This is a genomic window from Mycobacterium sherrisii (genome assembly GCF_002102355.1).
Lineage (GTDB): Bacteria > Actinomycetota > Actinomycetes > Mycobacteriales > Mycobacteriaceae > Mycobacterium > Mycobacterium sherrisii.
Genome location: NZ_LQPT01000089.1, coordinates 1 through 94,059, shown reverse-complemented (window position 1 = coordinate 94,059; position 94,059 = coordinate 1). Strand labels below are relative to the sequence as shown.

General features: G+C 67.5%; 79 protein-coding genes, 1 tRNA gene and 1 pseudogene. 33 read left to right on the top strand and 48 right to left on the bottom strand.

Going from position 1 to position 94,059, the window contains the following annotated elements:
- Nucleotides 1-46: 46 nt before the first annotated feature.
- The 4 genes from AWC25_RS18190 to AWC25_RS18175 are packed head-to-tail and all read right to left on the bottom strand — an operon-like array spanning nt 47 to nt 6,772.
- On the bottom strand, nt 47-1,288 hold the full coding sequence (locus tag AWC25_RS18190; protein ID WP_085167217.1) for a Wadjet anti-phage system protein JetD domain-containing protein: 1,242 nt from the start codon (nt 1,286-1,288) through the stop codon (nt 47-49).
- The gene (locus AWC25_RS18185; protein WP_244899545.1) at nt 1,285-4,650 is read right to left on the bottom strand and encodes an ATP-binding protein; all 3,366 of its coding nucleotides are present in this window, start codon (nt 4,648-4,650) and stop codon (nt 1,285-1,287) included. Before AWC25_RS18185 ends, AWC25_RS18190 begins: the two co-directional genes overlap by 4 nt.
- Nucleotides 4,647-5,351, bottom strand: a complete 705-nt coding sequence (locus AWC25_RS18180) for a DUF4194 domain-containing protein (protein ID WP_085167216.1) — start codon at nt 5,349-5,351, stop codon at nt 4,647-4,649. The genes AWC25_RS18185 and AWC25_RS18180 overlap by 4 nt, the downstream gene beginning before the upstream one ends.
- Nucleotides 5,348-6,772, bottom strand: a complete 1,425-nt coding sequence (locus tag AWC25_RS18175; RefSeq protein WP_244899544.1) for a DUF3375 domain-containing protein — start codon at nt 6,770-6,772, stop codon at nt 5,348-5,350. Before AWC25_RS18175 ends, AWC25_RS18180 begins: the two co-directional genes overlap by 4 nt.
- Nucleotides 6,773-7,089: 317 nt before the next feature.
- Here AWC25_RS18175 and AWC25_RS18170 point away from each other — a divergent pair, with 317 nt between their 5' ends.
- The 3 genes from AWC25_RS18170 to AWC25_RS18160 all read left to right on the top strand — a co-directional run bounded on the left by AWC25_RS18170 (nt 7,090) and on the right by AWC25_RS18160 (nt 9,830).
- Nucleotides 7,090-7,689, top strand: a complete 600-nt coding sequence (locus AWC25_RS18170) for a hypothetical protein (RefSeq protein ID WP_069401387.1) — start codon at nt 7,090-7,092, stop codon at nt 7,687-7,689.
- Nucleotides 7,674-8,336 (top strand): RES family NAD+ phosphorylase, encoded by a 663-nt coding sequence (locus tag AWC25_RS18165; protein WP_069401388.1) that lies wholly within the window; start codon nt 7,674-7,676, stop codon nt 8,334-8,336. The genes AWC25_RS18170 and AWC25_RS18165 overlap by 16 nt, the downstream gene beginning before the upstream one ends.
- Before the next feature lie 336 nt (nt 8,337-8,672).
- The gene (locus AWC25_RS18160) at nt 8,673-9,830 is read left to right on the top strand and encodes a sulfotransferase family protein (protein ID WP_085167214.1); all 1,158 of its coding nucleotides are present in this window, start codon (nt 8,673-8,675) and stop codon (nt 9,828-9,830) included.
- Here the strand turns inward: AWC25_RS18160 and AWC25_RS18155 are convergent, their stop codons facing one another.
- Nucleotides 9,831-10,724 carry a LysR family transcriptional regulator gene (locus AWC25_RS18155; protein ID WP_085167213.1) on the bottom strand — a complete coding sequence of 298 codons (894 nt, stop codon included), beginning with the start codon at nt 10,722-10,724 and terminating at the stop codon, nt 9,831-9,833.
- Nucleotides 10,725-10,886: 162 nt separating this feature from the next.
- On the opposite strand from AWC25_RS18155, the gene AWC25_RS18150 reads away from it, so the two are divergent.
- From AWC25_RS18150 to AWC25_RS18125, 6 genes are all read left to right on the top strand, one after another.
- Nucleotides 10,887-12,356 carry an aldehyde dehydrogenase family protein gene (locus tag AWC25_RS18150; protein WP_232327140.1) on the top strand — a complete coding sequence of 490 codons (1,470 nt, stop codon included), beginning with the start codon at nt 10,887-10,889 and terminating at the stop codon, nt 12,354-12,356.
- A gap of 7 nt (nt 12,357-12,363) precedes the next feature.
- Nucleotides 12,364-13,314: an amidohydrolase family protein gene (locus AWC25_RS18145; RefSeq protein ID WP_069401391.1), complete on the top strand. Its 951-nt coding sequence runs from the start codon at nt 12,364-12,366 to the stop codon at nt 13,312-13,314.
- A gap of 134 nt (nt 13,315-13,448) precedes the next feature.
- Nucleotides 13,449-14,033, top strand: coding sequence for a hypothetical protein (locus AWC25_RS18140; protein WP_069401392.1), 585 nt, complete (start codon nt 13,449-13,451; stop codon nt 14,031-14,033).
- A gap of 23 nt (nt 14,034-14,056) precedes the next feature.
- The gene (locus AWC25_RS18135) at nt 14,057-14,557 is read left to right on the top strand and encodes a hypothetical protein (protein ID WP_142278922.1); all 501 of its coding nucleotides are present in this window, start codon (nt 14,057-14,059) and stop codon (nt 14,555-14,557) included.
- 97 nt (nt 14,558-14,654) lie between these two features.
- The gene (locus AWC25_RS18130) at nt 14,655-15,161 is read left to right on the top strand and encodes an oligopeptide transporter substrate-binding protein (RefSeq protein WP_142278921.1); all 507 of its coding nucleotides are present in this window, start codon (nt 14,655-14,657) and stop codon (nt 15,159-15,161) included.
- Between the two features lie 81 nt (nt 15,162-15,242).
- Entirely contained in the window at nt 15,243-16,895 is a 1,653-nt protein-coding gene (locus AWC25_RS18125; RefSeq protein WP_085167211.1) for an Hsp70 family protein, read from the top strand.
- Here the strand turns inward: AWC25_RS18125 and iniC are convergent.
- The 4 genes from iniC to AWC25_RS18105 form a co-directional block, all read right to left on the bottom strand.
- On the bottom strand, nt 16,892-18,391 hold the full coding sequence (iniC, locus tag AWC25_RS18120; protein WP_069401394.1) for an isoniazid-induced dynamin-like GTPase IniC: 1,500 nt from the start codon (nt 18,389-18,391) through the stop codon (nt 16,892-16,894). The two genes, AWC25_RS18125 and iniC, sit on opposite strands and share 4 nt — an antisense overlap.
- Complete coding sequence (locus AWC25_RS18115; RefSeq protein ID WP_085167210.1) at nt 18,388-20,229, bottom strand: dynamin-like GTPase family protein; 1,842 nt, start codon at nt 20,227-20,229, stop codon at nt 18,388-18,390. Before AWC25_RS18115 ends, iniC begins: the two co-directional genes overlap by 4 nt.
- A 92-nt stretch (nt 20,230-20,321) precedes the next feature.
- Entirely contained in the window at nt 20,322-22,604 is a 2,283-nt protein-coding gene (locus AWC25_RS27705; RefSeq protein WP_085167209.1) for an IniB N-terminal domain-containing protein, read from the bottom strand.
- Between the two features lie 227 nt (nt 22,605-22,831).
- Nucleotides 22,832-23,371 (bottom strand): Rv0340 family IniB-related protein, encoded by a 540-nt coding sequence (locus AWC25_RS18105; protein WP_085167208.1) that lies wholly within the window; start codon nt 23,369-23,371, stop codon nt 22,832-22,834.
- 237 nt (nt 23,372-23,608) lie between these two features.
- Between AWC25_RS18105 and iniR the strand changes: the two genes are divergently transcribed.
- From iniR to AWC25_RS18085, 4 genes are all read left to right on the top strand, one after another.
- Nucleotides 23,609-26,035 (top strand): isoniazid response ATPase/transcriptional regulator IniR, encoded by a 2,427-nt coding sequence (iniR, locus tag AWC25_RS18100; protein ID WP_085167221.1) that lies wholly within the window; start codon nt 23,609-23,611, stop codon nt 26,033-26,035.
- 135 nt (nt 26,036-26,170) lie between these two features.
- Nucleotides 26,171-29,080, top strand: coding sequence for a (Fe-S)-binding protein (locus AWC25_RS18095; RefSeq protein WP_085167207.1), 2,910 nt, complete (start codon nt 26,171-26,173; stop codon nt 29,078-29,080).
- A gap of 30 nt (nt 29,081-29,110) precedes the next feature.
- A complete protein-coding gene (locus AWC25_RS18090) occupies nt 29,111-30,403 on the top strand; it encodes a pyridoxal phosphate-dependent aminotransferase (protein WP_069401398.1) in 1,293 nt (430 codons plus the stop codon).
- A gap of 31 nt (nt 30,404-30,434) precedes the next feature.
- Nucleotides 30,435-31,706 carry a YibE/F family protein gene (locus AWC25_RS18085; RefSeq protein WP_085167220.1) on the top strand — a complete coding sequence of 424 codons (1,272 nt, stop codon included), beginning with the start codon at nt 30,435-30,437 and terminating at the stop codon, nt 31,704-31,706.
- Here the strand turns inward: AWC25_RS18085 and rfbA are convergent.
- From rfbA to AWC25_RS18040, 9 genes are all read right to left on the bottom strand, one after another.
- Complete coding sequence (gene rfbA / locus AWC25_RS18080; RefSeq protein WP_069401399.1) at nt 31,657-32,523, bottom strand: glucose-1-phosphate thymidylyltransferase RfbA; 867 nt, start codon at nt 32,521-32,523, stop codon at nt 31,657-31,659. The genes AWC25_RS18085 and rfbA overlap by 50 nt on opposite strands.
- 16 nt (nt 32,524-32,539) lie before the next feature.
- Nucleotides 32,540-32,911, bottom strand: coding sequence for a nuclear transport factor 2 family protein (locus AWC25_RS18075; protein WP_069401400.1), 372 nt, complete (start codon nt 32,909-32,911; stop codon nt 32,540-32,542).
- Nucleotides 32,912-32,964: 53 nt separating this feature from the next.
- Nucleotides 32,965-33,720, bottom strand: coding sequence for a maleylpyruvate isomerase family mycothiol-dependent enzyme (locus AWC25_RS18070; RefSeq protein WP_069401401.1), 756 nt, complete (start codon nt 33,718-33,720; stop codon nt 32,965-32,967).
- A 25-nt stretch (nt 33,721-33,745) separates the two neighbouring features.
- The gene (locus AWC25_RS18065; protein WP_085167206.1) at nt 33,746-35,071 is read right to left on the bottom strand and encodes a UDP-glucose dehydrogenase family protein; all 1,326 of its coding nucleotides are present in this window, start codon (nt 35,069-35,071) and stop codon (nt 33,746-33,748) included.
- 88 nt (nt 35,072-35,159) lie between these two features.
- Nucleotides 35,160-36,719, bottom strand: a complete 1,560-nt coding sequence (locus tag AWC25_RS18060; RefSeq protein ID WP_425320233.1) for a DUF7159 family protein — start codon at nt 36,717-36,719, stop codon at nt 35,160-35,162.
- A 149-nt stretch (nt 36,720-36,868) separates the two neighbouring features.
- On the bottom strand, nt 36,869-38,467 hold the full coding sequence (locus tag AWC25_RS18055; protein ID WP_069401404.1) for a DUF7159 family protein: 1,599 nt from the start codon (nt 38,465-38,467) through the stop codon (nt 36,869-36,871).
- Between the two features lie 177 nt (nt 38,468-38,644).
- A complete protein-coding gene (locus tag AWC25_RS18050; RefSeq protein WP_244899541.1) occupies nt 38,645-40,696 on the bottom strand; it encodes a DUF7159 family protein in 2,052 nt (683 codons plus the stop codon).
- Nucleotides 40,697-40,782: 86 nt separating this feature from the next.
- The gene (dcd, locus tag AWC25_RS18045) at nt 40,783-41,355 is read right to left on the bottom strand and encodes a dCTP deaminase (protein WP_069401405.1); all 573 of its coding nucleotides are present in this window, start codon (nt 41,353-41,355) and stop codon (nt 40,783-40,785) included.
- Nucleotides 41,356-41,396: 41 nt separating this feature from the next.
- Nucleotides 41,397-42,044 carry a VldE C-terminal domain-containing protein gene (locus AWC25_RS18040; protein WP_069401446.1) on the bottom strand — a complete coding sequence of 216 codons (648 nt, stop codon included), beginning with the start codon at nt 42,042-42,044 and terminating at the stop codon, nt 41,397-41,399.
- 149 nt (nt 42,045-42,193) lie between these two features.
- Here AWC25_RS18040 and AWC25_RS18035 point away from each other — a divergent pair.
- Nucleotides 42,194-42,267: transfer RNA gene (locus AWC25_RS18035), tRNA-Gly, on the top strand.
- Nucleotides 42,268-42,287: 20 nt separating this feature from the next.
- On the opposite strand, the gene AWC25_RS18030 is transcribed toward AWC25_RS18035, so the two are convergent.
- Entirely contained in the window at nt 42,288-42,512 is a 225-nt protein-coding gene (locus AWC25_RS18030; protein WP_069401406.1) for a hypothetical protein, read from the bottom strand.
- Between the two features lie 356 nt (nt 42,513-42,868).
- Between AWC25_RS18030 and AWC25_RS26650 the strand changes: the two genes are divergently transcribed.
- From AWC25_RS26650 to AWC25_RS18005, 3 genes are all read left to right on the top strand, one after another.
- Nucleotides 42,869-44,710: a DUF7159 family protein gene (locus AWC25_RS26650; RefSeq protein WP_425320232.1), complete on the top strand. Its 1,842-nt coding sequence runs from the start codon at nt 42,869-42,871 to the stop codon at nt 44,708-44,710.
- A gap of 154 nt (nt 44,711-44,864) precedes the next feature.
- Nucleotides 44,865-45,965: a ferritin-like domain-containing protein gene (locus tag AWC25_RS18010; protein ID WP_085167202.1), complete on the top strand. Its 1,101-nt coding sequence runs from the start codon at nt 44,865-44,867 to the stop codon at nt 45,963-45,965.
- A gap of 193 nt (nt 45,966-46,158) precedes the next feature.
- On the top strand, nt 46,159-46,962 hold the full coding sequence (locus AWC25_RS18005; protein ID WP_085167201.1) for a mycofactocin-coupled SDR family oxidoreductase: 804 nt from the start codon (nt 46,159-46,161) through the stop codon (nt 46,960-46,962).
- A 39-nt stretch (nt 46,963-47,001) separates the two neighbouring features.
- Here AWC25_RS18005 and AWC25_RS18000 read toward each other — a convergent pair whose 3' ends face one another.
- Nucleotides 47,002-47,643 carry a S1 family peptidase gene (locus tag AWC25_RS18000; protein ID WP_069401447.1) on the bottom strand — a complete coding sequence of 214 codons (642 nt, stop codon included), beginning with the start codon at nt 47,641-47,643 and terminating at the stop codon, nt 47,002-47,004.
- 168 nt (nt 47,644-47,811) lie between these two features.
- On the opposite strand from AWC25_RS18000, the gene AWC25_RS17995 reads away from it, so the two are divergent.
- A complete protein-coding gene (locus tag AWC25_RS17995) occupies nt 47,812-48,669 on the top strand; it encodes a L,D-transpeptidase (protein ID WP_085167200.1) in 858 nt (285 codons plus the stop codon).
- 162 nt (nt 48,670-48,831) lie between these two features.
- Here AWC25_RS17995 and AWC25_RS17990 read toward each other — a convergent pair whose 3' ends face one another.
- Nucleotides 48,832-49,365 carry a hypothetical protein gene (locus AWC25_RS17990; RefSeq protein ID WP_069401411.1) on the bottom strand — a complete coding sequence of 178 codons (534 nt, stop codon included), beginning with the start codon at nt 49,363-49,365 and terminating at the stop codon, nt 48,832-48,834.
- Nucleotides 49,366-49,671: 306 nt separating this feature from the next.
- Here AWC25_RS17990 and AWC25_RS17985 point away from each other — a divergent pair, with 306 nt between their 5' ends.
- Nucleotides 49,672-50,442 carry an alpha/beta hydrolase family protein gene (locus AWC25_RS17985; RefSeq protein WP_069401412.1) on the top strand — a complete coding sequence of 257 codons (771 nt, stop codon included), beginning with the start codon at nt 49,672-49,674 and terminating at the stop codon, nt 50,440-50,442.
- A gap of 39 nt (nt 50,443-50,481) precedes the next feature.
- Nucleotides 50,482-50,697 (top strand): hypothetical protein, encoded by a 216-nt coding sequence (locus AWC25_RS17980; protein WP_069401413.1) that lies wholly within the window; start codon nt 50,482-50,484, stop codon nt 50,695-50,697.
- Nucleotides 50,698-50,703: 6 nt separating this feature from the next.
- Here AWC25_RS17980 and AWC25_RS17975 read toward each other — a convergent pair whose 3' ends face one another.
- Complete coding sequence (locus AWC25_RS17975) at nt 50,704-52,194, bottom strand: bifunctional phosphatase PAP2/diacylglycerol kinase family protein (RefSeq protein WP_069401414.1); 1,491 nt, start codon at nt 52,192-52,194, stop codon at nt 50,704-50,706.
- Between the two features lie 41 nt (nt 52,195-52,235).
- On the opposite strand from AWC25_RS17975, the gene AWC25_RS17970 reads away from it, so the two are divergent.
- Nucleotides 52,236-53,015 carry a hypothetical protein gene (locus AWC25_RS17970; protein ID WP_069401415.1) on the top strand — a complete coding sequence of 260 codons (780 nt, stop codon included), beginning with the start codon at nt 52,236-52,238 and terminating at the stop codon, nt 53,013-53,015.
- A gap of 16 nt (nt 53,016-53,031) precedes the next feature.
- Here AWC25_RS17970 and AWC25_RS17965 read toward each other — a convergent pair whose 3' ends face one another.
- On the bottom strand, nt 53,032-53,703 hold the full coding sequence (locus AWC25_RS17965) for a GAP family protein (protein WP_069401416.1): 672 nt from the start codon (nt 53,701-53,703) through the stop codon (nt 53,032-53,034).
- Nucleotides 53,704-53,841: 138 nt separating this feature from the next.
- Between AWC25_RS17965 and AWC25_RS17960 the strand changes: the two genes are divergently transcribed.
- Complete coding sequence (locus AWC25_RS17960) at nt 53,842-55,266, top strand: amidohydrolase family protein (RefSeq protein ID WP_069401417.1); 1,425 nt, start codon at nt 53,842-53,844, stop codon at nt 55,264-55,266.
- Here AWC25_RS17960 and AWC25_RS17955 read toward each other — a convergent pair.
- Entirely contained in the window at nt 55,263-55,568 is a 306-nt protein-coding gene (locus tag AWC25_RS17955) for a hypothetical protein (RefSeq protein ID WP_069401418.1), read from the bottom strand. The two genes, AWC25_RS17960 and AWC25_RS17955, sit on opposite strands and share 4 nt — an antisense overlap.
- A gap of 162 nt (nt 55,569-55,730) precedes the next feature.
- Between AWC25_RS17955 and AWC25_RS17950 the strand changes: the two genes are divergently transcribed.
- A complete protein-coding gene (locus AWC25_RS17950; protein ID WP_069401419.1) occupies nt 55,731-55,913 on the top strand; it encodes a hypothetical protein in 183 nt (60 codons plus the stop codon).
- A 59-nt stretch (nt 55,914-55,972) separates the two neighbouring features.
- Nucleotides 55,973-57,487: a glycosyltransferase family 39 protein gene (locus tag AWC25_RS17945; RefSeq protein WP_069401420.1), complete on the top strand. Its 1,515-nt coding sequence runs from the start codon at nt 55,973-55,975 to the stop codon at nt 57,485-57,487.
- Here AWC25_RS17945 and AWC25_RS17940 read toward each other — a convergent pair whose 3' ends face one another.
- Both AWC25_RS17940 and AWC25_RS17935 read right to left on the bottom strand, forming a co-directional pair.
- The gene (locus AWC25_RS17940) at nt 57,488-58,324 is read right to left on the bottom strand and encodes a glycoside hydrolase family 16 protein (protein ID WP_069401421.1); all 837 of its coding nucleotides are present in this window, start codon (nt 58,322-58,324) and stop codon (nt 57,488-57,490) included.
- A gap of 125 nt (nt 58,325-58,449) precedes the next feature.
- Nucleotides 58,450-59,271: pseudogene (locus AWC25_RS17935) on the bottom strand (glycoside hydrolase family 16 protein).
- A 235-nt stretch (nt 59,272-59,506) separates the two neighbouring features.
- Here AWC25_RS17935 and AWC25_RS17930 point away from each other — a divergent pair.
- Nucleotides 59,507-60,121, top strand: a complete 615-nt coding sequence (locus AWC25_RS17930) for a hypothetical protein (protein WP_085167199.1) — start codon at nt 59,507-59,509, stop codon at nt 60,119-60,121.
- 84 nt (nt 60,122-60,205) lie between these two features.
- Here the strand turns inward: AWC25_RS17930 and AWC25_RS17925 are convergent, their stop codons facing one another.
- On the bottom strand, nt 60,206-61,225 hold the full coding sequence (locus AWC25_RS17925; RefSeq protein WP_069401448.1) for an NADP-dependent oxidoreductase: 1,020 nt from the start codon (nt 61,223-61,225) through the stop codon (nt 60,206-60,208).
- Nucleotides 61,226-61,272: 47 nt separating this feature from the next.
- Between AWC25_RS17925 and AWC25_RS17920 the strand changes: the two genes are divergently transcribed.
- A complete protein-coding gene (locus tag AWC25_RS17920; protein WP_069401423.1) occupies nt 61,273-61,995 on the top strand; it encodes a DUF3060 domain-containing protein in 723 nt (240 codons plus the stop codon).
- A 165-nt stretch (nt 61,996-62,160) separates the two neighbouring features.
- Here AWC25_RS17920 and AWC25_RS17915 read toward each other — a convergent pair whose 3' ends face one another.
- The 3 genes from AWC25_RS17915 to AWC25_RS17905 form a co-directional block, all read right to left on the bottom strand.
- A complete protein-coding gene (locus AWC25_RS17915) occupies nt 62,161-62,547 on the bottom strand; it encodes a hypothetical protein (RefSeq protein WP_069401449.1) in 387 nt (128 codons plus the stop codon).
- A gap of 85 nt (nt 62,548-62,632) precedes the next feature.
- The gene (locus tag AWC25_RS17910; RefSeq protein ID WP_069401424.1) at nt 62,633-64,603 is read right to left on the bottom strand and encodes an Hsp70 family protein; all 1,971 of its coding nucleotides are present in this window, start codon (nt 64,601-64,603) and stop codon (nt 62,633-62,635) included.
- A gap of 154 nt (nt 64,604-64,757) precedes the next feature.
- Nucleotides 64,758-65,987, bottom strand: coding sequence for a hypothetical protein (locus tag AWC25_RS17905; RefSeq protein ID WP_069401425.1), 1,230 nt, complete (start codon nt 65,985-65,987; stop codon nt 64,758-64,760).
- A gap of 38 nt (nt 65,988-66,025) precedes the next feature.
- Between AWC25_RS17905 and AWC25_RS17900 the strand changes: the two genes are divergently transcribed.
- Both AWC25_RS17900 and AWC25_RS17895 read left to right on the top strand, forming a co-directional pair.
- Nucleotides 66,026-66,661 carry a TetR/AcrR family transcriptional regulator gene (locus tag AWC25_RS17900; RefSeq protein ID WP_069401426.1) on the top strand — a complete coding sequence of 212 codons (636 nt, stop codon included), beginning with the start codon at nt 66,026-66,028 and terminating at the stop codon, nt 66,659-66,661.
- 91 nt (nt 66,662-66,752) lie between these two features.
- Nucleotides 66,753-67,226, top strand: a complete 474-nt coding sequence (locus tag AWC25_RS17895) for a nuclear transport factor 2 family protein (protein ID WP_276048471.1) — start codon at nt 66,753-66,755, stop codon at nt 67,224-67,226.
- On the opposite strand, the gene AWC25_RS17890 is transcribed toward AWC25_RS17895, so the two are convergent.
- A complete protein-coding gene (locus AWC25_RS17890) occupies nt 67,227-67,904 on the bottom strand; it encodes a L,D-transpeptidase family protein (protein WP_069401450.1) in 678 nt (225 codons plus the stop codon).
- Between the two features lie 74 nt (nt 67,905-67,978).
- Complete coding sequence (locus tag AWC25_RS17885; protein WP_069401428.1) at nt 67,979-68,623, bottom strand: phosphatase PAP2 family protein; 645 nt, start codon at nt 68,621-68,623, stop codon at nt 67,979-67,981.
- 88 nt (nt 68,624-68,711) lie between these two features.
- Here AWC25_RS17885 and AWC25_RS17880 point away from each other — a divergent pair, with 88 nt between their 5' ends.
- Nucleotides 68,712-69,194: a hypothetical protein gene (locus AWC25_RS17880; RefSeq protein ID WP_069401451.1), complete on the top strand. Its 483-nt coding sequence runs from the start codon at nt 68,712-68,714 to the stop codon at nt 69,192-69,194.
- Here AWC25_RS17880 and AWC25_RS17875 read toward each other — a convergent pair.
- Complete coding sequence (locus AWC25_RS17875; RefSeq protein WP_085167197.1) at nt 69,178-69,471, bottom strand: hypothetical protein; 294 nt, start codon at nt 69,469-69,471, stop codon at nt 69,178-69,180. The two genes, AWC25_RS17880 and AWC25_RS17875, sit on opposite strands and share 17 nt — an antisense overlap.
- 55 nt (nt 69,472-69,526) lie before the next feature.
- Between AWC25_RS17875 and bluB the strand changes: the two genes are divergently transcribed.
- Together bluB and AWC25_RS17865 are read left to right on the top strand one after the other, a co-directional pair.
- The gene (gene bluB, locus AWC25_RS17870) at nt 69,527-70,225 is read left to right on the top strand and encodes a 5,6-dimethylbenzimidazole synthase (protein WP_069401430.1); all 699 of its coding nucleotides are present in this window, start codon (nt 69,527-69,529) and stop codon (nt 70,223-70,225) included.
- Between the two features lie 77 nt (nt 70,226-70,302).
- The gene (locus AWC25_RS17865; RefSeq protein ID WP_142278917.1) at nt 70,303-71,664 is read left to right on the top strand and encodes a sulfatase family protein; all 1,362 of its coding nucleotides are present in this window, start codon (nt 70,303-70,305) and stop codon (nt 71,662-71,664) included.
- A 13-nt stretch (nt 71,665-71,677) separates the two neighbouring features.
- On the opposite strand, the gene AWC25_RS17860 is transcribed toward AWC25_RS17865, so the two are convergent.
- Entirely contained in the window at nt 71,678-72,463 is a 786-nt protein-coding gene (locus AWC25_RS17860; RefSeq protein WP_085167196.1) for a trans-aconitate 2-methyltransferase, read from the bottom strand.
- A gap of 147 nt (nt 72,464-72,610) precedes the next feature.
- On the opposite strand from AWC25_RS17860, the gene AWC25_RS17855 reads away from it, so the two are divergent.
- Nucleotides 72,611-73,822 (top strand): alpha/beta hydrolase family protein, encoded by a 1,212-nt coding sequence (locus tag AWC25_RS17855; protein ID WP_085167195.1) that lies wholly within the window; start codon nt 72,611-72,613, stop codon nt 73,820-73,822.
- On the opposite strand, the gene eccE is transcribed toward AWC25_RS17855, so the two are convergent.
- From eccE to AWC25_RS17785, 14 genes are all read right to left on the bottom strand, one after another.
- The gene (gene eccE, locus AWC25_RS17850; protein ID WP_069401452.1) at nt 73,809-74,813 is read right to left on the bottom strand and encodes a type VII secretion protein EccE; all 1,005 of its coding nucleotides are present in this window, start codon (nt 74,811-74,813) and stop codon (nt 73,809-73,811) included. The two genes, AWC25_RS17855 and eccE, sit on opposite strands and share 14 nt — an antisense overlap.
- Nucleotides 74,814-74,818: 5 nt before the next feature.
- A complete protein-coding gene (mycP, locus tag AWC25_RS17845) occupies nt 74,819-76,228 on the bottom strand; it encodes a type VII secretion-associated serine protease mycosin (protein ID WP_069401434.1) in 1,410 nt (469 codons plus the stop codon).
- Nucleotides 76,225-77,640 carry a type VII secretion integral membrane protein EccD gene (gene eccD, locus AWC25_RS17840; RefSeq protein ID WP_142278923.1) on the bottom strand — a complete coding sequence of 472 codons (1,416 nt, stop codon included), beginning with the start codon at nt 77,638-77,640 and terminating at the stop codon, nt 76,225-76,227. The genes mycP and eccD overlap by 4 nt, the downstream gene beginning before the upstream one ends.
- A 64-nt stretch (nt 77,641-77,704) precedes the next feature.
- On the bottom strand, nt 77,705-78,592 hold the full coding sequence (locus tag AWC25_RS17835; RefSeq protein ID WP_069401436.1) for an ESX secretion-associated protein EspG: 888 nt from the start codon (nt 78,590-78,592) through the stop codon (nt 77,705-77,707).
- A gap of 10 nt (nt 78,593-78,602) precedes the next feature.
- Nucleotides 78,603-78,893: a WXG100 family type VII secretion target gene (locus tag AWC25_RS17830; protein ID WP_069401437.1), complete on the bottom strand. Its 291-nt coding sequence runs from the start codon at nt 78,891-78,893 to the stop codon at nt 78,603-78,605.
- A 31-nt stretch (nt 78,894-78,924) separates the two neighbouring features.
- Nucleotides 78,925-79,218 carry a type VII secretion system protein EsxG gene (gene esxG / locus AWC25_RS17825; RefSeq protein ID WP_044509502.1) on the bottom strand — a complete coding sequence of 98 codons (294 nt, stop codon included), beginning with the start codon at nt 79,216-79,218 and terminating at the stop codon, nt 78,925-78,927.
- A 57-nt stretch (nt 79,219-79,275) separates the two neighbouring features.
- On the bottom strand, nt 79,276-80,811 hold the full coding sequence (locus tag AWC25_RS17820) for a PPE family protein (RefSeq protein WP_244899540.1): 1,536 nt from the start codon (nt 80,809-80,811) through the stop codon (nt 79,276-79,278).
- 2 nt (nt 80,812-80,813) lie between these two features.
- Nucleotides 80,814-81,122, bottom strand: coding sequence for a PE family protein (locus tag AWC25_RS17815; protein ID WP_069402975.1), 309 nt, complete (start codon nt 81,120-81,122; stop codon nt 80,814-80,816).
- Nucleotides 81,123-81,168: 46 nt separating this feature from the next.
- Complete coding sequence (gene eccCa, locus AWC25_RS17810) at nt 81,169-85,143, bottom strand: type VII secretion protein EccCa (protein ID WP_085167194.1); 3,975 nt, start codon at nt 85,141-85,143, stop codon at nt 81,169-81,171.
- On the bottom strand, nt 85,140-86,744 hold the full coding sequence (gene eccB / locus AWC25_RS17805; RefSeq protein WP_069402977.1) for a type VII secretion protein EccB: 1,605 nt from the start codon (nt 86,742-86,744) through the stop codon (nt 85,140-85,142). Before eccB ends, eccCa begins: the two co-directional genes overlap by 4 nt.
- On the bottom strand, nt 86,741-88,594 hold the full coding sequence (gene eccA, locus AWC25_RS17800) for a type VII secretion AAA-ATPase EccA (protein WP_069402978.1): 1,854 nt from the start codon (nt 88,592-88,594) through the stop codon (nt 86,741-86,743). Before eccA ends, eccB begins: the two co-directional genes overlap by 4 nt.
- A gap of 426 nt (nt 88,595-89,020) precedes the next feature.
- Nucleotides 89,021-89,926, bottom strand: a complete 906-nt coding sequence (locus tag AWC25_RS17795) for a class I SAM-dependent methyltransferase (RefSeq protein WP_069402979.1) — start codon at nt 89,924-89,926, stop codon at nt 89,021-89,023.
- A gap of 583 nt (nt 89,927-90,509) precedes the next feature.
- Nucleotides 90,510-91,526, bottom strand: coding sequence for a WD40 repeat domain-containing protein (locus AWC25_RS17790; RefSeq protein ID WP_158089762.1), 1,017 nt, complete (start codon nt 91,524-91,526; stop codon nt 90,510-90,512).
- Between the two features lie 77 nt (nt 91,527-91,603).
- Entirely contained in the window at nt 91,604-92,617 is a 1,014-nt protein-coding gene (locus tag AWC25_RS17785; RefSeq protein ID WP_069402981.1) for a CobW family GTP-binding protein, read from the bottom strand.
- 41 nt (nt 92,618-92,658) lie between these two features.
- Here AWC25_RS17785 and AWC25_RS26645 point away from each other — a divergent pair, with 41 nt between their 5' ends.
- Nucleotides 92,659-92,841, top strand: coding sequence for a hypothetical protein (locus tag AWC25_RS26645; protein ID WP_142278916.1), 183 nt, complete (start codon nt 92,659-92,661; stop codon nt 92,839-92,841).
- The last annotated feature ends 1,218 nt before the right edge of the window (nt 92,842-94,059 follow it).

Here is a 94,059-nt window from a genome sequence, read left to right as displayed (position 1 = left end):
GGGAATTACGTGACGGCGGGGGGGGAATTACGTGACGGACAACCCCTCAGACCTGGGGAATTACGTGACCGCTGACATCCATGTGATGGTGGCTGATGATGTTAGCGACAGCGGCTTCTGCGTGGGCGATGAGGATGCGTTCTTGCTCGAGCTGCAGGTCTTCACCGGTTTCGCGGTAGAAGTCGTTGAGATGTTCATACAGCGCTGTTTCGCCCCCGGTTAGCCCGCCGGGGATGGCGTAGTTGGGGTCCTGGCTGGCGGTGGAATGGCTGAGCCGGGCGTAGCGCTCTAACGTGTCGAGGTCCATCAAGATCGAATCGGCGTTTACACCCGCGCGACGCAGCGCAGCGAGGCACTGCAACCCCGCCCGGTCGATGTCGCCCCAGTAGATCACCTTGTCGGCGGTGCCCAGCCAGGTCAGACCAGCGAGAATGGTAGCGGCCTTCCCGAGACCGAAAATTACGGCCAGGCCGTCGATGTCGACCGTGAAGGTGTGGCCGAGCTCGGCGTTCTCAGCGATCAACAGAGCCCGAGGGCGCAGGGCGCTTGCGTTTAGGACGGTGATAGAGGCCGCGAACCGCTCCAGCCCGCCGGCTGCCGCACGCAGCCGCGGGCAGCGCAGCGCGACATTGACCGTCGTTTCCGGGGCCTTCAGCCCGATGTGGTGCTGCAACTGAGTCAATGCGTCGCCGCTGACGCGCGGCGCGTCAGGTGGGCGCATCAGCGCCAGGATCAGGTTGGCGTGCTGCTCAACCCATTTCGTGTTCACCCTGGGGATGGGCAGTTGGCGGATCATCATGTCGGCGACGGGGTTTTCCGACAGATAGTCAACGACCCTAAGCGCAGCCGACCACTCTGTTTCGTCGAGGGCCGCGATCGCTCGGGCTGTGGCCAATCCGGCCTGTTCTGGTGTGTCCCAGGCGACGTTGGGGTTGGCGGCAGCCTGCTGCAGGCGGGTGACCGTACGCTCGAAAGTTGCCTTCACCGCGGGGACGGTGTCCAGAGCTTCCTGGGCGCTGGAGATGACCAGACGATTCGGCCACCGGTAGGTCCCCATGCCGGGTGCTCGCCGCGAGACCCACTCGACGCTGCCCGGGATTCGATCACTCTCCCGGGCCCATCGTCCGGCCCAGTTTTGAATCGCCAGCAGGTCCAAGCCTGGTTCGCTGATCGACGGTGGTCGAAGCCGAATCCTATAGGGCCAGCGGCCGCGGCCGATCGCCCACTCGACCCAGCGAGTTTCAACCCATGCCTGCAGTTGTGTGATGGCCTGCTCGATGGTGATCATCGTGCGGCCGCACCGCTGCGAGCGGCGGCGTGCTCATCTCGTTGCTGCTTGAACTCGGTGATCGGCATTGCCCGGGCCGAGGCGGTGGGACCGGCAGCGCTGGCCTCGGCGCGCTTGGATACCATCACGACGCTGTCGATATAGGGCTCAATTGTGTTGGCGTTCTGCAGGGTTGACACGATCACCAGCTGGAATCCGAACTTGCGGAACGCTGATAGCGCTTGGTGGGCGAACTGCGGATCGGACTTGCTGAATGCTTCGTCAAGCATGAGTTGGGCGAACACCGGCCGCAGGTCGTCGGTGTCGGCTTTGGCCAGGTTGAAGCTCAGCGCGCCGGCCAGGCAGAAGGCCATGAGCTTTTCTTGCTCGCTGCCGGAGCTGGCGTTGGAGTTGCTGTGGGTCCGGATGACGTCTCCGGCGTCGGTTTCCTCGATGCAGTAGAACAAGAACCGCTTGCGCACATCCAGAGCATCGCGGGCCCAATCCCGGTCTTCGGGCTGGGTGCCGCCGAGCTTCTGGCGCAGCCGCAGGATGTCGGTATATTGGTCGAGGATGGCTTGCGGGTCGCCCGCGGCGACCTCTGCGGCGCGCCGGTAGATGGCGGCAACTCGTTCGTTGAACTCCTGGACTGCCCGCAGCTGCTTCGGGTCGGCACGCAGCGTCAAGCGAGTTCCGTGGTTGAATTCCACTGCGCGCAAGCCGGTGTTGACCTTGGCGATCTGTCGTCGGATGCTGTCTTGCTCGTTGTCGGCCAGGAATTTCAGGTTGCCGATGGCTTCCGGGGCCTGTGTGGTGATCAGCTTCATCATCTGGTCATGCGCTTGTGGTAGCGCGCGTTCTTCGATGCTGCGACACAGAGCCACGTAGTCGGCGACCTTTGCGTCAAAGTCGGTGCCGTCGTTGGGAATTGCGTCAGGAAACTCGACGTCGAAGTTGGTGATGATGTTCTCCAGCGCTCTGCGCGCTTGGTTGCGGTTGTCGTAGAGCCGTTCTCGCTCGGCCTTGACGCGATCGGTTAGGGCGTCGCGCAGGTCGGACGGGTCCAGCAGGTTCAATTCGACCCGGCAGTCGGCCGTGTACTGGTCGAGGGTGTCCTGCGGGGCGCCAGGTATGGTGGCGGATTGCCTGCGCTGCAGTAGCTCCTCGATGCCGGCGAGCTCGGTGCGGAGATTGTCGCTTTCTTCGATGGTCTTCTTGACCGTGCCGATGTGTTCGCTCAGCCCTTCGACGGCCTGTTTCAACTGGTCGGCCTGCTCCTGTAGCGCGACTAGATCCGGGTTTTCGTCCTCGAGCGTTCGGATTTGGTTGTCGATGCGGTCCAACTCGGCCTGGGCCGTGGCGACGTCGACCTCGCTCCAGTGAGTAAAGCCGCGGATTTCTTCGCAGGCGCGCAGCCGTTGCCGGTGTTCCTCGAGTTCGTCTTCCTTGCTCGTCATCGCCAGGTGCGCGGCTTCCAGCCGTTCGGTGGCGGCGGCGAGATCGTGTTCTAGCGCATCGATTTTCATCTCGATGTTGCCGAGGAAGATGTAGGAGGATGCGGTGATTGGGCGGCTGTCGTCCTTGCGTGCCGACTTCGGCCCGGTTGTGGTCAGCCCTTGGTCGGTTACGGCCCTGCGATGCGCGCCCAGCTCGTCGGGGCTGTCAACGCATGTGTAATCACCGGTGTCGGTGAGGAAGTTCAGTGCCTCGGCGGCGCACTCGTGCTCCGGGCGCACCAGCCGAAGTTTGTCAGCGAGCGATCCGGCCGAGGGTTGTCGTAGGTCACCGTGTTGCGCATTGCGTAGGCGGATCAGGGATTTCATGTTTTCGGCGTTAACGATCTGCAATACGGCGCGGTAGTGCCGTTCAGGCACTAGCAGCGTCAGGCCGGCGCTGTGGAGTACCTTTTCCACCGCGACACGCCAGCGATCCTGGTCGGGTTTCAGGTCAACAAGCTCGGCCACGTAGGGCAGCTCATCTTCGGACAGCCGCAGCGCGTCGGCGATGCGTGATCGTGCCCCAAGTGCAGATCGGGTCAGCGCTGAGCCTTTCTGGCGGACGCGCTCGAGATCGCCTGCTATGGCTTGGCACTCTTTTTGGGCGTCGCCGTGGGCCGTGATGGCGGCGTGATACTGAAGTTTGACCGCAGCAACTTGGGCTGAGATTTGGTCAGCTTCGAGATGCAAGTCCTCCCGCAGTGAGGCGAAGTCGTGGGGATCATCCGGCGGCGGATAGCCGAGCCGGTAGACCGCGTCGTCGTAGCGGTTGCGGCTGTCGGTCACCCGATCGAGTCGCTCTTCAGCCACACCGCGCTGGGCGCGCAGGGGCTCGATATCCCTGTTGGCGGCGGTGATCTGCCCGATCAACTGCGTGCGTTGGCGATCCAGGCGGGCGCGGTCACCCCCCAGGCGCGTCTGTACTTGGCCCAAGTCGTCGATTTCGGCGTCCAGGCGCGCGATTTCGGGTCCGATGCGTTGCTTGCGTAGCGCGTCGAGGTAGTCGGTGATCATCTGCGAGTCGATAACGTCGAGTACGCCGATACGTCCGGATTCGACGGTGTAGCGCAGCTGGTGTTGTTCGATATCGCCGAGGATGCGCCGCTTGTCTCGGGCCACTTTGAGGATGTTGCGCGCTTGCACAAGGGGGTCGATCTGCTTGAGCGCCTCGTCGGCTTCCCTGATGCTGTTGGGTTCATCCAGCATGAATTCCCGCACGAACTGGTCGAGGCTGCCGACACTCTTGAGCGACTTCGCCTTGCCGAGCAACAGTTGGGCCGCATCAGAGTTGACGATGCCGATTGTTGCGTACAGCCGTGATAGATAGTGCAACTCGCTGTCACCGCCTCGCCAGCCCTGCTCGGTGAAGACCCTGCTGTCGAAGGTGCGCTCGGCCCACGTGTTGCACAGCTCGCGAATGTCGTGGGCGCCGCTCTTGAGGTAGTAGCGGTGGTCGGTCCTGGCGGCGGTTGCGGTGGGAAACCACCGCAACACCACACCCGTGATCGCGTCGCCAGACAGCGTGCTGTAAGTGAGAGCCACTGCCGACCAGGTCGGGCCGGCACCGCGTAGGTACATGGGCCTGCGCGTTGGGCCTTCCTGCATCTCGGCCCACGCTCCGCGCACGTACTTGTCCACGGTGCGCCGCCCCGCCGAGGACCCCATGGCGGTGTTGTCGCCGGATGCGTTGAAGTTACGCCGGTTGTGGGCCAGGAACCCCAGCGAAATCGCGTCCAGCAGTGAGGATTTGCCGCTGCCGGATGCCCCGGTGATCAGCGTTCCGTTCGCACTGAAGTCGATGCGGTGATACCCGTCGAACACACCCCAGTTGATGACCTGCAGGCAGGTCAGGCAGAACTGGTCAGGCCCGGGCCGTGTCGCGATCACTGGTCGGCCTCGGAGTCGCCATCACTGCCGTCACCGTTTCGGTTGCCCCGAGCCGCGATCAGCGCGGTGAATTGAGCCTGCAGCTCCTCGATGCGAGACGCTGTCATGATCGACAGGACCACCGGGCTGACGGTAAAGGTATCCTCGTCGTCGGTTTTCTGAAGGACGTCGACCTCGTCGAGCTTCCTTATCGCCTCGGTGATGCGGTCGGCGAACCGCTTCTCGTCGCGGTCGGTCGGGTTGTCCACCACCGCAAACAGCGCGTGGATGTCGTCGCGGCTGATCAACACCCGTCCGTCAGGGGCCGCGCGCATCATCTTCGCCAAGTGCAGTGCCAGCACAGAGTCGTACGTGTTCAGGGTTTCCTTGCGGAGAAGCTTTCGGTCCCACCGGGATTCGTAGTCGGCCTGTTCGACGTAGGCGTACTCGATAGCATCGTCGACAACGAGGACCAGGTCCAGTTCGGACAAACGTGAGGCCAGTTTGCGCCGGTAAGCCATCAGCCAGCTCCACAACTCAGGGTGCTGTTCGTTGCTGATGTAGCGCCGCGCCAACAGATTTTGCAGCGCCCAGCACGCGCGGTCGCCGAGTTCACTGCAGTCTTGCTCAAAGCGGGGTCTGCGCTCTTCTGACAGCGGCCCTAGGCCGTCGGCGTCAACGGTGGGCAGCGACGAGAAGTCGATAAACGGCCGGTCGGTCATGTCAGCGACTCCAGTTCCAGCGGCACGGGTTCACTGAACACCAGCGCCGGGATACGTACCGCGCGGTCAACCGAATCGCGGGACCGAAACCGCACCACCGTCGACTCCCCGACCTGACCGTCGTGGTCGGTGGGCTGGCCTAGCGCCCACGACCACAGCACCGCGATGTCACCCAAGTGCGGTTCGTCAAGCATTGACACAACCCTGGGCAACGACACCCGGCCCAGGGTCCGCACGGCCGAGTTAACCAGGCCGGCCAGGTGGGGAGCATCGACTTGGCCGGCCAGTTCGGCCAAGGCCCATTCGTCGAGGACCGGCTCGGCCACCCCGGCCGGTTCCGGCGGGGTCGGGTCATCTATCCGGAACTGCAATGCGCCCACCGACGTGATGGCCGGCTTGGCCAGCGGGATCGGCTTGCCGATCGGCGAATCCGAGAGCGAGACGCCTAAAAGGCAGTTGGCCGTGTCGATCGCCTCATTGAGTTGGCGCGCCAGCCCGCGGTGCTGCTCGAGGCTGCCGGATGCGACGAATCGCTTGATACGCTGCGCGCAGCGTTGTTGGATGCGACCCACCTCGGCGATCTGCTGCTGCACCAGCTCGAAAAACCGCGAAAGCACATCGCGCAGCCCCGGATCTAGGGATGGCAGATGGTGCGCCACCGCCGCGGTGTCGGTCGCCAACCGTTCCCGCTGTGCGGGGTCTTGAACCATCCTCGTGAACGAGGTGTAGGAGGCGAACTCGCGCGACTTGAACATCGCCTCGTGGTCGTCGAAGAGTTTCTGCTGGCGCTGCCGATACTCGCGATCGGACTCGTCGGGGTCCAGCAGTTCGCGGGTGGTTCGATTGAGCATGACGCCGTATTGGCCGATGTTTGCGATCACCTGCTCCATCTGCAGGATCGTGTGTCTGGCCTCATCCTCGACGTCTATCGGGTTCGGCTGCGGCCGCTTGCCGCGCTCGAGCTCGTCAAGCTCGTCATACAGGGCCTGGATCTGGGCTTCGATGCCAGCGCGGATCCGCTCCGGATCGTTGCTCACCTTTGTCGCCACTCGTTTCATCGCGGCAGCGATCGCCGCCATCGACCCGCCGGTGGCTACCCGGTCTTCACGTCGAAGCCGCCGCGTGAAATCAAGCACCGCCAGGGCCTCTGGTGTGAGGTGGCAGATGGTGCGCACCGTGCCACCCGCGGTGTCCGGGAGCCGGTACAGCCATCCCGACGACGCCCACTGCGCGATCATCGCCCCAACGTTGGGTTCTGCGGCTCCCGCGGTGGCGCCCATGGCCTGCAAGTCCGCTTCAAAACGGCCGATCAGGTCGCTTTCGGCGACCTTGATACCCCGGTCGAGATGCCGCTCCATCAACGTCAAATAGACAGCGAGGTTCTTGGCGGCCAGCAACCGAACCGACGCGTTATCACGCACCTTCTGATTGGCGTCATACAGCGCTGCTACCGCGCTCCTACCATACGGCTCCGATCTCGGCAAACTATTCCCTACGACAGTACTGGGAGGTGCCGACACACGTCCTCGGCTCAGGGGTTCTGGGTCGCCGAGCGGCCCGATCGCAGAAACGGTGCAGTGCAGCGCAGCACGCCACGAGGAACTCAACAGCTTAGTGAGAACACCGAAGTCGGAGCGGTGAGGTTCCGACACATTCACCGGTTCCTACAGCACCGCCTAACGGTGATATTATTTCGTTAATCTCCGTTAGCGCACGTGATGCTGGAAGGTTCGGCGCCATGACCGCAGATGAGCTCGACCAACTCTTGCTAGACCGCTTCAACTTGCGCCGCTCCGACCTGATCGCGGCACTCAAGACGCTCCCCGCGCACCGGCCGTGGGCGGCCACACTCACCACCGACGAGGCCCAGCTACTCGATGACGCCGGCTTCACCGAAGACCCCGAAGCGTACGCGGAGATCGCAGCCGACGTGACCGCCCACATGGCCAGCCTGTACAGCACTGCCTATACCGCCGCCGAGGTCAGAGAAGGACTGGGCGTCAACGAATCCCGCGTGCGGCAGCGCCGCCTCGCCCGCACGCTCTGGGCCATCAGCGACGGCGGCACGTGGGTGTACCCCGCGATTCAGTTCGAGATCGTCGACCGCGGCCGCGACAAGCCACTCACGCTCAAGCAGGTCCGCGGCCTCGACGCGGTGCTACCGGCTCTGCTCGCCAGGGAGCTGCACCCCACCGCGGTAGCCAGCTTTCTCATGACCCCGCAGCCCGATTTGCGAATCGATCGTCAACCGAAGTCGGTGCGGGAGTGGCTGTTACACGGTGAATCCGTCGAGCCCGTACTCGGACTGATCGACATCGGCAAATGGGCGACGACTTGACCGTCGACCCCATGCTGCCAGACCCTCCGCCACCGCACGTACTGCGTTCGCTCGGCATCGACGATGACGAGATGCGCGCGATCGACGTCAACGAGATCTGGTGGCGCGTTCATCGCACCGAGGGCGAGCACATACTGGCGTGGAACGCACTGCGCACTTTCGGGCCGGTGCTGCGGTTCGACCCCCACCCCCTCCCAAAAGGTGAACATGTGCAGCATGGCGTTTGGTACGGAGCCTCAACCCCGTGCGCTGCACTCGGCGAGGCCTACCAAGTGGACCGGACCATTGACCGTGAACGCGGCCGCCCATATCTAACCGGTTTGTCATTCACCCGCCCACTCACGCTCCTCGACCTAGCCGCCGACAGCCAGGGAGCGTGGGCCACACGCGCCGGCGGCACCTTCGCCATCTCGACAGCCCCGCATACCGTGACTCAGCAGTGGGCGCGGCACATCAGAGAGGCATTCCCCGACCTCGACGGCCTGCGCTACAACAGCCGATTCGCTGGCGACCCATGCCTAGCACTATTTACACCGGCCACATCGGCGATGGCGGCCCGGCCGCGCATATCGCTGCCCCTGGCCCATCCCGATCTAGCCAGCCGCATCGCCAGCGCAGCGAAACGCCTCGGCTACGGCGTGATTTGACACAGGAATGCTGTGGGGATTCCCGACTCCCACTGCGGCAAGTCGGCGCCGAAGAATCCGACGGCTTGTGACAATCGCCGACCGACCCGTCACTGAGAACGCCCACGTCGCAGCGGTCATCTTCCGACACATTCACTGACTTCCTACAATTTTATTTCCGACACCGCCCACCTGCGCCGACGGCGATAACTTCGAACGCGCCGTGTCGCCGCGATGACGCCTTCGTGAATAGGTGGCGGGGGGTTGAACCGAACCGTACGGTCGCCGTCGTGCACATGTGCCCACCATTTTTCCACCAGCAAGGGCAAGCGCTGTGACGCCCTTGCGCTCCCGATCATGAACGCTTCGAGGCGTAGCCGGTGGCAGGAGTGGGCCGCGCCGCTGTGGCTCGGGTGCAACTTCAGCGCATGGACGCGGCTGCTGATCCGCAACCGTCTCGCCGTGCATTGGAGCCGCTGGCACTACGCGATGATCTACACCCCCCTCAGCGTCGTCAACTCGATCCTGGGAATGCTGCAGACAATCGTCTTCGGCCGCCGGGTCGCCGAGACCGTGATCGTCGACGCGCCGATCTTCATCGTCGGGCACTGGCGCACCGGAACCACCATGCTGCACGAAATGCTGGTGCTGGACGAGGACCATACCGGTCCCACAACCTACGAATGCATTGCGCCGCATCACTTTCTGTTGACCGAGCGGTTCGCCCGCTTCGCCGAGTTTTTGACGTCCAAGCATCGGGCCATGGACAACATGGATCTGAGCCTGGCGCATCCGCAGGAAGACGAATTCGCGTGGTGCATGCTCGGCCTGCCGTCGCCGTATCTGACCATCGCGTTCCCGAACCGCCCCACCCAGGACACCCACTACCTGGACATGGACCAGCTGAGCCCGCGCGAGCTGAATAGGTGGAAGCGCACTCTCTTCCGGTTCGTTCAGCAGGTGTACTTCTGCCGCCGCAAGACCGTGGTCCTCAAGAGTCCGACGCACAGTTTCCGGATCAAAGTGCTGCTGGAGGTCTTTCCGCAGGCGAAGTTCATCCATATCGTGCGGAATCCGTACGTCGTGTACCCGTCGACCGTCAACCTCTTCAAGGCCTTTTCCCGCGTACACGGCCTGCAGCGACCGACGTTCGACGGCCTGGACGAAACGGTGCTGTCCACCTACGTCGAGCTGTACCGCAAACTGGACGAGGGTCGCGAAATCGTCGACCCGTCAAGGTTTTACGAAGTCCGCTACGAGGATTTGGTCAAAGACCCGGAGGGCCAGCTGCGCCGCCTGTACGAGCACCTGAAACTCGGCGACTTCGAGTCTTACCTGCCGCGGCTGCGTAAATACCTGTCAGACAAGGCGACCTACCGGACCAACAGCTACCCGATGACGAGCGAACAGCGCGCCGTTGTCAGCGAGCGCTGGGGCGAGTTCATCGAACGGTACGGCTACGCAGCGCCCGAGCATGCGCCGGCCGAACCCGCGAAGACGGCACTGGCGAGGTAGTCAGCGGGACGCGACCTCTTCGATCAGGTCGAGCACCACACGGGTCGCCGCGCTCATCGACCTTGCCGCCGAGGTGGTAACGAACAGCCGCCATTCCAGGTCATAGTCGCTCACCCGTAGCGTGGCCAGCCCGAAATCGTCGATCTCGTCCAGGATGGTCCAACTCAAAAACCCGATGCCCAGACCGTTGCGGATGTAGGTCGCCGCCGTACCCAGATCGGCGACCTCCACCGTCACCGTCCGCTCGACGCCGGCTGCGGTGAACGCATTGTCGATCACGGTCCGGGTGCCATACCCCGGCTGGCTGTCCACGAACGACATTCCGGCCAGCTCCCCCAACTCCACCGAATCCCGTTGTGCGAGCGGGTGATCGGCGGGCACCACCAGCAGCAACGGAACCGCGGCGACCAGCCGGGCGTTCAAGTCGGCCGGCGGCGGCCCGGTGAACACCAAAAAGGCCACGTCGAGATCCCCGTCGCGCAGTTGGCTGGCCAAACCGGCAGACCCCGAGCTGGCCGCGCGCAGGTGGACGTTGACCCCGGGGTGGCGGGTGTGCAGCTCCGCGAGCACCGTGGGCATGTCGATCACGCTGATCGACGTCAGAATCCCCACCGTGACGGTGCCGCGAATCGAACCGCGGGTGGCGTTGACGGCGTCTTTGGCCGCGCGGGCGGCGTCCAGCGTCTCACGGGCGCGGGGGCGCAATTCCGCGCCCGCCGCGGTGAGCTCCACCCCGCTCGAACCGCGGACGAACAGTTCCGCGCCGAGCTCACGCTCAAGGGCCTTGATCGTCGCCGATACACCCGATTGGACGACGTGCAATTTCTTCGCGGCCTCGGTGAAGCTTCGGTTATCCGCGACCGCAAGGAAATATTCAAGATGGCGAAGCTCCACACAGCTATTATCACCGCAAGTGCTAACGGCCATCAGAACATGTCGTTGGCCCAGATACAGCAGGTGATCGTAGCGTCAATTTCGTCGAGCGTGCTGACCGCCCGGCGACTTGACCCAACCCCCAACCTGCTGGACGTGCCAATGACTCTGCAAGCTCCCGCCTTGACAAGGACCAGGACACGCTGGTCCTCCCCCTCCACCGACGACCAGTTCGTCGTCGAGAACCCTGCCACCGGCCGGACCATCACCGTGGTACAGGGAGCGGGACCCAACGAGGTGGACCAGGCCGTGCGTAAGGCCCACGCGGCGCACTTGCGCTGGAAGCAGCGTCCGGCCCGGGAACGGGGCGGCTACCTGCGGGAAATGGCCAGGATCATCCGTGCGCACGCAGACGAACTCGCCCTGCTCGAGTCGCGGGAAATGGGCAAACCCATCGCTCAGGCCCGCCAATTCGACCTGGAAGCCGCGATCTCGATCTTCGAGTACTTCGGCAGCATCGTGGAGTCGATGCCCAACGGGGCGCGCGATCACGGCACCGTGCTGGACGTGACCACGCTGGAACCGTACGGGGTGATCGCCGCCATCGTGCCGTTCAACTGGCCGCCGATTCACACCGCGGGCAAGATCGCCCCGGCGCTGGCCGTCGGTAACGCCGTCGTGCTGAAACCACCGGAGCAGACGCCTTCGGTGGTGCTGCGCATGGTGGAACTCATCCAGTCGGTGCTTCCCGACCGGGTGGTGCACGCGGTGCCCGGCAAGGGGGAAGTGGGCGCCGCCCTGGCCGCACACCGGCTGGTGGGCAAGGTTTCGTTCACCGGCTCGCCCCGGACCGGGGCGGCGGTCATGCGCAACGCGGCGGCCAACCTGACGCCGACGCTGATGGAGCTGGGGGGAAAGAACCCGCTGATCGTCTTCGAAGACGCCAACGTGCACGAGGCGCTGCTGGCCGCGATCGACGGTGGTTTCTTCAACCAGGGTGAAGCATGCACGGCATCGTCACGAATCCTGGTGCAGGACAAGATATATGACCAGTTCGCCGCGAAGCTGTGCAAGGCGGTGACCAAGCTGCGGGTGGGCGACGGCGCCGACCCGACGACCGACGTCGGCCCGCTGGTGACCCGCGCACAGCAGAAGCAGGTGCTGGACTACCTCAAGCTCGGGGTCGCCGAAGGCGCGCGCATCGCCGCCCAGGCGCCGCTGCCCGAGGACCCGCGGCTGGCGGACGGCTTCTACGTCGCACCGACCGTGCTCACCGACGTGACCCCGCGCATGCGGATCGCCCGCGAGGAGATCTTCGGGCCGGTGGTCACCCTCATCCCCTTCTCTGAAGAAGGGGAGGCGGTGCGGATCGCCAACAGCACCCCGTTCGGACTGGTCGCGGCGGTGTTCACCCAAGACAGCGACCGCGCGATGCGGGTGAGCCGACAGGTTCGCGCCGGAGCCGTGTTCGTCAACAACTACGTCCGGATCGCCATCGGCACCGGCTTCGGTGGCGTCGGCCACAGCGGATTCGGCCGCGAGCACGCCGAGGAAACGCTGTCCGAATACGGCTACACCAAGACGATCCGGTGGGCCGCCAAGCGCGAGGAACTGCCGTACTGGACGGCCGCCAGCCGGGTGCTGGAGGGCTAGGCACGTCTTGCGCACGATCGCACTTGAAGAGCATTTCGCGACCGCGGCGTTTTTGCGTGGGCCGGGCAGCTGGCTGACGTCCCGCCCGGGCGTGATCGACGCCATCGCCGAACTCGGTGACAGCCGCATCGCGGCGATGGATGAGGGGGAAGTCGATCTCGCGGTGCTGTCGCTGGCGGCACCCGGCGTCGAGCAGCTGGACGGCCCGAAAGCCGTTGAGCTAGCCCGGGAATGCAATGACGAGCTCGCCGCCGCGGTCGCGCGCTACCCCGATCGGCTGGCGGGGTTCGCCACCGTGCCGATCAGCACACCGGACGCCGCGGCCGAGGAACTCGAGCGGGCGATGGGTACGCTCGGTTTCCTCGGTGCGGTCGTCAACGGTCACAGCCAGGGGCGCTACCTCGATGATCCCTTCTTCCGGCCGTTCCTCGATCGCGCTGCGGCGCTCAAAGCGCCGATTTATCTGCACCCGACGATCCCGCCGGCCGGCGTCATCGAGTCCAGCTACGCCGGGTTCGCCCCCGAGGTGACGTTTGCCCTGGCGACCGTGGGCTGGGGCTGGCACATCAACACCGGCACGCACGTGCTGCGCATGATTCTCGGCGGCGTGTTCGACACCCACTCGGAGCTGCAGGTCATCATCGGGCACATGGGCGAGGGCCTGCCGTTCATGCTGCCGCGGTTCGACGCCACGCTCAGGCCGGAACTGACCGGCCTCAAGCACCCGGTCAGCACCTACCTGCGGAAGAACCTGAACTACACGTTCGCCAACTTCAACAACGAGGCCACCTACGCCAACCTGGTCTCGCAGGTGGGCATCGATCGGGTGGCGTTCTCCGCCGACTACCCGTTCGGGTCGATGAAGAACGCCCGCGCTTTCCTGGACAGCCTCCCGCTCAGCGACGACGAGCGGGCACGCATCAGCCACCGCAACGCCGAGAGGCTGCTGGGTCTCTGAGTTGGCTTGGCCGGCTCCCGGATTCGGCGATCACAGTTTGTTATCGTCGGCGTCTCGAAGGCGCGTCGTCGCCGCGACTGGGCCCACCTCCTGCGTAATCTACGTCTGACATCTCAGATCTTTGGGAGCGACGCGTGCGGTTATCCCACACGGCCCGGCGGGGCCTAGCCGGTGGCTCGCTGTTACTCGCGGCCGTGCTGGCCAGTCCCGCACTGACCTCCGGGTGCAGCTCGGTGATCGAGGGTAGACCGGTTGCCACGCCCGGCACCGGACCGACCGAGCCGGCGTTCCCGACGCCGCGGCCGACCGCCGCGCCACCGTCGAACCCCACCGGTGTCCCGCCGACAGCGCCGGCCAGCCCGACCACACCCGCTGGCGCCATACCGCTGCCTCCCGACCAGAACGGTTACGTCTTCATCGAGACCAAGTCCGGCATGACGCGTTGCCAAATCAACAAGGACAGCGTCGGGTGCGAGGCACCGTTCACCAACTCACCGATGCAGGACGGTGAGCACGCCAACGGCGTCCACATCACCTCCGGCGGCGCCGTGCAGTGGATACTCGGCAACCTGGGGGCCATCCCCACCGTCACGATCGACTACAAGACCTACGACGCGCAGGGCTGGACCATCGACGCGTCCGAAGCCGGCACCAAGTTCACCAACAGCCGGACGGGGCACGGGATGTTCGTCAGCGTCGAGAAGGTCAACACGTTCTGACGCCGATCAGTACGATCGGTGCCGTGGCACGCCCACCGGACGACTTCAACAACGAGCCAACCAGATACCGGGACAGCGGCCGGGGCAATCAGCCGCCCGCCCCCGACCAGCCGGGGCCGCCGTCCGCCCCGGACGAGCCCGGGCAGCAGCCGCTGGATCCGTTCGATGACGAGACCGAGCCCGCCGCCTGGTACCGACGCCCCGTGGTGCTCGTCGGCTGGGGCCTGATGGTGCTGATCCTGGTCGGGCTGATCGTCTTTGGCATCATCGAGCTCGTGGCCGATCAGGGTGAGACCAGCACGCCGAAAACGACGACGCCGCAGCCCACCACGTCTGCGACGTCTACTGCGCCCACCACGCCCACCACGACGACCACGACGACCACCACGTCCACGACGCCGACGACCACGGAGCCGACCACCAGCAGCGTCGTGCAGCCGCCCGCCCGTCAGCCCACCCAGCCACCGACGCACCGGCATCACTGGCCGTCGTGGCTGCCCACCACCATCCCCGCACTGCCCTAACGAGTTGGTTGCGATTAAGTCAAGTTTCGACGGCCGATCCGAAGCCGCCCGTGTGGGACCCAGCTCGGCCGACACCGCGCCGCTACCCTCGGCGACCATGGCAAGGCACGCGCCGGCAGATCACTTCGTCGACGACGACCCCACCGTCTACATCCACTACGACGAAGACGGCCCCGGCGCGCAGCCGCAGCCCGACGATCCGATTCCGGGCTGGCGCAAACCGGCCGCATTGATCGGCTGGGGCCTGCTCATCGCGGTGCTGATCGCGCTGATCGTCTGGGGCGTCATGCAACTCGTCGCCGGCACCCCGCCGCAGGACACCTTCATCAGGACACCCACCACCGCGACCACCAGCAGGCTCCCGACGAGCGCCGCGACGCCGGTGACGCCGGCCCCGGCACCGTCGCTCACGACCGAGCCGATGCCGTCGTCGGATGCCCCCACGGCCTCCACCGAGGAGACGCCGCCGTCGACCACACCGCAGAGCACCGCCACGACCACGCCGTCCGGCGAGGCCTACCCGCTGCCGCAATTGCCGTCGGTGATCACGCTGCCGTCGCTGCCCGGCCTGCCGACCGAGATCACGTTGCCGCCCGGCCTCTGAAACGGGCCGGGCGAACGGCCTCCCACCTAGACTCGCGGGAACCCACAGTCATAACTAGGACGAAACACAGGGGTATGCGAAATGAGCGAGTCGCTCGGGTTGTCGATCGGGGTGGCCAACCTTGTCGCCGCTCGCGCGGGTCGCGATCCGGTGACTCGCAGATCGGTGCTGACGCTGTTCGACCATCGGGCATCCGAGGTCGGTCTCCCGGACGAGAACCCCGCCTCATCCGATGCCGGCCTGGTGATGCGCGGCTTCGTCGAACGGGTCGGCGATCGAACGCCGCTAGTCGCCGCGGACGGGACGAAATACCTCGGTGACGCGTTGACGGTGGAGGCGCTCGAGGCGATGGCGCGCACCGTCGACTACGGCGCACCGGTCACCATCGCGGTCCCTGCCCATTGGCCGCCGGAGAAGTCCGCGGCGCTGCGGGAGGAGTTCTTCGCCCAGCCGGGGCTGGCCCCGAACGGGGTGCCACCGGCTTTGATCTCCGATGCCACCGCCGCGCTCACCGCGCTGCGCGCCGAGCCGAATTTCCCGACCGGCGGCGTCGTCGCGTTGTGCGACTTCGGCGCCAGCGGCACCACCGTGACGCTCAGCGACGCCGGATCGGGCTTCACGCAGCTCGGCGCGCCGGCCCGGTACCGCGACTTCTCCGGCGACTCGATCGACCAGCTGATCCTGGATCATCTGCGCGACGGCACACCGATCGACAGCAGCGGCGGACTGGCCGGTACGACGCGGATGGGATCGCTGGCCCGCCTGCTCGACCAATGCCGCCAGGCCAAGGAAGCCCTGTCGACGGCACCGGTGGCCACCCTGTCCTCGGTCACCGGCGAAGACGTGGAATTGACCCGCACCGAGTTTGACTACCTGTTGTTCGGGCCGTTGGATGAGTTCCTTTCCGGTGTCGAAGAACTGTTGCGGCAGAACAACATTGCAAAGCTGGGCGCGGTGGCCACGGTCGGCGGCGGAGCCGCCATCCCGCTACTCGCCACGCGGTTGGCCGCCCGGCTCGGCGCGCCGGTCCACACCACCCCCCACCCGGGATCCAGCGCCGCGATCGGCGCGGCCGCTTACGGGCAGCAGCACGCCGCCGGCGTGCCCGCCAGTCCACCGGTCGAGACCCCGACACAGCTGGCCGGCGCCGCCCCAGCCGATGCGACCCAATTCCTGCCGGGCGCCCGGGTCGCAGAAGAGCGCCCGCTGGCCTGGTCGGAGGACGACGCCGAGGAGGAGCCCGTCCCCTACACCGGCCCCGAGCACAGCGGCCAATATGTCCGCGACGCAATGGAATACGACGAACCGTATGCCGCCGAGCCCGAGCAGCTGCCGTGGTACAAGCGCACCGCGCTGGTTTTGAGCCTGGCCGGTGCGGGTCTCGCGGTGCTGGTGGCCGCGGTGCTGGCGTTGACGCTGGGTCGCGACGAGGTGGGACCCGCTCCGACCACGCCGAGCCAGCCGACGCCGGCGCCGGAAACGGTGACCGTGACCGAACCACCGAGCACCGGCCCCACCCAATCGACGGCTCCGCCGCCGCCGACGACTCAGCCGCCGGTCACCACCACCACGACCGAGGCGCCCGTCACCACCACCACCGAGGCACCCACGACGACGAACCCGCCGACCACCACCACGACGGTGGCACCGACCACGACCGCCGCACCGACCACCACCTTCACGCCGCCGTTGCCGACCGAGCGGGAACGGCGCTGGCCGTGGCGGCGCTTCTAGAACCCGATCTGGTGGCCCTGCGCCGCGAAGTCGGCGACCATGGCCTCGGCGCTGCGCACCGCGGCACGGCAGGCCCTGGTGGTGAACGGGTCGTTGAGCGGGTGCTCGGCCCGACGCCGCCAGCGTTGCGCCGCAGCGAATGCGGCCCGCGGCCCCTCCTGGGCGTCGGCGTCGGGACTCAGGCCCAGTCGACTAGCCGCACGGGTGCCGGATCCGCCGATGATGCGACGCAGAGACGCGATCTCCTCTTCGTTCAATGTCGTTGGGCGAGAAGATAATTGGCCGAGAAGGCGGAGCTCTTCGAAGGCGTGGGTATCGGCCAGCAGCGGGTCGATATCGGCGATGATGTACGGCGTCGCCACAATCGGGAACACTTCGACAAACCGGCGCAGCGACAGGAGCGCGGTATGCGCCTTGAGCAGATCGGATCGTTGCGCGAACTGCGCATCGATGACCTCTCGCAGTGCGATAAGCCCACTGCGCTCGAGCAATTCGTCGGCCAGGCCGGCCGCGTCGGCGACTCCGCCGGCCAGCACGGCCAGTGAGATGCGCAGTCCGAACATGCCGAACCGGTCCAGTAACTGAGCGCGGGTGGCCGCGTCGACGGGCAGTCGGCCGTCGGCCCGGACAAAGCGGTCGACGCTGAGCATCGATCTACTCAGCTCGGTCTTGTCCGCGCCGGCGAGCTTCTGCAGGGCGATGAACTCGCTTTGGCGCAGCGTGCGCGCCGTCAACGCCAACAACCCCGACACCGGAACCACTGCCTGGCAGATGCCGGTCTGGTTCATCTCCCGGGTGAATCGCTTGGCCACGTCGGCCGCCGAGAGCATCGCGTCGATGCGCCCCGCGCCGATCTCGTCGGCCCGGGATGCCACGCCCACGATGCCCAGCGCCCCCGCGGATCCGCCGACCAGATGCCCGATCTGCTTGAGCAGAGCCACATCTGCCGCGTTGAGGGTGCGCAGCAAGAACACCACCGCATCGACCCGCGGCACCCCGTCGGGCGGTACCAGCAGGCGCAGCGTGCGCTCCGAGGTTTCCCGGTTCAGCGACGACGTGCCCGGGGTGTCGATGATCGTGGTGTCGATGAGTTCTTCGGCGGGCCATTCCACGTCCAGGTCGGCGACCTCGGCCGGATTGAGCATCCGCAAGTCGAACGTCAGTCCGCCGCTGTGACCGATCGGAACGTTGGAACGCCTCCCGCCCCAATGGTTTGCCGTGACCTTCGGGGTGGGGCCGTGTCGGTACCACGTGACGATCCGGGTCGCTTCGGTGGCGTCGGTCGGTGCGACGTCTTGCCCGACTAAAGCGTTGAGCAGGGTGGACTTTCCGGCCTTGAGTGTGCCGGCCAGGGCGATGCGAATCGGTTCGTTGAGCCGGGCGCCGATGCGGTCTAGTTCGTAGAAAATGTCGGGCCGGTGCCGAAACGCAGGCTCGCCACGGTAGGCCTGGATGGTCCCGCCCAGAATTGCACGGACTCGATCGCTAGTGCTCACACCCGTCCTATGGTCACCCGCGGCGTCAGTTTGTCCACATTCTCGGTGACCTGCTTCAAGATATCCAACTGCCGCTCGAGTTCACGGACCCTGTTTTCGCGTTCGGCTTGTTCCCCGTGGGCAGCGGCGATGGTGGACTGCAGCGATTCGTTGAGCGAACGGGAGATCTCGTTGGCGATGCCGCGATAGTGGTCGCGCAGCGTGCGGTGGACGTCCTTGAGCCGGTCGCGAGATTCCTTGCCCACCACGAACGAGACGTCGTCGACGAAGCGTCGCACGTTCGTCTTGGCTTCGGCGCGCGCCCGCAGCAGCCGGTTCGCCTTGTCCTCCTTGTATGCCATCCGGCCCAGGATCAGGCCGGCGCCGATGGACAGCGGGTTGAACAGGCCCAGCCCGGCGATCGAGGACAACATGCCGATCATCACCACGCCGCCGTACGAACCCCGCAGCCCGCTGACGACTTTCTGGCCCTTGCCGGCCGGTTTGGACTCCAGATCGGGCAGCGACTTCAACCGGCCGAAGTCCTCGCCCATGGCGCGCGCGCTCAGCTCGGGTGTCATCACCGTATCCAGCTGCGCGGCGGCGAACGACCGGGCCACGTCGTCGGCCAACCGTTCGGCCCGTTGATAGGCCCACACGAAGTTGTCGCCGACCGCGGTCGCGACGGCCTCTTCCACGTCGGCACCGATCTCTGCCCAATGTTGTGTCGGATCGCAGGAATCTATCTGGCGCTCAATGTCTTCGGTGAGCGCGCGGAATCGGGCCCGCAGGTCGTGGTCGACGTCGTTGGTCAGGTCGGTGAACCCGTCGTTGAGCACTTGTTGCCACAGCGCGGTCTGTTCGAGCGCGTCCATCGCATCGCGTTTGCGGCGCTCCAAGTCCGCGGTGAACCGGTCCCGCTGGTCCGGGTCGTTGACGACCGCAAGTTCGGAGCCCACGCTTACTGTCAAATGTCGTGCAGCCGAGCGGATTTCACCAATAACCTCATCACGCACCCGGTCCGTCTCGCGAGAGAGCACCTTTTCGCTGAGGAATTTGACGATCGCCGGAAAGTTGGATTCCTCGTTGAGCTCGGTGTCGTTGGCCGTCACGGCGTGGCTGCGCAGCAGCGAGGAGACCGGCAGGATCGGTATCGGCACACCGGCGCGCTGCAGGTGCGCGGTGTTGGTGGCCACGACGTCGCGCCAATGCGGGTAGAGGTCGATCTTGGTGGCGGCCAATATCGCAACCGGACAGATGCGGTGGGCCTGCCGAAGAAACCACATCTCGGGTTCGGTCAGCTCTTGGCTGGTGTCGCTGACCATGATCAGCGCGTCCGCACCCGGCAGCAGCCCCAACGTGGCGGACAGGTGCGGCTGCCCGTGGCCGCCCACTCCCGGGGTGTCGATGAACGCCAAACCGCCCTGCAACAGCGGGCTGGGCGCGCCGATTTCGAGGCGCAGCACCTCGCGGCCGTTCGCTTGCGGCCCCCGCCGCAAGTCGGTGTTGATGTCGTCGATCGGGACGTCGATTGCGGCGGCTTCGCCGTGCGGGCCCGCCGCGACGATCAACCGGGCCGACGGCGGATCACCGTGGCTGACGACGGTGATGACGACGGTGGCCTCGTCGTCGCCCACCCGCGCCACCGGCAGGTTGAGCAGCGAGTTGAGCAATTGACTCTTGCCCTGTTTGAGCTGCCCGGCGATCACCACCCGGATCTGGGGGTCGATGATGCGCTCGCGGGCTCGGGTCAGTCGCGCCGCGAGGTCATGGCGGTCGTTGAGTTCGGCGATGGCGATGGTGTGGTCGATCAACTCGACGATCACCCCGATCCGTCGCGGGTCATTCGGTTGAGTCACCGCGCTTCCCCACTTTCTCGCAGCTGCGCTAACCGTATGCGCGCGAAACGGCGGGGATCAAAAGGTCCCCGCCGTTTCGCCGTGTCGACCCGTTACCCGTGCGGGCCGCCGATGTGCGTCGGAGCCGGATACGGCGCCGGCTCGTGCATCGGTGCCGGTGCGTGCGGTGTGCCCTCGAACACCGACGGGCTGTGCGGCGCGGGCGCATGCTGCACCGGGGCATGTTCGACCGGGGCCGGGGAATGGTGCACCGGCGCCGGCGAATGCTCGATCGGCGCGGGTGCGTGCTGCACCGGCGTGGGTGCGTGTTGTGCCGGGGCTTGCTGCGCGGGCTCGTGGATCACCGGGGCGCCGGCGCCGCCCGAGCCTCCCACGCCCCCGGCGGCGCCCGGGGGCGTCGGGTGCCCGCCGACCGAGCCGTCGGCGGCGCCGCCGCCCTGGATGACGGGCCCTGGTCCGGCCGGACCCTGGCCGAATGGCCCTTTCCCGGCGGGTGCGTGTCCGGCGGGCCCGGCCGGGCCGTGACCCGCGAGGCCGCCCGCTCCGGCGGCGCCGCCGCCACCCCCGAGCGCGGCGCCGTCCTGCCCGATGATGCCGCCGTGTGCTCCGCCGCCGGCTGAGATGCCACCGTGCGGGGCGCCGCCCGGGAAGCCGCCGCCGGCGGCACCGGTGGCGTGGCCGCCCAATTCCGCGCCGCCGACGCCGGCGCCCGCGGCACCCGTAGCGTGACCGCCCAGTCCGGCGCCGCCGGCCACCGCGGGAGCGGCCGCATGGCCACCGAATCCGCCCTCGCCGCTCAGTGCGGCGGTGCCGCGCGCACCACCGATCCCCAGGCCAGCGCCGCCGGCCGCGGCGGCGCCGCCTTGACCGCCGACACCGATGCCGCCGAGCGGTCCCGCCACGTGCGGAGTCGCGGCGCCGTTCAGCGCAGCGCCCTCGCTAGCGATCAACCCCGCCTGACCGCTCGCGCCGGCACCCAGTGCGGCGTTTCCCGCCGCCCCGAGATTCGCCTGGCCGCCGAGCGCGCCGATGCTCTGCGCAGCGAACCCGCCGGCCGGTTGACCGCCAGCGCCGAACCCGGCACCGGCCTGGGCGCCCAAGTTCGCCTGGCCGCCGGCCTGGCTCGGGCCACCGAAACCACCACCGAAACCGGAGCCGACACCACTGCGGCCACCGAAGCCGGCACCCGCTTCACCGGCCAGACCGGCCTGTGCGCCGGCCTCGGCGCCAAGCCCGCCGCCTGCTTGACCCGCAGCACCGAACCCGCCGCCGATCCGGCCGCCGAGGGCCGCGCCCCCGCCGAAGCCGCCGTCGGTGTGGCCGCCCAGGCCGGTGCGGCCGGCCACCGCGGCGCCCCCTTCAAATCCACTGCCGGCGTGTACACCGACGCGTTCGCCGAGACCGCCCGCCCCGGACAGCCCGACTCCGCCGCGTAGGCCGGCCTCGTCGCCGAGGCCCAACCCGGCGTGACCGCCGAGTCCCGTCCGCAGACCCACGCCGGTCAGCCCGTCGGCGCCAAAGCCGGCGTGGGTACCGAATCCGGCCCCGAGGCCGGTGTGACCACCAAACCCAAGTCCGAGGCCGGCATTGATCTCCGCACCCAGGCCCGTGCCGCCAGCAAAGCCGCCATTGAAGCCGCCATGAAAGCCGCTACTGAAACCGGTCCCCACACCGAATTCGCCTGCACCAGGCCGGAAGCCATCCCAGCCGGGCCGAAAGCCGTCCCAGCCTGGGTTCGGATCCCCCCACCCGTGGTGATGAAATCCCCGACCGGGCCCGAATTCGCCCCAGCCCGGGCGGAAGCCTCCCCAGCCGGACCCGAATCCGGGGCCCCATCCTCCGGTGCCCGGACCGAACCCGCCCCATCCGGGCTGCCAGCCGAAGCCGCCGTACGTGCCGCCGTACAGTCCGGCGTTGACCGCACCGAGCAGGCCCGCACCGAAGTTGCCGGCGATTGCGCTGCCCAGGCCCAGGGCGACGCCGGCGCCGTCGACCACCGGCGCGAGCGCATCACCGACCAGGGCGCCCGCGTCCTGAGCCACGGCGCCGACCAGACCCGGTCCGTAGCCGTAGCCGTCATAGCCGTAACCGGGGTCATAACCGCTGTACCCCCCGTCATAGCCGTCATAGCCGTCATAGCCATAACCGGGGTCATAGCCGTACTGGTCGGCTAGCACCTGCTGCAGCCCGACGACCGGGTCTCCGACGCCGAGCGGCACCCCCGGAACGGCGCTGGCCACCGCGGATGCGAACTCCGCCGGAGCGACATCGATCAAGCCGGCATTGGTCATGGCCTGGCCGGGACCCGCGACGAACGCGCGGGCCGCATCCGGGTCGCGGAACAGATCCAGGATGTATTGGATCAGTCGGTCCATGATGATTCCCCTTCGAAATCCTCTTCGCCGGATGTCCGGCGTCCTGTCCTACACGGTATGGACCCCACCCGATCTTCCGAATCGGGGACTCGGCCCTTGGTGCGCCGGCACGCCACCGGGATCGACAAGGTGCCGCCATTAGGGGATTAGGGAGTGCCTAGGGGGCAATAACCTAGCCCCTAGGCGACGGCATCACAGCACGTCAGGGTGGTGCTGGCGGGGCCGGTTCAGCCGTGCAGACCGAAGTCGTGATGCTCGGGGTCGCCGGGGTGCGGATGGGGGACCGGGTGGTCCCACAGACTCAGGTCGTCGGGCGGTAAGCCGCCGTGCTCGACCGGGCTGTCCGACCCGACAGCGTCGGTGAACTGCGGCGATATCCCGTGTGGGTCGCTCCCGTGCGGATGCCGGTCCGGTGTCGGCGTTGCGGTCGCAGGGGTGACCGATTGGTGGATCACGCGAGCGCCCCAGCCGTGCGGGTCGATCGTTCCCGACGGGGTATGCGGCGTGAACGCATCCAGAGCGGCGGCCGCCGCACCGCTTTCCCAAACGTTGCCGTGCTCGGCGACCGGCTGACCCGCGGCGGTGCCGCCGGCTGCGCCCATCGACAACGAATCGGTGACCACGGGGATGAGATTGTTGACATCGGCGCTGGTGACATCCGTCAGGTGAGCGTCGGCGAGGGCCTTGGCGGGGTTGACCGCGTACCGCGCCGCGGCGTCGGGATCACGGACGAGCGAGATGACGAAATCGAGCAGTGAGTTTGCCATCGCGCATACCCCCTTGCCCAGGCACCGCGGTCTGCTGGGAAAGCCCGGTCACTGCCTCGATGCTATCGGCTTGGCGCAGCCATGTGATCGGTGCGCAACCCGCCCGCGGCGTGCCGCGCTTAGGGGGTGGACGCATAGGGGATCGCCGGCCGTACGGGGATGAATACCCGGGGCTGGGGACCGACGCGGTTATGGTGGGCAAAACCCGAGCGGTGCCTGATCGAGGGGGTGCGCGAGATGAGTGCGGCTGCCCTTTCCGCGGACCTGACAGCGGTCGCCGACCAGGTGAGCGATGCCCTGGCCACCGCGGCCACCGTCCCGGTGAAGCTTCTGATCAGCGGCGGCATCGGCACCGGCAAGAGCACCGTGCTCGGGGCCGCCCGCGACGCGCTGCGCGGCGCCGGACTGACGGTGATCACGCGTCCTTCCCAGCCCGGCGATCCGCCCGACGCGGTGCTGGTGATCGATGACGCCCATCTGCTCGGCGAGTCCGAAGTGCTCGCCCTGACCCAGAGGGCCGCCGACCCGCGGACCACCATGGTGCTGGCCGCCGAACCCCAGGCGCAACTGCGCAACCTGGCCGTGGCGATGGAACGGCACCGGCCCCGTCTGTCGTTGCCCCCGCTGACCGTGCCCGAGGAGCTGATGGGCTGCACCGCGGGACTGCCCTTCCTGGTGCGCGCGACCACCGAAAGTGCCCGGCCGGCGGCCGAGGCCGCCGCTTTCGCGCTGATCGCCCGGTTACGCCGGCTCGACGAGCCCGACCTGGACACGCTGTTGATCATGTCGCTGGACCAAGACCTTGGTGCTGCGGATATTGCTGCGGCGCTTGGCAATTCGATATCCGATGCGCACCGGCTGGTGGACCGGGCCCGCGCCGGCGGACTCGTCGAGCCGTCGCACAGCCGGACGTTTCTGCAACTGGTGCACGGCGCCGTGGCGCGGGTCGTCGGCAACGCCCACCACCGCGATGTCGAAGCCGCCCTGCTGCATTCACAATTCGACATGTCGGCGACATCGCCACCGCTCGCGCTGCAACTGGCCGAACACGGCTTGCACGACGATCGGCTGGCAACTCTCCTGGCTCGCCACGCCGCGGACGCGCGACGTGACTCATCAACAGCCGCAAGGCTTTACCAGGCCGCGCTGAACGCCGGGGCCGTGGGGCTGACCGCCCACGTGGCCGATGCGCTGGCACGCAGCGGAGCATGCGGGGCCGCGGCCGCATTGGCCGACGATCTGCTCGGCTCGCCCGATGCCGCCGAACGCGCCGCGGCGGTGCGGATCGCGGCCAGCGTCGCGACGCACGACGGCAGCGCCGCGCAGGCCGCGGAACTGTTCGGCTGGCTGGGCCCGCAACCGGACGCCGTAGTCGGCGCGGCCGCAGCGATCGTGTTCGCCGCGACCGGTGACCTCGCTGCCGCGCGCGATGCGCTGCCGCCCAACGACTCCGGGCCGCCGACCAGGGCCGCACGCAGCGCACGCAGCCTCGCCGAGGGCCTGCTGCTGACCGTGGATCAGCCTTACCCGGTAGCGATGACCAAACTCGGCCAGGCCATCGCATCCGCACCAGCCACGATCGACGTCGTGATGCCCGACAGCCCCGCCGGCCTGGTCACCCTGGCCGCGATACACGCTGGCGATCCGGTCCGCGCCCGCAGCGTGATCGGCCGGGCCACGCGCGCCGACGGGGACGTGGTGTTCCGCTCTCGGCACATCCTGCTGAGCGCTTGGATCAAGATGCAGGACGGGCAGTTGGCATTGGCGGCTGCAGAGGCGGCCACGGAGATCACACAGGCTGATTCCGTCGAACTGCACCGGCGCGACGCGCTGTGGGCGGCCGCGCTGCAGACGGCGATCGCCCGTCGCAGCGGGGATACCGGTGCGCTGCACAAGCATTGGTACGCGGGCATGGAGGTACTCGCCGAGCACTCCGTCGATTTGTTCACCCTGCTGCCGTTGGGCGAGTTGTGGGTGGCGGCAGCCCGCATGCGTCAGGTCGAACAACTGCGCCACGCCCTGGACCAGGCGTTCACCCTGCTCGATTCGCTGGGCAACCCGGCGCTGTGGTCAACGCCACTGCATTGGGCGGGCGTGCACGCCGGCATCCTCCTCAACGCGCCGGAGCTGGTGGCGCCGCACGGCCAGGCCCTCGGCGCGGCCGCCGGAGTGAGCGCGTTGGCGCATGCCCTGTCGGGCGCCGGCCGCACCTGGTTGCGCGTGCTGGCCAATCAGGTCGACGTCGACGAGGTCACCGCGGCGGCCCGCGCGCTCGCCCAGGTCGGGCTGACCTCGGATGCGACCCGGTTGGCGGGGCAGGCCGCGCTGCAGACACCCGACGGCAAAATCTCGGGCGCCATGCTGCAGCTGGCCCGCGACCTCAAGGTCGGGGCCGCACCCGACGACGCCCCCGCTCCGGCGCCGCAGGACGAACGGCGCGATGCCGCGTCGTCGCCGCCGTCGGGGTCCCAGCTGTCGCGGCGCGAACGGGAGGTTGCCGAGCTGCTCGTCCTGGGTATGCCGTACCGCGACATCGGGGCACAACTGTTCATCTCGGCGAAGACGGTTGAGCATCACGTGGCGCGGATCCGCCGCCGGCTGGGTGCCGGATCACGCTCGGAGCTGCTCTCTATGATTCGTGCGATGCTGGCAACGGAGGGCTAATCCGCTGGTCAACGACCTGCACCGACGCGTGTTAGGGCAGCCTTTCTCGCGACGGTAGCGTCGCAGATGTCACTATGAGCTAGCAAAGATCGAACGGATTTTCGCTGGGTGACGAGGCGTGGGGAGAGACCTTCTGTGACCACACAGACGCTCATCAGACTGGTGCTAGGCCTGGGCTTGACCGCGGTTGTGGTGTCGTTGGCCCTCAAACGCATCTGGTGGCTCTACCGGCTGGTGATGGCCGGCCAGCCCGCGAGCCGCCGTACGGACCACATCGGTTCCCGGATCTGGGCGCAGGTCTCCGAGGTGTTCGGTCAGCGCAAGCTCCTTAAGTGGTCGATCCCCGGCCTGGCCCACTTCTTCACCATGTGGGGATTCTTCATCCTCATCACGGTCTACATCGAGGCATACGGCACGCTGTTCCAGCCCAACTTCCACATCCCGATCGTCGGCCGGTGGAACGCGCTCGGCTTCTTGCAAGACTTCATCGCGTTGGCGGTGCTGGCCGGCATCATCACGTTCTCCATCATCCGGTTGCGTAGTGAGCCAAAGGAATACGGCCGTTCGTCGCGCTTCTACGGCTCCCACACCGGCGGCGCATGGCTGATTCTGTTCATGATCTTCCTGGTCATCTTCAGCTACGCCATCTTCCGCGGCGCCGCCGTCAACACGGGCAACTTCCCCTACGGCCACGGCGCCTTTTTCTCCCACGCCATGGGCGCGCTGATGCATCCGCTGGGGCCCACGGCCAACGAGTGGATCGAAACCTTCGCGTTGCTCGCCCACATCGCCGTGGCGTTGATCTTCTTGCTGATCGTGCTTCACTCCAAGCACCTGCACATCTTCCTGGCGCCGATCAACGTCACCTTCAAGCGCCTGCCCGACGGACTGGGCCCGCTGCTTCCGATGGAATCCGGCGGCAAGCCGATCAACTTCGAAGATCCCAGTGAGGACGACGTTTTCGGGCGCGGCAAGATCGAGGACTTCACCTGGAAGGCCAACCTCGACTTCGCCACCTGTACCGAGTGCGGGCGCTGCCAGTCGCAGTGCCCGGCCTGGAACACCGGCAAGCCCCTGTCGCCCAAGCTCGTGATCATGGACCTGCGCGATCACTGGATGGCCAAGGCGCCCTACATCCTCGGGGAAAAGGAGACGCCTCTCGAGTCCACGCCGGAGGGCGGCGTCGGCGAAGAACTGCGCGGTGAGAAGCACGCCGAAGAACACCACGTCCCCGAGTCCGGCTTCGGCCGCGTGCTGGGTTCCGGCCCGGAGCAGGCCACCCGCCCGCTGGTCGGCACCGCCGAGCAGGGCGGCGTGATCGACCCGGACGTGCTGTGGTCCTGCGTGACGTGCGGCGCCTGCGTCGAGCAGTGCCCGGTCGACATCGAGCACGTCGATCACATCGTCGACATGCGTCGCTACCAGGTGATGATGGAGTCGGAATTCCCCTCCGAGCTCTCGGTGCTGTTCAAAAACCTTGAGACCAAAGGCAATCCGTGGGGCCAGAACGCCAGTGACCGCACCAACTGGATCGACGAGGTCGACTTCGACGTCCCGGTCTACGGCGAGGACGTCGACAGCTTCGACGGCTTCGAGTACCTGTTTTGGGTAGGCTGCGCCGGCGCGTATGACGACAAGGCCAAGAAGACCACCAAGGCCGTCGCCGAGTTGTTGGCCATCGCCGGGGTCAACTATCTGGTGCTGGGCACCGGGGAAACCTGCAACGGCGATTCCGCCCGCCGCTCCGGCAACGAGTTCCTGTTCCAGCAGCTGGCTCAGCAGGCCGTCGAAACGCTGGACGGGGTGTTCGAGGGCGTCGAGACCGTCGACCGCAAGATCGTGGTCACCTGCCCGCACTGCTTCAACACCCTTGGTAGGGAATACCGTCAGCTCGGCGCCAACTACACCGTGCTGCACCACACCCAGCTGCTCAACCGGTTGGTGCGGGACCAGAAGCTGGTGCCCGTCACGCCCGTGTCCCAGGACATCACCTACCACGACCCGTGCTACCTGGGCCGGCACAACAAGGTGTACGAGGCACCGCGCGAGCTGATCGGCTTCGCGGGGGCCAACCTCACCGAGATGCCACGCCACGCCGAGCGCAGCTTCTGCTGCGGCGCCGGCGGTGCGCGGATGTGGATGGAAGAACACATCGGCAAGCGCATCAACCACGAACGCGTCGACGAAGCGCTGGCCACCAACGCCGCGACGATCGCCACCGGCTGCCCGTTCTGCCGGGTGATGGTCACCGACGGGGTCAACGACCGGCAGGAAGAGGCCGGCCGCAGCGGAGTCGAAGTGCTTGACGTCGCCCAGATCCTGCTGGGGTCGCTCGAGTACGACAAGGCAACGCTGCCGGAGAAGGGTACGGCCGCCAAAGAAGCGCAGGAGCGGGCTGCCAAGGCCGAGCCCAAGGCGACGACGGCGACCGCTCCCACGCAGGCGCCCGTCGAAGCCCCCGCCGAGACACCCGCCGAGATAGACGAGCCGGCAGCCGCCGAGCCGGAGCAACCCGCCGCCAAGGCCGCCCCGGCGCCTGCGAAGGGGTTGGGCATCGCCGGCGGCGCCAAGAAACCGGGCGCCAAGAAAGCCGCACCGGCCGCCCAGCCCAGCACCGAGACCGCCGAGGCCACGGCCGCGCCGACGGCACCCGTCAAAGGCCTGGGCCTGGCCGCCGGCGCCAAGAGGCCCGGCGCCAAGAAAGCCGCGGCGGCTCCCGCCCAGGCGGACAGCGCGGGCGGTGCGGGTGTGGCCGCCGAACCCGAGGCGCCCAAGGCTGACGCAGCACCCAAGGCGCCGGCCGCGCCCGTCAAGGGGCTGGGCATCGCCGCCGGCGCCAGGCGCCCCGGCGCCAAGAAGGCCCCCGCCGCCGAAGTAACGACCGGCACGGAAGCCGAGCCCAAGGGTGAGGCGCCGACGCCGTCCGCGCAGCCGGCGGAGACCACGCCGAAGCCGACCGCCGACGCTGCCGACGAGGCCCCGCCGGCGGCCCCCGTCAAGGGCCTCGGCATTGCTCGCGGCGCTCGCCCGCCGGGTAAGCGCTGATCACGGATTGGCCTCTATCAGCAAAAATCAGTGGACAGCGGTGGCACCATGGGGGACGTGACCATTCACCAGGTGCCCGTACACAGCCCGGCGGGCCACCACCGGCAGCGCACCTTCGCGCAGTCGTCCAAACTGCAGGATGTCTTGTACGAGATCCGCGGCCCGGTGCATCAGCACGCGGCCCGGCTCGAGGCTGAAGGCCACCGCATCCTCAAGCTCAACATCGGTAACCCCGCCCCGTTCGGCTTCGAGGCGCCCGACGTGATCATGCGGGACATGATCCAGGCGCTGCCGTATGCCCAGGGCTACTCGGATTCAAAGGGCATCCTGCCGGCCCGCCGCGCGGTGGTCACGCGTTACGAACTGGTCGACGACTTCCCACGTTTCGACGTCGACGACGTCTTTTTGGGCAACGGCGTCTCCGAACTGATCACGATGACGCTGCAGGCCCTGCTCGACAACGGTGACCAGGTGCTGATCCCGTCGCCGGACTACCCGCTGTGGACGGCGTCTACTTCGCTGGCCGGCGGGACGCCGGTGCACTACCTGTGTGACGAAACGCAGGGCTGGCAGCCCGATATCGCTGACCTGGAATCGAAGATCACCGAGCGCACCAAGGCGTTGGTGGTGATCAACCCGAACAACCCCACCGGCGCCGTCTACAGCCGCGAAGTCCTCAGCCAGATGGTCGAACTGGCCCGCAAACACCAGCTGCTGCTACTCGCCGACGAGATCTACGACAAGATCCTCTACGGCGACGCCAAGCACATCAGCCTCGCCACGCTTGCCCACGACGTGTTGTGCCTGACCTTCAACGGCCTGTCGAAGGCCTACCGGGTCGCCGGCTACCGCGCCGGCTGGCTGGCGATCACCGGCCCCAAGGACCACGCCAGCAGCTTCATCGAGGGAATCAGCCTGCTGGCCAACATGCGACTGTGCCCCAACGTCCCCGCCCAGCACGCCATTCAGGTCGCCCTCGGCGGCTACCAAAGCATCGAAGACCTGGTACTGCCCGGCGGGCGACTGCTTGAGCAACGCGACGTCGCGTGGACCAAGCTCAACGAGATTCCCGGAGTGTCCTGCGTCAAGCCCGATGGTGCGCTTTACGCGTTCCCGCGGCTGGATCCCGAGATCTACGACATCGCCGACGACGAGCAGCTGGTCCTGGATCTGTTGCTGCAGGAGAAGATTCTGGTAACCCAAGGCACCGGCTTCAACTGGCCCGCCCCGGATCATTTGCGCATCGTGACGCTGCCCTGGGCGCGTGACCTGTCGGCCGCGATCGACCGGCTGGGCAACTTCCTGAGCAGCTACAGACAGTAGCCGGGGTCCGGCCGCCTCTACGGTGGACCGCGTGACTCACTCGCACTCGCACAACTTGTCGTCAGGCCCCTCCCCGTTCGGTCCTCTTCCCGCGAAGATCGTCGTCGGCCTGCTGGTAGTGATCGGGATCGCCGTGCTTGCCGGCGCGGCGCTGCTGTGGCCGAGCCGCCAGCATGTCGACATCCCGATGCCGTACCAGAACGCGGCCGGCGGGGCGGTGAGCACGCAACGGGCGCATGTGATTTCCAGCGGCCTCGGTGACTGCGGCAGCCCGTCGGCCAACCAGGTCCTCACCACGGCTCCCCAACCCGCCGCGCCGGGCAGCGGGCGATGCGTCGAGACGTTGGTCGCGATCGACTCGGGCCCCAATGCGGGCGCGACGACACTGCTGGAGTCCTCCCCCGGGCCGGGTCAGCCGCAGTTCGCGGCGGGCGACCAGATCCGGGTCGTCCGCCAGGTCGACGACCAGGGCGCCACCAGTTACGCGTTCTACGACTTCGAGCGCGGCTGGTCGCTGATCGGGCTGGCCCTGGCGTTCGCGGTGGTCATCGTGGTTGTCGCACGCTGGCGCGGGTTGCTGGCGCTGGTGGGCATCGTGGTCGCGTTTGCGGTCCTGGTGGTGTTCCTGCTGCCCGCCCTGCGCGACGGCGCACCCGCGGTGCCGGTGGCCCTGGTGGCGTCGGCGACCATCCTCTACGTCGTCGTCTACCTGGCGCACGGGGTCAGCTTGCGCACCAGCGCGGCCCTGCTCGGCACCCTGTCATCGCTGCTGCTCGCTGCCGGATTATCATGGGCAGCAATCGAATTGGTACATCTGACCGGGCTGTCGGATGAGCAGAACTCGGCGGTCAGCGCATACCTGGGCAGTGTGTCGATCAGTGGACTGTTGCTGGCCGGATTCATCATCGGATCGCTGGGTGTGCTCAACGACGTGACCGTGACCCAGGCGTCGACCGTGTTCGAACTCGCCCACCTCGGCGGCGACACCTCGCGGCGGGCCATCTTTCTGAGCGCCATCCGGGTGGGACGCGATCACATCGCCAGTACGGTGTACACGCTGGTGCTGGCCTACGCGGGCAGCTCGCTGCCGCTGCTGTTGCTGTTCAGCGTCGCCAACCGGTCACTGAGCGATGTGCTGATCAGCGAGAGCGTGGCCATCGAGCTGGTGCGTTCGGCGGTCGGCGGGATCGCGCTGGCACTGTCGGTTCCGCTGACGACCGGGATCGCCGCGGTGCTGGCCAAGCCGGGGTGCCTCAGCCCCGCTCCATCAGCTCCAGCAGATAGCCACCGTATCCGGACTTGAGCATGGTGTTGGCGCGGGTGGCCAGCTGCTCGTCGGTGATCCAGCCCTGGCGCCAGGCGATCTCCTCGGGCACACCGACCTTGAGGCCCTGCCGGCGCTCCAGAGTGCGGACGTAGTCGCTGGCGTCCAGCAACGAGTCGAAGGTGCCGGTGTCCAGCCACGCGGTGCCGCGGGCCAGCACCTCGACCGAGAGCCGGCCGCGGTTGAGGTAGATCTGGTTGACCTCGGTGATTTCGTATTCTCCGCGCTCGGATTTCTTCAGGCCCTTGGCGATTTCGATGACGTCGTTGTCGTAGAAATACAGGCCCGGTACCGCGTATTTCGATTTCGGCGTTTCAGGTTTCTCCTGCAGCGACAGCGCCATCCCGTCGTCGCCGAATTCGACGACACCATATGCCGACGGGTTGGCCACCCAGTAGGCGAAGATGGCGCCGCCGCTCACCTTTTGGAAGCGACTCAGATTGGTGCCCAGGCCCGGGCCGTAGAAGATGTTGTCGCCCAACACCAAAGCCGCCGAGTCGTTGCCAATGTGCTTGGCGCCCAAGACGAACGCCTGCGCCAGACCGTCCGGTCTTTCCTGCTGGACGTAGCTGAGGTTGATACCGAATTGCGAGCCGTCGCCGAGGAGCCGCTTGAAGCCGTCCGCGTCGTGCGGGGTGGTGATCACCAAGATGTCGCGGATCCCTGCCATCATCAGCGTGGACAGCGGGTAATAGATCATCGGCTTGTCGTACACCGGGAGCAACTGCTTGCTGATGCCCATCGTGATCGGATGCAGACGCGTACCCGAACCGCCGGCCAAGATGATTCCGCGCATGTATGGCTCCTATGCCCTAGGTGACGAGGTCGTCCTCGGTCAGTTCGGTGGCCGCCAGCGCAGACGTCAAGTCGTGGTGACGGAAGACCGAGGTGACGCGATCGCGGACCACCCGGAACGCCAGCGCGTTGGTGGCCGCGCCCGGATCGTCGGGCTCGCTGGTTTTCAGTTCGGCGACGACGATGCCGTCGTGCACATACATCTGCCCGAGCTCAGTGGTGGCGCGCCGCGAGTGGGCCCAACTGCGCAGCGCCTCGTGACCTTGCTGGGCACCGTGCGCGTCGGCCAGGTCGATGTCGTCGCTGGACAGGGTCGCCAGGGTCTCGACGTCGCCGGCGTTGAGCGCGTCGTGCCACGCCAGCACGGTGGCGATCTCCGAAGTGGTCATGTTTTGCAAGTTACCGTGTGCCCCATTTCCGGCACGCGGTTTCCCCGCCGTTGCTAGAGAGGCGTGCACTCCACCCAGTGTTGCCATACCGCCTCGTCGCCGAACGTCTCGACGCCGGTTTGGGTGAGCGAGGTTCGCCGCGTCATGGCGAGCAACAGCTCGGCGGCACCGCCCCGCACGGCCAACGTGCCCTTACCGTGCTCGTGCGCCCAGCTGATGCACCCCCCGGATACGCTGACCGTCCATTCGCCGGCTGCCCCGAGCCCGGGATCGGTCGCATGCAGATGCAGGGTGCGGCCCTCCTCGAGCGGCAGCGGAGCCCCATTGGCGCCCGCCTGCGCGCAGATGCGGTCGAGAAATTCCGAGATCCCGTCGGCCGCGATGTCGGGTTGCAGGGCGAAGTCGCGTCCCAGGGCGTAGGCCGCGTCCGCGCGGTGCACCGCCACTTCGTGCAGCCGGCGGCGGATCCACCAGTTCGCCGGGCGCTCCCCGAGAAATGTCCACACCGGTGTCTCGACGCCGGACAGTTCGACGGCGTCGACAAGACGCTGCGCCCCGCCGTGCAGCCAGGAGATCGCGTCGGCCGGGTCCGGGGGCGGTTTGCCCCCTTCGACGCTGCGCGGATCGAGAGGCTGGTCAAGACGATCCCGCACGATTTGTGCCGCCCAGCGATCGCCGCGGCCGACGTGTCGCAGCAGCTGGTTGAGGCTCCAGCCCGGGCACGTCGGCACCGGGACGGACTGGTCCGCACCGTCGAAAAGTGCCGCAAAGGCCCGGTTTTCGTCTAGAAAGGCCGCCGCGTAATCCACGGGGCCAGGCTACTCGCCCCGGCGACTAAGGCCGTCGGGCACCGAGCCGAAACACCCGCCAGCCCGCCTGACTCCAACGCGCCGCGTCCAGGCAGTTGCGGCCGTCGACGACGACGCGGGCCCGAACGGCGTCGGCGAGGTCGTCCGGGTCGAGGCTGGTGAACTCCGGCCACTCGGTCAGGACCAGGACCGCGTCGGCGCCCTCACACGCTTCGGTCACCGAGACCGCGTAGTTCAGGGTCGGGAATTGGCGACGCGCGTTTTCCAGGGCTTTCGGATCGTAGACGTTGACGGCGGCCCCGTTGAGCTGCAGTTGGCCCGCCACGTTGAGCGCCGGCGAGTCGCGCACATCGTCGGACTCGGGTTTGAAGGCCGCGCCGAGCACCGCGATGTTGGCGCCCAGTAGGGAGCCGCCGCACGCCGTGGTGGCCAGCTCCACCATCTTGGTCCGCCTGCGCATGTTGATGCTGTCCACCTCGCGCAGAAACGTCAACGCCTGGTTGGCTCCGAGTTCGCCCGCCCGGGCCATGAAGGCCCGGATGTCCTTGGGCAGGCAGCCGCCGCCGAATCCCAGTCCGGCGTTGAGGAATTTGCGCCCGATGCGGGAGTCGTAGCCCAGCGCATCGGCCAGCAACGTGACGTCGGCACCGGCGGCCTCGCATACCTCCGAGACCGCGTTGATGAATGAAATCTTGGTCGCCAGAAAGGCATTGGCTGAGACTTTGACCAATTCCGCTGTCTGCAAATCGGTTACCAGAAACGGCACGCCGGCGTCCAGGAGCTTGGCATAGAGCTCACGAATGACGGCTTCCGAGCGCACCGAATCCTGTTGGATGCCAAGGACAATGCGGTCGGGTTCCAGCGTGTCGGCAACCGCATGCCCTTCGCGGAGGAACTCCGGGTTCCAGGCGACCTCGACGTCCACGCCCGCGGGTGCCAATGCGGCGGCCCGCTGACTCAGCTCCGCGGCGGTGCCCACCGGGACGGTCGATTTGCCGACGAGCACCGCCGGCCGCGTCAGCCGGGGCACCAGGTTGTCGATGACGGCGTGCACGTGGGATAGATCGGCGCCGTATTGACCCTTCTTCTGCGGGGTGCCGACGCCCAGGAAATGTACGTCGGCGAACCCGGCCGCCGCGTCGTAGTCGGTGGTGAACTGCAGCCGCCCGGCCGCTAGGTTCTCGGTCAGCAGCTCTCGCAGGCCGGGCTCGTAGAAGGGGATGTCCCCCGCCGCGAGCTTGGCGACTTTGCCGGGGTCGACGTCGACACCGATGACTTCGTGTCCGAGTTGCGCCATCCCGACTGCATGCGTGGCACCCAAGTATCCCGTGCCGAAGACGGTGCATCGCATACCACCGTGTGTAAGGGGCTGCGATGAGCTGACTGCATCGCTGCGCTAAGCGGGAGGCAAACGGGAGGTGACAGGTGGCTCTCGGGAACTAACGGTGCCCGAATCCACCGTGGCCGCCACCGAAACCACCGAAACCGCCGTGGCCGCCACCGCCGGGGAAGCCACCGTGACCGCCACCGCCGGGGAAGCCACCGTGACCGCCACCGCCGGGGAAGCCGCCATGGTCGCCACCGCCGGGGATGCCGTCGCCGCCGCGTCCCGGGTTCCCGGGGACGAGCCCACGACCGGGATTGCCGCCGCCCGGACCGGGCACGATCGGTCCGCCCGGGATGCCGATCACCGGCGGAATGGGTAGCGGGATCGGGACGGGGATCGGCGCGACGGGCGCGGGGGCTGGTGCCTCCGGCACCGGGACCGGCGCGGGCGCCTCGGGTATCGGGGCCGGCGCTTCCGGGGCGGGCGCCGGCGCCTCGGGCACCGGGGCCGCAACGGGCACCTGCGGTTCGGGTGCGGGTGCCTGCGGTTCGGGCGCGGGCGCCTGCGGTGCGGGGGCGGGTGCCGGAATGGGGGCCGCCTCCGGCGCGGGAGCCGCCGGGGCGGGAGCCGGAGCCGCGGGCGCCGGGGTGGCCGGGGCGACGATGTTTCGACTCGGAGCGGGTTTGACACCCGACGTCGGCCGGATCGCGACCGCCAGCGACACCACCAGGGCCGCCACACCGACGATGAAGATCGCCGCGACGATGCTGCCGACCAGTCCGAACGGCCTGCGGTCGCGGTACTCGCTCAGCGTGGTTTCTGCGTGCTCGCCCGGGTAGGCGTCGGGGTACTCGTCGGGAACGGCGCTATAAGCCAAAGCTCCCTCGCCGGAATCGGCGGTGTCGAAGTAGCCGGGGGCGACGGCGAACGGATCGATGGCACCGGTGCCGGGGTCTTGGGCGTAGGCCTGCGCCGCGGTGGACGACGAGAACAGCGGCGCGTGCGCCGACGCCAGCGCGGCCCCGCGCGCGAGCGCGGTGTCCGGCTCCTCGGGCATTGCAACCGGAAGCGTGGTCGCGGCCTCCAGGGCCGGCTTGATCAGCGGGATGTCGACGCCGGCACCGACGACGAACACCGCACCCGGACGCGATTCCAGCGCCTCGGCCTCCGAGACCATGGTGGCCAGCTGCGCCACGGCCGCGTCGTCGTCCTCGGGCAGGGCCTGGCGATGCACGTCGGCGATCGACCCGTCGGCCGTGTCGACGAGCGCCAGCGTCGCGGTGTCGGGCTCGATGAACAGCAGCGCGGTCTGCGCGTAGTTGGTCTGGTTGCCTACCGCCTGGGCGAGGGCGGCCGCGGCCAGAAAGGCCGAGACCAGCATCACGTTCTCGACCTTGTGGGCGGCCAGGGCGTCGCGCAGCGCGGCCGCCTCGGTGGGATCGGTCCAGGTGACGCCGGTCGACGTCAGCTGGTAACCACCTTGGGCCGCGCCCTCTTGTGTCCCCAGGATCGCGGAGACCACTTGATCCGCGGCGGTGGTCGTCGCGGCATCGTCGTCCGACGCTACGTCGAAGTTGTCTTCGTCGACAGTGGCGCCGTCCCCATTTTCACCTTCGACCAGCACCATCCGGACTGCCGTCGGCGCCATCGACACACCTAATACGGTGTCCAATGCCCCTCCATTGTCGTTTGTTCGACAGTGACGTGGAGAGCGCCGTCATCGCAGGCTCCGGCTACCTCGAGACGTCGCGGGTCCCCACCCTGTATTCCCCCGGCCCCCGATTTTACGCGTGCCGCATCGGCCCCGCCGGGGCGAACCGTTCAGCGGTGCCCGAAGCCCCCGAAGCCGTGGCCGCCGAATCCGCCGAACCCATGACCGCCGAACCCATGGCCGCCGAAGCCGCCGAACGGGCCGTGACCTCCGAACGGACCGTGACCGCCCCCGAAGGGACCGTGCCCACCAAACGGGCCGCCGCCCCCGAACGGACCGTGACCACCGCCGAAGGGACCGTGCCCACCAAACGGGCCGCCGCCCCCGAACGGTCCCTGCCCACCGAACGGGCCGCCGCCCCCGAACGGTCCCTGCCCACCGAACGGACCACGCCCGTGGAACGGGCCACGCCCGCCGCCGAGCGGACCGCGGGGGCCGGGCACCTGACCGAACGGGCCCCGCGGCGCCGGCGGACGCAGCGCCGGGATGTGGGGAACAATCACCGGCGGCGCGATCACCGGGGGCACGATCACCGGCGCGGGTGGAGCCGCGGGAGGCAGGGCCGGCAGGGGATGAGGGGCGGCTACGGGCGCCGGCGCGGCGATCCTTGGCGCAGGGACTGAGGCCGGGGGCGACCGGTGCGGGGAATGCGTTGGAACGATTACGTTTTCGTTGGGGCTGGGCCGCAGGGCGACGGTGGGTCGGATGCTGATAGCCAGCGCGATCTCCAGCGCCACAACCGCGGTAATGAAGATCACCGCCAGCGTGCTACTCACCAGCAGGATGGATCTGCGGCGCTGCACCGACTCATCGACGACGACGGTCTGTGCGTCGTCGTCCTCGTCGGGCACCGCGCTGTAGGCGACGTTGGGCCGTTCCGGACGATGCGCAGCGGCGGGGTCGGCAGCCACCCGATGGTCGGGCAGGTACCCGGGGAGCAGCCCCGGCGACGGGCCGGCGAGTGCCAGCGGATCCACCTCGCCGGTGCCTGGGTCCAGCGCGTATGCCAGCGCCGCGGTGGAAGAGGCGAACAGCGGCGCGTTCGCCGATGCCAGCGCCGCCCCGCGGGCCAGCGCCATCTCCGGTTCGTCGGGCACCGCGAGCTCGAGGGGCGTCGCAGCCTCCAACACCGGTTTGATCAGCGGGATGTCGACGCCTGAGCCGACGACCACCACCGCCTCCGGTTGGGTTGTCAGCCTCGCAGCGCGTGACACCAATTCCGCGAGCTGGGCCACCGCCCGCGTTTCGTCGTCCGCCAAGGTCTGGCGGTGGACGTCAGAAATCGCCCCGTCGGCCGAATTGACCACCGCAAGCGTGGCGGTATACGGCTCAACGAAGAGCAGCGCCGTCCGGGTGTAGTGCGTGGCGTCGCCAACCGCCTGTGCCAGCGCGGCCGCGGCCATGAAGGCCGAGACCAACATGACGTTCTCGATCTTGTGAGCGATCAACGCGTCACGCAGCAATGCGGCTTCGACCCGATCGGTCCAGGTGACCCCGGTGGACAGCAGCTGCAAGCCACCTTCGGTGGCCCCTTGTTGGGTGCCCAGGATGGCTGCGATCACTTGATTGGGCACGCTCGCCGGGGCCGCGTCGCCAGCTACGTCGAAGGCGTCCTGGTCGACGGTGACTCCGTCGGCGCTCTCCCCTTCGACGAGGACCATGCGGACTTTCGTTGGTGCCATTGACACACCCAGCACGATGCCCACCACGGCGTCGAAGCTCCCCCTGAGTTCGTTCGCTACCCGGCAGTCGTGTGCCGGGCCGCGTGTTCGTAACCATTCGCCGGGTCCCCACTTGCCACGACCAGTGCGGGCTCGAAACGACCCGATGATCCGACCCTACTCGCGGATCGTTAGGCGCGGTAAGTACCTGTCGCCCGAAAACTGCTAGTGGTGGCCGCCGCCGCCGCTGTGGCCGCCGCCCCCGCTGCTGTGGCCACCGCCACCGCCGAAACCACCGCCACCGCCGAAACCACCGCTGCTATGGCCACCGCCACCGCCGAAACCACCGCTGCTATGGCCGCCGCTACCACCGAAACCACCTCCGCCGCCGATGCCGCCGCCAATGCCCCCACCACTGTGGCCGCCTCCGACCGGCCCGCTGGGGGCGTGTCCGCCGCCGATGGGACCGCTAGGCGCATGCCCGCCACCGATGGGACCGCTGGGGGCATGCCCACCGACGATCGGGCCACTCGGCGGTTTACTCCCGCCTCCCGAACCACCACCGATCGAACCACTCGGCGGATGACTCCCACCCCCCGAACCACCACCGATCGAACCACTCGGCGGATGACTCCCACCCCCGGAACCCGAACCAGGAGGCGGAACATGCCCACCGCCCGGACCAACCGGACCCGAACCAGGCAACTGACCCGAACCACCACCATTAGCCCCGCCCGAACCCGAACCAGGAGGTGGGACATGTCCACCACCGGGGTTGCCGGGCGCCGTCTGCGGAGGGGTCGGATGCGGCGGCAGCTGCGAAATCCCGCCGGGACCTTGTGCGGGTGGGTCTGGGACGTGCACCGGCGGTTGCGGCACCACGGGTTGTGGCGGCGCCACCGGCGGGACCCGGATCACCGGTGGGCTCATCAACCAGTTCGGCGACGGCACCCGAATCGGGGGCACCGGCACGGGCACGACGACGGGCATTGGCACCGGCGGAGCCGCGATCGGGGGCGGGGCTGCCGGCAGCGGCTCAGGAGCCGGCAGCGGCGGAGGAGCCGCGGGAGGCGGGGCCGCCGGCCGTGGTGCGGCCACCTGCGGGGTGAGCGGCTTGGGTGCTGCGGCGGGTGTTTCCACCCTGATCTTCGGTTGTGCCTGTGCCGCAGCGGCCGGGGGCGCGGGCGCGGATTGGGTCGGCACGATCAGGTTCTGGTTGGGGCTGGGCTGCACGGCCACGTCCGTCGTCCGGATGCCGATCGCCAGGGCAATTTCGAGCGCGACGACCGCGGTGATGGCAACCACGGCCATCCCGCTGCCGACCAGCAGCATCGGCCGGCGGCGAGGCTGTTCGTCATCGAGGTCGCCAAGGAATGGAGGCTCGATGACGACCGTCGGCGCGTCGGCGTCCTCGTCCGGCACCAGGCTGTAGGCGAGGTCGTCGCCGCCTTCGCCGCCGGGAAGGCCGCCGGCAAGGTACGAGACACCGAAGTATTCGGGCAGGGCGTAGGGGTCAATCGTTCCGGTGCCCGGGTCCTGCGCGTAGGCCAGCGCCGCGGTCGATGAGGCGAACAATGGCGCGTTGGCCGACGCCAGCGCCGCGCCCCGGGCCAGTGCGGTCTCGGGTTCCTCCGGCGCGTTGACGGTCAGCGCGGTCGCCGATTCCAGCGCCGGCTTGATCGGGCCGACGTCGACACCCGAGCCGATCAGGAAGACACCGCCTGGGGCAAGGTCCAGTCCGTCGAGCCAGGACAGCATCCCGGCGAGTTGCGCGGTGGCCTCGCCATACGACTCGGCGACGACCTGTTCCTTGTAGACGTCGGTGATGGATCCGTCGGCGGTCTCGACGACGGCCAATGTGGCGGTGTCGGGTTCGACAAAAAGGACGGCGGTGCTCTCGTAACCCATTGCGCCGCCGACGGATTGACCCAATGCCGTGGCAGCCAGGAACGCCGAGACCAGCATGACGTTTTCCAGCTTGTAGGTGGCCAGCGCGTCGCGCAGCACCGCGGCATGCAGCTGGTCGGCCCACGTCACGCCGATGGAAGACAGCTCCAGCCCGGCGTCGGTGGCGCCCTCGCGGGTGCCCAAAATTGCCGAGATCACCCGATCGGGGACGACGGTGGGCTGCGTGTCGTCGGGCGCGGGGAGTGAGAATTCATCCTCTTCGACCACGGCGCCGTCGGCGTTTTCGCCTTCGACGACGATCATCTGGACCGAAGCCGGTGCGATTGACACCCCGAGCACGATATCCAAGACGAACCACTCCAAAAGCATTGCGCGACAAGCTAAGCCCGGGCGGAGAAGGAACCACGGACCACTCCATACTCGCGCAGGAGAGCTGTGCGGATACCCAGTCGAAGCTATGTGGTTCTTATGAAGTTCTCGTAGGAGCGAGAAGGTGTGGGCCCCCGCTGACCCTGATACTTCGAGCCGACCCGCGAACTGCCGTACGGGTGCTCGGCGGGGCTGGTCAACCGCAGAATGCACAGCTGCCCGATCTTCATGCCGGGCCACAGGGTGATCGGCAGGTTGGCGACGTTGGACAGTTCCAGCGTGATGTGTCCGGTGAACCCCGGGTCGATGAACCCCGCGGTCGAGTGTGTCAGCAGGCCCAGTCGGCCCAGTGACGACTTGCCTTCCAGACGCCCGGCGAGGTCCTCGGGCAAGGTGAACAATTCGAGGGTCGACCCGAGCACGAACTCCCCCGGATGCAAGACGAACGGTTCCCCGGCAGCCGGTTCGACCAGCGTCGTCAGCTCGTCCTGTTGCTTGGCCGGGTCGATGTGGGTGTAGCGGGTGTTGTTGAACACCCGGAACATGCTGTCGAGGCGAACGTCGATGCTGGACGGCTGCACCAGAGCGTCGTCGAACGGGTCGATACCCAGTCGACCGGCGGTGATTTCGGCCCTGAGGTCACGATCGGAGAGCAGCACTGGACGAGCCTAACCGTTGCGGTGTGCTGGTTGTCCTGCGTTCAATCGGCGAGGTACATTTCGCCACCCTTGGGGTAGCCGCCGCCGGTGGTCGTGACGTGAACGTGGTCGAAATGGCCCAGCCGGCTCGGTTGGGCGCCGCCGGGCGTGTAATAGACGCCGCGCCAGATCGCGTCCTGGATGCCGAACCGGTGGGCGTTGCCGAGCACGTACGCCACGACCTGGTTGCCCAGCGCGATGCCTTGCGGGCTGCCGGGATTGGGGATCATCACGTCCAGCGCCAGGCCGAGGGGATGCCAGGGCAGCGAGTCCGGCCGCACGCCGCCGATTTCGTGAATCTGGGGGAACTGCGCGCTGATCGCCCGGGACACCAGGACCGTTCGGACCTGCAGGCCCTGCTCGGCGGCGAGTCCGACGGGCAGGAACCGGGATCGGACGTGGTAGCGCGACGCCGCGGGCTGCCGCTGGACGGCGCCCAGACCCGCCGCGCCGTGCGGAAAATTGGCTTCGGACGCGACGATTTCCAAACGGCTCGGCGCGACGTCGTCAATAACGGGTTTGGCTTCTGCATGCGCCGTTAATGGCCCGACATCACCGCCCATCGCGAAAGAGATAGCAGTGACAGCCGGCAGCGCTGCCAGGGCTACGGGCGACTTGCGCCGCTTCCTGGCTAATCTGTGCCGACCCACCCCGAGCACATTACGACAAGATCACGAAAGAATAAATGTGAGCATTTTAAATTTGACGGAATAACTACATTCCGACGCCCGGGCCGCACGCTCTGAGCTGGCCGCACCCCGTGGTGCTAGCCTTTGTTCGGCGACCGCGCCCATGCAGTGCCGATGTAGTTCAATGGCAGAACATCAGCTTCCCAAGCTGAATACGCGGGTTCGATTCCCGTCATCGGCTCCATACGCCCAGCGGAGTCTGCGCTATCGCATCCGCCGAAGTAGATCAGTCAGCTGAAACATTGCCGACAAGAGCATGCCCTCGACCTGTAACTGCTGACCCGGCGGGAGATTTCGAGTCTCGGCCTCCACCGCGGGGGCCTCTTGTTGTAGGGTCTTGAGCCGCTGATTCCGCTCGTCCGGACTGAGGGTCTCCCAGTTGTCGTGCAGGTCGGAGATATGGCGCTGAAAGTCCTGAACCGCCACCATGGGGTCGGGTTGACGACCGGACCGGGTGGCTGCAGCGGGTAGCCGTAGGACGGCAGCGGCCCGCCGATCACGTCTGCGTGGGCGGCGCTCGAGGTCAGCGTTGTGCTGGCCACAAGAGCGGCAACCGCCATGGCGGCGATCCTCATGGAGACTCCCTTGGGTGGTCCGAACTTCCTCGTCCCGCCGAGTCCACACGCCGCGTATTGCTACCGATCCCAAGCTCGACGCGGCGAGGCGCCCGCCGACTCGCTGACCGCGGACTCCCATAGCTTTTGCCTAGCGTCTGCAACGTCCGGGCACAGTTTCCGGGGCCACGATCGGTTCGCAGGGGGCCTCGTACCCGGGAGGCGTAGGTAATGGACATCGTGCTCGGCGTTTCCGTGGCGCCAACCTCGGTTCACATGGTCATGTTGCAAGGCGAGACCGCCGACGGGCCCACTATCGACGAGAACGAGTTTCCGATCACTTCGGTCGACAGCTCCCGCACTATCAGTGCCTCCGATCGGGTGATCGCCGCCATTGAGTGCACCCGAGAGGATGCCGCCGGCGCAGGCCTCGCCTTGGACTCCATCGGAGTGGCGTGCACCGATCGACTGGAGGCAGCGGCGCTGCGCGACGCGCTCGCCGCGCACAAGATTGAGAACGTCATGCTGGTTTCGGCTTTTGTGGCCGCAGCTGCGTTGACCCAATCTGTAGGTGCCGCAATGGGTTACGAGCGAACCGCGGTGCTGTTCGTGGAACCCGGTACCGCGACGCTGGCTGTGGTCGATACCGTCGACGGATCCGTCGACGACGTCCACACCGCGCCATTGGATGCCGACTGGGCGCCGACGGTCACGGCGGAACTGGTGGCGTTGATGGCCGGTCTTGACGACGTCCCGACGCCGCCGGGCGCCCTGTTCGTGGTCGGATCCGGTGTGGACGTCACCGGGATCGGGCGGCGGATCGGCGAGGTCACATCGCTCGTGGTGAACATGCCGGAGGAGCCGGAGACTGCACTGGCCCGCGGCGCGGCCCTGGCGTCGGCGCACGCGCTGGCGTCACCTACTACGGCGACGGCCTACGCCCAAGATCCCGGCACAGGCGCGGTCGACGTGTCCTCGCTGCCCGAATATTTGCACATCACCGACACCGAGCTAAGCGACGACGGCCTGGCCTACAGCGCCGTCGCCGACGAGGAAGCCGACGCCGCCACCACCGTCATCGCCGCTTCCGACGGCGCCGAGCCCCGCCGTCGGCCCGCCCTGCTGGTCGGAACCGGGGTGGCGATAGCCGGTTTCAGCGCGGCGCTGGCACTAGAGATCGCCCTGTCCATCGGCATGCAGACGACAGTCGATTCGTTGCCCGCGCCGATCAGGGGCATCATCGCCCCGGGCCAGCAGGCGCTGTTGCCCGCACCCGATGTGGCCCTGAAGATGGTGGCTCCAGCGCCGTTGAAACCAGCGCCGTTGAAGCCAGTACCGGTCGCGCCGGCACCTGCGGCACCGGCCGTCGCGGTCCCGGCAGCCCCGCCCGTCACGGTCCCCGCGGCTCCGGTGCCCGCCGCGCCCGCTCCGCAGATCGAAATTGGTCCCGTGCCGCCGATTCACATGCCCGCGCCGCCGGCGAGCCCACCCATGGTCGACACTCCGTCGTCACCGCCGATCTTCGTCCCCCCACCGAAGTCGCCGCACCGGCCCCCGACGGCGCAAAACCCACCGCCGAGTTCCGGCGGTGGTGGGTCGCAGGGCAGCGGTCAGCATCCCACGGGCGGCGGACCCACGAATGGCACGGGTCCGGGCCAGAGTGCGCCGGGCGTCGGATCAGCCCCCGATGGTCAAACCCCAACTGGCAGTGGTCCTTCCGGCGGTGGTGCAAACCCGAGCGATGGCGGTCCCACGGGTGTCGCGTCCCCCGGCGGGGGCGCGCCGTCGATCGGCGGACCAGCCTCGGGCGGCCAGACCCCCAGCGAAGGCGGGCCCGCCAGTCCGGGCGGAATACCCTCAACCGGCGCCGAAACTCCAAGCGGCAGTGGGCCTTCCGTCAACGGTTCATCCGGCAGCGATCCGGGCAGCGGTTCCCTCAGCGGGAGTAGCTCGAGCGGCGGCAGCGAGAGCGGGAGTAGCTCGAGCGGTGGCAGCGAGAGCAGCAGTTCGAGCAGCAGCAGTAGCAGCGGCGCCGGCAGCGAAAGCAGCAGCGGCAGCTCGAGCAGCAGGTAACCACCAGCGCGCATCCGCGGCCGAATTCCGACCCGCCTACCAGTGCGGCGTCGTGACGGTCCCGCCCCCTCGGGCTTGACGCCGCAGCGTCGCGGGCGCACTGTGATAGCCATCACATGACCGCTAGTCACCTCAGGCCGAAAGGCGGCAACTCATGACCACGCGCGAGAAGTACACCGAGGTCCCGACGCCGTACTCGTGGCAGGTCTCCAGCGCCGGCGACGCCCGATTTACCTGGGAGTACGACGACGGGCGCGCCCGGCTGCTGTCCCTGTACCAAAAGGGCAAGGACAAGCAGTGGGACGCCCAGTCGCGTATCGACTGGGCCCAGGACGTCGACCCGCAAAACCCGGTGGGGCTGCCCGACGAGTTTCATCCGCTGTTCGGCAGCCCGGTGTGGGAGGCCGCAGACGAATCGCGGCGGGCCGAGATGCGCCAGCACGCACAGGCCTGGAATTTCTCGCAGTTCCTGCACGGCGAGCAGGGAGCGATGGTGTGCGCGGCCAAGATCGTCGAGGTCGTGCCGGACCTGGATGCCAAGTTTTACGCCGCCACCCAGACTATGGACGAGGCCCGGCACGTCGAGGCGTTCTCCCGCTTCCTGCAGGAGAAGGTCGGTCTGGTCTACCCGATCAACAAGCACCTGACGGCGCTGCTGGAAGACACCCTACGCGACTCGCGTTGGGACATGCCCTATCTCGGCATGCAGGTGCTCATCGAGGGGCTCGCGCTGGCTGCCTTCGGGGTACAGCGGGACTTGGCAGCACCGGATTCGCTGGCCAAGCAGGTGCTGGCCTACGTCATGCAGGACGAGGCGCGCCATGTGGCCTTCGGCCGAATCTCGTTGAAGGACTACTACGGCGAGTTGAGTGAAGCCGAACGGGGCGAGCGCGAGGAATTCGTGGTGGACGCCTGCTATCTGATGCGCGACCGGTTCCGCGGCGAAGAAGTGTTCGAGACGCTCGGGCTTCCCGTCAAGGAGTGCGCGGAGTGGGTGGACCACTCGCCGGTGATGATCCAGTTCCGGTCCCACCTTTTCAGCCGCATCGTGCCGATCGTCAAGGACATCGGATTGTGGGGTGAGAGGGTACAGAAGGCGTTCCGCGACATGGGCGTTCACGACATGGCCGGCTTCGACATCGAGGCGCTGATGAAGGCGGACGAGGATCAGGCCGAGGCGTTGGACAAGGCGCACCCCGAGATGGCCGACCGGGTCCGCGAAGTGGACCAGGTGATCGCGGTCGGCGGGAGCTAACCCGCGGCCTGCACCGGCCCACACGTGTTGGGTCAAAACCCCTGCGCAGTCCGCGATTCAGCGTACGCGTCGCCCTCGTCGCGCCGCGGGCCGAACTCCGTCCGATGGCGCCGAAAGATAATCTTGGCAATCGCTTTCACGTCGCGGACCTCGCCGCCGGCTTCCGCATTACCCGCTGGTAGTTTTTACCGCTATGGGTGCTTTGGATGGACGCGTTGCCTTTATCACCGGCGGTGCTCGCGGGCAGGGCCGCTCGCACGCATTGGCCCTGGCCGCCGAGGGAGCCGACATTGTCGTGGCCGATGCTCCCGCCGCGATGGCGGAGCTGACGTATCCGCTCGGCACCGAGGATGACTTGCGCGAGACGACCAAGCTGGTTGAAGAGCTGGGCCGGCGGTGCCTACCGCTCACGCTGGACGTACGCGACGCGGCCGCGGTCAACGCCGCGATCAGGCAGACCGTTGCCGACCTGGGCAGCCTCGACATCGTGGTGGCCAACGCCGGAATCGTCAGCACCGGGCTCTTGGAGGAGGTCAGCGACGTGGTGTGGCGACAGCTGGTCGACACCAACCTGACCGGTGCGTTCCACACCCTGCGGGCGGCCCTCCCGGTGATGCGCCGACAGCGATTCGGGCGGATCGTGGTGACCTCGTCGATGGGTGGGCGGATGGGCATCCCCGAGTTGGCCGCCTACAACGCCACCAAGTGGGGCGTCATCGGTCTGGCCAAGTCCGCCGCCCTGGAGGTCGCCAAAGAGGGCATCACGATCAACGTCGTTTGCCCGACCACAACCCAGACGCCGATGGTGCAACCGAGCGGGGACGACGACATCCCCGACGACCTGGTGCGCCGGATGACGAAAGCCAACCCGATCCCGCAACCCTGGCTGCAACCCGAGGACGTCAGCCGCGGCGTCGTCTATCTGGTCACCGACCCCGGGGTCATCACCGGAAGCGTGCTGGAGATCGGCCTCGGCGGCAGCGCCCGCATCCATTGATCGGGGAGGCTCGCATCCCCAAGCATCCCGAACGGGCCGTCAGGCGAGGATGTGTACACCCCACCGGTCCAGCAGCGGCTGCACCATGACGAAGTAGGTGGTGTTGGGGTCACCCGCCAACGACGTGGACATGACCAGGCCGGCCGCGGTGACGCTGCCGTCGGCGTTCTTGACGTAGCCCGGTCCGCCGCTGTCACCCGGCTGGGCGAACACGTGGACCTCCACGACTTCCCCGTCGATGCTTTGGACGGCGCCACACGTTTCGCCGGTGATCGCACCCAGTTTGCAGAACGGCGTCCCCGGCTTGATCTGGCTCGCGCTGGCCACGCCCTGCACGCGCTGGCCGGCCACATCGCCGACGGGCGGGCCGGCGCCGGGATCGAGACGGATGATTGCGGCGTCGTGCCGGTCGCCCTCTTCTTCGCTCGAGGTGACGGTGCCGAGCGGGACGTTATCGGCGTAGGTGAACGGCGCACCGTGGTCGCAATGCCCGCTGGTGAACAGATAGTAACCACCGTCGCCGCCCTGAGCGGCAAAACCGGTCGTGCACTTGGTGATTCCGTCGCTGACCTGGATCCCGGGCGCCGGAGGCTCGACCGCCTGCGCTGTGCCCGCCAAAGCCGTCGCGCCCAGCACGGCGACGCCGGCCACCGCCAGCGCCGACCGTCCCCGTCCGGGCATGGTGTTCTCCTTTGCTCCGCGTCGCGCCATCACGTTGACATATCGGCCGGCCGTAGCCAAATCGTGACAGACACTTGACCAATTGCTAACGCGCCCTTGAGCTTCCGCAGCTCAGCGGGCATTTAACATTCCTATTGCAACTCTGTCAGTTAAAAGGAAATCGAGGTCATGCGCGCGGGTATTCGGTGTGCCGTTGCTGTCATCGGAATCGGCGCGACTGTGGTCGCGGGCTCCGCCGTGCTCAACTTGCCGTCGCCGGAGGACGTGAGCCTGGCCGCGGCCAGCCAAGCGTATGCACCGTTCCCGATCGCGTCGGTGTTACCCACAAGCACCCGAGCGGTCGGCATCGCGCACCCCGTGGTGGTGACCTTCCGCGCACCAGTGACCAATCGGCCCGCAGCCGAGCAGGCCCTGAAGGTCACGTCGACGCCGCCGATGACCGGCAACTACGAGTGGCTGGACAACAAGACGGTGCAGTGGAAACCCGACCGGTACTGGCCGGCGCACAGCACAATTGCGCTCACCGTGGAAGGCCAGCCCACACAAATCAAGACCGGTCCGGCCGTCATCGGTATCGCGAGCATCGCCGAGCACACCTTCACCGTCAGCATCGACGGAGTCGAGACCGGACCGCCGCAGTCACTGCCCGCACCGCACCACCGCCCGCACTTCGGCGAACCGGGCGTATTGCCCGCCTCGTTGGGCCGGCCCGAATACCCGACCCCGGTCGGCTCCTACACCGTGCTGGCCAAGGACCGCACGGTGCAGATGGATTCCAGCAGCGTGGGCATTCCCGTCGACGATCCGGACGGCTACCTAGTCAATGTGGACTATGCCGTCCGCATCACCAACCACGGCCTCTTCGTGCACTCAGCGCCGTGGGCCGTCAATTCGCTCGGACTGGACAATGTCAGCCACGGCTGCATCAGCCTGAGCCCGCAAGACGCCGAGTGGTACTACAACACGGTCAACGTCGGCGATCCGGTGGTCGTGCGCGAGCACACCAACGAACTTCCTTCTTCGTAACCGGCTGTCGCACAGCACTTCTGCCCCACCGCCGGGTAAGCCCGGTTAGCTATCCCGCGGATTCGCGGCAATGCGCGCATGTTCGAATGTGCTCGCCCACAACGGACGCAAAAACGAAGGCCCGCCGGGGATAACCCGGCGGGCCTTCGAATCAGAGCGGGATCAGTTACCGTGCACCGGCGAGGGTCCGGGCGAAACCGGCTGCCCATCCACCGGCCCACCGGTCGGTGGCGGGCCCGACGGCGCGTCCTTTGCGCCGGCCATGTCGATCAGGGGCGCCACCGGCACACCATCGGCCACCCCACCCAGGGCAACCAGGGGCGCCCCCAGCGGCAACGGGGCAGCGATCGGCACCGGAGGAGCGCCCAGGGGCAGCGGAGCACCCAGCGGCACCGGTGGTATCGGCGGTCCGAGCGCAATCAGCGGGGCACCGGCCGGAACTGGAACAATGCCCGGGCCCGGGACCACCAGCGGGACACCGGCCATGTCGGTCAAGGGAGCAGCGCACGGTGCCGCGGCGGCCGCCGGCCCGCCGGCTGCGGGCGCGCCGCCGGCCTCACCGGCCTGCCCGTACATGCATGCCCCGCCTCCGGTCATATAGGGGACGGCTACCGCGTCCGGGCTCAACGCTATGGCGGCACCGCATAAACCAGCGCAGGCAACAACTCCGATGTTGAATCGATCGAAGATCGGCATCAACGTCCAACTCCTTCATTCGCGCGAGCCAAGTCGCCCCTCGACGGCCGACCCCATTGTTAGTGGCGTGTGTAGAACACGCCGCGCGCCGCACCGCGCTGTTTCCAAATGGTGACGTCACGACGGCGTCACAACTCAGTTGCGCGAATACTGCGTCGCAGCAACGGAAAAGACGACTCCGCGCAGCGCGGCAGGGCCCGGCACCCAGGTTGGAATCTTCTGTGTGGCCCCGTCCGGTGGGCAGATCGTCGGGTCCACGTGGTCCACTGCGCAGCATCGACCGGGGTGACATAGTTAGATCGTCCTATGAGCGAACGCGTGACGTTCCGAGGCTCCACGGGGGCGAAGCTGGCCGGGGTCATCGAGGTTCCCGGCGGCGCGGTGCGCGGCTGGGGCGTGTTCGCGCACGGCTTCACGCTCGGCAAGGACAGTCCGGCCGCGTCCCGCATCTGCAAGCAGCTGGCCTCCGACGGCATCGGCATGCTGCGGTTCGACGCACTGGGTCTCGGCAAATCCGAAGGAGACTGGGGCGACGGATCGTTCACCGTCAAGGTCGACGACATCCTCAGGGCGTGCGAGTTCATGGTCGACCGCGGGACGCCGCCCGACATCCTGGCCGGGCACTCCTGGGGCGGGGCGGCGGTGATCGCCGCGGCGATGCGGGCGCCGGGGGTGCGGGCGGTGGTCACGGTGGCGGCGCCGGTGGACCCCAGCCATGTCGAAAAGCATTACGACGCAGTCGTCGACCGCTGCCTGGTCGAGGGCAGCGCCGAGTGGATGGTGGGTGGTCGCACCCTGACGCTCAAGCGTGCCTTCGTCGAGGATGTCCGCGCGGCTCACCTGCGTGACAAGATCAAGAGCCTGCGCCGGCCGCTGCTGATCCTGCATTCGCCGACCGACAACACGGTCGGCATCGAGAACGCCAGCGAAATCTTCCGCCTGGCCCGCCACCCGCGCAGCTTCGTCTCCCTGGAAGGCTCCGATCACCTGTTGACCGCCCGCGGTCAGGCGCATCGGGCCGGCCGCATCATCGGGGCCTGGGCCGACGCATACCTGGGCGCAGATGCCGAACCCTAACGCAGAGAACACAGCTCGCGTCGTCTGTGTCCGGGCCGGGTGCCGCCCAAGGAACGTGATCCGCAGCTGTCGGCGATCGCCCGGGCGAACACGATCAACGCGATCGCAACCGACGGCACGCCCACACATCTACCCGGTCGCGCCGTCGCATTGCGAGAAGCGTTGCGCGGCAACCGCAACAGCGTACTGACCGGGACCGAGAACGCGATGTTGGCGGAGTGGCTCGATCGGCTGGCCGACCAACAGGGCTCGTGACGCTTCTCAGCGCAGCGGTCGAAACACCGGCAGAATACGGTATTTCGCGGTAAAGCTGGCCTCGCGGTACTCCTCGCCCACCTCGCCGTCATGGGCGATGACGGTCGGCCCGTCCACCGCGGCGAAGCTGAATTCAGGGACCTGCAGTTCGTGGTAGAGCGGGCTGCGTTGCAGCCGCCCCAGGGCGAGCGCGGTCAAGATCCGGATGGTGGCGAACCGGCGGCCGGTTTCCAGGATGCGCACGTCGATCAGACCGTCATCCATGCGATTACGCCGTGACGGTGCGAACCCGGTCGGCAGGTACAGCGAGTTACCGAGGAAGAACAGCGACGTCAGCAGGGTCTTGTTGTCGTAGCGGATACGCACCGGTTGGTCGTTGCGCAGCGTGTGCAGCATCGCGTAAAAGCTGGCCAGCGGTTTGCCGATCCGCTTCTCCAGCTTCTCGCGCTGCTGCACGAACGTGGGATAGGCGCCGATGCTGGCGGTGTTGATCACCAGCCGAGTTTCGTTGAGGCACACCAAATCAATGCAGGCGACGCTGCCGCGACGGATGGCCTGGACCGTCTTGCCCACGGTGTCGCAGCCGATGTCTTTGGCGAAGTGGTTGAGCGTTCCGGCCGGGAAGACGGCCAGCGGCAGGCCCGCGTCGACGGCGACCGCCGCGGCCGTGGACACCGTGCCGTCGCCGCCGCCCACCGCCAGCACTTCGGCGCGGGCGGCAGCGCTGCGCAACGCCTGTTCGGGGTCGTCGTCGGGGCCGAGTTCGACGATCTCGGCCCTGGGCAGCGCCGCGCGAACCTCGTCCACGACGCGGGCCCCGTTGCCACTGCCCGACTCGGGGTTGACGACCAGGACCACGCCGGCGCCGTCGGGGCGCTCCGGCGTGTCGATCCGCAGCGGTTCCGATTGCGGCAGAGCGGCTTCCGCGATCGGCGGAACGAGCCGGCCGCCCAGGACCGCAACGCCCGCGCCGATGCCGAACCCCGCGAGAACGTCCCCGGGATAGTGCGCACCGGTGGCCACGCGCGACAACCCGACCAGCCCGGCCAGGAGCGCCAACCCGAACCCCACGGGCGGATTCTCCAGGCCCACGCCGACGGCGAACGCGGCCGCGCTGGCCGAATGGCCCGACGGGAACGAGTTCGACGTCGGGCGGCGACGGGCCCGCCGAACCACGGGTACCTGGTCGTAGAGCGGGCGCGGGCGCCGGCGGACACGCTTGGCGATCTGGTTGGTAAACAGGCTCGTGGCGCCGAGGGTGACCAGGCCGCGCGTCACCCCGCGCTGCGCCGCGGGTTTGCGGGTCGCCAGCAGCGCGCCGGCGATCACAAACCACAGCTTGGAATGGTCGGCCGCACGGGTCAGCGGTGGCATGACGGTGTCGAGCAGCGGAGTCGGGGCCTCGGCGACCGCGGCGAACAACTCGCGATCAAGGGTGCCCAATCCCCGAGTGATCTGCTTGATGCCGCGCGCTCGCCGCCAGGGCCCGGAGTTCATCGCTTCACCCTAGCGGCGGGGCTGATAAGAATTGACGCACTATGACGCGGCGCGCAGCACCGGACTACCACCACAGGTGGTTGGCCAACGCCGAACGCCTCGGCGTGCCCAACGCTGTGACCGCCGCGATCGCCTCGGATCACGGCATCACCGCGCACGGCTTCCGGGTGCTGGAGAAGCTGACCGAGATCACCGATCCGCACGGCAAGTCGTACTTCCTGCTCACGCCGGGCACCACCGGCGCCGACGCGCGCGTCGCGACGTTGATGACCTACGTCCTCAACGCGGGCACCGGTTACGGCCGCAGGACGGGACAGCCCACCGATTTCCCCGAAACTCCGTACGGCCCCGACGAGGTCCGTCGGATCGTCGATCGGCAGGCCGCCAACCGCTGGAGTTACGACGAGGACGTCGGCTTCGTCGACCGGCACGGCGGGCGCCTGGTCACGACGCCGAACGGCATGCTGATGGGTGTCGGTGGCGACTGGGTGCAGCGGCTGTTCAGTCAGCAGGGCGGTACCGCCTGGGGTGACATCTTCCTGGTCAACGTCCCAGTCGACGGCGACGCCGCCGGCCGGCTGCGGCAGATCGTCGAGTCCGGCCACGCGTGGTACACCGACCGCACCGGGCGAGCGAGGCAAGGCACCCTCGCGCTGGAGCGCGTGCTGCATCACGAGGAGTTGCATTCCCAGCAGTGGGCCGCCAGGGGCCACGCGCGAATGATCACCGCGTACCTCTGGGAGGTGCTGCGCGACAGGGTCTTCGGCAAGACCAACCGTCTGGAATGCCAGGCCGGCCTGGCCGACGGCGGCTACCGGTGAACCGCCACCGCCCGGTTCAGAGCGCGCGAATTCCGTTGTGCAGCACCATCAGGCCGATCAACACCAGGATCACCGCCAGCATCGCGGCGTTGTTCTTCTCCATCCAGTTCTTGACGCGCTCCAAGAAATCGTCCAGCCGATGCCCCGCGGCCGCGTAGGCCAGGATCGGGATGGCGACCGTCGATGCGGATACCGCGACGAAAACCACACCCGCCGAAAGCTTGTCGATGTCGTCGTGGTGGCTGGTGCCGATGGCCAGACCGGCCGCCAGGCACATCAGCAGCACCTCGAGCCGGATCACGGTCAACAGCAGCCCGGTGATCGCCGCGCGCCGGGGGCGCATGGTGGAAAACGAACGCATCCAGGCCGGCGACTCGGTGTGACTGCGCCGAGTCACCCAGCGGTAGATGCCGAACAGGATCAGCGCCGACCCCAACACCACCCGTAACCACGACGCCCACGTCGGCGGTGATTTGTGCATGTCGCCGAGGGCGCCGGACCCTTCGACGAACAACACGGTCTGCACCACCAGCCCGAACACCCAGCCGCCCAGGAACGCCAGCCCGGCGGGTCGGGGTTGCGGTGCGTGCAGAACGAGGACCGCCGGTATGACCGACAGCGGCGAGACTGCGATAACAAGAGCCAGCGGAATGAGCGTCGTCAGCAGCGAGCTCCAGCTTCCTGCCACGGGCAAGCAATCCTCTCGTCGACTTCTGTGCCGTGTCATCGAACGCGTCGCGCTTGCTGTCCGGCCGGTCGAACCTGCCTAGGGTGGTTGTATGTGATTGCAGCGCAACCCGCGAGGAAAACACTAGGGGAAGAACGCGTGGCTCGGATTCACCTTGGGCACATTTTTCACCTTGCCGGCGCGCCGCTGCTGTCCGAATCCGCTCACGCATTGGTGTCGATCCCCGAAGGCGCGCTCGTCGTCGACGACGACGGCAAGATCGCGTTCTGCGGCGACCGGGCGGGGGTGCCGCTCAAGTACCGCTCCACGCCGGTGACCGATCACCGGCCCGGGTTTGTGCTGCCCGGCTTCGTGGACACCCACGTTCATTTCCCGCAGACCTTCGCCGGCGACTCCTACCACGGCGGCCAGCTGCAGGACTGGCTGGAGGGCCGCATCTATCCCGCGGAAGCCCGCTTCGCCGACCCGGACTTCGCGCGACGCGCGGCCGTCGAGTTCTGCGACCGGCGCATCGCGAGCGGCACGACGGCCGCACTGGTCGTCGGATCGGCGTTCCGCGAAGCGCAGGACGCCCTGTTCGCCGAGACCGCCCGGCGCGGGCTGCGGATCGTCAGCGGTCGCGGCATTCAGACCGTCGGGCCGGACGCGGCCCGGCCGTTGCTGACCTCGGAAGACGACGTGATCCGGCTGGCCCGCGAAGAGATCAACAAGTGGCACGCGGCCGACACCGGCAATGTGAAGACGGCGCGACTGCAAGTGGCGCTCATCCCGCGATTCGCCCTCGCGGTCACCACCGACACCCTGAAAGCACTTGGCCAACTCTACGATTCGGTCCGAGATCGTGGCGTGTACTTCCATACCCACCTCAACGAAGACAACCGGGCGGGCGGCGGCGAGATCGCCGCGACCAAACAGCTCTATCAGGTCGAGTCCTGTCTGGACACCTACGACGGCAGGTTCTTGCCCGGCTCGCAGGTCGGCGGACCGAGCATGCTGGGGCGGCGCAGCATCATGGCGCATGCGGTGCACTGCCAGGACGTCGAGTTGGAGCGGATGTCCCAGACGGGCACCTCCATCGCGCACTGCCCGGTCTCGCAGCAGTTCCTCGGCTCGGGCACCATGCCATGGCTGAAGACCGTTGGATCCGGTGTAAACATCAGCGCCGGAACGGATTTCGGTGGCGGCGACGAGTGGCCGATTCCGCAGGTGCTGGCCGCGGCTTTCAAGGTGCACGTCGGTGAACCGGGTGATGCGGCGGTGTCGATGCATCCCGCCGAGATGCTGTTCCTCGGAACGCTCGGTGGCGCCCGCGCGCTGGACATGGAGGAGCGGTTCGGCAACTTCGACGTCGGCAAGGAGGCCGACTTCGTCGTCATCGACCCGAACCGCACCCCGGCCCTGCGGGCGGTGATCACCGAGGGCGTGCGATCCGACGACCCCCGGATGGCCCGGGACCAGACCCTGTTCGGGTTGTTGATGAGGACGCGTGAGACGTCCATTGCGGGCACCTACGTGCAGGGTCGCCGGCTGCAACCACCGCCACCACAACGGGTGACGGCCTAGCCTTTGCGGCGCAACGTCCAGGCCGGAATCCAGTGCGTCACGCTGCGCCGCTGGGATCCGTAGCTGATCGGGTAGGTCACCAGCCCCCACCAGTCGCCCTGCTCGCACAGACCCCAGCAACTCAGCCGCCCCTCGACGACCTTGTGCAGCTGCAGGCCGTTGGGCTGGTACCTACCCGACCGATGGGGCTGGCGCGGAAACAGCACCGTCAAACCGACGAGCACGGGGATCGCCGGCCGCACCACCCGGAACGGGCTGCCGACCGGTTGGCCGTGGTACCCGATCGACGCCAGCGAACCCATCGCTCGATCATACGTTCGAATAATCCGGCCCGGAATGGCTCTGGCGAATACGGTCCGGCGCCTCGCGCAACTCGATATAGTTCGCTGGCAACCGACCGATCGACGGAAGACAAAGCTTATGAGCAGGGTAATTGCGGCCGGTCTGCTGGCGCTGGCGGACTGATGACGGTTGCGGTGGGTGTGGCCCGCGCCGACGAGGTCGAGGTCGAGGGCAACTACTCCAGCGAGAGCGGCTGCCTCGCGGATGCTCCGCACGTCGAGCTGACCCACAACGACGACCTCTACACCCACTACTCCTGCCGCTTCGGTCCGGACGGCTTCTGGCACGTGTGGCTGAATAACTAGCGGCGCCACGAGCCGATTCCGGCCGCCAGGGCCCGGGCCGGTTCTGGCAACATAGCGGCGTGTCGAGCCAGTCACGGCGCCGCGTCCTGGACCCGCTGATCATCGCGGTACTGGCCAGCGCGATCAGCCTGATCGGGGCCGCCCGTCCCTCGTTCTGGTACGACGAGGCCGCGACCATCTCGGCCGCCTACAGCCGGTCCCTGGGGCAGCTGTGGCAGATGCTGGGCAACGTCGACGCCGTGCACGGCCTCTATTACCTGCTCATGCACGGCTGGTTCCGCATCGCCCCGCCCACCGAATTCTGGTCGCGAGCCCCGAGTGGTTCGGCGGTGGGGCTCGCGGCGGCCGGCGTGGTGGTGCTGGGCAACCAATTCTCTTCCCGCACCGTGGCAATCAGCTCCGGGTTGCTCTGCGCGGTGATGCCACGCGTCACGTGGGCAGGCATCGAAGCCCGCCCCTACGCCGTCTCGATGGCGGCCGCGGTGTGGCTGACCGTGCTGTTCGGTTACACAGTGCGGCGCGGCAGCGCTGTGGCGTGGCTGTTTTACGGTATCGCCCAAGCGGTTTCGATCGTGCTCGACGTATATCTTGCCCTGCTGTTGCCGGTCTATCTGCTGTTCGTCTGCCTTTTTTTGCGCCGCCGAACGATCGTGGTTCCGTTCGCGCTCACCTCGGTGCTGACCAGCTGCGCGGTGGCGCCGTTCCTGATGGTGGCCGCGGGCCAAGTGCACCAAATCAGTTGGGTCGCAGCGATCGGGCACCGAACGATCGAGGACGTGACCGTGCAGCAATACTTCGAACGGTGTCCGCCGTTCGCGGTGCTGTCCACCCTGGTGATCGCGGCGGCCTTCGTGGTGTGGCGCCGGACATCGGTCAAAGTGGTTGCCGCAGAACGTCAGTTGTTGGCCCTGGCAGGCCTGTGGCTGCTGATTCCCACCGCGGTGATCGTGGCGTGGTCGGCGGTGGTGCAGCCGATTTACACACCGCGGTACCTGAGTTTCACCGCGCCCGCCCTGGCCCTGGTGTTGGGGGTGTGCGTCGGCGCGCTGGCGGCCAAGCCGTGGGTGGCCGCGGCGCTGATCGCGCTGTTCGCCATCGCTGCCGCACCGAATTACCTACGCGTGCAACGTAACCCGTATGCCAAGTACGGAATGGACTACAGCCAGGTGGCGGATCTGATCACCGCCGACGCGGCCCCGGGTGACTGCCTGCTGGTCAACGACACGGTCACGTTCATGCCCGCACCGATGCGCCCGCTACTGGCGGCCCGCCCCGACGCTTACCGCAAGCTCGTCGACCTCACCCTGTGGCAGCGGGCCACCGACCGTCGAGATGTGTTCGACACCAACCTGATTCCCGAGGTCGTCGCCGGCCCGTTGAGCCACTGCCGGGTCGTCTGGATCATCACCCAGGCCGACGAATCGATGCCCGCCCACCACGAACGGGGTCCGGCGCTGCCACCCGGGCCGCGTTACGGCGTGACGCCGGCCTTCGCGGTCCCACACGATCTGGGCTTCCGCCTGGTCGAACGTTGGCAGTTCAACCTGGTACAGGTGTTCAAGGCCGAGCGCTAGTCACCAGATGCGGATGTAGTCGACGAGCATGGCGGCCGGGAAGGTGCCCGCGGCCGGGTCGCCGGCACCGACGCCGCCGACGGCGAGGGTGAACATCGGCGTCATCCAGTAGCCGGGAGCGTTGAACGGCCAGCGGAAGTCGTCGGGCGCGCCGCCGTGCACGTGAATGGGCTTGTTGGGCACTTTAAAGTACTCGGCGCCGTCCCGGGCGAACTCGAATCCCTCTTCGCCCCAATGCATTCGCCAGGTATGCCAGTTACCGTCGACCAGTCCGGGGATCGATTTGCCCTCCCAGGTCTTGCCGTTGGATGCGGCGTGCACCGTGGTGCCGGGGGCCCAGTTGCCGTTGCCGTACCACTCGAAAATGTCGACCTCACCGTCGGGCAGCGGGTCCTCGTTGACCCCCCAGAACGAGGGCCACAGGCCGGGGAACAAGCAGTCGAGCTTGATCTTGGCTTCCCAGGTCTGGTTGATCATGCTGCGGAAGTTGCCGCGCAGCTTGCCGCTGTAATAGGTGTTGGTCAAAAAATCGTGCGTGGCGCACAGGACGAGGTTGGAATGGCCGTCCTGGAACACGTTTTGGCGGTCGTCCCGATAGATGCCGTCGACGGGCGGGAAAACGTCGTCCTGCCAGGTCTGGATTGTCCACTTGGCCGGGTCGGGCGGGGAGCCGGCGGGCCCGTCGAACTCGTCGGAGAAGATGTACGGCCCGCTCGGGCCGGCCGAGGGCGGCGCTTTGGGTGCCGCCGGGCGTGCCGAGGCCTCCGGGAGCGGCAACGAGGCGACCGCCGCCAGCATGCCCAGCCCCGTCGTCAACATCATGCTGCGACGATCCATATCCACCTACCACCAATCGGTAACGCCGGAGTTTCCGGCTCGGCACGGTTCCCCCCGCGGCCTACAATCGCAAACGGTGTTATAAAACCATGCGCCGCGAGCCCGCGCACGCTCCACCCAACGCATCAGAAGCCCCGCACCCAGTCGACGAGCATTTCCGCGGGGTAGGACCGCGTCGCCGGATCCCCGCCTCCCGAGCCCCCGACCGCGAGGTTCAGCACCGGGAACATCGTGTAACCGACGTCGTTGAACGGCCACATGCGGATCGGGTCGTGCAGATCTTCGATGCCGACGGCCGGCACGGTGAAGTACGGTTCGGCGCCCTCGGCATAGTCTTTCCAGAAGTACATGCCGCCGGGGTGCCACGTCACCCGCCAGGTGTGCCATTCGCCGTCTACCGCGACCGGGTGGGTCTCGAAGGCCGTGCCGTCCGGGTTGGCATGCACGGTGGTTCCCGACGGCCACTCCCCGTTGCCGTACCACTCGATCAGGTCGACTTCGCCGCTGCGACCGGGATCGTCGTTCGAAAGCCATCAGGCCGGCCAGCAACCCCCGGTGAGGCAGCTGAGTTTGACGCGTGCTTCCTAGGTGGTTCCGATCGCACCGCGCCAGATTCCGCTGACCAGACCGCCGAAATAGCCGCCACCGTCGCGGGTGGCCCGCAGCACCAGGTTCGACTGGCCGTCCACGAACACGTTTTGCCGGCTGTCGCGGTACTGCCCGAAGAATTCGGGACGGTCGAATCCGGCCGGGTTCTTGATCGGCGTACGCTGCTTGGCCACAACCCATTTCGACCGATCCGGAGCCGAGCCGGCCGGACCGTCGAACTCGTCGTGGAACACGTACGCTCCGGACGACCGCCCCGGCGCGGCGCCCGCCGGCGCAGCGGGCAGCGCCGAGCTCAGGGCGCCGAATCCCGCCAACAGCAGCATCTGCCGGCGATCCATCTCGACCTTTCGGTTAAGGGCTCCCGCAGCATAAGACAGTCGCCCGAGTTCGGTTTGCTGCTCCGCGGTGAGTCGGACATGAATTCGCTGTGAGCTCGCGACACGGCGTCCGCGGCCGGTCGTTGCCGCGCCGGGGTCCGTCCACTCGACCGAGTTCTTCGATATCAACTTCCTTGACATTGCCTGCGGCGGTGGTATCAAGGAAGTTGATGGTTCGATTTGGAAAGGAGCAATTATGTTTGGTGGTGGATTCTTCGGCGGCCCTGGCGGTTTCGGGGGCCCCGGCTTCGGCGGCCCTGGCGGTTTCGGGGGGCCCGGTGGCTGCGGCGGGCATGGTGTCGGCGGGCACGGTTGGGGGCATGGCTTCGGCGGGCACGGTTGGGGGCATGGCGGGAAGCCCCCGCTGAAGCGCGCCGCGTTTGTCACCGCGGCGCTGTTGCTCGACGGACCGGCCGATGCCGCGCAGGTCGTGCAGCGGGTATCGGATGCGACCGATGGTGCGATTACGCCGCCGCACGAGATCGCCGAGCTGGCTATCGGTGTGCTGGCCGGCCGCGGCGTGGTGACGGTCGACAACGGCGTGGCCACGCTGACCGAACTGGGCCAGAACCTGCTGGCCTGGCGGGGTGTCAGCAGCGAGACCGCGCACGCTTTCCTGGCCCGCGCGGGTCAGTTCGGCGATGTGTTCAAGATCCGCCGCGAGCTGTTCGAGATCGCGGGCCTGGCCCGCACGATCACCTGGACGGGCACCGACGAGCAGAAGCAGCAGCTTGCCGCCGCGCGGACCAAGGTTCTCGATGCGCTGCGCGAAGCCAAGAAGACGCTGCACCGCACCCTCGGCGAGGACTGAGCCCCTCGGGTGCGCGCCGAGATTGCCGTGGCGGTTTTGCTTTCCACCCCGACGGCAGCCGTCATGGCAATCTCGGCGCCACCGTCAGCGCGCCGTGGGCTCACTGATTTGGACCAACGTCTTGCCGATGTTGGCGCCGGTGAACAATCCGTTGAGCGCGTCGACGCACGACTCGATGCCGGAAAAGATGGTCTGCCGGTGCTTGAGCCGACCTTCGGCCTCCCACCGACGCAGCGCGGCGAACGCCTCGTCGAAACGGCCCCACTGGTCGAGGGCGTTGAATCCTTGCATCAGAGCGGTTTTCGACAGCAAGTTGACGTAGTTTGCCGGGCCGGGATGCTCGCCGGTCAGATAGCTGGAGATGACGCCGCAGAGTACGACGCGCGCATTCGAGGCGAGCCGGCCCAGCACCGCGTCGAGGATCCAGCCGCCGACGTTGTCGAAGTAGACGTCCACCCGGCGCGGGCAGTGCTCTTTGAGCGCGGCGGGCACATCGTCGTTCTTGTAGTCGATACACGCGTCGAACCCGAAGTCCTCGACCACCGCGCGGCACTTCTCCGGCCCGCCGGCGATGCCCACCACCCGGGCGCCGGCGATCTTGGCGATCTGTCCGGCCACCGACCCGGTGGCGCCCGCGGCCGCCGAGACGACGACCGTCTCGCCCTCCTTCGGCCTGCCGATGTCGGTCATGCCGAAATAGGCGGTGGCACCCGTCGGCCCGTACACCGACATGATGGCCAGCTGGTCGTCCTCGCCGGGAATGGGCGTGCTGAACACGTCGTCCCGCACGATCACGTATTCCTGGAAACCGGTCAATGTGGTGACGACGTCACCGACGGCGAAGGCGTCACACCGCGACGCCACCACCTCGCCGATACCGGCCGCCCGGATCACCTCGCCAAGCTGCACCGGCGGTAGGTAGCTGGGCTGGTCGTTCAGCCACGTTCGGACCGCCGCGTCGAGGCCCACATAAGTGGTTCGCAACAGGGCTTCGCCGTCGGCGGGCTCGGGCGCCGGACGGCTGGTGAGCTCGGTGTCTTCGGGCTGGACCAGCCCGGTCGGGCGGCTACGCAACAGGATCTGACGATTCAGCATGTCGGGCACGTTGCTGAAACTACCCATTTGCGGCCGCGCAGTGGGAGCATCTGTCCATGGAATCGCAGGACGACCCGGAAAAGCGCATTCGGGATCTGGAGCGCCCGCTCGCTGACACGGCGCGCGCCTCCGAACTGGGCAGCCCGCCCGCCGGCGGGCTCGGCTACCCGCCACCCCCGCCCGGGCCGGTGCCACCGCCGCCGCCCCCGTCCGGGTACGGCTACGGCGGCGCCCCTTACGTCGGCGCCGTGAACAAGTCGTCGTCGAGCAACCGGGTGTGGTGGATCGTGGGCACGATCCTCGTCATCACCGTGCTGGCCATGGCCGGAATCATCGCCGCGTTTGCCGCGCACCAACTTTCCGGAGTCCGGTCGATCATCTCCTCCGAACTCACCACCCCCAGCACGGCGCCGCTGAGCACGGCACCCCAAACGACGACACGCAGCCCGAGGTCGTCGACCAGCGCTCCCGCCACCAGCAGTGCGGGGCCGTCGACCCCGGCGACGGGCGCTCCCGGCGCGCCGTTGGATCTCTCCGGGATCGACGAAAACAAGACGATCGCATGTAACGACAACGCGGTGACCGTCAGCGGGATCAACAATACGATCGTGATCACCGGCCACTGCGCCAGCCTGACGGTGTCCGGTATGAAGAACGTGATCACGATCGACTCGGTAGACACCATCGAGGCCTCGGGCATGAGCAACCGGGTGACGTTCCATTCCGGCGCGCCGGCGATCTCCAACTCCGGGCTGGACAACCAGGTCGCGCAGGGCTAGCCGGATCAGTCGCCGGCCTCGCCGCGCACCACGTTCTGAATGCCCAGTGCCGCCAGCTGCACCCGAAAGTCGAGACTCTCCAACGTGATTGGCGCACCGAACAGCGCCATCATGGCGTCGCCGACTGATCGACGAGGTCCGTGCGCGAGAACTCGAATCGGCGAATTACTCCGGCTCGGGCGAGTCGTCGTCGAGCACGCTCACCGCGATGCCGTACGGCAAGAAACGCACCTTGCGCTTCGGATCGGTGTTGTCCTTGTTGGCACGCAACGCGTCGAGCTCGGTCGCGAATACCTGTTCGACGCGGGCGTCTCCCCCGGCGTCGACGGAGTAAATCGCCCACACACCGTCACCGGCCTCGCCGGCGGTCTCCGGCGCCGAGCGGGGCCGCCGGGACAGGTCGTCGAAGAACGCCGCCCAGCCGGTCCGGGCGCCCGGACCGCCGGCGAACTTGCTGACCCGTTCGAACACGTCGCGCAGCCCCTGGCTGCCCTCCCTGATCATCCGATCGAATTCTTCGGGATCGATTCCGAACGCACCGTACTCGCCCACGCGGCCTCCTTGCATAGCGTTACTGCCCAGTGTGCGCCCGCACCCGACGATGCGCCACGGACTTTGCTGTCGGCCGAAACCGCCGCTAGTAACCGGGGCCCAGGAACGGGTTCTGCGAATACCCGCCGCCGGGATAACCGCCCCCGGGATAACCGCCGCCGTATCCGCCGCCCGGGTACTCGCCGGGATACTGCTGGACCGGCGCCGGATACTGCGGGGCGGGTGTTGCAGGGGCCTGGTTGGCCGGCACCTGGATCGGGATCGGCACCGGCAGCAGCGGCACGTGGATCCACTGCGTGGTCATGGGCACCGTGGTGGTGGTCGGCGTCGTCGTCGAGGGAGGCGACGGCGGCGGAGTCGTGGTCGGCGTCGTCGTGATCGGCGGTGGCGGTGGCGTTGTCGTCGTCTGCACCGGCGGCGGCGGACGGTGCGTGGTGTACACCGGCGGCGGATGGGTGGTCACGACGACCGGCGGAGGCTCCGGTGAGGGTGGCGGCTCCGACGGGGGCGGCGGGGGCGGCGGCGCGACCGAGCTGGGCACCGGCGCGGCGGTCGGCGGGGGTGGCACGGCGGTCGGCGGCGGCGCGACCGGGCTTGGCACTAACGTGCTGACCGGCGGCAGCGGAACGGGAGCCACCGACGGCACCGGCGGCGCCTGCCGGTTCTCGATGCCCGTCAGCGTGTATGCCACGCCGCCGATCGCCGTCATCGCGACCAGGGCCGACATCCCGACGACCAGTTGGGAAAACCGCAACCGGCGCCAAGGCCGCTCCCGGGGCGGGTCGATCACGTTGAGGCGCATCGACCAGCCGGCCGGATTGCTGTCCTCGTCGAATGCCTCCGGGGTGTAAGGCACCCGGATGTCACCTGGATATTCCGTTTGCGACCAGGCCAACTCGCGATCGGTGAGGGCCTCCTCGTCGATCACCAGCAGGTCCCCGGCGGGCAGTTCGATGACGTCGCCGCCGGATGACGCGGTGAGCAGTCCGATCGAGGTGCGAGTGCGAATGTCGACGTCCTCCCCGCGGGAGGCCAGCAACAGCGCCCCGGCCGCGGCGGCGAATGCCGGTTGCGACGGCGACACCACCGGTCGCCGGCTGTGCACCGAAAGCCGTTCGTTGACAAGCGGAATGCTGGCACCACCGCCGACGGTGACGACGGCGCACAGGTCGCTCCAGCTCTTACGGTGCCGGCACAACATATCGTCGAAGGCGTAGATCAATCCGGTCAGCCGGTCCTGGATCAAATCACCCAGCTCGTCGCGGGTGAAACTCATGGTGGCCCGACGGCCGCCTAGCTCCACCGCGAATTCCGTTGCGGGCTGCGACGATAACTGCTCCTTGGCGGTGCGACACTGCTCCCTGAGCCGGGCCAGCTGCCCAACCGCGGCGGTGCTGGCCGGGTCGATGCCGCTGCCGTGCCCCAGCTCCTCGAAGACGCACAGCATCAGGGCCTGGTCAATCTCGTCACCGGAGAAGTCGGTGTAGCGCATGGTGGCGCTGAGCGGTTTGAAGTCGCCGGCCAGATCTAGCAGCGTCGCCGACGTGCCCGACCCACCGAAGTCGAGTAGCCCCACGACCCCGGTTGCGGCCAGGCACAATTCGGCATTCGCCGCGGTCAACGAGGCGATCGCGTCCGAAACCAGCCGCGGCGCCATACCACTGCGAACGAAGCCCAGATGGGTGCGTAATCCGTTGCGTAGAGCCTGGGTGGTACCCGGTTTCCAATACGACGGCACGGCGATGGAGATCTCCGAGGACGCCGCGTCGGCACCAACGGCCAACACCATGGCGTCCAGGGCTTCAACCGTCAACAGGTCCGGATCGTGCGCGGAGCCATCGCTGGACACCAGCGCTACCGAATCTCCGATGCGCTCGACGAACCCGCTCATCAACACGCCGGGCTCGATGAGGTTCGGATCCTCCACGGGCAAGCCGATTTTCGGTGCGCAGTGGGGATAAAGTGTCAATACAGCACGACGCGAAACCGGTGGGTTTCCGTCACGCACAGCGACCAGGTTCGTGGTCCCGATCGACAACCCAAGTGGGTCGTACATAGAGCGAATACTTTCGTCTATAGGGGTCGGTGGCCAGCGTTAACGATAGTCGCGGACACGCGGAAAGCCGATGCTTCGCAATGCCATTGGTATCCGCTCGATGCGGTTGCGTCACCGAAGCGGTACCGAAATCCCCTTGACAAATAGCCTTGGGTCAGACCACGGTCAGCGGCAGCGAACGCCTCGGTTCGAACTGAAACGTCGCTCCGCCACTGACTCTGACCACCGAAACCTCTGGCAGTTCCCCGGCGGCGACCTCGGTTTCGACCAGTTCTGCCGTCCAGTCGGTGGCCGTCCTGCTAACTCGCGCTTCGAGGTGTGGTTCAACCGCGGTGGCGATCGCCTGCAGCGGTTGCACGGATTCCGGTGAGCACAATGAGATCCACGCGCCGTCGTCGTGTGCCGGCGACGGGTGCACGTGCAGCCTGTTCGATTCCGTCTCGGCCACAACGTAGTCCGCGGGGTTCAGCAACGGGTGTAATTCGAGGACCCGCAGCGCTCCCTCGATCCCGGCGGGCAGCTTGAGTGCGCGGTGGATGCGCTCGGCGGCCAGGCCCGCGATGCCGATCAGACCGCGAGTGCACACGCCGCGGGCTTCGTCGTCATTGCGGGCACGCGCCCGCACCGCGATCGCGAACGACAGGTACAACAGGTGCATCTGCAGACACACCTCATCGGCCATCCGGACCAATGCCGAATGCGAGAAGGCGGCGAAATCGAAGTCGGACAGCAACGGGCCCGAGTAGTCCGACTGCCCCTCCTCCGATGGGTCGATGGGGTCGAGTTCCCAGGTGGCAGCGCGGGTTTGGCTGACGATGTCCAGGGCGGGGATGCTCTGCGCCTCGGGATAGGACTCGTCGATGACGACGGTCCACGCGCAATGCGGGTGGCGGTCCGCCGGGGTACGCGGGGGGCGGTGGATGGGGCGCACCTGAGCCCGGGGGTTGGTCGCCACCGCGGTGGCGTCGAACGTCGGGTCCTCGATGGTGTGGCACATCCCGAACACGTACTTCTCGCCCATCGGTTCCACGTCCAGCAGGGCGCCGCAGTGGTCGAGGTGGAATTCGCCGTGCCATCGGTCGTGCACGGTGTAGCGAAAGTCCATGAATTGCGGCGGGGCCCCGATGTCGAGTTGCAGGCCCTTGAAGATGGTGGGCACGTCGTTGCCGACGTAGTTCAGCGCCTGCTGCATCCGCCGGGTGTAGATCGGGCTCGACCCCGCCCACTCTTCGATGGCGATCTGCACCATCTCGTCGCGGCCGAATGACGAGATGCACCAAGCCATCCCGGACCGGTCGATCAACTGCCCGATCAACAGCAGCTCGGGCACGAGAACGGCGAGCTGGTCACGGGACAGTCGGGCATAGCGCGAGGGGCTGCTCACCCTACAAAAATAGATCCCTCTATGTTATAAAGTCAACAATGTCCGTTACCGCAGGCCAGCCCCGCTCGGTCGCTCCGACGCGACGGACCAGCGCGCCCCGCAAGCGCGGTGACGACACCCGGGCGAGGATCATCGACGAGACGGTCCGGTGCATCCAGGAGGAGGGTTTCGCGGCCGCGACGGCCAAGCACGTGGCCGACCGCGCCGGCGTCACCTGGGGCGTCATCCAATACCACTTCGGCGATCGCAACGGCCTGCTGATGGCCGTCGTCGACGACGGGGTGGACAGGTTGATCGGGAGCCTGTCGGCGGCGGACGTGAGCGAGCTTGCGCCGCAACAGCGCATCGAGGTCGTCATCGATACCGCGTGGAGCTGCTATAGCAGTCCGACGTCGATGGCCGCGTTCGAAATCCTGCTGGCGACCCGCGGCGGACTGGGCGAATCGTCGCGCCGGCACCTGCTCGAGATGAACTCTGCGATCGCCCAACTCGGTCGGCTGATCACCGACGATCCGGCCAAATCCGGTGTGGCCGAGGTAATTTGGGCCACCCTGCGCGGTGTGGTGCTGGCCCAGATGGTGACCGGGACCGTTATCGACTGGAGCCGGGAACGGCGCGCCCTGATCGACATGGTCACCCGGGCCTGCGCCGGCCCCGCTCACCGCGACACTTAAACCACGCACACGACACGCCGCGTGCGCTCGCAATGGCTTAAGTCTCGGCGTGCCCTGACCGACCTGTTGGCCCGTGTGCTGCAATGACGGAATGACCCTCGACGATCTGGCCGATATCGAAGCCATCAAACAAGTCAAATACCGGTATCTGCGCGCGCTGGACACCAAGCATTGGGATGACTTCGCCGACACCCTGGCCGAGGACATCAAGGCCGATTACGGGCCGTCGATCGGCAACGAGCTGCACTTCACCAACCGCGCCGACCTGGTCGACTACATGCGCACATCGTTGGGGCCCAACGTCATCACCGAGCACCGGGTGACCCATCCGGACATCACCGTCACCGGCGACACCGCAACGGGCAGTTGGTATCTGCAGGACCGCGTCATGGTCGCGGAGTTCAACTTCATGCTGATTGGCGCGGCGTTTTATCGCGACACCTACCGGCGCACCGAAGACGGCTGGAAGATTTCCGGTACCGGCTACGACCGAACCTACGACGCCACAATGTCGTTGGAGGGGTTGAACTTCACGCTCAAACCCGGTCGCGCGATCGCGGACTAGCTACTTGGTGATCGCGATAACCGCGCCCGGGCGCAGCCATTTCATGATCGACACCAACTGAGCGTCGTCGACCGCGACACACCCCTCGGTGGGGTGCCCGTCGGTGGTGTGGAAGAAGAACGCCGCGCCACCGCCCGGGGTCTTGTTCTTGTTGACGCCCATCACCACCGCGTGCTTGTACTGCGGGATCTGCAGGTTCTCGCTGTCGGCCGTGCTGAACGGACACTGCGCCTTCGGGCAGACCTGCATGGAGTTGAACGTGGGGCTGTGATCATCACCGCTCCACCAGTAGTTGGGCCCGACCACCTGGGTGTAGGGCAGCCCAGTGCCGGGATTCGGCGCGGTCCCGAACGCGGCGTCGAGGCTGTACACACCCATCGGGGTGGCCGGCACCCCGCTCTTGGCCTGCGGTGCCATGCCCGCCGACCCGACGTGGGTCGGGATACCGGTGCGCAGTGCCTGCCAGCCGGCCGCGGTGCGCTGATAGATGTCCATCGTGGCGTTCGAACCACCGGTGCTGACAACCGAAACCACCTGTGTGGCATTGCCAACCGAGTTGGCGAACCAGGGAGTGCCGGCCGCCGGCCCGACCGGCGCGGCGCCCGCGAGCGGCGCGAGCACGACCGGGACCCACGCCAAACACGCCACGGTGCATAGCGAAACGAGCAGTCGGCGCATACCGTCCATCGTCAGGTGACGCCCGGTCCAGGGTCAAGTAAAGCTTCAGCCCCCGTTTGGTCACGGCGTCGTGATCAACGAAAAGCCCTCAACGCCAAGGGTTTAGGACGTATCACCGCCAGACACAGCAGAGCGTAAAGATAACCCAAGGACCAACCGGCCAGCACATCGGACGGGTGGTGCACGTTCAAGGCCACCCGCGAAATGCCGACCAGAACCAGGACCAGTGCGCTCGCCGCGATCGCAACCGCCCCGGTGGTCCGGCCCAGTACCGGCAGCACCACCGCCAGCAGTGCGAGCACGGCGGCCATCGTCTCCAGCGCGTGCCCCGACGGGAACGAGCTTTGCGGCACGACCACCAACATCGTCGACGGCCGTGGCCGATCCGCCAGACTCTTGGCGGCCCAGGTCACCAACCCGTTCAGCGGACCGCACAGCACCAACAGCAGGCCCGCCCGCACGTTGCGTTTCACGAACGCGACCACCGCCACCACCGCGTCCAGCAGCCGCAGCGGGTCCGGCCCCAGCCACAAGGACACACCGGCCCAGACTCGCACCCACGTCGGGTGCTTGACCCCGACGTCGTGTGCGGCGTTCAGCAACGACCAGTCGAGTCCGCGCAGCCAGCCCCACTGCAGCCGGAAACCCGCCCACATCGCCGCGTAGACCGCCACGGCGAGTGCGGCGACGATCAGGGCCGCGCGTTGTCGGTGGGTCATGCCCTCTAGCGATACCAGGGGGCCGGGCCGGGCAGCGCGGCGGATGCGCGCGGCCGCACCGGCCGGCGGCTCGCGTCATACTGGCGTGATGGCCGTCTACGTCCGCAGGTTGCTCGGGATCGGCAAGCTCCCGGAGGACCTGCATGCCCAGGTCGTGGCGGAAGGTCTGCTCTATCTCGCCGACTACGTCGCGGTGACCCGGCGGTTCAGCGGCGTCATCCCCGGGGTGCGGCTACCGCACAGCGTTGCCTACTACACGGGTTCGCTGGCGCTCACCCGGCAGCGGATACTAGCGACGTTGTCAATGCTGCCCAAGCTGGCCGGCGTGACCGTCGACGCCCGATGGGACAGCGCACCGGAGGGCGCGGCCATCGCCGAGATCTCGCCGACGGGCCTGGCGGTGCACGTCGACGTGTCGCGGATCGACGAAAAGTTCAGCGGCGAACTGTCACTGCTTTACAAGACGGAGATTCCTGCGGACGTGGTCAGCGCGCTGCCGGCCTGCTCGTTGGCATTCCACATGTCGCCGGACTGCGTCGTCCGCGCCGTCGGCGTCACCTATAGTCCCTGATCGTGATGCGCGGCCAGGGCGGCTGACGCAGCACCGCCAGACACGCGATCACCCCGGTCAGCAGACCGGTCAGCGCGCCGAGCAGCGCGACGCGATTCTTGTCGACGGCCGGCACCCACGACGCCTGTCCGGCGTGCACGACGAAGACGCCAAGGGGTCTTTCCACCGGGATCACCGTGACACCGTCGGCGGTTTCGAAGGGCTGCCCGTACCCGCGCGGGGCGCCGCGCTTAATGGGCAGCTGTTCGAGCACGCCGGAATACTCGGAATACTGCACTACCCGCTCCCTTACCCGTGTTTGCCAGCACGCACCGTTGCTAGATTTGACGCCGATGCCATTCTCCTCCGGTGGGCTCTCCGATGGCGTGGTGAACGAACATGCGTTCAGCCCGCAAGACCGCCGCGTCGTCTACCGGGTGATCGCCGAACGGCGCGACATGCGCCGCTTCGTGCCCGGCTGCACGGTGCCCGAGGACGTCTTGGCGCGCCTGCTGCAGGCCGCGCATGCCGCGCCCAGCGTGGGGCTGATGCAGCCCTGGCGGTTCATCCGAATCACCGACGATACGGTGCGTCGGCGCATCCACGCTCTCGTCGACGAAGAGCGGCCGCGCACCGCGACGGCGCTGGGTCCGCGGGGGGCGGAGTTTCTGCGGCTCAAGGTGGAGGGCATTCTCGAGTGCGCCGAGCTGTTCGTGGTCGCGCTGGCCGACAAGCGCGACGTCCACGTGTTCGGCCGCCGTACCATGCCGCAGATGGACCTCGCGTCGGTATCCTGCGCGATCCAGAACCTGTGGCTGGCCGCCCGTGCCGAGGGTCTCGGTGTCGGCTGGGTGTCACTGTTCGACCCGTTGCCGCTGGCCGAGCTGCTGGGCATGCCCGCCGGTGCCGAGCCGGTGGCCATTCTGTGCGTGGGTCCGGTACCCGAATTCCCGGATCGCCCGGCGCTGGAGATCGACGGCTGGGCCTACGCGCGGCCGCTGTCGGAGTTCGTCTCCGAGAACCGCTGGGGTGTGTCGGCCCCCTCCGCCTGACCGAGCGCCCCGGCTTCCTCGCGGTCACCTGAGGTATCGTCGCCGCCGTCGCAACCAGCGCGGAGAGGGTGAGGCGAATGACCGGCGACAACGTCCTGATCGTGCACTGGCACGACCTCGGCCGACAGCTCGGCGTCTACGGTCACCCGGACGTGTCCAGCCCGCGATTGGACCAGCTCGCCAACGAGAGCATTCTGTTTACCCGGGCGCATGCCACCGCGCCGCTGTGCACCCCGTCTCGGGGGTCGTTGTTCACCGGCCGCTACCCGCAGAGCAACGGGCTGGTCGGGCTGGCGCACCACGGCTGGGAATACCGGGCCGGCGTCCGAACCCTGCCGCAGATTTTGTCCGAATCCGGTTGGTATTCGGCACTTTTCGGTATGCAACACGAGACGTCCTATCCGAAGCGGCTGGGTTTCGACGAGTTCGACGTGTCGAATTCGTATTGCGATTACGTGGTGGACCGGGCGGCGGAATGGCTGCGCGACGACGGCGCCCACCGTGGGCAGCAACCCTTCCTGTTGACCGCGGGCTTTTTCGAGACCCACCGCCCCTACCCACACGACCGGTACCAGCCGGCCGACCACAGCGCGGTCGATCTGCCCGACTACCTGCCCGACACCCCGGAGGTGCGCGGCGACCTCGCCGACTTCTACGGCGCTATCGCGACCGCCGACGCGGCCGTCGGCCGAATTTTGGACGCGCTGATCGAAACCGGGTTGAACACCAGCACCTGGGTGGTGTTCTTCACCGACCACGGTCCGGCGTTCCCGCGCGCGAAATCCACGCTATACGACGCCGGAACCGGTATTGCCCTGATCATCCGCCCGCCGGCCGGCCGCGACGTCCCGGTGCGCGTCTACGACGAGCTGTTCAGCGGCGTTGACCTGGTCCCGACGCTGCTGGAACTGCTGGGCCTACCGGTGCCGCCCGACGTCGAGGGTTTGTCGCACGCGCACGCCCTGCTCGCGCCGGGGGCCGCGGCCGATCCGGTGCGTGAGGAGGTGTACACGATGAAGACCTACCACGACTCATTCGACCCGATTCGGGCAATCCGCACAAAGGAATACAGCTACATCGAGAACTACGTGCCGCGACTGCTGCTGGACCTGCCCTGGGATATCGAAGAGAGTCCTTCGGGACTGGCGGTCGCCCCGTTCGTGACCTCGCCGCGGCCGGAGCGTGAACTCTACGATCTGCGCACGGATCCCGGCGAGACCGCTAATCTGTTGGCCGACAGCGACTCCGGCATGGACGCTGTTGCCGCGGATCTTGCTGTCCGCCTTAATGATTGGCGTCAGCGCACCGGCGACGTGATTCCGTCGGATTTCGCCGGCACCCGGATCGCGCAGCGCTACACGGAGACCTACCTGCAGATCCACCACACCGCTCCGACCAGCCGGTCGGCGATCGCCGCCGACCGCGGTGTCGAGGAATGACGACGTTACCCGGCTAGCCGCCGGCACGCTGTGTCCCGCCCACCTCGGCGACGATGAAGACCCGCCGGAAGGGGAAGATCGTCGTGCCGTCCGGCCGGACGGGGTAGGCGTCGTCCAGCAACGGGATGAGTTCCTGGCGGAACTGCTCCCAATCCTCGTCGTTCAGCCGCTCTCGCACCGGCACCAGCGCGGTACCGGTGATCCATTCCAACACCGGGTGCTCCCCGGTCAGCTGGTGCAGGTAGGTGGTCTCCCACGCGTCGACCTTGCAGCCGGCGTCCATCAGCAGGTTGGCGTAGTGCGCCGGCGGCTGAACCACCGCGCCCACTCGGAAAGGCACGTCGCGCAAGGTTTTTGCGTAGTGTTCGCGTCGCGCCACCGCCCGCACGGCGGCATGCGACGGCGTTTCGAAATTGCCCGGAAGCTGGACGGCGATCCAGGAGCCGGCCGGCAGTTGGCCGGCCCACCCGACCAGCAGGTCGGCGTGCTCGGTGACCCAGTGCAGCGCGGCGTTGCTGACCACCACGTCGGTGTCGGGTCTGGGCTTCCAGTCGCGCAAATCGGCGACGTTCGCGTCGATGCCGCGTTCCCGCGCGGCCGCGACCATCTCCGGTGAGGTGTCCAGCGCCTCGACGACCGCGCCGGGCCAGCGCTTCTCGAGATACTTCGTCAGGTTGCCGGGGCCGCAACCTAGGTCGACCACCCGGCGTGCCCGCTGGGCCCCCACCCTCGAGAGCAAATCGTAAAACGGGCGGCTGCGATGGTCGGCGAATGCCAGGTAGACATCTGGATCCCACATGTCGGTCCTCCTGATCAACACCGCCACTAGTCGGCCACATATAGACAAACCGTATTACCGCATGGCGCCCCCGCACCCCCCGAGCGCCCCCCACAATCCGGCCAAATCCCCTGGGACCGGCGGTCTGGCGGGATAGCATCGGCAGTCGTGGCGACCGACTCCGATCCCATCGATGCGCCGATCCCGGTTCCCGATGTCCCCGGCGCCGACGTTCCGCCCGGTGCCGGCGGTTTACCCCCGCTGTCGGAGTTGACGTCGCACGAACGCAGGGTAGTCCTCGCGTCGGCGGCCGGCGATGTCGCACTGCGTACCTGGGTCTCGTCGCTGTTGGCCGTGACGGCGGCACCGGCGGTGATCGCCAGGTCGCTGTTTTCCCAGCTGCACGCCGACACCGGCACCGAGAAGGGCAACCTGAAGTTCTACGCCGAACTGGCGGGCGAGGGCGACCCGCAGACATCGTTTCCCGCCCCCACCGACTTGCCGCAGGTCTCGTCGCGGCCGGCGGGACCGCTGGCGACCTGGATCGCGCGCGGCACCGTCGAAAACATCTCGTTTCCCAGCAGCTTCACCGCGATCAATCCCGCGATGCGCGAGCGATGGAGGGGGTGGGGCCGCAACAACGTCGCACACGCCCAGCACTGGCGCCATGACGACGGACCGCGACCCACGCTGTGCGTCATCCACGGTTTCATGGGGTCGTCGTATCTGGCCAACGGGCGCTTCTTCTCGATGCCGTGGTACTACCGGGCCGGCTACGACGTGCTGTTGTACACGTTGCCTTTTCACGGTTGGCGCGCCGAAAAGTGTTCGCCGTTCAGCGGTTTCGGCTATTTTGCCGGCGGGCTGAGCGGATTCGCCGAGTCGATGGCGCAGGCCGTGCACGACTTCCGGTCTGTCGTCGAGTATCTGCGACACACCGGTGTCGAACGCATCGCGCTGACCGGCATCTCGTTGGGCGGCTATACCTCGGCGCTGGTGGCCTCGGTCGAGGACCGGATCGAGGCCGTCATTCCCAATTGTCCCGTCGTCGCCCCGTCGACGATGTTCGAGCAGTGGTTCCCGGCGAACAAGCTGGTGAGCTTGGGGTTGCAGTTGTCAGACATCAACCGCGAGGAACTCGACGCGGGGCTCGCCTACCATTGCCCACTGAACTACCGACCGCTGGTCCCCACCGACCGACGGATGATCATCACCGGTCTCGCCGATCGGATGGCTCCGCCCGGGCAAGCCGAAATGCTATGGCACCATTGGGATCACTGTGCGCTGCACTGGTTTCCCGGCAGTCACGTGCTGCACGTCAGCCAGCTGGACTATCTGGGGCGGATGACCGATTTCTTGAACGAGGTCATGCTGAACTAGCCGTTTGGGATCGGGCTGCCCGATGGGCACCGGCCTCGGGGGTGGGCCAATCCAGACTTTCCAGCAGTCCGGCGGGTGCGTTGGTGTGACCGTCGAGTCGCCGGGTGGACAACAAATCCAGCGCCGCCAGCGCGGGCCCTTGGTTGCCGCGCTGCGGGATCAGTCCGGGCACCGGCAGCGTCAGCCCGGGCGCCGTGTCGGTGCGGAAGGCGCACGCCGCGGCGAGGGTGAGCTGGCCGCGCGAGGACCGCGAGCGGGCGATCTCCAGCGCGGTGCACGTCTGCAGGGCCGAGTACGACCGGATGGTCTCGAACGTCCCGGGAAGATCGTCGTCGACGCAAACCTGGTATGCCGCAACATAATCGGAATTACCACGCTGCACCGCGCGCCACGTCTCCCGGGCATTGGCGGTCAGCCAGCGTGGCACGTCGTCGGCATGGACCAGGTTGGCTTCCCAGCCGATCTCGCGGAGGTGGTCCGCGAGCCGGCGCGCCGCGACCTCCGCCGTCTCGTGCAGTGGGATGCGCGACGAGCGTGCCTGCAGTGCCGCCAGGTTTTCGGCGGCCGACAACGTGATAGCCACCCAGGTCTCACCTCCGGAGACGTCGGATGCGTTGTCGCGGCTGGTGATACGGATCTTGTCGGCACGGATTCCGTAGCGGTCCAGGTAGCCGGCGAGAAGCTCCAGCGGGAACACCGCATCGTCCGCGGCGGCCGGGCCGATGCGCACTACCGCGGTGGCTTTCGCGGTGACCGCCGATTCGGCAGATGCCAGCTTCGCCGGGTCGGACCGACGGCCGATGATGGCCAGCCGGCGCCGCAGCATGGTGGTGAAATGCAGTCCGCGCCACCAGCCCAACAGCGCGAGGACCGCAACGGCGGCGATGCCGAGCAGCCAGTAATCGCGATTTGAGTTCCACGGATACGCCAAGGCCGCGGGCACTACCGCCAACGCCGTCAGGGTGATCCGGGCGCGGCCCGGGATCGGCATCGAACTCACGGGGTGGTCTCCTTCCGTCGGCGTGCGGCGATCGCGGATGCGGCACCAGCCGCCGCGACGAGTACCGCCAGCGCGGCAGTCCCGACGAACGCGACGGTCCGCGGGGTGGTGTCCTTGGGCGCCGGTGCCGGCGGCACGGCGACCGGCTTGGCCGGCGTCGCGACCGGTCCGCTGCGAGTGGGCAGTTCCCAGGTCAAGGCCGCCAGCGCGTCGACGCTGCCCGCGCCCACCAGGTTGGACGGCGCGCGGGCGCCGTTGTGCGCGGTCGCGGTGATCCGCCGGATCACGTCGGTCGCCGACATCGCCCGGTATTTACTGCGTACCAGCGCCGCGACGCCCGCCACATAGCCGGCCGCGTAGCCGGTGCCGCCGACGGTATCCAGTTGCTGGTGTTCGTTGGGCAGGCCGTTGGCCAGGCCCCCGCCGTCGCGGTTGCTCACCGACACGATCTTTTCCCCCGGCGCCCCGATGCCCACCCACGGGCCCGACATGGTGAACCTCGACGGCTGACCGTCCGCGGTCAGTGACCCCACCGACAGCACGTAAGGCTGCCACCACGACGGAGTCGAGACGGACGTGACACCGGCCCAGTTCCGGGCATCGGCAGGATTGCCCAGGTCGGTGAGCGGGTTTGCCTCACAAGACATTCCACCGCCCAGCGAGCCAACGGACCCCAGATTGCCCGCGGCCGCCACCAGCACCGCATCCTTGTCCACCGCCGCGTACCGAATGGCCGCTCCCAGCGCGGCCTGATCGACAGGCCGATCGGCCGGCACGCAGGTCGCCTCGGAGATGTCGATCACCCGGGCGCCCAGATCGGCCGCGCGCACGATCGCCCGGCCCAACGTCGCAACCTGCAGGGACACCCGAGCCACCAGCGGATCGCCGCCCGGCGTCCGCGGCGAGAACCTGGCCGACGCGGTGCGAACCGCCAACACCCGCGCCGCGGGCGCGACACCGGAGAAGCCATCGTCGGCGGAGGGCTGACCGGCGACGATCCCGGCGACCAGCGTGCCGTGCCCGTCGCAATCGGTCAGGCCGTCGGAGTTCTCCACGAAGTCGCCGCCGGGGTCGACATTGGGTAGCCGCGGCCCGGGCCGCACGCCGCTGTCCAGCACTGCCACCAGCTGACCCTCGCCACGGGAAAACTGCCACGCCGGACCAAGATTGAGCGCCGCCTGACTGGCCGAGACCGCGGTGGGATCGCTGCCCGGAATGACACCGGAGGTGATGCAGGGCCCGCGCTGCTCCATCGGCTGCACGGGGCCCGCGGCGCCGCTGGGGGGTGGTGCGGCGGGATCGACCACCGGCGCGGTGATGGCCGACGCCGGCGGACAAGCCCACGGAACGACGGCCGGCACGAAAACCAAAGCCGCGCTCAGCCAGGCGGATCCGGCACGAATCATCGACTGAGCACCCAGGCGAAAAGACCGACGAGGTAGGCGATGACCGGAATCAGCGACGCATCCAAACCGGCCGAGACGAATCCCAGCAGCCGGCGCAGCGGCAACGAATAGGTCTCCGGCGAGGCGATAGTCGGGTTCAGCGCCACCACCGCCCATGCCAGCACCAGCACGACGAGCACCACCGCCGCCACGAACGCGGCCAGGTACCGCCCGGTCGAGGCGTAGCACACCAGCAGCACACCGGCGACCAGGTAGGGCTGGGCGAGCAGCCATGCCTTGCAGGCGGCCGAATCCCACACCCGGGCACGCAACACCGAAGTAGCCGCGGTGGCCGCCACCACATACCATCCCCACCCGCTCAACGATTCGGGACGTAGCGCGATCGCGATCGATCCGAGGACGCTGAGCAGCACGGCACCGGCGATGAAACCGTTCTGATGGGCGTCACCGACGCGCACGCGCCGGGGCAGGTCCTCGAGCAATCGCAACTCCGGCGCGGCAGGGGTGGGATCCCCCGGAGCCGGGATGACCGGCAGCGGGAACCGCGCCCACAGTGCGGAAAGCTGCGCCGCTTCAATGGTCACCAACAGCGCCACCACGATCAGTCCCGCACCGAGCGTGGAGATCGGTAGTTGCCAAAGCAATTCGGCACCAGCCGCCAACAACACCCCGGCACCCACGACGGTGGTCGCGGTGAAGAAGCCGACGATCCGCTCGTGCTCGGTGCTGGGCACCATCAGCACGATCAGCGACCATGCGGTGACACCGGCCGCGGCCAGCACCAGCTGTGCCGCACCGAACTGCCCCGGGACGGCCAGCGCCAGGGCCGCGCCGATGGGTGCCAGCGCAGCCATCGACAGCGCCATGCCGGTGCGTTCCGAGCGCAGGGTCACGAACAAGCCGGCGATCGCCGTCAGCGCCGCGATCACACTGACCGCGACCAGGCCGGTCAGCGCCCCGGTGGCCACCCGATAGGTGACACCCAGGCCCGTCGCCAGCAACGCCACCACGATCGCCGCGGCCAGTGCACCGCGGCGAATGTGCTCGATGCCCCAGGGCTCGAGCCGGGAAGTCGAGAAGATCATCGCGGCATCAGCGATGTCCTCGACGATGCCCGGCGCGGCCGGTCCCTCCGGAATCGGCTGTAACGCAAGCAGATCCCCGTCGACGACGCCGACAGTGTCCAGGCTGGCATCCAGGCTGAACGGCGCTCCCCCGATGGGTGCCAGGCTCAGCTGGGCGACCGCGCCGTCCTGCGTCGCGCCCTCAAGGTCGCCGCCATCGCCATTCTGGGCCGTCGGGACCACCAAGCGCTGCACTGCGGGCAGGATTTCGCGCAGCGGGAGTTCGGCGGGCAAGGCAACTTCGGTCAGCCTGCTGTGCGCGAGGATGGCTACGCGCACGATCGGCATGACGGCGGTCACGGGACCCTCGAATCGGCCTGGAACATCGTGTTTTCTCGCTATCTGGTTGTGGTTAGGCGTATTGGGTGGACAAGTCCCGGGATAGCCGCCGGTTGGGGAACCAAGGGGCGCCGGGCAGGCAGGCGGTCAGGTGTTCGATCGCGATGGCGATTGCAAACGGGTTGCCGGGGGCGAAGGTCGAGATCCATTCGCCGTCGAACGCGCGGGACGGGCTGACCAGGATCCGGCCCGCAGCGGTGTCGACGATGCTCATTCCGACCTCTGTGGTGGTGTGTTGTCCGTCGCGATTGCAACCCGCGACGACTTCGACATAGGCGCGCGGACCGGTGAACACCGATTCCACCACCGCCCGCGCCGAATCCGGAATACCCAGGTAGTCAAGGACTTCCGTCAGGGCGGCGCCGGAGCGCAGCCGCTCGTCGGCGCGGGCTCCGACGCGTGCCGGCATGCTGAACTCCGTGAAGCGCGCCGGCGGCCGCTGCGCAAGGCCCGCCCCGAGCACCGGGACCAGCGCGCGGGCGTCGTCGATGTTCATTGCGGTGAAGGTGACCAGCTGCGCGTTGCGCAGCGCGACAACGGTTTTGGAGGCTATGGCGGTCTTTCCGCTGGTGCCGGCGCGCCGCGCGACGATGCCGCGCAGCAGATCGCCGGAACCGCTGGCCGCGCCCGAGCCCACGTAGCGCAGATCAAGCCACTGGTCAGGAAAGCACACCACCCTGATCCAGTCGGCGACGGCCGGGTGCACGCGACCCTCCGGCGACAGCAGACCCAGTGCGGTCAGCTCGTCGTGTTGATCGCGGCGGAACGCGTCGCGTTCCGCGGCATCGCGGTATGGCGAGGTGATCGCCAAAACCCAGGGGAAGCTACCTGCCCCAATGGTTTCGGCGATAAACCACGCGTTGTCGACCGTCAGCTCGACGGCATTGGGCTCCGCACTCATCGAGGAAGGATTAGCCGCCCCACTTGGCGGCCTCGGCCGTGTCACGGGCGTACATGGCCAGCGTGTTGTTCTCGTGGGTGCTGGCCATCGCCTGGTAGGAGCGCACCAACGCCTCCATCGCCTGGTTCCACTGCGCCTGCCAAACCTGGTAGGTCATACCCGTGTCACCCTGCCAGGCGTTCTGCAGCGCGGCCTGTTCGGTCGCGATGTCGGCGCCCAGCCCCTGCATGGTGCCGGCGTAACCGGACATGTCGGCGGCGTGGGCCAGCATCGCCGGGTAGTTGTACATGATCTGGGACATCAGAAGTCCTTTCGCGGTTCTCTGGGTCGGGTCAGAACGAGGTGTAGCCGGACGCGGCGGCGGCGTCGGCGGCCACATAGGTGCCCGCGGCGTCGCCGAGGTTGGCTTGTGCGATGTCCAGCAGGGTGTTGACCCGCGCCGCCATCTCGACGAACCGGGCATGCGCGGCCTGGAATGCCGCCGATGACTCACCCTGGTGGAAGGCTTGGGCGGCCATTGCTTCCTGTTCGGCCGCGCTGATGGTGCTGCGCATCAGCGCCGCCTTAGCGCTGAACGCCGACTGCGAGGCCACCAATTGCGGGATGTGTGCATCCAGAAGACTCATAACACTTCCTTTCTCTTGCGTCTCTTGCGCTCCATATGATTTCGGCTGTCCGTATTGTTAACTTTCGGGGCCTCCCTCCCCCGCTTCATCGGGACCGCCCGGGCCTTCGCCGTTGTGATCCCAGGTGCCCGGCACCATCGGCATTCGTGGGCCGCTGCCGAAGTCATCGCCGGCCAGTTTTGTCAGCCCCGACGCCCGCAGGTCCCGTTCTCGGCGCGCGGTGCCGGCGAAGCCGAGCCGACCGGCGGCGCTGCCGGAGGCCAGCGCGGCGGCGAGTTCCTGCTCGTCGCTGGCCTTTTCGCTGGCCGCTTCGCTGGCCTTTTCGTTGGCCGCACCGCCCCAGTCCGGGTCGACGTCGACGTTCATGTCCACGTACTCGTCGCTGTGATCGCGCATCGCCGCCCGGCGGCGTCGGCGCGCCGCGGCCGCCCGGCCCGGCACCGCCGCGGCGGCCGCCGGGATGGTCGCGGCCGGCGCCTTGGCACCGCCGCGGCCACCGAGAGTCGGACCGAATCCGGTTTCGGGGTCGGCGCCCAGTGCGACCGCGTAGCCGAAAGTTCCGGCGACCGGCGCCGGCGCGGGCGCGGCCGGCGCGCTGGCTGCGGGGGCCGGTGCCGAGGCCGGCGCCGACGCGGGGGCCGCAGCCGTCGGCGCCATGGCCACCACCGGCGGCATCGAGGGCTCGGCGGATGTGGTGCTCGGCACCACCGGCACCTCGTCCGGGACATCCGCCGCAGCCTCGGGGTTCTGCAGGTAGAAGTAGGCGCCGATGCCGATGACCAACGGAATCAAAAGTGGTGCACTCAGGATGGCGCCCCAGGTCGGCCAACCGATCGCGTTGAAGAACAGCTGGTAGGCGATGAAGAACAGCAACGGTCCGTTGGCCACCAAGAACGGCCCCAAGCCCTGCATGAACTGCTGAATCATCTCGGACAGGCCTCGGAAGAGACCTTGGAAGAACTGCTGCAATTGCCTCAGCAGATTGTCCAGCCAGTTGCCGGAATCCTCGGCGCTTGGTGCGGCCAGGGTAGAGATGTTGTCCGTTTCGGCACCGGGGCGCAGCACCGCCGGCGCCGGCCCCACCCGCGGCGCGGACGCCAGCGCCGTATCCGAGACGACCTGATAGGTGCTCATCGTCGCCGCAGCCTGCATCCACATCCGGGCGTAGTCGGCCTCGTTGAGGGCGATCGGAATCGTGTTGATGCCAAAGAAATTCATTGCCACCAAGACGCCATGAACGGTGTGGTTGGCGGCCAGCTCGCCCAGCGTCGGCATGGCCGCCAGGGCACCGGTGTAGGCCGCGGCCACCACCTCGTGCTGAGTGGCGATCCCCACGCTGTCGGCGCTGGCCTGCACCAGCCACGCGAGGTATGGCACGTGTGCCGCCGCGTACTGCTCGGCGGTGGGCCCCTCCCACACGCCCGCCTGAACCTGTCCGAGCAACCCGCTGAGTTCGGTTGCCGCACTGGAGTATTCGGCGCTGAGCGCGTTCCACGCGCCGGCAGCCGCCAACAGCGGACCCGGCCCCGGGCCCGCCGACAGCAACGCCGAATGCACCTCCGGCGGAGACGCCATCCAGACGGGTGCGGTCATGCTCAGGCGCCCGCCGCTCCGTAGCTGCCGGCCGCCGCGGCGTCACCCGCCAGATAACTCGCCCCGCCTTCGCCCACGCCGACGCCGGCGCGGCCGAGTTCCGCCACGCCCTCGGCGGCCACTGTCGAGTGCAGCTGGCCCTGGGCGCTGAACCCGGCGGCCGTCGTCAGCGACACCGGATCCGCCGCCGGCGGCACCACCGCGGTGATCGCCGGAGCGGCCGCCGCGTGCGCACCCGCCAATCGTGCCGTCAGCGCCTCCACCGCGGCGCTTGTCGCCGCAAGGCCTTCGGGAACCACTCGCAACGTCATAACCCCTCCTTCTGCGGTCCTGCTGTTGCTGCTTCACTTCTCGTCATCAGTGCGCAAATCCTTCTTCGGCCCCGCCGACGACGGGCTCGCCAACCAACGGGTTGACCAGTTGCACGTACGTCGGAGTCTCGCTGTCCCCCAACAGAATCCCGCGCCCGGCGGGCATCCGGCCGAACCGCTGCCCCCGGATCTTGCCGCTGTCTTGCGGATTGCCGGCCAGCATCAAGGTGGTGGCCTGCAAGTCGTTGAAACGCCGCAGCAACGGACTGGTCATCAGCGCGTGCCCCGACCCGGTGGCCCGCGCCGTGACGATCACCCGCAGACCCAGATCGGCGGCCTGACTGAGCTCCGGAATCAGGCTGGTCCACGGCCGCTGACCGACGTACGGGCCGCTCATCGCCGGCGTATCCGGGATCTGGTCGACGTCGTCGATGATCAGGTAGTGGGTGTGCCCCTCGAAGCTCCAGCGGGCCAGCTCCGGCGGCGACAACCCGGCCGGCGGGCGCCGGGAGGCGATGATGTTGGACAACCCGAGCATCGCGGGGATGATCCGGTCGATGTTGGCGGTGTACTCGTTGTCCGGAAACAGCGGTTCCTCGACCAGATGCAGCCGACGGTCCAGCACGGTGAACGCCACCTCCGCCGCGGTGGAGTTCTCGCGAATGGTGCGAATGATGTGGCGCAGCAATGTGGTCTTGCCGGACTTGGCGTCGCCGAACACCATCAGCAGCGGGTGCTCGGCGAAGTCGAGCACCACCGGTGCCAGGTCTTCTTCGCGCTGACCGATGACCACCTTCTCCGGCCCGCGGTACAGCGGCGCGAGGGCATCCGGTGCCAGGTTGGTCGGCAGCAGCCGAACCGGCGGGGCGGCCATGCCAGGGTAGCGGGCGTTGATCGCAGCCACTCGGCCCAGTTCCGGTGCCGCGAACAGAAAGTGCTCGGCGGCCATGGTCAGACCGCGACCCGGCTGGTCGGCCGGGACGGCCTCGGCGGGGCGGCGCAGCGCCCCCACCACCCGCACATTGCTGTCCCGCGCGTCGTGCAGCTTGAGCTCGAGTCGCAGCCCGAGCCCGTCGCGCATCGCCAGCGGCACCTCCAGCCAGCTCGGGGTGGTGATGATGACGTGGATGCCGTAGGCGAGACCGACATTGACGAGTTCAGTCACCTTGGCCAACAACGGGTTCCGCGTGTTGAACTGGTCGGTGTTGTCCCGGGCGAACGCGTAGAGGTTGTCGATGACCAGGAACACCTCACCGAAACCATCGTCGTGGGTGGCACCGTGCTTTTCCCGGAATGCCTCGTGCCGCTGCCGGGCGATCAGCAGCTGCTCCAACTCACCGAAGGTGCGGCGGATGCGCTCCGGTTCCAGCGGTGACGCGATGCTGCCCACGTGCGCCAGGTCCGCCAGAGCACGCAACTGTCCGCCGCCGTAGTCCAGGCAGTAGAACGTGACGTCACGCGGCGAGTGCAGGCTCGCGGCCGACAGGATAAACGTTTGCAGCGCAGACGATTTACCTGATTTGGCGCCACCGTGGATGACCATGTTGCCCGACGCCGACGTGGCATCGAACACCAGCGGGTCGCGGCGCATCTCGAATGGACGGTCGATCTCACCGAGCGGCCAGCGCCAGTGCCGCTCCGGGACGCCGGCGTGCTCGAGCACGGCGGTCAGCGGAATCGACTCGTCCAGCGGGGGCAGCCACAGCTGCGGTGCCCGCGGTCCGTAACCGGCCAGCTGCGCACCGATGGTCGCGATCAGCTTGCGCGGCGGCCCGGTGAACTCCGGTTCGTCCGCACCGGTGATCACGGTGCCCTGATCGGGTTCCACCCGCCCGGCCGTGAACAGCTTCGGCTGGGGAGCGGAATGCACCACAAGCGTTTTCGCGGTTTGCGGTGGCTCGTAGATGCCGTCGACGTAAGTACTGCGGAACTTGATCGGCGCCGCCCCCGGGGCGGGCACTAGGAACCCGACGCCCTTGTGCTCCTTGCCCGCCTCGATGTGATACGCGTCGTCGACCCCGATGATTTGGCGAGAAACGCTGGGGCTGGCCACCTTCAACCCGATGCGGTAAGAGGTGTTCTTGTCGATGTCTTTGATCCTGCCAACGTCCAGCGTCTGGGATGCGAACAGGATGTGGATGCGGAACGAGCGGCCCTTGCGCGCCACGTAATCGAACAGTTCCGCGTATTCTGGGTAGTCGGCGAGCATCAGCGTGAACTCGTCGGCGACCACGAACAGCGTCGGGATCGGCGGCAGATCATGGCCCGCTTCGATGGCCCGCTCGTACTCGACCACCGAGTTGAACGCGCTGCCCTGCACGCGGCGGCCGGCCTCCCGCAGCAGCGTCTCGCGACGGGCCACTTCACCGCGCAGCGTGTCGGCGAACCGGTCGGCCAGCGACTTCTTCTCCGCCATGTTCGAGATCACTGCGACGACCTGCGGGAAATCCCGGAAGCTGTCCGCCCCGGCCTCACCCTTGAAGTCGGCGTAGATGACGATCAGCCGGTCGGCCGAGTGAGTTGTCAACAGTGACAACAGAATCGACATGAGGGTCTGCGACTTGCCGGAACCGGTCATACCGATCATCAGGCCGTGCGGCCCCATCCCGCCTTCGGCCTCGTCTTTGAGGTCGAAGTACAGTGGCTCACCGGTCGCTGTGACGCCGATGGGCACCCGCAGTTCCTCGTCGCGGGGACGCGGCGCCCACAGCGTCGGCACGTCGAGCTGCGAAGCATCCGCAATGCCGAGCAGCGTGGTGAATGTCGCGCCCCGGGTGGCGGCCGAGCGCAGCCCGGTGTGGGTGGGGTTGGAATCCCAGCGCGACAACTGACGGGCCAGGTGGGCCGCCTGGTCGGCGTCAAAGGAATCCGCGTGGTCGACGTAGGGCTGCCAGCCGCCGGTCTGCCAGCGTTGAATGGTGCCGCCGCCCTCGCTGATGCGCAGGACCGGCTTCTCCGGATCCGAGTACTGTTCGCGGTGCGGCGCGGTGGCACCGCGGTGGATCACCGTGACACCGGCTCGTCCCAGCGCGAGCGCCGACGCGTTCACGTCGTAGTCGGGGTCGTCGACGATGATCAGCAGATGGCGCAGGGCGTCGGCCGGTTCCCCGGTGAAGGCGGGACGATCGGCCAGCACCGGCGCGAGCAGGGCCGCCAACTCGTCCGGGTCGGTGGCCAGGAAGCGGGCCGGCCCCACGCCGTCCACCTCGCCGGGAATGTCGATGTGCGGCAACCACTTCAGCCACGACCAGTCGTAATTCTCCAGGTCGCGGGTCGCCAGCGCCACGCCGAGCACCGTCGGGTCGTGCCAGGTGACCGCCTGGGCGACCCAGGCGCGTACTGCCCCGCGCACGTCATCCGGCTCGCCGAGCACGGTGATCCTCGAGACCTTGGTCAGATCGATGCCGGTCGGCACCTCGCGGACGGTGCGCTGGGTATCGAGCAGGCTGCGCAATGCGCTGTGCGACACCGGCTCCAGGTCGATCTCGTCGGCGGTGTCGGCGACCCGCACCGCGGTCGCCAGCGGCACGTGGTGCCGCCCTGCCCGCACCACCAGAAAGTCGGGATCGTGCGGATCCCGTTCCCATTGCCGGCGGGATCCGGGCACCGTGGCCAGCGCGGCCGGCTCGGGGTGGGACCACTCGGCGGCGGCGCGCTGCGCGGCGGCCTGGGTCCGGATGTTGTCCCGGACCACCGACAGGTAGCGCAGGTAGTCGGCGCGTTCGGCGTCAACCTCCTCGGTGCGCATCTTGTTGTCGTTGCCGCGATACAGCGCGGTGGCCGCCAGCAGCAACACGAACGGGAAGAACAGCGTCTGCGGCGAAATCACCCGCATGCCAGTGGCGACCAACGCGACGATCATGCCGACGATCAGGATCACCAGCACATACGGCATCGCCCGGCGCAAGAACGACGGCGGAATCACCCGGGGCAGCTCGGGCGGGGCCTCGATGGTGATGGTGCCCTGGCGGACGCTCGGCGGGGTCAGCCGTCGTCGGGCTTCGAAGATCAGGCGACTCATCGGGGTCCTCCTTCGGCGGACACCGGACGACCGGGCCTGCTGTCGGGCGCCAACCCATCGTGTGCGAGTAACGCGTCGGCGCGGGACAGCGTCGGGCCCGCCGCGAACAGCGACAGTATCGACCAGGGAATGGGCACGGGGGGCGAGGTAAGTCCAAGGGCCTCAACGGTTTTGCCGTGACCAGCCGGCGCGCTTTCGGCCTCGTTGTCGATGCCGTAGCGCACGCCGGTGTCGGAAACCCAGAACAGCGAGCCGGTGCCCGGAGAGGTCGCTCCGCCGCCGACGGTCTGAGCGAAGTAGCCGGTTCCGGGCGCCAGGGCGACGCGGGTGGCGATGCCCGGGGTGCCGCCGATCAAGTTCACGGTGCGCACCGAGTCGGGCACGGGCAGGGCCGACCCGGCCAGCAGGGTCAGCGAGCTGCTGGCCGCCCCGGCCGGCTTGCTCCAATTCGCACATGCGACGGGGTCTTTGGCGGCGTCGACGAGAATGACCTGGCGGTCGGGGAAGCGGGTGGTGTCCAGCAGGCGCGAAACCGGGAGCTTGGCCACCGCGTCCGCGGGGACCCGCGGCGGTTGGTCCAGCCCGTAGGAGTTGGTGTTGCGCAGGATCGCGGCGAGCACCGCCGAGATGGGTTGCAGCCCATCGGGTAATACCGCGTAGTGACGCACGCCGCCCGGGTCGACGGCATAGGAGGTCACGACGCCGCCGATCGGGGCCGGGACCGGGTAGCCCGCCGGCCCGCCGGCGTTCGGGATGCTCGGCGCGGCGATCGCCGGTGCCTCGGGGATTGCGTTGAACAAACCCGCCGCGATGGGCCGCGGCGCGGGCACATCGGAAGCCAATCCCAGCGCGGAGGTGATCGCGTGATTGCCCAGGTCGATCCGGCTGCGCTTACCGTCCCACAACAGCCAGGTGCTGGGGCCGGCTTCGCCGGCGAAGTCGACCAGCATCGCCTGGCCGGGTGCGATTGCGGCGGCACGAGAGCCGCTGCCGTCGGGGGTTCCGGCGATCACCGTGACGCCGGTGCTGTGCATGGCGTGTGAGCCTTGGGCGGCTTCGCTCACCGCGTCGCAGACCGTCCAATTCGCATCACGAGAGGTGTTCGGCACCATGCGTTCCGGCGCACCAGGTATGCCGACCAGATTTCCGCGCGGGAAGCGGTCCAGCTCAGCGCTTTTCACCGTGACCGGGTTCACCGGTTTGCCGACGATCAAGCGTGCCGAGGTGAGGTTCAGCACCGGGTGCAGCTCGTCACCGATCCGTACATACAGCGCCGCGGTGTCGCGGTCGGCGAGCACCGCATTGTTGCCCGCCTGACCGTTGGGCCGAATCAGCGAGAACACGAAGCAGCCCGCCAGCCCGGTGATCAGGATGAGCGCGCCCATCAGCACCGCGCGCGACTGGGTGCGCAGCGGGTCGACCAGCATCCTGGTGTCGTGCAAGGCAATTCCCGAGGCGATACGGCGCATCACGAAGCGCCACCCGGTCACCTGGTGGCGCGTGACGAAACCGCGGCGGTAGACGACCTTGTCGGGATTGTCGTTGGTGGGGGTGCGGGAAGTGAAGGAGCGACGCTCGTCCTGCGGAACGGGATTGGTCATGCCGGCACCGAGAGCCCCAACCCGCGCAACAGCGGCTCGACGGAATTACTGACGTCTACGTCGGTGATCGTCATCAGCTCCTCGTCGGTGAACGCACCGGTCCCGGCCTGTTCCGAATGGTCCAGCCGGAATTCGCGCTCCTCCTCGGCACGCTCGACGATGTTGCGGACAAACCGTCCGTTGCCCGCGATATCGAGGCTGCGCCGCTCCACCCCGTTGGCATCGGGAGTGGTGGAGTTGGCCAGGCTGGTGAACAGGGCCTCCATATGGTCGAGCGCGGCCTGCTCGAAGACGCTGTCGCGCTGTTCGGCCATCTTGTGTGCGATCTCGACCAGCTCGTGGGAGGTGTAGGAGGGGAAGGTGATGTTGCGGGTGAACCGCGAACGCAGACCTTCGTTGGTGTCCAAAAACTTGTCCAGGTCGGCCCGATACCCGGCGATGATCACCACCAGCCGGTCGCGGTCGTTTTCCATGCGGGCCAACAGGGTGTCGATGGCCACCAGCCCGAAGTCGTTCTTGGCGCCCGTGGCGACCAGCGCGTACGCCTCGTCGAGGAACAAGACTCCGTCCAGAGCGCTGTCGATGATCGCGTTGGTCTTGGCTTCGGTTTCACCGATGTGCTGACCGATGAGGTCGGCGCGGTGCACCTCGCGGATGTTCTCACGCTTCAAAAGACCGAGGCCGCAATAGATTTTGGCGACCACACGCGCAATCGTGGTCTTACCGGTCCCGGGCGGACCGGCAAACACCAAGTGGTGCGCGCGCTGGGCGACCTGCAGCCCGCGCTGCTTGCGCACCAATTCCATGGCGACCGAACTCTTCAGCCGGGCCACCTGGTTCTTCACCTCGTCGAGTCCGATGAACTCGGTGAGCTGTCGTTCGGCCTCGTGTAACAGGACGGCTTTGCGCTCGTGGGCGGCGGGGTCGACGAAGTCGTCCGCACTGGGCTCGGTGTCGGGGTCCCACGGATCGGTGCGGGCCTCGATGCGGGCCGCGTTGGTGGTCACGATGCCAAAGCTGGTGTCGGACAACGCCTGCTCGATCTGTTCATTCTCGGGGTGGGCCGCATACAGGTCTTGTAGGACTTCGCTGGCAGATTCCTCGTCGACGTGCGCTCGCAGCACGAGCGCTTTGGCCAGTGCCCCGTCGACGGCAGCCACCTGGACCGGGCCGTCGGGTTCTTCGAGGTACGACAGCGCGGGAGCGAACATGCCCAGCCGGGCCAGTGCGGTGCCCAGGGTGATCTTGGCCGCGTGGGTGTAGGCCGCGTCGAGGTCGGAGTCGTTGACGATCGGCGTCAGTAGCTTGACGACGTCGGACCACCGCTCGGCGCGATAGTTGATGACCACGGAGATCCAGCGGGCCTCACGCCAGTTCGGCCGGCGTTCGGCGAGCCGGGAGACGATGTCGTGCGCGTCGGCGAAGCGTCCGCTGCCGGCCAGGGCGGCGGCGTAGGCGAGCTGGAAATCGTCGGGGGCCACGGCGCGGAATTGAAGGTAGAGGCCGCTGTCGTAGCGGAAACCCAACGCGCCGGGGGCCAGGTCGACCTGCCGCTGCAGCACGCCGGAGGTTGCCGCCGTGCGCGCGACCGCCTCGAGCACTCGCAGGGACGTATCCCCGGCGGCCGCGAGCCCGGTCCAGGCGTCGCACTGGTCGTGAGCAATCCGGGTCAGGGCCGCGAATCCAGCGCGGGCGGCGGTCAGGTCGGCCGGGCGGCGGCGTTGGTAGACCGCGATGCCGAGGGCCCGGCAGCAGGTAGCAAACCTGGTGACGACGTCACCGTCGACTCGGGTGTCCGCCCGCGGCGTACCGGGCGGGACGGCGAGCACACCGCTGTCAACGCGTTCCACGGCCGGTGTTTTCCATGAAGATAGTCTCCCCTAACTTAATTCGCTGAAGTTAGCATTGCTTAAGCTAACTGTCGAGGTTTGGAGCCCGCGCCAGGGGTCGCCGCGGCGCCCGCGCGGTACCTCTAACCACGGTGTTCTGTCTGATCACCGGTTCACCTCTCCAGTTGTGGCGTCGGCCGCAGTCGTCTAGGAGCCATAGCCTACTGAATATGGTTTTCATTATCAAAGGTGGGGCCGCCGCACGCTGGCGCAGAGGTGCGGCCATCAGATCGGCGCGGCCACAGCAGCGACTCCTTACCGATCGAGTGGGGCGCAACGACCGCGTCAAGCAAAGCGTGGCGTCGCGTGCAGACTGTTAGTAGTCGGTTGCCCGACCGGGAAAGTTCCCCGTGCAAGCCCACAGCCCGAGGAGATATGCCGGATCCGTCACGCCTTGACCGCGCTGACCAGGGTGTTGCGGGCGATCATCGGTCCGGCTTCGGTCTCCGATCCGGGGACAGGACGGCCAACCTCGCGCAGGTAGTCGGCCAATGGGGTACCGACGGCCTTCCAGCCGTGCTGCCCGAACCATTCGGTGGCCGGGGCATGTTGCTCGTTGTATACCAACTGGAAGAACAGCCGCTTGTCGCCCTGTGCGGCGGCCGCACGCTCTTCGGCGACGGCAGCCTCGAACTCGTCGGGCTGCAGTGGTGCGCCGTCTTCGACGGCGACATGGCTGCCGTATCCGGCCAGGCTGTCGATGCCGGCGAACAGCTGTTCCTGGGCGGTGGCGGGCAGATAGATCAGCAGACCTTCGGCGATCCATGCCGACGGTTTGGCGGGGTCGAAACCGCTGTCCCGCAACGCTTGTGGCCAGTGGTCGCGCAGATCGACGGCGATTTCGCGGCGCGCGGCCCGCGGTTGAACGCCGTGGCGGGCGAGCACCTCACGCTTGAAACCGAGGACCTGCGGGCGGTCCAGCTCGAAGATCGTCGTCGCGGCGGGCCAACTCAGCCGGTAGGCGCGCGAGTCGAGCCCAGCAGCCAGGAGCACAACTTGGCGCACCCCCGCCTCGGCCGCCCGCAGGAAGTACTCATCGAAGTACTTCGTGCGAGCACCTTGGAAGTTGACGAAGTGCTCGCCGAAGTCGGCGCGCTCGAGGGGGTGGTCGGGCTCCTTACCGTCAAGAACATCCGCCGACGAACCCCCGACGGCCCGGCAGAAGATCTCCGCATACGGGTCCAGCGCGAGCGGCTCAGGCTTTTGGGCCTCCAGCGCCCGCGCGGTGGCTACGAATAACGCTGTTGAACCGACGCTTGTTGTGATGTCCCAGGTGTCGCCCTCGCTACGCACCCAACCGACAGTACGCCAACGCGCCTACACGCCGTTCGCCCTGGCGTGCAACGGATGTTGCGCACACTTGAGCCCCGCTGCTAAGGGCCAATGACACAGTGAACGACAGGCGACGTCAGCGTCGGTGCCGCAACCAGTGGTGGGGTATCGGCGCAGCCGCCGAAATCGATTGGGGCGGCCGATTTAACGGTGAGGGTGCCGAGCTGCTGGGATGGAGCCCCGAATCCCCTTCGCGCGGCGCGACGCGCATTGTCGCGCCAACTTGCTGACAGCAGATGAGCATTTCCGTAAGGCTAGGAGTCTGCCGCAACGTAACCTGTTGTCACACCGGCAGCTCCATCGGGGGTAACGGGAGTTGGCCCGCCCGCGGCCGCACCCGCGACGTGCAGTCCGGTTTCCGACCGTCGGCTATGTTACTGACGTGGCCGGATAACGCTGCGATTGACGGCTGAGTGTGACCCCAATCGGCCGCCGTGAGCGCCTACATGTATTTTGACATCTACCGCTCGGACGGTAGCGCCTTCGGCTAATCGGCCCTCATCGGCGGGCCGTAAGGTAACCGGCTTCCCCTTTAACGCAGACCTCAAGTGCCGTGACAACGTTCGTTACTTGCGGCTTCATCAGCTTGCGGTTGATTCACCGTTTGCGCGTGAGGCTGGGAGGTGAAACAGCGCGCAGCGCCGGAGCGATGCCCAGAGAAGATTCGTTCGCCGTCGGCAGATATCGCGCCGACTGGGTCACCGGTCGCGGTCGTCCAGAACGGACGGATTCGCCCGCCTGGACGAGTGCTTGGGCCCAGTCGCCAGAGTGCGATTCCGCCGGCGGCATCACCTGATACCAGGATCGGAGCCGAGGCGGTTGTCGGTACCCAGACCACCGCCGTGACGTCGTCGCGGTGCCCCTCGGCGAGCAGGCCCTCTCGCCCTGTGGGTCCGGACCCGGAGAAATCCCAGCAGACGACCGTGTCGCCGCCGTCGCAGCACATCCAGCGGCCCGAAGATTCAAAAGCCAGCTGTGACACCAGTTTTGGGAAGCCACTCATCTGAAAATCGCTGCCGTCGCGCACATTCCAGCCGTGCAAGGTGGCATCCTGGCTCCCGCCGACCACCCAGCGGCCGTTGGGGGAGATCGCGATCCCGGCGATCGCGCCGGGGGCGGGCAGGCGCGCGACCGTGCGATCGCTGTCGGGTTCGAAGATCGTGACGCCCTGGTAGGCGGCCGCCGCCAGGCGACGCCCGTCGGCGCGCATCCAGGCCAGACCTGCGACGGTGCTCTGCAGTGGCGCGGACGTCCAGTGGGGGCGCCCGTCGGCCGCGTAAACCCGCACTGACCGACCATCGTTTGCTGCGAGGCCGCCGGATTTGGTCGCCCATGCCAGGCAGCTGCACCACTGGTGGGGAAGGTCGGCGATTACCGAACCGTCGGTGAGGTCGAAGATCATCAGCCGCTGAGCGCCGCCGACCGCAAGGCGGGTGCCGTCTGGATTGGCGGCCATTGCCAGCAGGAAGTCGTCGAGGACCAAGCGGCGCTGTTCGTGGCCGCTGGTGTCTGCGACGACAACGGTGCCCTCCGAACCGCCGATAACCACCTTGTCGGGCAATGCATTAACGGCCAACACCGGCTCACCGATGTCTAGCTGCCACAACGCATCTCGGGTGGCGGTGCCGGGAGTCGCGCTCATCGAGCCGCGGTCACCGGCGCCTCGGCGAGGCAAGCTCGAAAACTCGCTTCGAGCTCGGCACGGTCGAGATTGCGGCCGATGAAGATCATCCGATTACGCCGGGACTCGCCCGGCCGCCAGGGTGCACCCAGCCCGCCGTCGTGCAACATGTGCACACCCTGGAACACGTAACGCCGGTCGGTTCCGCCCAGATTGAGCACGCCCTTGCTTCGGAACAAGTCCGGGCCGCGTTCGGTGAGCAACTTTCCGAGCCACTCGTTGAGCAATTCGACGTTGACGGCGCCCTCGACGTCGATGCCGACGCTACTGACCGAGCCATCATGCTGATGCTCGCTGTCGGGGTCGAGGAATCCCGGTTCGGTCGCCAGTACACGATCCAGATCGAATGCGTGCACATTGAGCACATCGGCCAGGTTGACGTCGCACCGCACGGCGGGCAAGATCTCCGCGGCCGCATTGATGCCGCGGATACGCTGGGTAACGGTAGCGATCTGCTCGGCGTCGACCAGGTCTTGCTTGTTGAGCACGATCCGGTCGGCGAACGCGATCTGTTCGACCGACTCGTTTTCCACGTCATCGGGTTTAACCTCATCGAGATGGGTGAGGACGTGCTTCGCGTCGACCACGGTGACGATCGCATCCAGGCGCAGCTGCGCACGCAGAGCGTCGTCCATGAAGAAGGTCTGCGCGACGGGAGCCGGATCTGCCAACCCGGTAGTTTCGATGATGATGGCGTCGAAGCGGTCCTTGCGACGCATCAAAGCGCCGAGGATCCGGATGAGATCGCCGCGGACCGTGCAGCAGATGCAGCCATTGTTCATCTCGAACACCTCCTCCTCGGCATCGAGCACTAGTGCGTCGTCCACTCCGACCTCGCCGAACTCGTTCTCGATCACCGCGATACGTCTGCCGTGTTGCTCGCTCAGGATGCGGTTCAGCAGCGTGGTTTTGCCGGAGCCGAGAAATCCGGTCAACACGGTGACGGGGATACGTTGGTCAGCCGGTGTCATGCGGGCCTCCGTGGGGGTAGTCGCTTCCGTGGGGATAGTCAATGAGCAGGCGAGTCACCACCTGGTCACTGATGTCGGCCAACGGTGGTCGCAAGTTCCAGGACCGAGGTGTCGCTGCAGGACGGCAATGCGGTCTCGACCGGCGGACAGCCGAGTTCGAGGGATCTCAGTTGCTGCACCGTGACGCCAACATCGTCGGGCAGCATCAGGGCGGCCCGAACTAGTTCGGCGATGCGGACAGCCTGCGATCCTCGGCAGTGGGCGCCATCATCGACGCCCAACAGGATTCCATCCAGTGGCCAGAGCACAATCACAGTCAACTCTTATTGAAAATAATTTTCAAATAGGAGTGGATGCATACATTCGACAACAGGCAGCAATGTTCATCCGAATGTCGCGCATCTCAAATACCGCACTCACAATGGCCCGCGCCGCCAATTCGCCACAGCTACCGCCATGGCATACCCCCGAATGGTTGCCGACCAAAAACGGCGCATCAAGCCTGAACCCCGGGAGTGCCAGCTCAGACGGAGGCCAAGCACCGAGCAGTGGTGGTCCGCGCCTTTTCCATTGGTGCGACCCACCCAACTCGCCCGCTACGCTTCGGCGTACGGATAATGGAAACCATTTCCATTAATCGCACACTGGGGAAGGCTGGCTGAAGGGCCACCTGGCTGGCACAAAACGTCGATACGGTGGCGACAGGCAGTTTCTGATTGCGGTTGCCTGTAACAGCAGCTCACCCCCAGGGTTTAACGGCCCAAGTGGTGCCTCCCATAAACTCACGGTTGTCCCTACGATTAACGCGTGGGGCAGCATCGCCGCACAGGTCGATGGTGACAAAGCCCAGCCGACCAGCCGGGCCACCAACCTCGACACCGATCCGCACAGCTAGAGCTAGCCGTTGCTATCACTCGGCGCCTCGTTGCCTTCCGGGCCCTACCTGCGCGGCAACATCGGCATACCGCGCCCACCATCTGGATCAACTTCGGCCAGAGTTGTCACGGCCGCCGCAGCAGCGGTTTCCTTACGTGCGTGCCGCAAGGCGAACCTGAAATCTCCGGCACCCCGACCTGACGCCGTCCTGACCGAGTCATGCCAGTCCGGATCGACGTCAACGTCCATGAACTCGCCACAATTCCGCACCGCCATGCCAGATTTCGGCGTCGCGACCGCGGCTCTCGCGGACAGCCGCTCCGGCGCTGTCATGCTATGCTGCCACCCAGATCACCCGCATCATGACAGCTCCTCGGCTGAGACGTTTGGAAGTTGCCGAAAGCCACTGAATGATCGTCATTATTAAGACAATGTCAAACTGAGCAATCGATCCCGTCCATACGGTCATCGCCCTTCCCGCCAGGTTGCGTCCACCAAGGTGGTGTACGAGTCGGACCTGATTCTGGTGACCGGCGTGTCGTAGCCGAGTGGATGAAGGTCATCGC

Excerpts from the sequence above, each read along its gene's own strand:
- AWC25_RS18190 (WP_085167217.1), bottom strand. The coding sequence starts at position 1,288 with ATGATCACCATCGAGCAGGCCATCACACAACTGCAGGCATGGGTTGAA.
- AWC25_RS18180 (WP_085167216.1), bottom strand. The coding sequence starts at position 5,351 with ATGACCGACCGGCCGTTTATCGACTTCTCGTCGCTGCCCACCGTTGAC.
- AWC25_RS18170 (WP_069401387.1), top strand. The coding sequence starts at position 7,090 with ATGACCGCAGATGAGCTCGACCAACTCTTGCTAGACCGCTTCAACTTG.
- AWC25_RS18165 (WP_069401388.1), top strand. The coding sequence starts at position 7,674 with ATGGGCGACGACTTGACCGTCGACCCCATGCTGCCAGACCCTCCGCCA.
- AWC25_RS18160 (WP_085167214.1), top strand. The coding sequence starts at position 8,673 with ATGAACGCTTCGAGGCGTAGCCGGTGGCAGGAGTGGGCCGCGCCGCTG.
- AWC25_RS18130 (WP_142278921.1), top strand. The coding sequence starts at position 14,655 with ATGGCAAGGCACGCGCCGGCAGATCACTTCGTCGACGACGACCCCACC.
- AWC25_RS18125 (WP_085167211.1), top strand. The coding sequence starts at position 15,243 with ATGAGCGAGTCGCTCGGGTTGTCGATCGGGGTGGCCAACCTTGTCGCC.
- AWC25_RS27705 (WP_085167209.1), bottom strand. The coding sequence starts at position 22,604 with ATGGACCGACTGATCCAATACATCCTGGATCTGTTCCGCGACCCGGAT.
- AWC25_RS18105 (WP_085167208.1), bottom strand. The coding sequence starts at position 23,371 with ATGGCAAACTCACTGCTCGATTTCGTCATCTCGCTCGTCCGTGATCCC.
- iniR (WP_085167221.1), top strand. The coding sequence starts at position 23,609 with ATGAGTGCGGCTGCCCTTTCCGCGGACCTGACAGCGGTCGCCGACCAG.
- rfbA (WP_069401399.1), bottom strand. The coding sequence starts at position 32,523 with ATGCGCGGAATCATCTTGGCCGGCGGTTCGGGTACGCGTCTGCATCCG.
- AWC25_RS18075 (WP_069401400.1), bottom strand. The coding sequence starts at position 32,911 with ATGACCACTTCGGAGATCGCCACCGTGCTGGCGTGGCACGACGCGCTC.
- AWC25_RS18065 (WP_085167206.1), bottom strand. The coding sequence starts at position 35,071 with ATGCGATGCACCGTCTTCGGCACGGGATACTTGGGTGCCACGCATGCA.
- AWC25_RS18050 (WP_244899541.1), bottom strand. The coding sequence starts at position 40,696 with ATGCTTTTGGAGTGGTTCGTCTTGGATATCGTGCTCGGGGTGTCAATC.
- AWC25_RS18030 (WP_069401406.1), bottom strand. The coding sequence starts at position 42,512 with ATGGTGGCGGTTCAGGACTTTCAGCGCCATATCTCCGACCTGCACGAC.
- AWC25_RS26650 (WP_425320232.1), top strand. The coding sequence starts at position 42,869 with ATGGACATCGTGCTCGGCGTTTCCGTGGCGCCAACCTCGGTTCACATG.
- AWC25_RS18010 (WP_085167202.1), top strand. The coding sequence starts at position 44,865 with ATGACCACGCGCGAGAAGTACACCGAGGTCCCGACGCCGTACTCGTGG.
- AWC25_RS18005 (WP_085167201.1), top strand. The coding sequence starts at position 46,159 with ATGGGTGCTTTGGATGGACGCGTTGCCTTTATCACCGGCGGTGCTCGC.
- AWC25_RS18000 (WP_069401447.1), bottom strand. The coding sequence starts at position 47,643 with ATGCCCGGACGGGGACGGTCGGCGCTGGCGGTGGCCGGCGTCGCCGTG.
- AWC25_RS17995 (WP_085167200.1), top strand. The coding sequence starts at position 47,812 with ATGCGCGCGGGTATTCGGTGTGCCGTTGCTGTCATCGGAATCGGCGCG.
- AWC25_RS17990 (WP_069401411.1), bottom strand. The coding sequence starts at position 49,365 with ATGCCGATCTTCGATCGATTCAACATCGGAGTTGTTGCCTGCGCTGGT.
- AWC25_RS17985 (WP_069401412.1), top strand. The coding sequence starts at position 49,672 with ATGAGCGAACGCGTGACGTTCCGAGGCTCCACGGGGGCGAAGCTGGCC.
- AWC25_RS17975 (WP_069401414.1), bottom strand. The coding sequence starts at position 52,194 with ATGAACTCCGGGCCCTGGCGGCGAGCGCGCGGCATCAAGCAGATCACT.
- AWC25_RS17970 (WP_069401415.1), top strand. The coding sequence starts at position 52,236 with ATGACGCGGCGCGCAGCACCGGACTACCACCACAGGTGGTTGGCCAAC.
- AWC25_RS17955 (WP_069401418.1), bottom strand. The coding sequence starts at position 55,568 with ATGGGTTCGCTGGCGTCGATCGGGTACCACGGCCAACCGGTCGGCAGC.
- AWC25_RS17950 (WP_069401419.1), top strand. The coding sequence starts at position 55,731 with ATGACGGTTGCGGTGGGTGTGGCCCGCGCCGACGAGGTCGAGGTCGAG.
- AWC25_RS17940 (WP_069401421.1), bottom strand. The coding sequence starts at position 58,324 with ATGGATCGTCGCAGCATGATGTTGACGACGGGGCTGGGCATGCTGGCG.
- AWC25_RS17930 (WP_085167199.1), top strand. The coding sequence starts at position 59,507 with ATGTTTGGTGGTGGATTCTTCGGCGGCCCTGGCGGTTTCGGGGGCCCC.
- AWC25_RS17920 (WP_069401423.1), top strand. The coding sequence starts at position 61,273 with ATGGAATCGCAGGACGACCCGGAAAAGCGCATTCGGGATCTGGAGCGC.
- AWC25_RS17910 (WP_069401424.1), bottom strand. The coding sequence starts at position 64,603 with ATGTACGACCCACTTGGGTTGTCGATCGGGACCACGAACCTGGTCGCT.
- AWC25_RS17900 (WP_069401426.1), top strand. The coding sequence starts at position 66,026 with ATGTCCGTTACCGCAGGCCAGCCCCGCTCGGTCGCTCCGACGCGACGG.
- AWC25_RS17895 (WP_276048471.1), top strand. The coding sequence starts at position 66,753 with ATGACCCTCGACGATCTGGCCGATATCGAAGCCATCAAACAAGTCAAA.
- AWC25_RS17890 (WP_069401450.1), bottom strand. The coding sequence starts at position 67,904 with ATGCGCCGACTGCTCGTTTCGCTATGCACCGTGGCGTGTTTGGCGTGG.
- AWC25_RS17885 (WP_069401428.1), bottom strand. The coding sequence starts at position 68,623 with ATGACCCACCGACAACGCGCGGCCCTGATCGTCGCCGCACTCGCCGTG.
- AWC25_RS17880 (WP_069401451.1), top strand. The coding sequence starts at position 68,712 with ATGGCCGTCTACGTCCGCAGGTTGCTCGGGATCGGCAAGCTCCCGGAG.
- bluB (WP_069401430.1), top strand. The coding sequence starts at position 69,527 with ATGCCATTCTCCTCCGGTGGGCTCTCCGATGGCGTGGTGAACGAACAT.
- AWC25_RS17865 (WP_142278917.1), top strand. The coding sequence starts at position 70,303 with ATGACCGGCGACAACGTCCTGATCGTGCACTGGCACGACCTCGGCCGA.
- AWC25_RS17860 (WP_085167196.1), bottom strand. The coding sequence starts at position 72,463 with ATGTGGGATCCAGATGTCTACCTGGCATTCGCCGACCATCGCAGCCGC.
- eccE (WP_069401452.1), bottom strand. The coding sequence starts at position 74,813 with ATGCCGATCCCGGGCCGCGCCCGGATCACCCTGACGGCGTTGGCGGTA.
- mycP (WP_069401434.1), bottom strand. The coding sequence starts at position 76,228 with ATGATTCGTGCCGGATCCGCCTGGCTGAGCGCGGCTTTGGTTTTCGTG.
- eccD (WP_142278923.1), bottom strand. The coding sequence starts at position 77,640 with ATGCCGATCGTGCGCGTAGCCATCCTCGCGCACAGCAGGCTGACCGAA.
- AWC25_RS17835 (WP_069401436.1), bottom strand. The coding sequence starts at position 78,592 with ATGAGTGCGGAGCCCAATGCCGTCGAGCTGACGGTCGACAACGCGTGG.
- AWC25_RS17830 (WP_069401437.1), bottom strand. The coding sequence starts at position 78,893 with ATGTCCCAGATCATGTACAACTACCCGGCGATGCTGGCCCACGCCGCC.
- esxG (WP_044509502.1), bottom strand. The coding sequence starts at position 79,218 with ATGAGTCTTCTGGATGCACACATCCCGCAATTGGTGGCCTCGCAGTCG.
- AWC25_RS17820 (WP_244899540.1), bottom strand. The coding sequence starts at position 80,811 with ATGACCGCACCCGTCTGGATGGCGTCTCCGCCGGAGGTGCATTCGGCG.
- AWC25_RS17815 (WP_069402975.1), bottom strand. The coding sequence starts at position 81,122 with ATGACGTTGCGAGTGGTTCCCGAAGGCCTTGCGGCGACAAGCGCCGCG.
- eccCa (WP_085167194.1), bottom strand. The coding sequence starts at position 85,143 with ATGAGTCGCCTGATCTTCGAAGCCCGACGACGGCTGACCCCGCCGAGC.
- eccB (WP_069402977.1), bottom strand. The coding sequence starts at position 86,744 with ATGACCAATCCCGTTCCGCAGGACGAGCGTCGCTCCTTCACTTCCCGC.
- AWC25_RS17785 (WP_069402981.1), bottom strand. The coding sequence starts at position 92,617 with ATGACACCGGCTGACCAACGTATCCCCGTCACCGTGTTGACCGGATTT.
- AWC25_RS26645 (WP_142278916.1), top strand. The coding sequence starts at position 92,659 with ATGAGCAGGCGAGTCACCACCTGGTCACTGATGTCGGCCAACGGTGGT.